Source organism: uncultured Sphaerochaeta sp. (genome assembly GCF_963676625.2).
Taxonomy (GTDB): domain Bacteria; phylum Spirochaetota; class Spirochaetia; order Sphaerochaetales; family Sphaerochaetaceae; genus Sphaerochaeta.
Map to the genome: position 1 here is coordinate 403,701 of NZ_CAXXYB010000004.1, position 115,343 is coordinate 519,043.

93 protein-coding genes (2 of these 93 cut by a window edge) are annotated in these 115,343 nt (G+C 46.7%); 23 read left to right on the forward strand and 70 right to left on the reverse strand.

The window, feature by feature from the left end; translation table 11 throughout:
• The 12 genes from ACHZBG_RS05070 to ACHZBG_RS05125 all read right to left on the reverse strand — a co-directional run.
• A protein-coding gene (locus tag ACHZBG_RS05070) for an FGGY-family carbohydrate kinase (protein WP_394699327.1) crosses the window boundary here: on the reverse strand, nt 1–305 show its 5' end (the start). The gene continues 1,180 nt to the left of window position 1, outside the view; the window shows 305 of its 1,485 coding nt (coding positions 1–305); its start codon is at nt 303–305; its stop codon lies beyond the left edge, outside the window.
• A gap of 29 nt (nt 306–334) precedes the next feature.
• The gene (locus ACHZBG_RS05075; RefSeq protein WP_320128365.1) at nt 335–1,657 is read right to left on the reverse strand and encodes an amidohydrolase family protein; all 1,323 of its coding nucleotides are present in this window, start codon (nt 1,655–1,657) and stop codon (nt 335–337) included.
• A gap of 21 nt (nt 1,658–1,678) precedes the next feature.
• Nucleotides 1,679–2,641: an ABC transporter permease gene (locus ACHZBG_RS05080; RefSeq protein ID WP_320128366.1), complete on the reverse strand. Its 963-nt coding sequence runs from the start codon at nt 2,639–2,641 to the stop codon at nt 1,679–1,681.
• Nucleotides 2,638–3,747, reverse strand: a complete 1,110-nt coding sequence (locus ACHZBG_RS05085; RefSeq protein WP_320128367.1) for an ABC transporter permease — start codon at nt 3,745–3,747, stop codon at nt 2,638–2,640. The genes ACHZBG_RS05080 and ACHZBG_RS05085 overlap by 4 nt, the downstream gene beginning before the upstream one ends.
• Nucleotides 3,737–5,263: an ABC transporter ATP-binding protein gene (locus ACHZBG_RS05090; RefSeq protein WP_320128368.1), complete on the reverse strand. Its 1,527-nt coding sequence runs from the start codon at nt 5,261–5,263 to the stop codon at nt 3,737–3,739. The genes ACHZBG_RS05085 and ACHZBG_RS05090 overlap by 11 nt, the downstream gene beginning before the upstream one ends.
• A 67-nt stretch (nt 5,264–5,330) precedes the next feature.
• A complete protein-coding gene (locus ACHZBG_RS05095; RefSeq protein WP_320128369.1) occupies nt 5,331–6,389 on the reverse strand; it encodes a BMP family ABC transporter substrate-binding protein in 1,059 nt (352 codons plus the stop codon).
• A gap of 20 nt (nt 6,390–6,409) precedes the next feature.
• The gene (locus tag ACHZBG_RS05100) at nt 6,410–7,222 is read right to left on the reverse strand and encodes a BtpA/SgcQ family protein (RefSeq protein ID WP_320128370.1); all 813 of its coding nucleotides are present in this window, start codon (nt 7,220–7,222) and stop codon (nt 6,410–6,412) included.
• A 20-nt stretch (nt 7,223–7,242) separates the two neighbouring features.
• The gene (locus tag ACHZBG_RS05105; protein ID WP_320128371.1) at nt 7,243–8,001 is read right to left on the reverse strand and encodes a DeoR/GlpR family DNA-binding transcription regulator; all 759 of its coding nucleotides are present in this window, start codon (nt 7,999–8,001) and stop codon (nt 7,243–7,245) included.
• A 502-nt stretch (nt 8,002–8,503) separates the two neighbouring features.
• Nucleotides 8,504–9,673 carry an iron-containing alcohol dehydrogenase gene (locus ACHZBG_RS05110; RefSeq protein ID WP_320128372.1) on the reverse strand — a complete coding sequence of 390 codons (1,170 nt, stop codon included), beginning with the start codon at nt 9,671–9,673 and terminating at the stop codon, nt 8,504–8,506.
• A 144-nt stretch (nt 9,674–9,817) separates the two neighbouring features.
• Nucleotides 9,818–11,113 (reverse strand): TRAP transporter large permease, encoded by a 1,296-nt coding sequence (locus ACHZBG_RS05115; protein ID WP_320128373.1) that lies wholly within the window; start codon nt 11,111–11,113, stop codon nt 9,818–9,820.
• Nucleotides 11,110–11,601: a TRAP transporter small permease gene (locus ACHZBG_RS05120; protein WP_320128374.1), complete on the reverse strand. Its 492-nt coding sequence runs from the start codon at nt 11,599–11,601 to the stop codon at nt 11,110–11,112. Before ACHZBG_RS05120 ends, ACHZBG_RS05115 begins: the two co-directional genes overlap by 4 nt.
• A gap of 81 nt (nt 11,602–11,682) precedes the next feature.
• Nucleotides 11,683–12,684, reverse strand: a complete 1,002-nt coding sequence (locus ACHZBG_RS05125) for a TRAP transporter substrate-binding protein (protein ID WP_320128375.1) — start codon at nt 12,682–12,684, stop codon at nt 11,683–11,685.
• A 250-nt stretch (nt 12,685–12,934) separates the two neighbouring features.
• Here ACHZBG_RS05125 and ACHZBG_RS05130 point away from each other — a divergent pair, with 250 nt between their 5' ends.
• Both ACHZBG_RS05130 and ACHZBG_RS05135 read left to right on the forward strand, forming a co-directional pair.
• A complete protein-coding gene (locus ACHZBG_RS05130; protein ID WP_320128376.1) occupies nt 12,935–14,455 on the forward strand; it encodes a sensor histidine kinase in 1,521 nt (506 codons plus the stop codon).
• Nucleotides 14,455–15,942, forward strand: a complete 1,488-nt coding sequence (locus ACHZBG_RS05135; protein WP_320128377.1) for a response regulator — start codon at nt 14,455–14,457, stop codon at nt 15,940–15,942. The genes ACHZBG_RS05130 and ACHZBG_RS05135 overlap by 1 nt, the downstream gene beginning before the upstream one ends.
• Nucleotides 15,943–16,291: 349 nt before the next feature.
• Here ACHZBG_RS05135 and ACHZBG_RS05140 read toward each other — a convergent pair whose 3' ends face one another.
• From ACHZBG_RS05140 to ACHZBG_RS05155, 4 genes are read right to left on the reverse strand one after another with little or no spacing between them, the layout of a single operon-like run.
• A complete protein-coding gene (locus tag ACHZBG_RS05140; protein WP_320128378.1) occupies nt 16,292–16,543 on the reverse strand; it encodes a hypothetical protein in 252 nt (83 codons plus the stop codon).
• 20 nt (nt 16,544–16,563) lie between these two features.
• Nucleotides 16,564–17,376 carry an AAA family ATPase gene (locus ACHZBG_RS05145; RefSeq protein ID WP_320128379.1) on the reverse strand — a complete coding sequence of 271 codons (813 nt, stop codon included), beginning with the start codon at nt 17,374–17,376 and terminating at the stop codon, nt 16,564–16,566.
• Nucleotides 17,373–18,605, reverse strand: a complete 1,233-nt coding sequence (locus ACHZBG_RS05150) for a DDE-type integrase/transposase/recombinase (protein ID WP_320128380.1) — start codon at nt 18,603–18,605, stop codon at nt 17,373–17,375. Before ACHZBG_RS05150 ends, ACHZBG_RS05145 begins: the two co-directional genes overlap by 4 nt.
• 34 nt (nt 18,606–18,639) lie before the next feature.
• Complete coding sequence (locus tag ACHZBG_RS05155) at nt 18,640–19,059, reverse strand: hypothetical protein (RefSeq protein ID WP_394699377.1); 420 nt, start codon at nt 19,057–19,059, stop codon at nt 18,640–18,642.
• Between ACHZBG_RS05155 and ACHZBG_RS05160 the strand changes: the two genes are divergently transcribed.
• Entirely contained in the window at nt 18,964–19,197 is a 234-nt protein-coding gene (locus ACHZBG_RS05160) for a hypothetical protein (RefSeq protein ID WP_320128382.1), read from the forward strand. The two genes, ACHZBG_RS05155 and ACHZBG_RS05160, sit on opposite strands and share 96 nt — an antisense overlap.
• Nucleotides 19,198–19,362: 165 nt before the next feature.
• Here ACHZBG_RS05160 and ACHZBG_RS05165 read toward each other — a convergent pair whose 3' ends face one another.
• On the reverse strand, nt 19,363–20,751 hold the full coding sequence (locus tag ACHZBG_RS05165; protein ID WP_320127752.1) for an IS3 family transposase: 1,389 nt from the start codon (nt 20,749–20,751) through the stop codon (nt 19,363–19,365).
• A 209-nt stretch (nt 20,752–20,960) separates the two neighbouring features.
• On the opposite strand from ACHZBG_RS05165, the gene ACHZBG_RS05170 reads away from it, so the two are divergent.
• From ACHZBG_RS05170 to ACHZBG_RS05180, 3 genes are read left to right on the forward strand one after another with little or no spacing between them, the layout of a single operon-like run.
• Nucleotides 20,961–21,803: a MurR/RpiR family transcriptional regulator gene (locus tag ACHZBG_RS05170; protein ID WP_320128383.1), complete on the forward strand. Its 843-nt coding sequence runs from the start codon at nt 20,961–20,963 to the stop codon at nt 21,801–21,803.
• A 13-nt stretch (nt 21,804–21,816) separates the two neighbouring features.
• The gene (gene gnd / locus ACHZBG_RS05175; RefSeq protein WP_320128384.1) at nt 21,817–23,262 is read left to right on the forward strand and encodes a decarboxylating NADP(+)-dependent phosphogluconate dehydrogenase; all 1,446 of its coding nucleotides are present in this window, start codon (nt 21,817–21,819) and stop codon (nt 23,260–23,262) included.
• 10 nt (nt 23,263–23,272) lie between these two features.
• On the forward strand, nt 23,273–24,373 hold the full coding sequence (locus ACHZBG_RS05180) for a sugar kinase (RefSeq protein ID WP_320128385.1): 1,101 nt from the start codon (nt 23,273–23,275) through the stop codon (nt 24,371–24,373).
• An 81-nt stretch (nt 24,374–24,454) separates the two neighbouring features.
• Here the strand turns inward: ACHZBG_RS05180 and ACHZBG_RS05185 are convergent, their stop codons facing one another.
• From ACHZBG_RS05185 to ACHZBG_RS05245, 13 genes are all read right to left on the reverse strand, one after another.
• Nucleotides 24,455–25,441: an ADP-ribosylglycohydrolase family protein gene (locus tag ACHZBG_RS05185; protein WP_320128386.1), complete on the reverse strand. Its 987-nt coding sequence runs from the start codon at nt 25,439–25,441 to the stop codon at nt 24,455–24,457.
• A gap of 12 nt (nt 25,442–25,453) precedes the next feature.
• Nucleotides 25,454–27,559 carry an ADP-ribosylglycohydrolase family protein gene (locus tag ACHZBG_RS05190; protein ID WP_320128387.1) on the reverse strand — a complete coding sequence of 702 codons (2,106 nt, stop codon included), beginning with the start codon at nt 27,557–27,559 and terminating at the stop codon, nt 25,454–25,456.
• A gap of 31 nt (nt 27,560–27,590) precedes the next feature.
• On the reverse strand, nt 27,591–29,072 hold the full coding sequence (locus ACHZBG_RS05195; RefSeq protein ID WP_320128388.1) for an extracellular solute-binding protein: 1,482 nt from the start codon (nt 29,070–29,072) through the stop codon (nt 27,591–27,593).
• A 26-nt stretch (nt 29,073–29,098) separates the two neighbouring features.
• On the reverse strand, nt 29,099–29,989 hold the full coding sequence (locus ACHZBG_RS05200) for a carbohydrate ABC transporter permease (protein WP_320128389.1): 891 nt from the start codon (nt 29,987–29,989) through the stop codon (nt 29,099–29,101).
• Nucleotides 29,986–30,927 (reverse strand): ABC transporter permease subunit, encoded by a 942-nt coding sequence (locus tag ACHZBG_RS05205; RefSeq protein WP_320128390.1) that lies wholly within the window; start codon nt 30,925–30,927, stop codon nt 29,986–29,988. Before ACHZBG_RS05205 ends, ACHZBG_RS05200 begins: the two co-directional genes overlap by 4 nt.
• 18 nt (nt 30,928–30,945) lie before the next feature.
• On the reverse strand, nt 30,946–31,257 hold the full coding sequence (locus ACHZBG_RS05210; protein WP_320128391.1) for a DUF4387 domain-containing protein: 312 nt from the start codon (nt 31,255–31,257) through the stop codon (nt 30,946–30,948).
• Nucleotides 31,257–32,630 carry an acyclic terpene utilization AtuA family protein gene (locus tag ACHZBG_RS05215; protein ID WP_320128392.1) on the reverse strand — a complete coding sequence of 458 codons (1,374 nt, stop codon included), beginning with the start codon at nt 32,628–32,630 and terminating at the stop codon, nt 31,257–31,259. The genes ACHZBG_RS05210 and ACHZBG_RS05215 overlap by 1 nt, the downstream gene beginning before the upstream one ends.
• Nucleotides 32,627–33,319 (reverse strand): FadR/GntR family transcriptional regulator, encoded by a 693-nt coding sequence (locus ACHZBG_RS05220; protein ID WP_320128393.1) that lies wholly within the window; start codon nt 33,317–33,319, stop codon nt 32,627–32,629. Before ACHZBG_RS05220 ends, ACHZBG_RS05215 begins: the two co-directional genes overlap by 4 nt.
• A gap of 117 nt (nt 33,320–33,436) precedes the next feature.
• Nucleotides 33,437–36,328 (reverse strand): beta-phosphoglucomutase, encoded by a 2,892-nt coding sequence (gene pgmB, locus ACHZBG_RS05225; protein WP_320128394.1) that lies wholly within the window; start codon nt 36,326–36,328, stop codon nt 33,437–33,439.
• 3 nt (nt 36,329–36,331) lie between these two features.
• Nucleotides 36,332–37,237, reverse strand: a complete 906-nt coding sequence (locus ACHZBG_RS05230; protein ID WP_320128395.1) for a carbohydrate ABC transporter permease — start codon at nt 37,235–37,237, stop codon at nt 36,332–36,334.
• Nucleotides 37,237–38,316 (reverse strand): sugar ABC transporter permease, encoded by a 1,080-nt coding sequence (locus ACHZBG_RS05235; protein WP_320128396.1) that lies wholly within the window; start codon nt 38,314–38,316, stop codon nt 37,237–37,239. The genes ACHZBG_RS05230 and ACHZBG_RS05235 overlap by 1 nt, the downstream gene beginning before the upstream one ends.
• Before the next feature lie 60 nt (nt 38,317–38,376).
• Nucleotides 38,377–39,666, reverse strand: coding sequence for an ABC transporter substrate-binding protein (locus ACHZBG_RS05240; RefSeq protein ID WP_320128397.1), 1,290 nt, complete (start codon nt 39,664–39,666; stop codon nt 38,377–38,379).
• 41 nt (nt 39,667–39,707) lie between these two features.
• Nucleotides 39,708–40,721: a LacI family DNA-binding transcriptional regulator gene (locus tag ACHZBG_RS05245; RefSeq protein ID WP_320128398.1), complete on the reverse strand. Its 1,014-nt coding sequence runs from the start codon at nt 40,719–40,721 to the stop codon at nt 39,708–39,710.
• Between the two features lie 292 nt (nt 40,722–41,013).
• Between ACHZBG_RS05245 and ACHZBG_RS05250 the strand changes: the two genes are divergently transcribed.
• Nucleotides 41,014–41,514, forward strand: a complete 501-nt coding sequence (locus ACHZBG_RS05250) for an asparaginase domain-containing protein (RefSeq protein WP_320128399.1) — start codon at nt 41,014–41,016, stop codon at nt 41,512–41,514.
• A gap of 76 nt (nt 41,515–41,590) precedes the next feature.
• On the opposite strand, the gene garR is transcribed toward ACHZBG_RS05250, so the two are convergent.
• The 9 genes from garR to ACHZBG_RS05295 are packed head-to-tail and all read right to left on the reverse strand — an operon-like array spanning nt 41,591 to nt 49,103.
• Nucleotides 41,591–42,475 (reverse strand): 2-hydroxy-3-oxopropionate reductase, encoded by an 885-nt coding sequence (gene garR, locus ACHZBG_RS05255; protein ID WP_320128400.1) that lies wholly within the window; start codon nt 42,473–42,475, stop codon nt 41,591–41,593.
• A 10-nt stretch (nt 42,476–42,485) separates the two neighbouring features.
• Nucleotides 42,486–43,424 carry a transketolase C-terminal domain-containing protein gene (locus ACHZBG_RS05260; RefSeq protein WP_320128401.1) on the reverse strand — a complete coding sequence of 313 codons (939 nt, stop codon included), beginning with the start codon at nt 43,422–43,424 and terminating at the stop codon, nt 42,486–42,488.
• Between the two features lies 1 nt (nt 43,425).
• Nucleotides 43,426–44,268 carry a transketolase gene (locus ACHZBG_RS05265; protein ID WP_320128402.1) on the reverse strand — a complete coding sequence of 281 codons (843 nt, stop codon included), beginning with the start codon at nt 44,266–44,268 and terminating at the stop codon, nt 43,426–43,428.
• A 29-nt stretch (nt 44,269–44,297) separates the two neighbouring features.
• The gene (locus ACHZBG_RS05270; RefSeq protein WP_320128403.1) at nt 44,298–45,050 is read right to left on the reverse strand and encodes an SDR family oxidoreductase; all 753 of its coding nucleotides are present in this window, start codon (nt 45,048–45,050) and stop codon (nt 44,298–44,300) included.
• 8 nt (nt 45,051–45,058) lie between these two features.
• Nucleotides 45,059–46,087, reverse strand: a complete 1,029-nt coding sequence (locus ACHZBG_RS05275; protein WP_320128404.1) for a zinc-binding dehydrogenase — start codon at nt 46,085–46,087, stop codon at nt 45,059–45,061.
• Nucleotides 46,088–46,104: 17 nt separating this feature from the next.
• Complete coding sequence (locus tag ACHZBG_RS05280) at nt 46,105–47,388, reverse strand: TRAP transporter large permease (protein ID WP_320128405.1); 1,284 nt, start codon at nt 47,386–47,388, stop codon at nt 46,105–46,107.
• A 12-nt stretch (nt 47,389–47,400) separates the two neighbouring features.
• Nucleotides 47,401–47,562, reverse strand: a complete 162-nt coding sequence (locus ACHZBG_RS05285; protein ID WP_320128406.1) for a hypothetical protein — start codon at nt 47,560–47,562, stop codon at nt 47,401–47,403.
• Nucleotides 47,559–47,900, reverse strand: coding sequence for a TRAP transporter small permease subunit (locus tag ACHZBG_RS05290; protein ID WP_320128407.1), 342 nt, complete (start codon nt 47,898–47,900; stop codon nt 47,559–47,561). The genes ACHZBG_RS05285 and ACHZBG_RS05290 overlap by 4 nt, the downstream gene beginning before the upstream one ends.
• 60 nt (nt 47,901–47,960) lie before the next feature.
• Nucleotides 47,961–49,103, reverse strand: coding sequence for a DctP family TRAP transporter solute-binding subunit (locus ACHZBG_RS05295; protein WP_320128408.1), 1,143 nt, complete (start codon nt 49,101–49,103; stop codon nt 47,961–47,963).
• A 208-nt stretch (nt 49,104–49,311) separates the two neighbouring features.
• Between ACHZBG_RS05295 and ACHZBG_RS05300 the strand changes: the two genes are divergently transcribed.
• The 3 genes from ACHZBG_RS05300 to ACHZBG_RS05310 all read left to right on the forward strand — a co-directional run bounded on the left by ACHZBG_RS05300 (nt 49,312) and on the right by ACHZBG_RS05310 (nt 51,980).
• Entirely contained in the window at nt 49,312–50,031 is a 720-nt protein-coding gene (locus tag ACHZBG_RS05300) for a FadR/GntR family transcriptional regulator (RefSeq protein WP_320128409.1), read from the forward strand.
• A gap of 225 nt (nt 50,032–50,256) precedes the next feature.
• Complete coding sequence (locus ACHZBG_RS05305) at nt 50,257–51,186, forward strand: TIGR02452 family protein (RefSeq protein WP_320128410.1); 930 nt, start codon at nt 50,257–50,259, stop codon at nt 51,184–51,186.
• Nucleotides 51,186–51,980 carry a GNAT family N-acetyltransferase gene (locus tag ACHZBG_RS05310; protein WP_320128411.1) on the forward strand — a complete coding sequence of 265 codons (795 nt, stop codon included), beginning with the start codon at nt 51,186–51,188 and terminating at the stop codon, nt 51,978–51,980. The genes ACHZBG_RS05305 and ACHZBG_RS05310 overlap by 1 nt, the downstream gene beginning before the upstream one ends.
• 311 nt (nt 51,981–52,291) lie before the next feature.
• Here ACHZBG_RS05310 and ACHZBG_RS05315 read toward each other — a convergent pair whose 3' ends face one another.
• From ACHZBG_RS05315 to ACHZBG_RS05340, 6 genes are all read right to left on the reverse strand, one after another.
• Entirely contained in the window at nt 52,292–52,918 is a 627-nt protein-coding gene (locus ACHZBG_RS05315; RefSeq protein WP_320128412.1) for a PHP domain-containing protein, read from the reverse strand.
• Between the two features lie 7 nt (nt 52,919–52,925).
• Nucleotides 52,926–53,984 carry an ABC transporter ATP-binding protein gene (locus ACHZBG_RS05320; RefSeq protein WP_320128413.1) on the reverse strand — a complete coding sequence of 353 codons (1,059 nt, stop codon included), beginning with the start codon at nt 53,982–53,984 and terminating at the stop codon, nt 52,926–52,928.
• Nucleotides 53,981–55,633 (reverse strand): iron ABC transporter permease, encoded by a 1,653-nt coding sequence (locus ACHZBG_RS05325; RefSeq protein WP_320128414.1) that lies wholly within the window; start codon nt 55,631–55,633, stop codon nt 53,981–53,983. Before ACHZBG_RS05325 ends, ACHZBG_RS05320 begins: the two co-directional genes overlap by 4 nt.
• On the reverse strand, nt 55,630–56,709 hold the full coding sequence (locus ACHZBG_RS05330; RefSeq protein ID WP_320128415.1) for an ABC transporter substrate-binding protein: 1,080 nt from the start codon (nt 56,707–56,709) through the stop codon (nt 55,630–55,632). The genes ACHZBG_RS05325 and ACHZBG_RS05330 overlap by 4 nt, the downstream gene beginning before the upstream one ends.
• Before the next feature lie 476 nt (nt 56,710–57,185).
• Entirely contained in the window at nt 57,186–57,572 is a 387-nt protein-coding gene (locus tag ACHZBG_RS05335) for a VOC family protein (RefSeq protein ID WP_320128416.1), read from the reverse strand.
• Nucleotides 57,573–57,584: 12 nt separating this feature from the next.
• Nucleotides 57,585–58,982, reverse strand: a complete 1,398-nt coding sequence (locus tag ACHZBG_RS05340) for an FGGY family carbohydrate kinase (protein WP_320128417.1) — start codon at nt 58,980–58,982, stop codon at nt 57,585–57,587.
• A 109-nt stretch (nt 58,983–59,091) separates the two neighbouring features.
• Between ACHZBG_RS05340 and ACHZBG_RS05345 the strand changes: the two genes are divergently transcribed.
• Nucleotides 59,092–59,955 (forward strand): AraC family transcriptional regulator, encoded by an 864-nt coding sequence (locus ACHZBG_RS05345; RefSeq protein WP_320128418.1) that lies wholly within the window; start codon nt 59,092–59,094, stop codon nt 59,953–59,955.
• An 86-nt stretch (nt 59,956–60,041) separates the two neighbouring features.
• Here ACHZBG_RS05345 and ACHZBG_RS05350 read toward each other — a convergent pair whose 3' ends face one another.
• From ACHZBG_RS05350 to ACHZBG_RS05385, 8 genes are all read right to left on the reverse strand, one after another.
• Nucleotides 60,042–61,196 carry an iron-containing alcohol dehydrogenase gene (locus tag ACHZBG_RS05350; protein WP_320128419.1) on the reverse strand — a complete coding sequence of 385 codons (1,155 nt, stop codon included), beginning with the start codon at nt 61,194–61,196 and terminating at the stop codon, nt 60,042–60,044.
• 774 nt (nt 61,197–61,970) lie between these two features.
• Entirely contained in the window at nt 61,971–63,569 is a 1,599-nt protein-coding gene (locus ACHZBG_RS05355) for a SulP family inorganic anion transporter (protein WP_320128420.1), read from the reverse strand.
• 211 nt (nt 63,570–63,780) lie between these two features.
• A complete protein-coding gene (locus ACHZBG_RS05360; protein ID WP_320128421.1) occupies nt 63,781–65,607 on the reverse strand; it encodes a bifunctional diguanylate cyclase/phosphodiesterase in 1,827 nt (608 codons plus the stop codon).
• 11 nt (nt 65,608–65,618) lie between these two features.
• Nucleotides 65,619–68,744 carry a chitobiase/beta-hexosaminidase C-terminal domain-containing protein gene (locus tag ACHZBG_RS05365; protein WP_320128422.1) on the reverse strand — a complete coding sequence of 1,042 codons (3,126 nt, stop codon included), beginning with the start codon at nt 68,742–68,744 and terminating at the stop codon, nt 65,619–65,621.
• Between the two features lie 319 nt (nt 68,745–69,063).
• Nucleotides 69,064–70,803 carry a chitobiase/beta-hexosaminidase C-terminal domain-containing protein gene (locus ACHZBG_RS05370; protein ID WP_320128423.1) on the reverse strand — a complete coding sequence of 580 codons (1,740 nt, stop codon included), beginning with the start codon at nt 70,801–70,803 and terminating at the stop codon, nt 69,064–69,066.
• 154 nt (nt 70,804–70,957) lie between these two features.
• The gene (locus ACHZBG_RS05375) at nt 70,958–73,273 is read right to left on the reverse strand and encodes a chitobiase/beta-hexosaminidase C-terminal domain-containing protein (protein WP_320128424.1); all 2,316 of its coding nucleotides are present in this window, start codon (nt 73,271–73,273) and stop codon (nt 70,958–70,960) included.
• A 204-nt stretch (nt 73,274–73,477) separates the two neighbouring features.
• Nucleotides 73,478–75,145, reverse strand: a complete 1,668-nt coding sequence (locus ACHZBG_RS05380; protein WP_320128425.1) for a chitobiase/beta-hexosaminidase C-terminal domain-containing protein — start codon at nt 75,143–75,145, stop codon at nt 73,478–73,480.
• A 207-nt stretch (nt 75,146–75,352) separates the two neighbouring features.
• The gene (locus tag ACHZBG_RS05385) at nt 75,353–77,041 is read right to left on the reverse strand and encodes a chitobiase/beta-hexosaminidase C-terminal domain-containing protein (protein ID WP_320129229.1); all 1,689 of its coding nucleotides are present in this window, start codon (nt 77,039–77,041) and stop codon (nt 75,353–75,355) included.
• 100 nt (nt 77,042–77,141) lie between these two features.
• Here ACHZBG_RS05385 and ACHZBG_RS05390 point away from each other — a divergent pair, with 100 nt between their 5' ends.
• Entirely contained in the window at nt 77,142–77,843 is a 702-nt protein-coding gene (locus ACHZBG_RS05390) for a hypothetical protein (RefSeq protein WP_320129242.1), read from the forward strand.
• Between the two features lie 38 nt (nt 77,844–77,881).
• On the opposite strand, the gene ACHZBG_RS05395 is transcribed toward ACHZBG_RS05390, so the two are convergent.
• From ACHZBG_RS05395 to ACHZBG_RS05430, 8 genes are all read right to left on the reverse strand, one after another.
• Nucleotides 77,882–79,582, reverse strand: coding sequence for a chitobiase/beta-hexosaminidase C-terminal domain-containing protein (locus ACHZBG_RS05395; protein WP_320128426.1), 1,701 nt, complete (start codon nt 79,580–79,582; stop codon nt 77,882–77,884).
• Nucleotides 79,583–79,638: 56 nt separating this feature from the next.
• On the reverse strand, nt 79,639–81,780 hold the full coding sequence (locus ACHZBG_RS05400; RefSeq protein WP_320128427.1) for a DUF1566 domain-containing protein: 2,142 nt from the start codon (nt 81,778–81,780) through the stop codon (nt 79,639–79,641).
• Between the two features lie 32 nt (nt 81,781–81,812).
• Nucleotides 81,813–85,937, reverse strand: coding sequence for a chitobiase/beta-hexosaminidase C-terminal domain-containing protein (locus ACHZBG_RS05405; RefSeq protein ID WP_320128428.1), 4,125 nt, complete (start codon nt 85,935–85,937; stop codon nt 81,813–81,815).
• A complete protein-coding gene (locus ACHZBG_RS05410) occupies nt 85,934–86,884 on the reverse strand; it encodes a chitobiase/beta-hexosaminidase C-terminal domain-containing protein (RefSeq protein WP_320128429.1) in 951 nt (316 codons plus the stop codon). Before ACHZBG_RS05410 ends, ACHZBG_RS05405 begins: the two co-directional genes overlap by 4 nt.
• A 51-nt stretch (nt 86,885–86,935) precedes the next feature.
• Complete coding sequence (locus ACHZBG_RS05415; RefSeq protein ID WP_320128430.1) at nt 86,936–88,180, reverse strand: FN3 associated domain-containing protein; 1,245 nt, start codon at nt 88,178–88,180, stop codon at nt 86,936–86,938.
• A gap of 222 nt (nt 88,181–88,402) precedes the next feature.
• A complete protein-coding gene (locus ACHZBG_RS05420; protein WP_320129230.1) occupies nt 88,403–90,073 on the reverse strand; it encodes an FN3 associated domain-containing protein in 1,671 nt (556 codons plus the stop codon).
• 641 nt (nt 90,074–90,714) lie between these two features.
• Nucleotides 90,715–93,300 carry an FN3 associated domain-containing protein gene (locus tag ACHZBG_RS05425; protein WP_320128431.1) on the reverse strand — a complete coding sequence of 862 codons (2,586 nt, stop codon included), beginning with the start codon at nt 93,298–93,300 and terminating at the stop codon, nt 90,715–90,717.
• A 20-nt stretch (nt 93,301–93,320) separates the two neighbouring features.
• A complete protein-coding gene (locus ACHZBG_RS05430; RefSeq protein WP_394699328.1) occupies nt 93,321–95,507 on the reverse strand; it encodes a chitobiase/beta-hexosaminidase C-terminal domain-containing protein in 2,187 nt (728 codons plus the stop codon).
• A gap of 370 nt (nt 95,508–95,877) precedes the next feature.
• Here ACHZBG_RS05430 and ACHZBG_RS05435 point away from each other — a divergent pair, with 370 nt between their 5' ends.
• Complete coding sequence (locus tag ACHZBG_RS05435; RefSeq protein ID WP_320128433.1) at nt 95,878–97,242, forward strand: hypothetical protein; 1,365 nt, start codon at nt 95,878–95,880, stop codon at nt 97,240–97,242.
• Nucleotides 97,243–97,343: 101 nt separating this feature from the next.
• On the opposite strand, the gene ACHZBG_RS05440 is transcribed toward ACHZBG_RS05435, so the two are convergent.
• The gene (locus ACHZBG_RS05440; RefSeq protein WP_320128434.1) at nt 97,344–97,718 is read right to left on the reverse strand and encodes a VOC family protein; all 375 of its coding nucleotides are present in this window, start codon (nt 97,716–97,718) and stop codon (nt 97,344–97,346) included.
• Nucleotides 97,715–98,404, reverse strand: a complete 690-nt coding sequence (locus tag ACHZBG_RS05445) for an MBL fold metallo-hydrolase (RefSeq protein WP_320128435.1) — start codon at nt 98,402–98,404, stop codon at nt 97,715–97,717. The genes ACHZBG_RS05440 and ACHZBG_RS05445 overlap by 4 nt, the downstream gene beginning before the upstream one ends.
• A 77-nt stretch (nt 98,405–98,481) precedes the next feature.
• On the opposite strand from ACHZBG_RS05445, the gene ACHZBG_RS05450 reads away from it, so the two are divergent.
• Nucleotides 98,482–99,303, forward strand: a complete 822-nt coding sequence (locus tag ACHZBG_RS05450; protein WP_320128436.1) for a carbohydrate-binding protein — start codon at nt 98,482–98,484, stop codon at nt 99,301–99,303.
• Nucleotides 99,304–99,460: 157 nt separating this feature from the next.
• On the opposite strand, the gene ACHZBG_RS05455 is transcribed toward ACHZBG_RS05450, so the two are convergent.
• Nucleotides 99,461–100,288, reverse strand: a complete 828-nt coding sequence (locus tag ACHZBG_RS05455) for a hypothetical protein (protein WP_320128437.1) — start codon at nt 100,286–100,288, stop codon at nt 99,461–99,463.
• Nucleotides 100,289–100,340: 52 nt separating this feature from the next.
• A complete protein-coding gene (locus tag ACHZBG_RS05460) occupies nt 100,341–101,618 on the reverse strand; it encodes a sn-glycerol-1-phosphate dehydrogenase (RefSeq protein WP_320128438.1) in 1,278 nt (425 codons plus the stop codon).
• Between the two features lie 186 nt (nt 101,619–101,804).
• Here ACHZBG_RS05460 and ACHZBG_RS05465 point away from each other — a divergent pair, with 186 nt between their 5' ends.
• The 3 genes from ACHZBG_RS05465 to ACHZBG_RS05475 all read left to right on the forward strand — a co-directional run bounded on the left by ACHZBG_RS05465 (nt 101,805) and on the right by ACHZBG_RS05475 (nt 105,056).
• Nucleotides 101,805–103,136, forward strand: coding sequence for an extracellular solute-binding protein (locus tag ACHZBG_RS05465; RefSeq protein ID WP_320128439.1), 1,332 nt, complete (start codon nt 101,805–101,807; stop codon nt 103,134–103,136).
• A 92-nt stretch (nt 103,137–103,228) separates the two neighbouring features.
• A complete protein-coding gene (locus ACHZBG_RS05470) occupies nt 103,229–104,161 on the forward strand; it encodes a sugar ABC transporter permease (RefSeq protein WP_320128440.1) in 933 nt (310 codons plus the stop codon).
• Entirely contained in the window at nt 104,151–105,056 is a 906-nt protein-coding gene (locus tag ACHZBG_RS05475; RefSeq protein WP_320128441.1) for a carbohydrate ABC transporter permease, read from the forward strand. The genes ACHZBG_RS05470 and ACHZBG_RS05475 overlap by 11 nt, the downstream gene beginning before the upstream one ends.
• Before the next feature lie 77 nt (nt 105,057–105,133).
• Here ACHZBG_RS05475 and ACHZBG_RS05480 read toward each other — a convergent pair whose 3' ends face one another.
• The 5 genes from ACHZBG_RS05480 to ACHZBG_RS05500 form a co-directional block, all read right to left on the reverse strand.
• Nucleotides 105,134–105,985: an HAD family hydrolase gene (locus ACHZBG_RS05480; protein WP_320128442.1), complete on the reverse strand. Its 852-nt coding sequence runs from the start codon at nt 105,983–105,985 to the stop codon at nt 105,134–105,136.
• Between the two features lie 105 nt (nt 105,986–106,090).
• Complete coding sequence (locus ACHZBG_RS05485; RefSeq protein WP_394699330.1) at nt 106,091–107,035, reverse strand: acetyl-CoA carboxylase carboxyltransferase subunit alpha; 945 nt, start codon at nt 107,033–107,035, stop codon at nt 106,091–106,093.
• Nucleotides 107,019–107,798, reverse strand: coding sequence for an acetyl-CoA carboxylase carboxyltransferase subunit beta (locus ACHZBG_RS05490; protein WP_320128443.1), 780 nt, complete (start codon nt 107,796–107,798; stop codon nt 107,019–107,021). Before ACHZBG_RS05490 ends, ACHZBG_RS05485 begins: the two co-directional genes overlap by 17 nt.
• Nucleotides 107,791–109,128: a biotin carboxylase N-terminal domain-containing protein gene (locus tag ACHZBG_RS05495; protein WP_320128444.1), complete on the reverse strand. Its 1,338-nt coding sequence runs from the start codon at nt 109,126–109,128 to the stop codon at nt 107,791–107,793. Before ACHZBG_RS05495 ends, ACHZBG_RS05490 begins: the two co-directional genes overlap by 8 nt.
• A complete protein-coding gene (locus ACHZBG_RS05500) occupies nt 109,125–109,568 on the reverse strand; it encodes a biotin/lipoyl-containing protein (RefSeq protein ID WP_320128445.1) in 444 nt (147 codons plus the stop codon). The genes ACHZBG_RS05495 and ACHZBG_RS05500 overlap by 4 nt, the downstream gene beginning before the upstream one ends.
• Nucleotides 109,569–109,763: 195 nt before the next feature.
• On the opposite strand from ACHZBG_RS05500, the gene ACHZBG_RS05505 reads away from it, so the two are divergent.
• The 6 genes in view from ACHZBG_RS05505 to fabV are tightly spaced (at most 17 nt apart) and all read left to right on the forward strand, a layout consistent with a single transcriptional unit that may run on beyond the window.
• Nucleotides 109,764–110,714 (forward strand): beta-ketoacyl-ACP synthase III, encoded by a 951-nt coding sequence (locus ACHZBG_RS05505; RefSeq protein ID WP_320128446.1) that lies wholly within the window; start codon nt 109,764–109,766, stop codon nt 110,712–110,714.
• Entirely contained in the window at nt 110,708–111,682 is a 975-nt protein-coding gene (locus tag ACHZBG_RS05510; RefSeq protein WP_320128447.1) for an ACP S-malonyltransferase, read from the forward strand. The genes ACHZBG_RS05505 and ACHZBG_RS05510 overlap by 7 nt, the downstream gene beginning before the upstream one ends.
• Entirely contained in the window at nt 111,672–112,421 is a 750-nt protein-coding gene (gene fabG, locus ACHZBG_RS05515; RefSeq protein ID WP_320128448.1) for a 3-oxoacyl-[acyl-carrier-protein] reductase, read from the forward strand. Before ACHZBG_RS05510 ends, fabG begins: the two co-directional genes overlap by 11 nt.
• 17 nt (nt 112,422–112,438) lie before the next feature.
• A complete protein-coding gene (fabF, locus tag ACHZBG_RS05520) occupies nt 112,439–113,704 on the forward strand; it encodes a beta-ketoacyl-ACP synthase II (RefSeq protein WP_320128449.1) in 1,266 nt (421 codons plus the stop codon).
• Nucleotides 113,701–114,159 (forward strand): 3-hydroxyacyl-ACP dehydratase FabZ, encoded by a 459-nt coding sequence (gene fabZ, locus ACHZBG_RS05525; RefSeq protein WP_320128450.1) that lies wholly within the window; start codon nt 113,701–113,703, stop codon nt 114,157–114,159. The genes fabF and fabZ overlap by 4 nt, the downstream gene beginning before the upstream one ends.
• On the forward strand, nt 114,156–115,343 hold the 5' portion of the coding sequence (gene fabV / locus ACHZBG_RS05530) for an enoyl-ACP reductase FabV (protein ID WP_320128451.1). It continues 24 nt past the right edge of the window; the window shows 1,188 of its 1,212 coding nt (coding positions 1–1,188); its start codon is at nt 114,156–114,158; the stop codon falls past the right edge of the window. The genes fabZ and fabV overlap by 4 nt, the downstream gene beginning before the upstream one ends.

Sequence of the window (115,343 nt, forward strand, 5' to 3'; positions counted from 1 at the left end):
TGAATTGAATTCATGAGTGGCTTCAAGTCGTTATCTAGTGCAATCAAGGCTGGGACCATTCCCGTTACCCCAATGGCCTTTATAGCTCCTGGTTCAACTTCTTGGGTTACCTCATGAAGTAAGGCATATACATTTTTTTCCCAAACTGCAGGATCTTCCTCAGCAAATCCGGGATGAGGACTTAAAAGATCATGGGTTTTGGTCCAGGTTCCCTTAATTTCTCCAGTTGAGGAAACCACTATCATTTTTATTGCAGTTGTGCCGACATCAATTCCCAACGACAACGCTTCATCCGTTTCAATCATCATTCCCCCTATCGATTCATCTGTAACATTTAGTCGGCCATTCTTTCAAGCAGGGTCGAGGTTGCAATTTCAAGGTTTTTTGAACACTCTTCCATATCAAGGGTCTGGAGAAGTTTTTCTTTCATCAGCCAAACTCCGTCAACCATGGTATGAGTCACACTCATCCCGGAAACTGAATAAACCAATTGGGTATAGAAATCTTGGCCACAGAAAGGTCCCCATCCAATATCGCTCGTATCCAGGGCAATGATATCAGCCATCTTGCCCATTTCCAAAGAACCAATCTCGGATCCTTTTCCAAGAGCCTTGGCCCCACCCAAAGTGGCCATGGTTACCAAATCCTTCGGCGTGATTGCCTGTACATCTTGTTCCCGGTGGATGATCAGTTTACCGGCAGTTCCCATTTCCCCGAACATATCATAGCTATTGCTATTGCAGACATTGTCCGTTCCCAACACGACATTCAGGCCTGCTGACCGCATAGCTTTGACCGGAGCTGCAGGAAAACCACTTCTCATCGCCGCTGAGGGGGCCATGACCGGGTAAAAAGGATACTTTGCAAGCAGTTCAATATCCTCTTGGTCGATGGTAATGGAATGGGCAGCAAGGATAGGTATTTCCAAAATCCCAAGCTCTTCCATCTTCTTGGCAGCAGAACAACCAAAATGAGGCAGGCAATAATCGTTCTCCTCATTACTGGTGGCAAAATGAATATGAAATCCAGCATTGTACTTCTTGGCCAGGGCAATCTCGCGTTGAATAAGCTCAAGACTATTGTCAACAAAAAAGGCATGCGGCCCCACCCAACCGGAAACACGGGTATTTCCTTGTGCCATTTCAAGAAAGGATTCACACCGAGAAAGTTCACGTTCACGAGAGACAGCATCGCCCAGTTCAACGATTCCATAGGCAAGAACTCCACGAAGGCCCGATTTCTTCACTTGTTCATAAATTTTGTCCGTGTAAAAATATTGATCGGCAAAGCACGTGGTTCCCGTGCGGATCATTTCCGCACAGGAAATGGGAGTGGTAAGACTTGCCATTTTTTCATCGGCAAAGGATTCATAACGCCTGAGCGTATTGATAAACCCATCCATGGTAAAGAGAGAAACCCCTTCGCACATTCCCCTAGTCAGAATCATTGGAGTATGGTTATGGCAATTTACCAAACCAGGCATAAGGAGCTTGTTTCCCAATTGTACAACTTCATCACTAGGCTCGGCTGGATAGGAACCTTCGCCAACAGCAAGTATTCGTTCATCTTGAACCACTACAAAGCCAGGACTATAGATGTGGTAATCAGAATCCATTGTCAAAACATATTTTGCTTCAAGAATCATCTTTTCAGGCATACCGCCCTCCTCTTTTAATCATTAGTGAAGTGAATTGCGGCTTTTCTGCAATTTTGCCTTATAAGAAACCAAGCCAAGAATAACCAGGGTCAAGAAATATGGCAGGATCTGAATCACATAGGGGGGAATCTTTGTTACGTTTTGCAACCGAAGGGCAACTGCATCCGCAATTCCAAAGAACAAGCCAGCAAAGAAAGATCCTCCAGGATTATTGAATCCAAATAGGGCAGCTGCATTTCCCAGCCAGCCTCTGCCACTACTCATATCCCGTGTAAACAAGGTCAAATGACCTACGGAAAGAAAGGCGCCGCCCAGACAAGCCATGGAACCACTGAGTATCAAGGCAGAATATTGAACCTTTTTTACGGATATTCCAACAGATCTTGCTGCTTCTGGATTTTCCCCTACTGCCTTGAGATACCTTCCATATTTTGTCTTGCTGAATAGTATCACCATGATAATGGCCAACACCCACGTTGCATACACAATAATATTGTACCCGGAAAAAAGTTTTCCGAGCATCGGAATCCTTGAAATCAAGGGAAGGGAATAAGAAGGCAGTTGTACAATACTCGGATCAGACCAAGTACCTGACTGATGGAAAAGAACCCTCATCAGGTATACAGTTGTTTCACTTGCAAGCATGTTGATCGCAATGGACAAAATAACCAAATCAACTCGAAACCGGGTATGCAACCAAGCAAAAAACCATCCCATCATAGCCCCAAAAATCATTGCTACAAAAACGCCCAGGTAGGTTGCCAGTACGGGGTGCATAACCCCCAATACCGTATGGTTCCGAAATAAATAGGTTGCCACAATAGCAATGAAAGAACCCCAAAGCATCTCTCCTTCTATTGCAAGGTTCAAGACACCGGCTCTATTGCACAGTGCAGCGGCAAGGGCAGCCAAGATTACAGGAGTTGCAAGTCTCAGGGAACTACTGAGAAGATTGATGGTGAAAAAATCAAAAAAAGTATTCATTTCACTGACTCCTCATTCCCTATGGAGTTTTTTTTCAATCGATGAAAAAAATTAAATACCTTATCATATATTCTCTCTACCATGGGTCTATAGATATTCTCGGTTGCGACAAAGAAAATGATAAGTGCAATGAGGACACCTCCCAATTCTCGCGGAATTTTCAGATTGATTTGCAATCCCAATTGAGCACCTTGCCTAATTCCGGCAAGAAGAATGGCAACCAAGAGAACACCAAAAGGATGTGAACCTCCAAGCATTGCAACACTCAATCCATCAAAACCCAACCCAGAAGAGAACCCAGTCATGATTCTATGATAGTTACCCAGTATTTCCATACACCCCGCCAAGCCAGCAATTCCTCCTCCAATAAACATGGTTCGAAGAACAACCCTGTCAGATTTTATGCCACCATATTTTGCAAACAGGGGAGCCTTGCCAACCATCCGCATCTCATATCCCCCAGGAGTCTTCCAAATATAAATATAGGAAAGAAAAACCAACGTGATTGCGATGACAAAGGAAACTCCCCACCTCGATCCTTTTACGAATTGCGGTAACCAGAGCGCCTGATCCAGGACTGCGGATTGCGCTTTTTGTCCGGCATCAGAGCGCAGGGGAAAAGCAACCAGGTATTCCAAAGCCAAGGTTGCGATATTATTCAACATTATGGATGAAATGATTTCATTGACACCTAACTTGACCTTTAGCAAGCCAGGTATCAAACCATACAATCCTCCGGCAGCAATTGATGCAATGAAGATGCAGGGTACCTCGATATAAGGCGGAAGATGCAACTGAACACCTAACCAAGCTGCCATGACTGCCCCGAAAACATATTGACCTTCCTGGGCAATACAAAAGACCCCGACCCGGAAACCATACATTGCAGCAAGCCCCGTGAGAATCAAGGGCGTTGATTGACCGAGGGTTATCAAAAAGGGACTTACGCGGCCAGAGGTTCCGAATGCACCGGAAAGCAAAACTCCAAAAGCTTTCAATGGTGAAATTCCTGTCAAGGCAATCAACAGAAACGAGGCAACAATTCCCAACAGAATTGCAGTGATTGAGACAAAGACATTACTTCTGAGGCCTTTATTATTTTTCATTTGCGAGTACGCCTCCCACCATGAGTAGGCCAATAGTATTTTCATTGATTTGTGGGCCTTGCAATTCACCTTGCAATCTTCCTGAAAACATTACCCCTACCCGGTCGCTCAACGACAGGATTTCTTCAAGTTCTACTGAAACCAAGAGTATGGCGACTCCAGAATCCCTCTGTTCGACAATCATCCTATGGACAAACTCAATGCTTCCCACATCAAGGCCTCTTGTAGGTTGATTGACTATCAACAATTTTGGATGCGTGGCCAACTCACGTCCCAAAACCACTTTCTGCATATTCCCACCACTTAATTTGACAACAGGGCCATCGACAGTTGCACCGGCGATGGAATAGGAATCAATAATTTTTTGCGCATGGTCTTCACAAACTTCAGGATTGAGCAAACACCCTTTTCGAAATTCTTTTCTATCCTGAAAACCAAGCAGGACATTGTCGGAAACCGAGGATTGAGGACTCAATCCCATAGCAATCCGGTCTTCCGGGACATGGGCAATTCCCTCTTTCCGTCTGCTTTGTACCGATAACCGGGAAATGTCCTTTCCCTGCAAACACACGTTGCCTGAGGTTGGTTGTACCATTCCACAGATGCAGGAGACCAAAGCATCCTGCCCATTTCCGGTTACTCCGGCCAACCCATAGATTTCACCGGCACAGATATGCAAAGAGACTGAATCAAGTTTTGTAATTCCGTTACCATTTCGATATCCAAGATTTTCAACAGAAAGGACGATAGCCCCTACATGGGCTTCTTTTCGGGGAACCTGAAAAATGACATCTCTTCCCACCATCATGTTTGCAAGTTCCGCAAGAGTGGTCTTCCTAGTTTCCCTTGTCCCGATCACACTGCCCTTTCTCATTACGGTAATTCTGTCTGAAACATCCAGGACTTCCTGCAATTTGTGACTGATAAAGAGTATTGTGGTTCCCTCTCTTGCCAAAATCCTAAGAGTTTTCAAGAATTCCTGAACTTCGGAAGGCGTCAAAACTGCGGTGGGCTCATCAAGAATGAGAATACTGACATTTCTGGCAAGCATCTTGAGAATTTCCAAACGTTGCAATAAACCAACCGGCAAGGTCTCGGTTATTGCATTTGGATCTATAGGCAAATGGTATTTCTTGGATAAATCCGAAACAAAGGCAACTTCCTTGCGATGATTGAGCAATCCATATGTATTGGTTTCCATTCCCAAGAGAACATTCTGGGCTACAGTAAAGGAATTTACCACCATAAAATGCTGATGGACCATTCCAATGCCTGTCTCTATTGCCTCAGCAGGATTCTTGAAATTAACAGGAATCCCTTTTACGTACATACTGCCACTATCAGCCTGTTCCAAACCAAACAAAATGTTCATAAGGGTAGATTTGCCTGCTCCATTTTCCCCGCAAATTGCATGGATCTCTCCTTGGGTAACAGAAAAACTCACCTTGTTATTTGCCTGTACGTTTGATTCGGAATAGAACCGATCAATATTTTCAAACCTAATGACTTCTTTCATGCGAACTCCCTCTTGAAACAACCCCATTCCAAACAGATCGGAATGGGGCTTTTGGTACGGGAAAAGCTTACTTCAGGGAATCCCATAAGGGTTCACTCAGGGCATCATATACTTTATATTCTCCACTGAGAATTTTTGAGCGATAGTCAGCAATGGTTTTCTGGATTTCCGGAAGTTTAGCTACCATATCGGCAGGTCCATTATCTGCAAAGGTAGTCACTCCCATATCCCAGGAAAGTCCAGTTGCCCCATCTTCCATATCAAGGGTACGGAAACCACCTTTAAACGTTCCTTTTACATATTCATCAATCAAATCAAAGGTGCTATTATCAACCCTCTTGATTACAGAGGTAATGATAGTCCCCGGATAGAAATCATCTTGAACGTTATCTACACCAATGGCAAATAAATGTCTTTCAGCTGCAGCGGCAAGCACTCCTTCACCAGAAAGCCCACAAACCTGATACAAAATATCACAACCTTCATCATATAGGGCAATGGCGCTCTCTTTTCCAAGTGTTGGATTGGAGAAATCAAAACCAAGGTAGTTTACATATACTTTACAGTCAGGGTTGACTGCAAGAACACCTTGCTTAAAGCCATAGTAGAATTGATTGATACCAGGAGCATCCCCTCCACAGACAACACCGATTTTATTCGTCTTGGTCAGCATTCCACTTGCGACACCAGCCAGAAAACTCGATTTATTGACATTGATCAACAAGGAAGCAAGATTTGCCGGAAGTTTATCTGCATATAACTCACTGGGAGATCCAAACATCTGGTCCGGATATTCTGTTGCCAGGTCAAGCATCATCTGAGTATCCAGGCCAACTCCAAGAATCAAGTCATATCCTTTATTGATTACACTGCGCATGGCCGTCTCATGTTCATGGACACCTTGGGTTTCGATCAGGTCGACTTTTACCGGCAATTCCTTGTTTGCCCGGTCAACCCCCATAGCGGCGCTGTCACAGAATGAACGATCCCCAAGGGGACTGGGAAGAACAACTGCAACCGTTGTCTTTTCATTTTTCACTTCAGAGGGTTCTTTTGCGCCATTTGCGAAAAGTGATACAGAAAACAACAGAACCATGAGGACAATAAAACAGAACTTTTTTCTCATTTTCTCATCTCCTAAAGACCTTATTTTCTAAATGCCCTGACGGCATCCATGAATCTCAATACTTTTTCCTTATCGACCATTTCATAAAAATCATTGGCAACCTTGAATGCCGAACCAACAACGGCACCATCAACAACCGCCAGTTTTGATGCAATGGAATCCGCAGTACATCCGGTATTTGCAAAAACGGGGGTTTCAGGAACGGCGTTGGCGACCAGACTAAGTAAATCGGAAGAGGTTTCAGCTCCGGCAGTTCTTCCCGAAACACATAAAATATCCGGTTGATCATTGAAAACCGTTGTTTTTGCAATATCCACCAAATCCCTGTTTCCCAGATATACACTTGCTTCAGGATAAATATTGAACATCAGTTTTACTGAGTCTCCCCCAATATCATGCCTTCGGCGGGAAACATTCCCGTAGTTGGTATCCCAAAGACCAAAATCGCTTGCATAGACCCCACTGAATATTTCCCGTACAAAGGTTGCACCGGTAACAACGGCTAGTTCAACGCTTGCCTTTGCATCCCATAGCACATTCACTCCATACGGTATTGAAATCTCCGATCTGATCTCCCCAATTATCCTTGCCATTGCGGCAATGGTAATGGCATCCACTTTGGTCAAATAGGGAAGACTGAATTCATTGGAAAACATGACAGCATCGACACCCCCATCCTGCAGTGCATGCAAATTCTTCAAGGCTCTTTCAATGACCCACCCCATTCCCTTTTCTGTATCATACTTGGGATCTCCGGGAAGAGCGTCCAGATGACACATTGCAATAATGGGTTTTGCTGTCCCATATGCTTCTTTCAACCATTCTTTACTCATGTTTCCTCCACAATTGCCAATCATTTGGGTTGAATTACTGTTATTCCTTGTTGATGAAAGGATTCGCGAAGCGGTTCCGGTACTTTCCCATCAGTAACAACAATATCCAATACTTCCAAATCACATATTTTCGCAAACGTTATCTTGTTGAACTTCGAATAATCGGCCAAGGCAATTACTTGGTGCGAGTTTTCTACGAGAATCTTTTTCACTGCCGCATCCTCGGCATTGTATTCAGTCACTCCAACTTTACTGTCGATACCCCCAATCCCCATGAAGAACTGATCAACATGGATATTCTTCAAGAATTCAAGGGTATAATTCCCAATCAAGGATCCCTCACCAGGCCGCAATACACCACCAGGCACAATTACCTTGAGATTGCTATGATTAAGGCAAAAATTCATTACACGAAGATTTGCGGTAATGATTGTCAGTTCTTGATAGTCCGTCAGGCTTCGAACCAAAGCCAAGGCAGTAGTTCCGCTATCAAGGGCAATGGTGGTTCCCTCCTTGACAAGGGAAGCGGCAAGATGGGCTATTGTCTGCTTTGCTTCCAGGGAACTGGAAGCACGCAAATCAAATTGAGGTTCCTGTATGCATTTATTAATTGCCATGGCACCACCATGAACTCTTCGAATAAGAAGTTTTTCCTCAAGTGGTTGAAGGTCACGTCTGATTGTCATCTCTGAAACTTGAAGGCGACTGGACAGGTCTGTAACAGAAACAAACCCATCCTGTTCCAATAATTCTAGAATTAATTGTTGTCGAGTATTCATAATGCCTCACTCCAATTTGTTCGACTTCGCACACCATGCCTATAACTTATTGCGTAGGAACGATCATCTGTCAATGAAAGCATTTTGCCGAAAATTGAAGGGAGATTTATAGAAAGAGGCGAACCCAACATGGAAACAAACAGAATGAATTTCAGTAATAATTACTGGAAAAAATCAATATATGACCAATTTTGTAAAAATTGTTTTACTTTATCAAAGATTTGGATCAAATATTTTACCATTGTCAATAATTCATGTTTTGAACAAGAATTCGCGAATTCAAGTCTTCTGGACTATTATGTGAAATTAATTTGGTCGTTATCTAACATTTATACGCGTATATTCGAACATATTTTGTTTTTTAGATTATATTTGTGCAAATTCACACAAATCACAAAAAAGTGGTTCCATTGCAAAATTTCTTTCTTTTACCAATAGCAAAAAAATTCCCCCATCTCCATTTTGAGGAGACAAGGGAATCTGTGCGGAATTTGCCGTATTTCTAGGCAAAGGAACGGGTATAGATATTCAGGCAATCCTCATCTGACAAGACTGTAGGATCTACAGAGAAAAGGCCTCCCATATTCTCCCTGGCATTGGTAACCATTGTAGGAAGTTCCTCTTTGGTTATCTGATAATCCGACATCCTGAGAGCATCGACCTGACATGCTTTTTGCAGGTTGACCAAGGCTTCGACAAAGTCCATCGGTTTGTTGGCCTGAGACATACCCATTGCCTTGGCCATGTCAATCATCCTCTGATCGCAGGCATGGACCGAAGCAAGGTGCGAATAATATTCGCGACTAATCATGATCAACCCTGCCCCATGTGGTAGTTTGGGATGATAGGCACTCATGGCATGCTCCAGACTATGTTCCGAAATACATCCTGAAGTTGACTCAACCATTCCGGCCAAGGTATTGCCAAGGGCTACATCCTCCCTGGCCTTTATATTTTTTCCGTCTTTCACTGCGAGTGCCAGACTTCTGGAAATAAGCTTGATAGCCTCAAGGGAATACATATCGCTGAGGGTGTTGGCTGTAACATTGATATACCCCTCCGTGCTATGGAACAGGGCATCAAAGCCTTGATAGGCAGTAAGATGGGAAGGAACAGTAACCATCAATTCAGGGTCGACAATGCTGAGAACAGGAAACGTACCCAAGTAACCAGAGCCAATCTTTTCGTTGGTATCTTCCTTGGTAATCACCAGCCAAGGGTCAGCCTCGGTACCGGTTCCGGCAGTTGTAGTTATGGCCACAATTGGCAGGGGCCAGACGGGAATGGCTTTTTTGCCTCCGGTTCCGGCACCGATATAATCCCAGAAATCACCATCGTTGGTAGCCATTATGGCAATGGCCTTTGCTGAATCTATGGTACTTCCGCCTCCAAGACCTATGACAAAGTCGCAGCCTTGTGCTTTGGCAAAAGCAGCGCCTTCACTGATATGTCGCTTGACAGGATTGGCAAGTATTTTATCAAATACGACAGAATCGATTCCTGCCATTTTCAATTCATTCTCCACTCTCTGTAAATAACCATTTGCTCGGATGGATTTTCCCGAGGAAATAACGACAAGAGCCTTTTTCCCTGGCAGATTTTGTTCATGTAAATGTGATAGTTGTCCATTTCCGAAGAGAATCTTCGTAGGTATATGATAGGTAAACGTCATCGTAGCCTCCATTTTTGCATACTACTATACAAATATAGAGAACAATTACCGATAAGGCAAACAACAAAGAAGGCTGCAAAGCCTCGGTTGAACACCGAGTCCTTACAGCCTTGCTCCGATACCCTAAAGGATATCGAGAAGAGGTCAAGCCATCAAAGACGGCAGGAACATTGAAAGAGGAGCCCAGAAGGTAACCAACATAAGGTCGGCAACCATCATGATGTAGAACGGCAAAACAGCCTTTGTAGCCTTCTCGATCGATATTTTTCCGATGGAACAACCGACGAACAAGGCAGAACCCACAGGAGGGGTCGTCAGGCCTATGGCCAGGTTCAGGATCAACATGATACCGAACTGAACAGGGTCCATTCCCAGATGACCGACCAGGACAGGATACAAAATTGGGGTCGTTATGATAATAAGCGGGGCCATATCCATGATACAACCAAGGACCAGCAACATCAAATTGATCATCAACAGCAACACTATCCTGTTGTCCGTAATGGAAAGAAGCCCGTTGGTGACAGCCTGGGGGATACGCAAGAATGCCATCAGGTACCCAAAAGCACTTGCCGCGGCGATCAAGCTCATCACCATTGCCAGAGTCTTCAGGGAGTTTCTCAAAATTGAGCCCATCTGTTTGAGCGGAATTTCCCGATATACGAAAAAGGTTATCAAGAATGAATAGACTGCGGCAATTGCAGCCGACTCTGTTGCCGTAAAGACGCCTGATATGACTCCACCCATAATGATGATGATGGTAAAAAGGCCAAAAATTGCATCACGTGCAATCTTGAGAGTCTTTCTCCAACCATAGGGTTTTTCCTTGGGATACCCGCGTTTATACGCAATGATACCTGTAGGAATCATCAACAGCAGGCCAAGTCCGACTCCAGGAAGCAATCCGCCAAGGAATAATTTTCCGACTGACACACCACCACCTGCGGCCATGGCAAAGATAATCATATTGTGACTGGGGGGAATGAGGATTCCCTCACAAGCAGAGGTAACCGTAACGGCAACCGCAAAGTCAGGATCATACCCATCATCGATCATCATAGGAATGAGCATCGCCCCGATTGAGGAAACATCTGCTACTGCAGATCCTGAAATTCCTCCAAAGAACATCGAGGCAAGGATGTTGACCTGGGCCAAACCACCACGAAAACGGCCGATAAGGGCATTGGCGAATCCCACCAATCTTCTCGAGATTCCTCCCTGGCTCATGATCTCGCCGGATAGGATGAAGAAAGGGATGGCCAACAACGAAAAGGAATTCACGCCGCTTACCAGTCTCTGGACAATGGACATCATTGGTATATGCAAGAATATAGCAGTGAAAACAGAGGACAAGAACAGGGAAAAGGTTATCGGAAATTTCATGACAAGCATGAAAATAAACGAACCAACCAGAATAAACGAGGCTAGGCTTGTATTCATTTGGTTGCCCCTCCCTTGAACTGCTTGAAGTCTGCATACAGGTAGACTATCGCATAGGCGACGATAAACACACCGGAAACAGGCAGGACAAGATAGTTCACTGCATTGGATATGTGCGTCGCAGGCAAAAATGATCTGGCACCATTTACCGTCAGTTTCCAACCATAGTAAAACATGATGCAACCTATGAGGATCTCCAGAAGATCCTTAGCTACATCGAGAACCAGAAAAAACTTCTTGGGAAGCTTTCTCGGCAAAATATTCACATTGATATGGAGGTTTTCCTTTACACCAAGAGCCATGGCGATAAACGTAAACCAAATGACAATGACCAGGGAAATCTCTTCGGACCAATGGATGCCGGACTTGAAACCGTAACGCAACACCACGTTGAGGAATACGATGACAACCATCGCGAGCAACAACACCATGGCCAGTTTGAGAACCCATTCAAAAACGGAGTCAAGTATTTTTTTGAACTGCTCCATGGGATACCTCCAGTAGGATAAATATCAAAAAGCGTGGGGTTTCGAAGGAAACCCCACCTACAATGCAAATCAATGCAAAAGTTATTTTACAGCCTTGATCTTGGCAACCCAAGCTTGTTGATCGGCATTCAGCTGACTCTGATAGAGAGGAGCCATTGCGGAAGCAAACTCAGCCTGATCGGTGATGGTATTGATCTGGCAACCTGCGGCACGAACCTTGGCTTCAGATTTCTTCTCGTAATCAGCCCATGCAGCCACTTCAACAGCCTGTGACTCTTTTGCAGCCTTCTTGATGATGGCCTGATCGTCGGCAGAAAGCTTGTCCATGGAGATCTTGGAAGCAATGATCATCTCAGGAACCCTGGTATGCTGATCAATTGAATAGAACTTGGCAACTTCATAATGTGAGGAAGAATCATAGGAAGGCCAGTTGTTCTCTGCACCGTCGATAACGCCAGTCTGGAGAGCACTGTATACATCACCATAGGACATCGGGGTAGGAACAGCACCGAGAGCCTGTACCAAGCCCATCATCAAGGCAGATTCCTGAACACGAATCTTCATGCCCTTGAGGTCGGCAACAGTATAGATAGGTTTCTTGGTGTTATAGAAGGAACGGGCACCTGAATCGTAATATACGAGACCGACAAAGCCCTTGTCACTCATTGAATCAAGGAAGTACTGGCCAATTTCGCCATTGAGTACTTTCCACATGTGATCGGCATCCCTATAGAGATACGGCATCTGGAGAGCATTGAGCAAAGGCTGGAAGGAAGCCAAGGGAGAAATGGAAACACGGGTGAAGTCAATTCCACCGAACTGAACCTGTTCGATAGCACTCTTCTCGTCAGCAAGCTGAGCCTGAGGATATACTTCTACTTTGATTCGGTCATTGGAATATTCACCGACCAAACGGGCAAAAGCCTCGTCACCGAGAACGGTAGGATAACCAAGAGGCTGATTGTCAGCCAAGCGGAGAACAACCTGCTTCGGAGCAGCAGCAGTACCTTCAGTCTGACCGTTTGCAAAAACGGGAGCCATGAGAAGGGAAAGCAACAAAACAGCTAATAATACTTTCTTCATGAGTTCCTCCTTAAGGAACGAAATATTGGATTTAGTAGTAGTATGAGGGATGATTTTTTTAAATCAAAGCCAGAAAAAATGGAAAAAATAACCATTTTTTTTCTATTTGTACTACTGGTCTGGGCCAAAAAGGGAAAACTATTTTGATTGATCATCAATGTATTATACGTCTGACAAATTAACAGTAAGCTAAATTGTTCATCGGTGTCACTTGCATTTCATATCCACTTACCCATATTCTTCCAAAGCCATGCTATACTTAAGCGAAATGGAAAATCAGGGATCTCCAAGACAAAAACGACAACCAAGGAAACTCAGAAGTTGGCTGCTTTCCTATAATCTTGCCATGCTCTGCGTTATCCTTATATTGGTCATTATCCTTTTTAGTTCCATTTTTTCCCTGCTTGGCGATATGCAAACCAGGACAAACCAATATCAGGCAATCAACCTCTTGACCAATCAATTAATCGAAAGCAGAACCCTCTATCACCAATTTGGGGAAACCTCCAGTAGGGAAAAACGAGAGAAAATCCTTGGGGATTTTGCCATACTCAACAGAGAAATCGATATTTCCTTGTATCGACTGAAAGTCTCCTACGAAGAAAATCCAAAACTTTATTTCCTTTACCGGGGAATGGACAATGGGCTCGACTTCATCTCGCACTCCCTTGAACAGATGGAAAACCTGGATCCACAGGTTCAATCCAAGGAGTATTTCAGTATTTATTATACAGGTGACAAGGTATATCCCTATCTTCAGGATTACTCTTTCAATAAATATCTTTCGTTCGAGGTGGAAGCCGATGCAACCTGGATGGCAAAGGCCCAAAATCAGGTTTCCCAATACAGGACTTTCTCCGTATTCCTCTTTATTCTCATTGCCCTGGGGTATAGCATCCTGGTCTACAAGATGACCATGCGACTGGTACGTCCTGTAAATACCATGGTCGAGACCGCAGACCAGATCTACCATGGTAATTTTGATGGCCCTCCAATTCCTCTTGAGGGTCCCGAGGAATTGGTTTATCTAGAACAGAACCTGAACCAAATGAAGCAGAGCCTGCGTGAGCGACTGGATATGATCGAACAAAACGCCCAGTTGGAGAAACTGATACACTCCCAAGAACTGGAGCAGATGAAAACAACCAGGGAATTGGAAAAAGCCAGGTATAAAGCCTTGCAATCACAAATCAACCCGCATTTTCTTTTCAATACCCTTAATATCATCAGCAGGACCGCTCTCTTTGAAGAAGCCAATTCCACTGTTGATCTCATCGATAGTCTAGCCTCCATCTTCCGCTACACCCTGGAATATCATGATGACGTGCTCCTCAAGGACGAACTGGAATTTGTCCGTCAGTATCTGACCATCCAGCAATTTCGTTTTGGGGAACGACTTGAATTTTCCATTTCCTGCCCTCCTGAATATGATGAGGTAAAAATACCTCCCCTGATCATTCAACCTTTTGTCGAGAATGCAATGGTTCATGGTCTTGAACCAAAAGAGGAAGGAGGAAGAGTCGACGTTACGGTAATCAAGGAAGGAAAACGACTGGTTCTTTCGATTATTGATTCAGGAATCGGTATTGATCTCGAGAAACTTACCCAGCCAAAACCCAATGGAAATCAGCATATAGGAATCAAGAATATCGGAGACCGACTCAAACTTTATTACAAGGGAAAAGCAAATCTTTCCATTTCAAGAATAAGTGAAAATGGAGGAACTTCCATCAAGATTACCCTACCCTTGAAAACAAGAAGGAATGGCTGATGTATACACTTCTGATTGCCGATGACGAACGACTTGAATGCGACGCCATTGAATTGTTGGTAAACCGTGCGAAACTTCCCTTGCAATGCATCAAAGCCAAGAACGGAAGGGAAGCAGTCAGTCTGGCTACCCAATACCAACCTGATATAGCTTTTTTGGATATCAAGATGCCAGGAATGGACGGCATCGAGGCCGCTAAACACATACGAGAAATAGCTCCTGATTGTCAGATCATTTTTCTGACAGCCTGGAGTTCCTTTGAATTTGCCCAACAGGCAATCCGTCTGGGTGCCAGCGAATATTTGGTAAAACCAGTACAGCGAAAAGAGGTTTATGACCTCCTCGATTCCCTGCTTGCACAACTTGATGAGAGAAAACTTGCAAGGGAACAACATTCAGGAGATATACTGGAAGTACTCAATCTATTTTCCCGGGAGTTCTTTGCAGCTTTGAAATTTGGAGAATTGCCGATTGAGTCATTGAAATCATATTTTGCAATGCAGGGGATCTCCTCGGAGCAGGGAGTTGCCTTGGTAATCGGTGGAATGGAAGAAAAAGCAATCAAATTGTTTTTTCAGGACAATCAACGACTACCAAAGCTTCAACTTTGCTATTTTCCTGCCATCGATCGCATCACGGTGCTGGTCTTCACCAATCAACCGTCCAAGATTGTTGAACAACTGGCAGGTTTCCAAAGTCTGGCTTATTCGAATATAGGATCTGGTATGTTCTTCTCCGATCTTGCGGGGATTCCCCAGGCTATCAGCACGGCGTCCATTTCCTATTCCCATGCCTATCGGCTCCATGTACGGTTCCAACGCTTCAGTGATATACTCAAGATTCCCAAGGATAGCGTGACATTGCAAAAGAAAACAGATGAAATGCTGCAAGACACCTTGCAAGGAGAATTGGGCAAGGCTCGTGAGATAGCCCATGAGATCATTGATATGGTAAATACCACCAACGACAATCCGACCTTGGCCTTGAATGAGTTATATGAGCTCTTGGTGGTCTTTTGCTATGAACTGAACAAATCAGTTCCTTTCCTGCAATTGGGAAAACCCGAAAAGAGACCTGTCATGGAACAGGAAATCTATCTGATGGATTTACTTGACTCAACTTGTCAGGCTGTCCTGGAAGACAAACAAGATCGATATAGTCGGGCATTCAGACTTGTAGATCAATATTTGCATTCCCATTACCCGATGCAAATATCGGTTGAAATGGCATCGAAGATGATCAATCTCAATCCAAAGTATTTCAGCCAGTTATTCAAAGTATATCTGGGCTCCCCTTTCGTTGAGTATCTAACAAGGATACGAATGGAAAAAGCAAAGCAATTGCTTGACGAAGGAGATAGAAACGTCAAGGAAATTGCCGAGATGACAGGGTTCCTGGACGGAAATTATTTTACCAGGGTCTTTAGGCAATACTATGGAATGGCGCCTTCGATATACATGGAAGAGCAAGAAAACACCAAATTCTAGTACCAGTTTCATTACGAAACAAGAAGCACCAAGATACCAATAAAGTCTTTAAAAAGACCTGAGGTACAAGGAATTTCAATGCAAGGATATTCTGTAGTCCTGGTCCATTTCGTTTCGTCCATTCCTCATCAATTAAATCAAGTTGAAACCTTAAGAAAAGCAGCTCCTTACAAAAGTCCTACACACAATGATTCATATTTTACCTAACTGAATGGTGTTATGTGGCATATTATTTTATAGCGGTATTTGCACGGTCAGCTGAGAAGAAAGTTGCACGCTTGGTTAGAGCTCCTTATGCAACGAAAGGCCTCCGAAGAGGCCAGTCCTTGAATACAATCGTAAACCTATTCTAGAAAGGTGCAGGATCTGCGAAAACGTCAATCATGCAGTTCTCGTAACAGTACTCCAGGTCCTCCCTGAACACAGCCTGCCTTCTCATTATGCCGTTGGCTTTTTCACAGATGCTGCGGTGCATTGCTTCGTCATCCACTCGACTTCTGTATAGATTGATGACATGCAGGTAATAGCTTTCGGTGAATTCGTGGTGGAGCACAACCAGTGGTACCGGTCTCTCTTCCTTGATTTGTGTATTTGGATCCATGGTCGTTTTTCCTTATGCTCTCATTCCCACCAGTTCCTGGTCACTTTCCTGATCACCTCTGCCGGGATGGTCAACAGGCCCTGTTCCATGCCGTGCTGCAATGCCAACAGACATACGGAATTGATGTTCCTGGGGATACCCGCCGACACCTGGCTGACGGCTATCAGCGCAGGCTTGTCGAATATCTCGGAACCGCGGCCGCCGATGGTCTTCAGGTGGTGCTCGATGTATCCGAAGCACTCATCCTGGGTGAGGCTCCGAAGGTTGTATCCGTCGAGGATCCTGCTCATCAGGGGGCGTGCCTGCGGGTTGCGCAGCTTCTCGAACAGGCCTTCCTGCCCGCACATGACGATCGGTATCACATTTGCCTTGGCGAGGTTCTGCTGGCTTATGAGGTGGAGCTGGGCATAGAAATCACCGGTGAAGTGATGGCACTCATCGATGACCAGGACGGGCCGCTTCCCGTCGTTGTAGATGAGGTCCAGCGCCTCATGAATCTGCCTGAGCATGGTGGAGGGCTGGTTGGTCCTGGTGAAAAGCCCCAGCGATGCCATGAGCTGCCTGAGCACCTCGACGAAGCTCCACTGCCCTCCTACCAGGTCGATGACCTGGTAGCTCTTGGCAGGCAGCTGGGAGAGTACGTAACGCAACGTCGTCGACTTTCCCGCCCCCACATCACCGATGAGGGTGAAGTACATGCTGTTCTGGATGGCGAACTGTATCTTGTTGCTTATCTCCACCATCGAGGAGAGCAGGTACATCTGCTGGGGCTTCAGTTCCGGAGAGAAGGGTATCTGCTTGAACCCGTAGAAGGTGCGGATGTCCGTGTTCACAGCTGCACCCCCTGCATCCTGTGGGCCCGTGAGTTGGCCTGGTAGTCCACCGGCTTGAGCATTCCGATGCTCACCCCCTCATGAAAAGCTTCCACATCGCTGGTGGTGTTGTACCTAAGCTCGATCTTCCTGCCCGAATATCCCAGCGGGACCTCGAGCAGCACCGAGTCGAGGCTTACGGTCCTGGCCTTGCCCACCGTCCGAATTTCGCGCTTCCTGAACAGCCTGGGCAGGTCCGGCGGGGCCGGCCTGACAGCCTGGACCTCGGAGAGGTAGCATTGCAGGGGAGACATCCCGATGCCGGAGTGATACCTGCCGTTGTACTCCTCAAGATAGGCCATCCACCGCTTGTTCAACTCGTACAGTTCCAGCGGCTCGTCGCCCAGGGTGGGCAGGAACTGCATCCTCACCGTCGAGAACAGTCGTTCCACCTTCGCCTTTCCTGTGGGGGTGTATGGCCTTGAGTGTGTAAAATTCACCTCAAGGGAAGCACAACCAAGTTTTATGCGCTCGTCCCGCATGGCGGCCCCATTATCGGTATGACATTGGCGGGGCAGTCCCCGGGCATTGAAGCCGCCCCAGAGGCAGTCAAGCAAGCTGTCGCTGGTCTCATCCCGGTAGAAACGGGCGTAGGTCACCAGACGGGACTTGTCGTCGATGAGGGCGAAAAGCTTGGCCGTCACGATCTTGCATTCCTTTCCCTGACCGACATGCACCTTCGGCCCGACCATCGCATCCAGATACCAGACCTGGTTCACGTATTCCATCTCCAGCCGGCGCATGTCCCTGTCGTTGGGATTCCTGCCTTTTGTGTCCTGGTTGCGGAACACCCGGTAGATGAGCGTCATGTCCACAACCTCCGAGGGCAGGAAGATGCCTTGCTTCTCGGCCATCCTCACCAAGGTCGTGATTTTGATGTCCGGATGCTGGCGGCGGAACAGTATAAGCGCCTGCTCTGTTTCGCTGCTGAGCTTTCTGCGTGACCCCTTGTCAGAGCGGTCGCGGGGATAGAGATCCTCGATGTTGCGGTTCCTGCGGTAAGCGTTGAGCCAGTTGTAGAGGGTGGGCATGCTCACCGTCCGCTTGTCAGAATAGGGAATGTCGTACAGCTTGGAGCAGATTTGCTTCATCCTGCGCGTGATGTCCCCATACTGCGAACGGTCATCGAGCAGAGGGAAAATGAGTCCGAAGCGGAACAGGCCTATCTGTTCCTTCTTTTGCGAGTCCATAGGTAAGGTACCTCCTGAAATAGATACCGAAAGCCTAGGGGATGCACCTCGGCACATATAGATACAAACGTTGGTGGGAAGGGTTGAGCAGCCGCAAACCCATCAAGGAGATACTCCGGTCTTGCACGATCCTTACTGAAGGAGGGGCCGTCAGACAACCCTTGAGGGCAGCCTTGAAGTGGGGAAACAGCTGATCATGATCCGGGAAGTCGCTTTCGCAGCGGCTCCTGTCCGAATATCCCTTCCACCATCTGCGCTGCAGGTAGCCGGATATGCCGATAATGGTGCTGAAGTGTCCTTTCTCGATCCTGCAGGCAAGAATGCGACAAATGGTTTCCAGGCTGAATAACTTGAAGGCATGGACCCACAGGGGCAGCAGGGTATAGGTCTTCCTGCAGCAAGGACAAAGCTTGCGGTGGATCCACAGCTGGAGACTGGCAAGACTGTCGGTGATGAAATAGCGCTTTCTCCATCCGTGGCCGTGCAACCTGGTGCGACAGAAAGTGCAGAAGAAAACACCCAAAGAGTGGGAGCTGGGAGGTCCTTGGCCCTCGACCACTTGCAATTCCGCCAATTCAATGGCAATCTCTAAGAGCATTATTGCAAACTGGAGAGGGACAACTTTGGTCGGGAAGCCCTCTCCTTTTCCTTTATAGGAGAATGTGCAACTAATGTACCATGCTCAAGCTACACTTACCAAAGCATTTTGCAACTTTCGGCCGTCTTCCTGATAAAATAATTTGCCGCCTAACAAGAGCTAGGCTACTGATTGACGGTATTGCACCGGAGACCGGTAGCCTAGTTTTTTTTGTATTCGCTTGTCATTGTACCAAGCGATGTATTCCCTTACCAGCTGTTCCATCTCTTCCTTGGTTAGCAGTCTCTTTCTGTTCTGGTAGATGGTCTCACACTTCATGAGGCCGAAGAAATTCTCGATGCAGGCGTTGTCCCAACAGTTTCCCCTGCGGGACATGCTCTGCACCACACCGAGACCCCTAAGGTAGTCGACATAGGCCCTGTTCGTGTAGGTCCATCCCCGGTCCGAGTGGATGAGGACGCCATGGAGATCGAATCCCTTGTCGACCAGTTGCTGGATGGCCTTGATGACCATGGCGAGGCTCTGGTGCTCCTCCATGACATAACTCACGATCCCGTTGTCGTACAAATCCTTGACCGCGGCCAGGAACAACCAGCCCCCCACGACACGAAGGTACGTGATGTCGGTCACCAGCTTGCACATGGGCCCCTCTGCCGAGAAGTCCCTGGCCAGTATGTTTTGTGGCAGTTCCCTTGCAGTTTCTTTCCGTATCCGATAGTAGCCCTTGGGAAACCGTCGGATGCGGACCTTCGCGTTCAGGGCATGTTCCTTCATGACCCGCTCGACGCGCTTGTGGTTCAGTTGCACGTACCCGAACCTCGCCTTCAGTTCCTGCGTCATCCTTGGAATCCCGTAGGACCAGTTTGTCTCTTCTTGTATCTGCCTGATGTGCGATGCTATGGAGACATCATTGTTGACCGAATCATCCTTGTGTTGTTCCCAGTAATAGTAGGTGCTCGGGCAGATGCCTGCCAGCTTGAGCGAACGGGTCACAGGGACTCCGAGCTTCCGTGCCTCAGCAACTGCTGATAGAACTTTTTTTTTGACGGATCCGTCTCCTCTGCCTCGCAGATTTGGAAGTACGTCCTGTAGAAGATAATCCCGTCGTGCATCCCCTTGAGCTCTGACTGCTGTTGCCTTACGAGCTTCTCGAGCTCTTCCATCTTCTTCCGTTCCAATTCCGTCATTGTGTCCACCTTTCCTCTTTCTGCCTTTCTTTCTCGTGCAGACCCCGTACTCAGTATAGTTCCGAATCCATACATTCAGAACACTAATCGACAAGGCGTATTTGCGGCAAAGACCAGATTTGGTTTCTTCCTTGGACAGCGACTTGAGGACAATCCCTTCCTTTACTTGCTCGTTCATGGCCTCGTATCTACGGTCGTAGGTACAGTACACCCAGCTCTCGTTTCCACCTTCGTATTGCTTGCACCACCGCCTGGTGCTTGACGGATTGAGACCCAGTCTCTTTGCGGTGGCCTTGCCTTTGCATCCTTGCTTGAATAACTTCAAGGCCTTGAGTTTCGTCTTTTTGCTGATCTTTGACATAACAATCCCCCATGTTTGGATTTCTCCAATTCACGGGGGAAAGTTCAAATAACACGGTTCCCATGGGATTCTTTTTTGTCTTCAGCATTTCTTTTTTTAAGTGGACACTTAATATTACTGCTCGCGTTTTACCTAACTGAATTTTTTTTCTATTTGCCTGAATATTTATTTCATATTATACTTAAGAAAAGAACAGACAGGGAGAAACCATGACAGAGGTCAGTGCAATCTATACCATCAAGAACAAATACACGAGCCTCAGTGCCAAGGAACGCAAGATAGCGGACTTCATCCTGGAACATCCTCTGGATTCCGTGAATCCCAGTATCGAGGAATTGGCTGACAAAATTGGAATCAGTGAATCGACCATGGTTCGTTTCGCCAAAAAACTGGGATATAGTGGATATCAACGCTTTCGCATAGCCCTGGCAAGGGAAACCATCCCTTCCAATGCCCAAATTTTTGAAACAGAAGTCAATGACAGCGAAGATGCCATCGATACAGTATTCTCCAATGCCCAGAAAACCATTGAGGCAACCTATCGCCATCTTGATCGGGTAGCAGTACAACATGCAGCAAAAATGATTGCTCATAGCAAGAGGCTCTATCTTGCCGGACTCGGAGGTTCGAACAGCATTGCCCTGGATGGATATCATAAGTTGATCAGAACGGGCCTGACTTGCAATTATGCCTCAGATTTCCATATGCAATTGATGTTGGCCTCCCAGGCAGGACCCGAAGATGTGGCTTTGCTCATCTCCCATACTGGGGTTGATACCGATACCCTATCTCTTGCTGAGGAATTCAGGAACAATGGGTGCCCGATATTGGTACTGACCAGCGATAATCGATCGCCTCTTGCGCGAATGGGTGATGCCATATTGAATGTGACTGTCAGCACAAATTCCTTGGTTGCCGAATCCTTCTCTGCAAGGACTGTCTCCATGGTGATCATTGATGTGCTCTATGTCAAAATACTGGAACAAATGAAAGATCAGGGAATCGAAAACTTGAATAAAATGCGTACCGCAATTGCAAGAAGACGAATGTAACATGGGAGAAATTATGAAATCATCAATAGGATTGATTGGCTTGGCCGTAATGGGGGAAAATCTGGTTCTCAACCTAGAAAGCAAAGGATTCAGTGTAGCTGTCTTTAATAGGACAACTTCCAAAGTCGATTCCTTCATTCAGGGTCGGGCAAAAGGAAAGAAGATAGTTGGTACCTATAGTTTGCAGGAATTGGTTGAAAACCTTCAAACTCCCAGAAAGGTCATGATGATGGTAAAGGCAGGACAAGCGGTCGATGAAACCATAGAAGCCCTGATACCTCTTCTCGAGAAGGGAGATATTATCATTGATGGCGGGAATTCCAATTATGAAGATACCGCACGACGAGTGAATTATGTCGAAAGCAAGCAACTGCTCTATATTGGTACAGGAGTTTCCGGTGGAGAGGAAGGAGCCTTGAAAGGACCTTCTTTAATGCCAGGAGGATCTGAGAAGGCTTGGCCTGAGATAAAGCCTATATTCCAGGCAATAGCAGCCCAGGTCGACTCCACTCCGTGTTGTAACTGGATAGGGAAAGGTGGTGCTGGTCACTTTGTAAAGATGGTCCATAACGGCATTGAATATGGCGATATGCAGCTTATTTGTGAGATATATGACATCATGCGTAAGCTTTTAAAGCTTAAACCTGCAGCCATGGGAGAGATTTTTTCACAGTGGAACAAGGGAGTGCTCGATTCGTATCTCATAGAAATCACCAAAGATATCATGACGTATACCGATGCCGATGGGACTCCCCTGGTTGACCATATTCTTGATTCCGCAGGACAAAAGGGAACAGGGAAATGGACCGGAATCGCGGCTCTCAATGCAGGGATTCCTCTCACGCTCATCGTTGAATCGGTCTTTGCCCGTAGTGTCAGCAGCCAAAGAAACGAGCGACTTGAGGCAAGCAAATTATTTCCGCCTACAGAACATATTCCCGTTGCCAACCAAAAGGATTTTGTAGGAATGCTCGAGAAAGCTCTCTATGCTGCCAAGATAGTCTCGTATGCCCAAGGGTTTGCCCTTATCAAGAGTGCAGGGAAAACCAATGACTGGGATCTTGATCTTGGCAATATCGCCCTCCTTTGGCGTGGTGGCTGCATCATTCGCTCAGCGTTTCTCAATAAAATCAGCAAGGCCTTTTTGGCAAATCCTGATTTACCCAATTTGATCCTTGACCCCTACTTCACTGAAATTCTTCTGGATAATCAGGAAAGCCTGCGTAAAGTTGTTGCCATGGCAGCCTTGAACGGAATTCCCACACCTTCCCTCTCTGCAGCCCTTTCTTGGTTTGACAGTTATCGTAGTGCCAACCTCCCAGCAAATTTACTGCAAGCCCAACGTGATTATTTTGGGGCCCATACATATGAGCGGGTTGAAGGACCAGAAGGAAAATTCTTCCATACGAACTGGACCGGCCATGGAGGGACAACAGCCTCCACTACCTACAGCATTTAGGAGAGTTTATATGTCAACCTTACAAATTCAAAAGAAAAATCCCACCGGTTATGATTTCATTTCCCTTGGAGCCCTGGTCATTCGCCTCGATCCCGGTATTGTCCCTTTCGCCTATGCAGAGGACCTGAAGGTTCATGTATCAGGAGGGGAATATAATGTTGCGGCCAACCTTTCCCAAGGATTCAATCAGCGATGCGGAATTGTATCTGCAATGGTCGACTACCCCCTTGGAGCCAAGATTGAGAATGAAGTAAGGAAAATGGGAGTCACAGGTTTTTACAAACGATATGAGCATGACGGAGTCAGAGGACCAAACATGGCCCAAGTCTACAGTGACCGGGGCCAAGGCTTGCGTCCTCCCATTGTTTTCTATAACAGGGCCAATGAAGCCGCCGCAAGGCTCGACTCCGGTAGTTTCGATTGGGACCAAATCTTCTCATCCGGGATACGCTGGTTCCATAGCGGGGGCATATTCAGTGCTCTTTCCCCCAAGACTCCCAATTTGTTGATCAAAGCAATGCAAAGTGCAAAAGAAAAAGGGGCAATCATCTCCTTTGATCTTAATTATCGTGAGAAATTATGGAAATCCATTGCACAGGAAGGAGAAATTCCCCAGAAAATTGCCCAGAGGATTCTTTCTTCCATCGTTGAGAACGTGGATGTATTGATCGGCAATGAGGAAGACTTGCAGATGGGACTCGGACTTCAGGGCCCACAGGTCGCCTCTCAAGGGAAACTCGACCCCACTTCCTTCTATGCGATGATGGAGACGGTCGCCAAACGCTTCCCCAACATCAAGGCTGTGGCAAATAGCATGCGAGAAGTAAAATCCACCAACCGCCACGACTGGAGCGCAGTGCTCTGGTATGATGGAAAAGGCTATCAGGCCCCTACCTGCACATTGGATATATATGACAGGGTCGGGGGTGGTGACGGATTTGCCGCCGGTTTGATATATGGCCTTTTGCAAGAAAAATCCCCGGAGGAAGCACTCAGGTTGGGTTGGGCCCATGGAGCCTTGCTGACCTCGTTTCCCGGCGATACCACCATGGCAACCCTCTCCCAAGTAGAAGCGCTTGCCAACGGGGCAAGTGCAAGAATACAAAGATAGCAATCCAACAGGTCCTTTCTGGACAAAGATGACGGCCTCTTCTCACAAAAAGGCCGCTATCTTTATACATGAATTCAATTGTTACCTAATCAAATCCCCAAGCTGCTCACCTATCGCACAGATATCAAGCCCCTTGGTAAATTGCAGGCAAGTTCCACTAGGATGCCTGACTTTCTCAACCCACCTTGACGGAATCTGGGAAAGACCGAACTTGGCACCAAGAATGGCACCGGCAACAGCTCCTATGGTATCGGCATCCCTGGCAAAGTTTCCGGCCAGAACCAAACCGCTTCTGAAATCTTCATGAGAGAGCGCAAGACACCCAAAGGAAGCAGGAATGGCTTCTGCCGTCGTTGCCCAAACACTCGCTCGCAATTGGTCATGCAAAGGCATCCAGCAATCCATGATATTCCCGTGGGCTTGCTCTATGATGGCAAAAGCCTGTTTCATATTGTAATAAAGCCAGCTATCCGTAGGTATGGGAGCCATTGCGGCGTCAAAGATCTCCTCAAATGTTCCATCGACCATGGCAACCGAAACAGCTGCGGCAACAGCCTGAGCTCCCCAGATGCCATCTTCCGAGTGACTTATCGAGGCATCGATCTCCGCCATGCTTGCGGCTCTCTTTGGATCTCCGGCACAGACGATTCCTACAGGAGGAATTCTCATGGCAGTTCCGTCACTCATATGGAAGGTATTGAATTTTCCTGACTGCGGGGGACGCAATCCTTTTCTCAGATTGTTTGCGGCGGCAATTTCACTTGCTCCACCCCGCTTGTATTCATCTTGGATAACAACATCCTCAAACCACGCCTTGACTACTGAATCAACAGTTAATATTCCTTTAGAAGCTATCAAAGTCTTTGCTGTCAACAAGGCAAATTCAGTATCATCAGTGCTCCAGGAAGCTCCCGCGTTAAAATCAGTGATGAAGCCATAGCTTTCCCTATTGGCCTGCATCCTTGCAGCATCCCCAAAGGAGTCACCAATGGCAAGCCCTATCAAGGCACCGACAGCCTTATCCCTGACCAGTTTCCGATCTGCTACCAATTCTTTTCTTGTAAGCATGGTTATCTCCCCTTATTCTTCTTGTACCCATACATTGCCAAACCCACACCGACCAGTGGCATACATGGCATATCCGCACATGCCATAGGCAAACGAATCATCACTGCATGAGATTATAATTGAACCATCAATTTCCAAGGACAAGGCATTGCCCAGTGCCGAGAAAATCAATGCATACTCTTTTTCCCTTACCAACTCATATTTCTTGGAAACCAGGGGAACGAAACTCTCTTTATCGTGTTTGAAAATACCTACTTCTCCATTATGAAATCCTGCATAATACCCTCTTCTCGCACCTTGCACCCGAAGGGATACCAAGTGGGAGGAACCGGTATGAGGACATACCGTCCCTTTAAAAACACAATCCCTTGCAAAATAATTTCCAGTCATCGCCTCTCCATGATCGAGTACCATGGCTTCCATACGTCCTTCGACCAGGTCCCAGGAACCATGGTTATGGCTGAAGGGGGTAATGGAGGCAAATTCCTTGGCTTGCTGTTTTAGATCGATATAATAATCAGGTTTGCCGCCAACGCTGAACCGATCGATATACAGACACCCAAAATCAGAATTCTTGGCAGGGGAATTTGACTCGAACAGAAGACCAACCTCATCAATCATAGCTCCTTTCAAGGATGGATTTTCACCATCGATGACAAAGGAAATATCTCTCCAGGCTTCATCCTTGACAATCTCCGCTCCAAAGGTAATTATTTTTTTTGTAACACTATTTCTTACATAGGGAGAGAGTGCGATACTTTCACCACTGATTTTTTCGAGCCTGACCCGTATAGATACAGTCTGTCCAGGATAAACGGTGGGAGAAAACACAGGCATATACCGCTCATCATCAAAATCTTCCCGACGATAAAATGGCTTATAGAAGATCCTGCAACCTTGGGGACGGACCATCTGGTCATACATAACCTCGAGGGCACCATCACCTTTGACACCGGCAGTCGCATTATTTCGCATTCGGCAAGAAAAGGTATTCGACAATCGAAAACCATGGGTAGATCCCGGAAGGGAAAAGTCAAAATCAAGGGAACCTTCCCTGATTTGCAGCTCCCTGGGTATCATTTGATGTTCACATTGCAGGGCAAGGGAACAAAGTTGCTTTGCATAGGTAGGGACATCCAGAATATTCAGATATCCAGAAATCCCTGACAGGACTATCATATCATTGACTGGTTGGCGATAATGAGAGGGAATCGAAGCCAGATCTCCGGCAACACCGAGGATCGACCCTACATTTCCTGCATTGCAATCAGTATCCCACCCTGCCATCGTTGCAATCTCAATCGCACGGGCAAAAGTCCTTCCATACAGCAGGGCCATGACACAGACTCCTGCGTTCGGAATGATATGGCAAACCCCTGGATATCGGTCATACCCCCAATTTCCTTGCAAATAAGCCAGGCATGACCGCCAATTCTCAGGATGTTCCCCATGGAATATCTGCACTGCTTTCACAACCTGGGCATAGGTACTGTCGCTGGGTATGGTAGAAAGTCCTACTGTTACCAAATCTTCGACTGAATCAGTCAAAAATGCCTGGGAAATACAGGCAGCAATAAAGGACGCTCCATGAAGGCCTTCGCCATCATGGGATACACTGGCAGCAATCCTTGCCTCTGAAGCTGCTTTCTCGGAATTGCCGGGATGAACGAATCCCCAGGTATCTATAAAAATCTGTCCACCTATCTGCTCTGCCAGAATTTTTCCGTTGGTCTTGCAAGAACCAGAGGCAGGGGCAGGAATTCCGTTCTTCAAGTTCAAGTACGCCGTATGCTCCGTACTCACCCCATAACCGCCCCACCAAAACATACCCATCCCTTCCCGTGCATAGTTCAGCCAAGCTTCACTGACATCCCCAGGGGTAAGGTCACGACCAAGGGCACCGTCAGATAATGCTCGGAGAAAGAAGACAGGACCATTGACGTCATCATCTGCTGCAAAATTCTTGAACTCCTTGACGTAGGACTTGATATCGCCATAGAACCGTTCTATTCGGTCGCTGGTCCAAAGTAATGGTTCGACCGGGGCTCCAAGACGAATACCGATGTTCATGCCCAAAAAGCCTGCATAGATTTTTTCGAGAATGACCGCTGCTTCCATATTTCCTCCGTTTCATGAAAATAAAATCCGACTACTTCAGTACCGTTGCAAGATATGCACTGATCTCGGATCCCCCGGCCTTGTTCCATTTCGTGACAAACTCATCAAAATCAGATACAGGTCGTACGCCACGGATGATATCGGTGGAATACTCTCTGTAGAGCTTATTCATCGCATCCTTGAGAGGAAGCAAATCCTCTGGGAGCAGGACATTGGTATCCGGTGCAAAATATTTTGCAGCTGCATCCAAGGAGTCCAGGGCAGGAGCTGAAAGTACCGTACCCTCAACCTTGGAGAGATCAAGCCCATTCATGGTAGGCCAGAATTTTGCCCACCAGGAAGGGAATTTGTCAGTCAAGACATATTTCCCGTTCACCATATTGTAATGAATACCTTCAAGTCCGAGTTTATCCAACACGCGTCCCTCTGGTCCAGCCATGAATTCCAAGACGGCCCAGGCAGCGTCCTTGACCTGTGAATCGGCATTGATGGCAAATCCCCTGGATTCCTTGGTTACATCAATACTCTGGTAAGCCTGGCTGACTCCCTTTGCCGGAGGCAATACGGTAAGCTCCACACCTTTGGTCTCTTTCATTTTATTGTTATACACATTGACTACATCCCCTGCCGTACCACTAACGAATCCAGCGGTTCCTTCATAGAAAGCCTGTTCCATGGTATCCCAGGTCTTGGTAATATATTCGTTATCCAACAACCCATCAGCATACAATTTTGCATAGAAGGCAAGCTTATTTTTTGCATCTGTCGTGGCATCGGAATAGACCCAAACCCCGTTTTCCTTGACAATGGTGGCAGTAATGCCAAAAGCATGGTTGAACACTGAGTCAAGCTTGAGAATTCCACCATCCGTGGTAATCGGCCACTTGCACATGCCTGTATCCTTCATCTCCTTGAACATGGCATAGTAATTGTCAATGCTTGGATCTTGCAACAAGGCTTTACTGCTTTTCAGACTGGCAAACCAATCAGATCGCATGACAGGAATCTGTACGCGAGCCGGAGCCAGCCACATCAGATACGGATAATTCTTCAGGGCAGCCTTGGTTTGGTCAGGCATAATTGCCTTCACATTGGTGGATTTTTCCACATATGGAGTCAAATCCTCAAGCAAACCATCCTGGACAAGCGGTTGGTCATTCCCCTGAAAATAGATCAAGTCAGGAGAAATCTGGCCAGTCCTGAATGCAATGGGAACCACCGTGGAATACGATCCGGTCGGGGAACTCAAGATTTCCAGATCAACATAGTTTCCTTGTCTTGCCATTCCCTCTTCAATCTTTGCCTTCAATTTTCCCAATTGGTCAGCATCGGTAATCGGATCCACATCCTTGCATAGATACGTAACCTTCACGGGAGAAGATGCAGTCCCGATACCATTAGACGACTTTGTCCCTCCCGTATTCTGATCTGGCGTTTCCTTCGATCCCGTAGCAAACACTGCACCGGCACAAAGGCACAATACCAAGGCCAATACAATCTTTTTCTGTTTCATAAAAACCTCCTTGTTCTCATTCACTTCTATTCTTTTATTCCACCTGCCATTACATCCTTGGCGTAGAATTTCAACACAAATGGATACAAAATGAGAATCGGAACAATGGCAACAATTATAGTCGCCCCTTTGAGGGCTCCGTAATCAACACGTGCCATCGTATTGTAGTCATACACATTCTGTTGTCCGATAATCGATACAGTATCGCCGAGAACTACGAACTGCCGCAGGATAACCTGCAAGACAGTATCAGTTGATTTCTTGGTCAGATAAATACTTGCCCTGAAGTATTCATTCCATCGCACCACAGCATAGAACATGGTAATCGTCGCAATACCAGCCTTTGACAATGGATAGAAGATTTTGGTAAGCATCTGGATATGATTTGCCCCATCCAGGACTGCCGCCTCGACAAGGGACTGCGGCACTTTTTCAAAATATCGCATCATGATGACAAGGTAATAGACATTTACCGCAGTTACCAAAATAACTGACCATTTGCTTCCCATCAGCCCAAGCTGCTGGATCACGACATATTCTGGAACCATTCCGGGGTCGAAAAGCATCATGATGATCAAAAAAACCATAAGGGGACGTTTAAGGGTGAGATTCGGCCTCGTAAGGGCATAAGCTGCCGTTGTGGTAAGAGCGATATTGATCAAGGTGCCCACCAAGGTAATGATGATGGAATTGATCAAGGCAGGAACGAGAACCGGATGACTCAACACTATCTTGTAGTTGATCAAATCAATATCTTGGGGAAGCACGGTCAGACCACCCATCAGGGGTGACACCTCGGGAGAGGAAAGTGACTTCGCCAGGATATTGAGCAAGGGCACCAACATGGTCAGCGTAATGAAAAACAAAAAGGCGACAAGAACAATCTGACCCGGAGAAATGGATCTTCGATGTTTCATGACCAAACCCCCGTCCCTGTCACGTGTTTGGAAAATACGTGGGTACCCCAGACCAGACAGACCCCAACCAAGCCCTTGATCAAGCTGACAGCCGTTGCCAACGAATATTGTCCACCTTCGATACCTATGCGATAAATATATGTATCAAGGATGTCGATGGTACTCTCCACCGCCTGATTGGAAAAGTTGAATACCTGATCAAAGCCTGCATTGAGAAAGAATCCCAGATTTAATATAAACATGGTAATCATGGGAACAATCAAGGCAGGAAAAATAATATGTTTGATGATTATCCAACGGGAAGCCCCGTCTATCTCTGCTGCTTCATACAATGCTGGAGATATTGATATGATAGCCGTAAAATAGATTATTGAGTCCCAACCCATGCTTCTCCACGCTTCACAGAGCATCAATATCCAGCGAATCATTGTACGATTGGTCATGAAATCGAATGTATCCAGGCCAAAGAATCTCAATATCTGGTTCACGCCACCACCAAGGGAAAGAGCACTGATCCATACTCCTGCAATAACAACCCAGGAAAGAAAATGGGGAAGATAGGAAATTACCTGGACATATTTCCGAAATCGAAAGGAACGTACTTCGTTGAGCATCAGGGCAAAGATAACAAAGGCAGGAAAGAGCAATACATACTTCATGAAGCTGATGATCAAGGTGTTCGAAAGAATTTGCCTGAATCCAGGACTCTTGAAAATCATCCTGAAATATTTCAGCCCTACAAAGGGCCAATTCCCCCTTGCCTTGAATTGAAAGAAAGCCATACGCATATTCACTATCGGTAGAAGTCGGAAAAGTATAAAAAAGACGAGCGTCGGAAGCAAAAGCAAATAAAGCGTTTTCTCAGCCTTGATTCTCTGCCAATATGTCCGTTTGGAAATGTGAGAAGCTTGTCTCAGTACTGTGCTCTGTTTTTTCATGAATACTCTCTTTTTATGCTAGGGTATCAGCAATTCCATCAAGGGCGCATGTTGCTGTGCTCCATATACATCTGAATCACCGCAGGTTCCTGAAGAAATTGACCGATGATACGTAATCTTTATTCCCAAGGCAGTAGGGAAAAAATAAATTCCGCAGAGCATACCTTTTTTTAGGTGGTATAACTCGGTTATTGCCTTTTCATTCAACATCCCACTCTTGACTACCCTTTCGTACACTTGGGAATCGGAAAAAAGGATGTCCAAGGTAATCAGGAAAGGACCACTATTCTTGCTCCTGAGTATCTGTGCCAGATCTACCAATCTATCCATCAGAATATTTCTCCTTTCTTCCACCATTGCCAGGGAAACAAGGCAGAAGGATCATCAATCGACATAAGGTGATAGACCGAGAATTCATAGACTGCCCCGAAATTTATATCGCTGGGGGCAAACGGAAAGGCAAGGTTTCCTGCAGTCGCTTTCCGTCCTTCATATCCATAATGCATGAAGGTAGAACGAACGGAAGCGCAGATTGATGAGGAAATATCCTGGTTCTCGGCCAACACCTCAAAGACTACGCATAATTCGTGTCCTGCCTGGTTATCGGGTTCCAAATCTCCCATCACCCCATTCTTTCCATAATTCATGAAATTAACCGTATATGAGGTAGAATCAATATCGTTATATTGATCCTGCACACTTTCCCGTACTAGTTTTTCGACTTCCTCAATCTTGGAAATCAAGATAGGATCCCGTACTCCTGCCACGACAAAAGTCCTGTAAGCAACCTTGCGGGCACCTTCCAGCTTTATACGATAGGGATCCGTCGGAAAAAGACGACTGCCTTGTACTCTTACCCGGTTTTCCCCGACTTGGGTGAAGGTACAATGAGACAGATCCATTTCAATTCCAGGTCCATGCAAGAGATACGGATGATCCTTCTCATAGAAGGTATGGGCGGCTACACTGAGTGGGGAACATTTGCGTTTTGGGTCACAAGGGTAGACTTCAAAATCGTCGTCGTGCAAAACGCCCATCATGCAATCCTTGGTAGTCCCGGGATTGCAGCACAGTGCCCCGCACTCAAGGACTTTGCCCAGGTGATAACTTAAGCCTATGTCAAACCCTGCATGAATTCCCGCTGCGGCAAAGGGAGCTGGATCATATGCTCTTCCACAAACAATGAGGTCTGCATCAGCCTCCAGTACCTTGAGTATTGGCTCGACTCCCATTTGTGCTACGACTCCCGTCGTTTCAAAAAGGATTTGTGCATTGAGGGGAAGTTCGATTGCATCCAGGGGAGCGACTTCTCCCTGCTCCAATTTTTCAAGAATCAATTCATTGGGAATATCAGCCCAGATAATTGCAGTTCTTGGATGTAAAGTCGGGTTTTCTGCAAGAATTTCGGCAATGATATCGAGCGTCCATTGCACATGACTTTTCCCTCCGCTTCCCCCCGCGGAACCGATAAGCACGGGGATTTTCAAATATTGCCCGCCCTCTATGATTCTTTTCAAATCCTTCTTTGCCGCTCGACGACTTACAATCGCAGTCTTGGCCCCCAGTTTATGGGGACCGGCATCCGTAGAACCTGCATCAACGACAATTGCATCAGGACGGTCAGCCAATCCATTGGCAAAGGAGGCATCAGGAAAGCCATAGCCAAGGATTCCGCACGGAGAAAGAATCTTGAAGCTTTTCATTGTTTATCCACCTTCTGGTCATACGTATGCCTGTAGCGAACCATTTCCATATGATGATTCATGGCATCATTGGCTGCTTTCTTGTCTCTGTTGGCAATCGCCTGCACTATTTGCTCATGTTCCTCTGCAATTTGTCGGATACTGCCTTCCTGTTTCCTGTTCTTTGCAGCAAGTTCTTCGATTAAATCGTAATATGTATCGATAAAGTTCATGTAGAAGATATTACGTGAAGCTTGTGCAAGCTTGTAATGAAAATAGTGATCCAGGCTAAATTGCCCGGGAATCGTACTGCTGTCAGCATGCAAGGACAAGCGGATTTCCTGGATTTCCTCATCGGAAGCCCTGTCTATGATAATCTCAACCATTTTCGATTCCAAAGAATCCCTGAAATCAAGCAAATCCAAGAAAGTTGCATCCTTGAGTGCATCGGTTACGGGTTTGGAAAGTTTCTCCAATATATCTTCCTGAATATAGGTGCCATCCTTCGTTTTTCTACGAATATAGCCAAGAACCTGCAATTGAATCATTGCTTCCCGGATGACTCCCCTGCTGACAGAAAATTTTTCTGAGAAAATAATCTCACTCGGCAATTTCTCTCCTGGTTTCAACTCCCCGTCATGGATTAACTGCAATATCTGAGCGACCACCTTATCTGAAAGGCGTTCGTTTCTAAGCGGTGTAAATTTCAAGGAATACTCCTTTTGTCTATTTGTCGAACAAATAGAGCATAGCATTGAAATCCCACCGACACAATCTTTTTTATTAAAAATTGGCGAGTGGGTTTTCGATGATCCTGACTGAAGGATTTATGTATTCAATATGCCTTGGAGAAGCTCAACAGTTAGCTTGGTGGTATCCACAAGAACATAGTCCGCTTCTGGCAACTCTTCTGCGGTCCCAATACCTACGGCTTTCATTCCTGCCTTTTTGATGGCCTGAATGCCAGCTTTCGCATCTTCAATACCTATGCAGTTGCTATACCAGACACCTATTTGCTCAGCAGCAACGAGAAATAAATCTGGTTCCGGTTTCGATTTCTGGACCTTCCTTACATCAGCAAAGGCATCAAACAAATCAAGGATTTGAAGTTTTGCACACACGGCCTTGGCATTCTTGCTGGCCGAAACCAATGCAGTGTATATCCCTGCATGCTGTAAATTCTGAAGCAACTCCCTCATTTTGGGAAATACATCCTTAGGCGAAAGGATATCCAAAGAAGCAACGTAAGCCTCGTTCTTCTGTTCCAGGGCTTGTTGCTTCTTTTCTTCATCCCAAACTACCTTATTATGCTCAAGGATGATTGCCAGGGAAGTATCACGGCTTACACCCAAGAGTTTCTTGTTCACTTCCGTATCGAAAGCTAGGCCATACCTATCGGAGACTGACTTCCAAGCAAGATAATGCAACTTAGCCGTATCCACGATGACCCCATCAAGATCAAACAAGACTCCTTCGAGAGCAGGGACAAGGGAAAAACATCTATTCTCGCCTTCTTCCAGGACAAAGGATTCATTTCTATGAATCAAGGACAGAGCCTTGCCAGCAACCAGACTATACGTCACTTCTTCTTTTGTAAAATGTATTTTCACGACAGAGGAGCGAAGGGAAAGACAAAAGCTTACGCTCTTCCAGGAATCTGGAAGTTGTGGATTGAAACTGAACGTTCCTTTCCAATCCCTGAAACCAGCAAACCCATAGACCAAGGCCATCCAACTTCCTGCCATGGAAGCAGTATGGATGCCATCGGCCGAATTGCCATGGATATCATCGATATCCATCCTGACAGTCTTCTTGAAATACCACCAAGCCTTAACGGATTGAAAGGATTCACTTGCCATAATGCTCTGGATGCAATGGGACAAGGAAGAATCGCCGGTTGTATAGGGTTCATAGAAAGCAAAGTTCCTGATTTTTTCCGCTTTGGTAAATAATCCTGACAACAGGAATTGCGCCAAGACCAAATCCGGCTGCTTGAGTACCCTATGCCGGTAGATTACCAATGGATGATAGTGAAGCAACAGGGGGTATTTTTCTCTGGGGGTATCGAAAAATGGCCAGTCCGCCTTAAAAAGGAAAGAATCATCCTGGGGATAGATTCCCAGTTCCTTGTCAAAAGGAATATACATGGCCTCGGCAATGCCCTGCCACTGATGCAATTCCCCGGTCCTTAACTCGAGGGGAAGTTGTTTCCCTTGATCCTGATATTTTTTGACGACCTCACAGCAAAACAACAAATTTTCCCGGGCCATCAAATTGGTATAGGCGTTGTTGTCGACACAAGCGGTATACTCATCGGGACCAGTCACTTCATTGATGCAGAATCGATTGCCCTTCGAAGCAACGTAGCTTCCCAAGCTTGCCCACATTCTGGCCGACTCAATAGCCATTTCCACGATCCAAGGGGGAATTTCCTTGCCAGAGGCATTGAAGCATTTCTGGGCTGCAAATAGAATATCGGCATCAATATGATATTGGGCCGTCCCGGCCGGAAAATAGGCACTGCATTCATTTCCACTGATCGTTCTCCAAGGGAACAAGGCTCCCTTGAGGTTCATGGTTTCAGCACGCTTTCGGGACTGGGGGAGAATGGAATACCTATATTTGAGCAATTGTTCGGCAAGCTCTGGTTTCAGGTAGGTAAAAATTGGGAGCACATACGATTCCGTATCCCAAAAATAATGTCCCTCGTAGCCCTCCCCGGTCAGCCCCTTGGCTGCCATACTGGTCTTTCCCTCTTTCCCACAGGACTGCAATAAATGAAACAAGTTCAGTTGCAAGGCTTGTTCAGAAAGGTCATCCCCCTCAATTCGTATCCTGGCAAGATTCCAAAAACTATCAAGGTATTCTTTTTGCTCCCTGGCAATCAAAGGAAACCCCTTGGAGGCAAACTTATGGGCCAGGAATCGCTCATCATCGCCTTCGGTACAGTAGGCAATGTATTTTGTCAGGGTAACTGTTTCACCCTCTTCGAGGTCAAAACAATATTCGATGGCAAGGTCAGAGGGAAACTTTGTAATCCTTGCGGGAATGGTCGAAGAAACATGAAAAGCCGCTCCACGCAAAGAAAGGTTGCTGTTACGGGTCTTGGCTATAAAGGAAAGTTGATTTTCCTCAATCCCGGTCTCGAGAATCAAAAGAGGCCTGGAGGAAAATTTTGAACCGACCCGAGGATCCTCGTTGGCCGATCTGTTGTCCGAGGTGACCTCTATGGAACTTCTCAGGCAAATATGTAAGGGGTTTCCTTTTGCCGTAACGGAATATTCGATGACAGCACAGTTTTTATCAATAAAAGAGACAAGACGGCGTGAACAAAGGACAACTCGATTGCCATCCTCACTTGTCCAATCAACAAATCGACTGAGAACTCCGGTATGAAAATCCAAATTTCGGGAAAAAGAATTCAGTGTCCCCCGTTTCAGGGAAAAAGGTCGCTTTCCCACTGTAAGTTCAATTCGTTTGGGGTCAGGAAGATTGAGAATCGTCTCATGATTCTTGGCATAGCCAAAGGCAGTTTCCCCATAGACAATCGGTTCACTGTCAAAAAACCCATTGATATAAGTCCCCTTATGGTAGGAACCTTCCTTTTCCTCAAAATCGCCCCGAAACCCCAAATACCCATTGGCCGTGGTAAAAAGGGTTTCGTTTCGAGCCATCAAATTCTCATCATACCAATCAGAACCAAACTGCATCGTATCCATACATCATCCTTTGACGGAACCTGCCAACAAACCTTTTACAAAATATTTCTGCAGGGAAAGAAATACCACCATAGGAAGAATCATCGAAACAAAAGCTCCAGCCGTGAGTAAATACCAGTCGGTTCCTCTTGTTCCTGCCATATTCATCAATCGAACAGTAACCACTTCCATCATCTGACCACTTCCACTCAAGAAAACCAAGGCTACCAACAAATCGTTCCAAACCCATATAAACTGGAAAATGGCAAAAGAGGCAAGAGCGGGTGTACTCAAAGGAAGGATTAAACGAGAAAAAACAGTGAAATGGTTTGCACCGTCTATGAAGGCGGATTCAAGAATGCTTCGTGGTATCGTACTGATATAGTTGAATAGCAGATACGTTGCCAGAGGAAGCCCAAAACCTGTATGGGCCAGCCATACCCCCAGATAGGTTCCATTCAATCCTATTTTCTGGTAATCGCGCAAAATTGGAATCAGCGAGATTTGTAGGGGTACTACCAAGAGGGCAATGACAATTGCAAAAAGGATTTTTCTGCCAGGAAAACTCATCCAGGCAAAAGCATAGGCAGCGGCGGCTGCAATGAAAATCGGAATAATTACCGCAGGAAGTGTCACGGTAACACTGGAAAGAAACGCACTTGCCATGGTAGCACCGCGTTTTACCACTGAGCCCCCATCCGCACCCGATACAGTATAGCGTTGTCCCCCGAGAACTTGATTATAGTTATCCAGGGTAAAATCCTTCGGATGCATAAAGGCCGTCCACCACCCGGAAGAGGCTGTTGCATCCTGGGTCCTAAAAGAAGTAATCAGGATACCAGCGGTAGGGATTGTCCAGAAAATACAAAAGACGATGAGTAAAAAGGTAATCAGTCTATGACTGTTCCTTGTTGTTGTCTTGGATTTCATCAAAACACCTCCCGCTTATTGAATTCCTTCAAGTTGTAATAAATGACGGGACTGACTGCAAGCAAGATGATTATGGCGATGGCCGAACCACGTCCATAATTCAGGAACTTGAACATCTGCTTGTATTGTTGGCTTGCCAACACTTCCGTTCCGTACAACCCGTTGGTCATGGAAAATACGATATCAAAGGTCTTCAGGGCAGCAAGCAGAATGGTTGTCGCAACCGTCAGTATACTTCCTGCGATTGAAGGAATGATGATTCGCATCAAGACCGCAAACTCCGAAGCTCCGTCGATACGGGCAGCTTCCTCAATTTCATTCGGAACTCCTTTGAGGGCCGCAGACAAGACTACCAAGGCAAAACCGGTTTGCAACCATACGAAAATTGCAATCAAAAAGAAATTATTCATGGGAGCTGTTCCGATCCAATTCTGTGGATCTTTTCCAAAGGCGACCATCAAGGCGTTGAACAATCCTGTCTGGTTGGCTCCTGCCGGTTTATAGGCATACATGAATTTCCAGATGACCCCAGCCCCTACCATGGAAATTGCCATAGGCAGGAACACAAAGGTCTTGCCAATTTTTTCAATGGAAGAACGTTCGGCAAGCAAAGCAGCAAGCAATCCAAAAAAAACTGAAAATAAAGTCCCGAACAATAACCACAATATCGTATTGCGAAAAGAGATGAGCATGGTTCGGTCAGTAAATACATATTTGTAATTTTCGAGTCCGACAAAAGCCGTTGAATTACGGTTCAGAAAACTTAGGTACAGGCTTCGTAGGGTCGGGATGAATAAATACCAACCCAGAATCAGTATTGCAGGACCAACGAATACAAAAGGGATGATCTTGTTGTAATACTTCAAGGGGAACACCTGTACGATCAGGTTGAGAGAATAAAAAAAGGAAACAACACTTACAGTTCCCCATACGATTGCAAACAAAGTAGTTGCAACTTGGGAAAAGTGGTTATCCTTTAACAGAAGAAACCCGCTGATCATGATAAAAAGGGAAATTGGGGTTATGATGAGAGCCTTGATTGCACGTTGGCTTCTCTCTTGGTCTTTCAGTAATTGCATGATACTCCCCTTGGATAGAGGATTCCGCCGTTAGGCGGAATCCCAATCATAATACTGAACTTACCTAGGCCAGCTCTTCTCGATATTGGAGAGAACGGTCTTGGTATCACTACCACCGACAAAGTCGACCATACCGGTCCAGAAGCTACCGGCACCAACTTCTGCAGGCATCAAATCAGATCCATCGAACCTGAAGACTGTGGCATCGACTAACATTTTTGCAATGTCGCGTTCAATAACATTGCCATAATCAGCAAAATTCTGATTCTTGTGGGGGAACAAGGCTCCACCGACTTTCGCCCAAGGAGCACAAGCTTCCCAAGTGGTCAAGAATTCAAGAAACTCCTTTACTCCCGGCTTGTCACTGAAAGCAACAAACTGATCGCCACCACCTAAAATGGGCTTGCCCCACTTCGGATCAATGGAGGGAAGGGCAAAAACCCCTACTTCTTCCTCAAGATTTGCCTGAATTTCCTCGGGCATAAAACCAGTGATGAAATTACCTTGACGGTTCATATAAGCCTTCGGAGGATTATCGAACAGGGGCTTGATTGCATCACCATAACTTGTGGTCAAAATATTGGTTGCACCACCGTAGACATATTTTTTGTTCAAGAAGATATCACCAAGATATCCCATTGCATTGACTACTGCCGGATCATTGAAAGGAATTTCATGACTGACCCATTTGTCATAGACTTCAGGCCCTGCGGTACGAAGCATGACATCTTCCAACCAGTCGGTACCTACCCAACCTGTAGCCGTACCTGACTCAAAACCAATTGACCAAGGAATACCGCCATCACTGACAATCTTGTCTTCAAGGGTTTTCAACTCTGCCCAGGTATTGGGAACTTTATAGCCCTTATCTGCAAAAGCTTTCTTGGGATACCATACAAAGCTCTTTGCATTTACTCGATGGAAGAGACCATACACCTTACCATTATAAGAACCAAGTTCTTTCCATACAGGTGCATAGTTTTCATCGATCATGGCAACCACTTCAGGATCGAGGGGTTTGATATAGCCATTTTCGGCAAATTTTTTCATCAAACCGGGTTGTGGCAAGGCAGCAATATCGGGAGGAGTTCCCGCTTCTGCCTGAACCAGAATTTGTGTCTCGAATTCAGGACTACCCTCATACACGACATTATAACCTGTCTTGGCATTGAAAATCTTGACGATTTCATCAAAGCGGGCAGCTTCTTCTCCTCTGAAAGCACCAAAGATCCTAATGGTCTTGTCTTCTTTCGTTGGCGCATTCTTGTCTGTTGATCCCTGTGCCCAAATACCTTGCATGGCAAGCAAGGCAATCAGGATAAACAGAGCTACCTTAGAAATTCTCTTCATGCTATCCTCCTATTATTCAAGCATCACCAAGTGATGCAAATTCACTTTTTAACCTCAGTCGAACTACGCTGATGCAAGGTCAATTCAATGACATTTTTCTTAGTAGGACGATCAGGTTCCTTGAGTCTCCATAAAATAGTCTCGGCGGCCAGTATCCCTGACTCTTCCAGACTTTGATTGACTGTCGTCAAGTTGACAAATTCAGCCATTTCTATATCATCAAAACCAATAACCCCCAGGTCATCAGGTACTGTTATACCCAATTGAACGGCACATTTAAGAATTCTGATCGCCATGGTATCACTTGAGGCAAAAAGGCAATCAGGGCGATCAGGACGGTCAAGAATCTTCAGGATTCCCGCCATTGAAGTCTGGGCAATATTGTCCCCCATCCAGACATATTGAGGTTCCAAAGAGATACCCTTGCTTGCAAAGAATGACGAGTAACCGGCAAACCGTTCTTCGGTCGAAGGGGCTGCATACGTTCTTCTGGAAGCTTCCCCAACGAACCCCGGGGTCCTGTATCCATTTTCATAGAGGAACCTGCCAGCAAGGGACCCTCCATTGCTGTTGTCGATCACCACGCTGTCAAAACCTTGTACATCGGTCTCCACAAAACAGACAGGCAAGGTAGATGCACGTAGTTTTTCTATCATGGAATCCTTGAGGGAAAGGCAAAGCAAAATGAGGCCATCCACTCGATTATTTACTATGAGCATATCAAGGTAGCCTTGCAAATCCTCATCACTTTGAACCGCATAGATAACCAGTTCATAGTGTTGTTCTGTCAAAACCGAGGCAATTCCCTTCAACCGTTCCATGAAGGAGGACTCAGTAAAAAACGGAGCCACCACCCCAATTTTCCTCAATTTCTTTCTCGCCAAGGCCACTGCATCGGCTTTGGGAACAAAATGCAAGGTTTCAATTGCAGAGAGAATGGTTTCCTTCTTTTCCTTGTTCACCTTGGAAGGCTGGTTCAATACTCGAGAGACCGTAGCAGTGCTCACTTTGGCAAGTTTTGCAACATCATAGATAGTAGGTTGTTTAGTCGGCATTGGTTCTCCATATTCATGAAACTGTTTTCATGGAACTAGTTTCATGATACACCCTCTCCAGCAGTTGTCAAGGAAAAAGGACCCAAACAAGATTTCTCCAAGGACTGACTAAAGAAGATCCTTTATAAAACTTATACAAAAAGACCGATTTCCTCTTGTTTCAACCTTTTTCCAAAAAGCTTGCAGAAGAATAAAAACATTGGAAAAAGGAAAGATTTTTCAGGACGCCCCAACCTCTGGACATAGCACGAAGCCCTTTTTCTTGGTATCCTTGTGATCAGGGAGAATCAAAATGGCACAGGAATTACGAATCATTACCACCGGCGGTACTTTTGACAAGCAATATGACGCAATAAAGGGAGAATTGACCTTCAGGGAATCCCAGCTCCCCAGAATCCTGCAGCAAGCCAGATGCACGTTGACCGTGCAACTTGAGGGCCCCTTGGCAATCGACAGTCTCTATATGACCGAGGAACAACGACAGGAAGTCGCTTCCTCTTGCCTGGCAAGCAATGAAGAAAGAATAGTGGTGGTACATGGAACTGATACGATGTGCAAAACAGCCGCAGTAGTAGCAGAATCCCTGGGAAAGGAAGACAGGCATGTTATTATCTTTACCGGCGCCATGATTCCCTATTCGCTTGAGAATTCCGATGCTGTCTTTAACCTCGGTTGTGCCATTACTGCCGTTCAAATTCTTACCCCGGGTGTCTATATTTGCATGAGCGGCAAGATTTTTACCTGGAACAATTGCATCAAGAACAAGGAAAAAGGAATTTTCCAGAATCTATAGGAAAAACCGTACCGACTACAGGAGAGCCTGTCAGTCAGTACGGTTATCTTTTCATCCCATTCTTTTGGACAATAAACTAGGATCGAACCTTAACCTTCGATTCTTGCTCATACCATTGAATCAATCCACCATGGTCGTCACTACCCTTTCCTTCAGCTGACAGACTCTTCATCATTCCAATGACAGCATTACTGATAGGTGCAGGGGAAGCGAGACTTTCAGCAGTATCAAGGGCATTTTGAAGATCCTTGATATGCAAATCAATTCTAAACCCAGGCTTGAAATTCCCAGCCAGGATCAAAGGTGCCTTGGCATCGAGTACGGTACTTCCGGCCAACCCACCCCTGATTGCCTTGAATACCTTTTCGGGATCAACCTTTGCCTTGGTTGCCAAGACCAAGGCTTCGCTCATGCCCGCAATATTTGCAGCAACCATAATCTGGTTTGCAAGCTTGGTGATGTTCCCGCTTCCGATCTCACCGACAAGCGTAACACTACCGCCCATGACCTTGAGCATATCCTCCACCTTGGCAAAGGAAGCTTCAGGTCCTCCAACCATAATTGCCAGAGTCCCATCGATTGCCTTTGGCTCGCCCCCACTTACGGGTGCATCGAACATAACGATGCCCTTTTTAGAGAGTTCGGTAGCTACTTCCTGGCTTACAATAGGAGAAATGGAACTCATATCTATAAGAATCGTACCTTTTTTCATACCTTCGATAACTCCGCCTTCCCCAAGAACCACTTGCTTGACATGGGGGGAATTGGGAAGCATTGTAATCACCACGTCACTCATTTCAGCCACTTTCTTGGCAGAAGGAGCAGCAATGGCACCACAGGCAACGACCTCGGCAACAGCATCTTTATTCAAGTCATTGACCACAAGGGAATAGCCAGCCTTCAACAAATTCTTTGCCATCGGCTTTCCCATAATTCCAAGACCAATAAATCCAATCATCATGTATTTCTCCTTACTTGTTTTCCAAAACAGAACGAACTTTCTTTGCAATATCTTCCGGTTCCAATTCATAATGTTTCAATAGAATTGAATAATTTTCGGCAGAGGTCCCAAAGGAATCGTTAATTCCCAATACTTCAATGGGAAGTTTCTTTTTCGAGAGGGCAGAACAGACAACGCTTCCCAGGCCACCATAGATACTATGCTCTTCAGCAGTAACCACACCTTTCATGCCTGCACAATACGCTTCCAAGGCTTCTGTATCCAAAGGCTTGATAGTACTTACATTGACAACCCGAAGGGAAATTCCTTCTTTTTGAAGGATTTCGGCAGCTTTAAGAGATTGGCTGACCATTACTCCAGTCGCAAAAACCGTAACATCCGTTCCATCCTGCAATTGAGTCATCTTTCCGATATGGTATTCCTGGTTCGGATCGGTAATCACAGGAAGATCATTTCGGTTGATCCTTATATACATCGGACCTTTTGCTGCAACCATTGCCTTTACCATTTGTTCTGTTTCCACGGCATCTGCCGGAGAGAGGACTGTCATATGGGGAAGTACCTGCATAAGGGCAATATCATCGATACTTTGGTGAGTTTTTCCGTCACCATAGTCAGAAAGACCTGCACTTGATCCACATATCTTTACATTCAACGCGGCAATAGCCACTGAAGACCTGATCTGGTCATAGGCGCGTCCGGTTGCAAAAACAGCAAAGGAATTGATGAAGGGAATCTTGCCTGTCAAAGAAAGCCCCGCGGCCACGGAAGCCATGTTCTGTTCGGCAATACCCATTTGGAAATAACGTTCCGGATAATTGGCCCCATACAGGCTGGACATGGTCGAATTGCCCAAGTCAGCTTCAAGAAGGACAATATCCTTATTATCCTTGCCCAATTCCACCAAGGTTTCCCCATAGGTTTTTCTCAAGCTATCTGAAGTTCTCATGTTATATCTCCCTCTTCATGCGATCAATGCATTCCCATGCTATCTTGTACTCTTCCTCGGTCATCGAAGCATTGTGGTATTTTGCCTTTCCCTCGGCAAAGGGAAAACATTTGCCCTTGATAGTGTGAGCCAAGATTACCGTAGGACCATCCTTATAGGCCTTTGCCGCATCAATGGCCCCAAGTATCTGAACCATGTCATGCCCATCAATTTCCAGGACATTCCAACCAAAAGCCTTCCATTTTTCACAAAGATTTTCAATCGGAAAAATCTTCTTGGTGGTGTCAGTGGCCTGAACTCCGTTATAATCGACGATTGCTGTCAAATTATTTGCATTGAAACCATGACTTGCCATAATAGCTTCCCATATCTGCCCTTCTGCCAGTTCACCATCGCCGCAAATCGTATATACCCGGGCATCATTTCCATCAAGTTTCAATCCCATGGCCATTCCAAGGGAAATCGACAATCCCTGGCCAAGTGAACCGGTAACCGCTTCGATACCAGGAGTTCTATCCATATCAGGATGCCCTTGAAGCATTCCATTGAAGGTTTTTACCTTGGCAAGCTCACTACGATCAAAAAACCCCAGCTCGACAAGACATGCATATTGGACAAGCACGGCATGCCCCTTGCTCATGATCAGGCGATCTCTCGCAGGATCCTTCGGATTGCCCGGATTGACCTGCATTTCAGAAAAATACAAGGCAGCCATGACATCAGCAATGGAACTGCTACCCCCCAAATGTCCCACTTTTCCGGGTGGAATCATCTCAAGGATATTGGCCCTGACCTTGATTGCTTTCATTTTCAATTCATTAATCTGTTCTTGGGAATAATCCATTTATGTATCTCCTTATCCCTTATTCGAAATCAACAACATGTAACGCCACCGTCAACTGGCAAGGAAATGCCATTTATAAACGATGATTCCTCGCAAGAAAGAAACAAGACGGCATTCGCGACATCGGCAGAAGTTGCCAAACGTCCAAGAGGAACTTCATCAAGTCTCTGCTGCTTCTTTACTGGATCTGCAAACATTTTCTGGACAAGCGGGGTATCTACGGTACTGGGATGTATTGAATTGCAACGAATTCCATCCTTTGCATATCGGCTGGCAATGGACTTGGTAAGAATCGTGACAGCACCCTTTGTCGCGGAATATGCCTCGGGAGTATACCGATGCCCAATAAGACCACAAACCGAGGAAGTATTGAGGATCAACCCCTTGTGCTGGTTTCGCATGACGGGAATCACATACTTGGTACCGAGAAAAACACTCCCTACGTTGACAAGCATCATGGTATTCCATTCTTCCAAGGACATTTCCTCGATTGCTTTGCGGATGTTTATACCCGCATTGTTCACCAAAATATCAATATGGCCTTCCAGCTCCAGAATTTTTGCTACTATTCGTTCCCAATCCTCAAATCGAGTAATATCCATTTTCAAGAAAGTCGCCTTTCCCTTTGCAGCGATGATACTCTCTTCAACCGACTTTCCTTTTGCTTCATCCATATCCAGCAAATAGACGATCGCCCCATTTTTGGCAAGCAGCATTGCCATCTCAGAACCCAACCCACCGGCACCACCGGTAAGCAATATTGTTTTACCTGTTACATTCATTTTTTTGCCTAGCTCTCCAAAAACACCTTGAGCATTTTCCCTTCGCGATTGTTCTCCAGATCCTTGAAAGCCTGAACGCCGTCCTCAAGTCTGTAATAATTGGTCATCAAAGGTTCAAGATTGATCTTTTTTTGTTCGATCAAGCGCAAGCTCTTTTGAAATCCATCGAGGTCGTATACATAGTTGCCTTTTATCTTCAGCTCCATGGTCACGATCTTCTGCATGTTTACCTCGACAGTTTTCTGGGCATTCCCTATCCAAATGGCGGTTCCCCCGATTTTCAGGCATTCCAGGGAGTTTGTTGCAGTAGCTGCAATACCTACAGCCTCGATGGAAAAATCACAGCCCTTTTTTCCGGTTATCCTTCCGATTGCATCGCCAAAATTCTCATTTCTGGGATTGATGACGAAATCGGCGCCAAGTTGCTTGGCAACATCTAGTCGATAATCAGTGGCATCGCTGATTATCACGTTCCTCGCTCCACGATACTTAAGAAGTGCAAGGGCCAAGAGACCTATTGTCCCGGCGCCAATTATTATGGTGTAGCCGGCCTCCTTGAGTTCTTCATCAGATATCTTATGGGTTGCCCGGTAGGCCACTGCCAAAGGCTCGGTAAACGCAGCTTCATTGAAAGAGATCCCTTCAAAGGGAATCAAATATTTTTCCTGGATGACGACATACTCACACATGGAGCCATTTACATCGAGGACTCCCATGCAGATTCCTTCAGGACATACATTGACCAATCCCTTCTTGCAGTATTCACAGACCCCGCAATAGGGTTTTGGGAATACCACGACCTTCTGGCCTACCACATATTTGCCAGTTTCGGGAGCTTCTTCGATGATTCCTGAAAACTCATGCCCCATGATCATGGGAGGAGTTCTTCTCCCCGTCTTCCCCCTGTAACCTTCATAATCAGAGCCACAAATACCATTGGATTTCACGCGGATCAAGTATTCGCCTGAACCAGGAACAGGCTTGGCAATTTGCCGTAGTTCCATGGTATTTTCACCCACATAATACAAAGCTTTCATGTTTCATACTTCCTTCATTAATAAATATATCCAAGCAGACGAGGCAAAAAGAGCGTTAGGTCAGGAATAAAAGTAAGTAACATCAGGGCAATAAGTTCGACACCGATGAACGGCATAATGGCCTTTGAGATCTTCTCGATACTCAATCCTGATATCGGAGCAGCCGCATACAGGCAAGTACCTACAGGAGGAGTGCTCAATCCGATGTTCAGGTTGACCAGCATCACCAAGGCAAAATGCAAGGGTTGAATCCCGAGCTGGACTGCAATGGGAAGCAAAATAGGGGCCAGTATCAGCACTGAGGCTCCTGGATCCATTATCATACCCATGAACAAGAGAAATACATTCACCATCAACAGGAAGAGATATTTATTTGTCGTAATGCCAAGCATAAAATTTGCGACAAGGGTCGGAATTCTCTCAATGGTCAAGACTTGCCCAAAGAGATTGGCCATGGCAATGACCAACAGAGTTATGGAAGAAGTTACTGCCGCACTCTTGAAACTCTCAAACACTTCTTTCCAAGACATTGTCTTGAGAATGAACACGCCTGCAAAAATAGCGTACAAGCAAGAAATGACTGCCGCTTCAGTGGGAGTAAAGATTCCACTGAAAATACCGACGACAAGCACAACTGGACACATAAGCCCGACAAAGGATTCCTTAAGGGTAAAGACAACCGTCTTGAAGGGAATTCGCTCAGTCCGTCGTGGATGGTTATATTTTCTGGCATATATATACGTAAGTACCATGAGGGACAAAGCTATTGCCAATCCCGGAATATACCCTGCCGCAAAAAGGGCTCCCACCGATTCACCCGTGGCCATGGAATAAATGACCATGACGACACTGGGAGGGATGATGGGACCAATTACGGAGGAGGCACAAGTTACTGCAGTTGCATATTCTGCTGAATAGCCTTCTTTTTCCATGGCCGGAATCAACAAAGATCCAAGAGCTGCAGTATCAGCCACTCCGCTACCGGTAATACCTGCAAAGAAAACACTTGCAACGATGTTCACTTGTGCCAGGGCCCCGGGAATACGACCTACCAATATGTTGGAAAAACTGATGAGTGCATCGGTAATCTTGGAGCGATTCATCAATTCACCTGCCAGAATAAAAAACGGAATTGCCAATAGAACATAATTATCAATGCCGCTGAACATTTTCTGGCCGATCATGCTCAAGGGAATATTTCCCAGTACAACAAAGTAATATAAGGAAGAAACTCCCAGGACTAAGGCAATCGGGATACCAATTGCCATGGCTAGCACAAATACAATCGCAATAACACCCATGTTTGATTTCCTTTAAATCCCAATTGTTATATCGGATATTCGCTCGGCACCGAAGATGGTACTGAAGCCCCATACCAGATGAAAGAACATCATGAAGAAACTCATCGGCAGTAACAGTTTCACATATTTGAGTGAAATCGGAATAATATCCCCCTTGATTCTCGTAGCCTTCAAGGCGGCTTCCCCGCTGTTAAAAAGAAATAAATGACGATGACCATGCAAACGAGATAGGCAAATCCAACCACTATCTTTGCACTTTTGACAGGCAAGGCATTTACCAGGATATTCACCCCGATATGTTGCCTATTTCGCAAGGCCGCACTTGCCCCTACGTAGCAAAGGCTGATAAGCCCCCACCTGGCAAGTTCTTCAGTCCAGGAAAGCCGAAGACCAGTAAACCTACAGACAACACCGGCACTGATCACCAGAAAAACTGCTATGAGGATCAAACAAGCCAATATCGTCGCAAATTTTCCAAATGCCCGACTAATTTTACCAAGAATCGCAATCACGGCTTCCCCCTTTGGAATAGGAACGACCGCCACCAAGAGGCAACGGTCGCTCTATACGATCTAGTAACCGAATCGGGTTTCTGACTTCTTGACTTCAGCCAAGAACTTATCGACTACATCATTTCCAACTTCACCCCTAAGCCAATCATAGGTAGGAGCTGCTGCTTTCTTGAAAGCATCCAGTTCCTCTGTTGTGGGAACATATACTTCCATCGTGGATTTGACAGATTCAAAGTCAAGGACACGGGAAGCAAGGTCTTCGGCAGCTCTGTCAGCATTCTGTGCATGATAGGCAGCAATTTCTACGATGTGTTGGTAATCTGCCGGTAGTGAATTCCAGAAATCACTATTCATCATTACAAAGTTCTCGCTCCAGGTATGACCATCCAAAGTGATGTATTTCTGGACCTCATTCCATTTATTGGCAGCAATATTCCAGATGGGGTTTTCCTGTCCATCAACAACACCGGTTTGGCACGCAGTATAGATTTCCCCGGAAGCAAGCGGAGTTGCGGCAGCTCCCATGGCCTCAACCATCTTTACATAAATAGGACTCTGCATGACCCTGAACTTCAATCCCTTCATGTCGGCGGGAGTATGAATCGGGCGCTTGTTATTGGTAAAATGGCGAGTACCATTTTGCCCTACGGACAGCATTTTCAGACCACTCTTTTCTTCAAAGGTCTTGGCCATGTCTTGCCACATTTGGCTATTGTCAAAGAAATCCCAGGCAACTTCATCACTCTTGAACACATACGGAAGGAAGATTACCTGAAGTTCAGGCATAATGGAGGAAGCAGTACCTGTACAGGTTACCATTTCCAGCCCACCGGACATCGCCATCTCCATGGTTGCCTTGGTGTCGCCAAGAGCATTTCCCGGGAATAGATCCACGGCAATCTTTCCATTGGAATTAGCTTCAACTATGCTTTTGAATACCAGCGCATAGGCATGCTCGGGAAGAGGAAGCTTCGCGATGGATGGCCAGGTACCGGCATCGTAATACGCAAACCGAATGGTATAATCAGGCTTGACAGTACGAACCTCCTCCTTGACCGTTACCGCTGTTGCCACAGTTTTTGCAGGTGTAGCTGCAACAGTTGCTGCTTGGGTTGCCGGTTTTGCATCCTCTCTCTTGGCACAGCCAAAAAAGAGTGTTGTGGCAATAGCCAATACAGCTAAAACTACCATTGTTTTTTTCATACTTTCAAAATCTCCTTTTGTTTTTCACAACAAACTCATATTACAAGTGATATTCAAATCTGTAAAGAAATATTTTCACAATCTACTTAAATTCTTCATATAATCAATTAATATAAATAATTATATTCATTTTTATTAAAATATTACTCATTGTATATATTGCAATTTATAGGTTTAACTTGTATTATAAGTTGTGGAGATAAGAAGAGTGAAAGAAGAATCCAGAAAGAAAACAACCTCATTAAGAACTCAAATATATAGCAAGCTAAGGACTCAGATTGAAGACGGATCTTGGGAAATCGGCACAAAAATCCCTTCAGAAAAACTGCTATGCGAAGAATATGGAGTCAGCAGAATCACCATTCGTTCTGCAATACAACAGTTGGAAGCCCTTGGATTTGTACATACCCATCAGGGAGAAGGAACCACGGTAGTCCGGCATCATGCCAAAGGTTCCGTCCACTCACTCAATCCACTGAAACCTTCCGATGTACAGGAAGACATCATCAAAGTCCTGGAATATCGTATGATCGTCGAGCGAGGAACAATAGGACTTGCCGTACAGAGAATTACGGATGAGGACATAGCGCAACTCGAAGATATTTTCAACACCATGATAACAAAGCATGACGAGATTACGGCCTTCAGTAAGGCCGATTACCAGTTTCATGGAAAAATTGCTGAATTCTCAGGAAATCCCATCCTCATCCAGGCAAATCAGGCAATAGAGGAAGTATTGTCATCTACTATGCAGAGCATTGTTTCAATTCTCGGTTGTGCTCTTGGTATCAGGTATCACAGGCTTCTTATCGCTGCACTTCGAAAGCGTGACAAAGCAAGTTGCGAACAACTCATGGAAGAGCATATCCAGGCGACCATTGATGGAGTCAGGGCTTTTTTGGATGCCAACGAACTCAAGCCCTCCTGAAATTCAAGGGCAGACCATTCCTGTAATTTCCTTTTTAGTCTATACTGTGGCCAGCTTTTCATAATGAGCTTTTGCACCATTTCCAAGAAAAAAACATTCAATAAAAACTCATAGACCCAGTAATCAGAAAACCAGATTCAAGGAAATACCTTCCAGTCCTCCAGGGGGCAAGAAAATCTTGAATCAGGAACATAAGGGAAGTATCATACAAATCAGGAGCACGTAATGTGGGATGCCAAGACCTTTAAAAGACGTTTTTCCCTCGCTGTTGAAGAAGGAAACAGGGAATTGCTGGATGAACTGAGGATATCGGTATTCAAGGATACCGTTGCTTGCGTCCAGGGCGAACATTATTTCAGCGAGCACGGGAAGACTGTTCGCCTTCCCCTGGACCGGAACCTTATGAAGAATAGCATCCTGTATAGCAAAGACAGGGAAGAAATTTCTTCCGGCAATTTTATGACCAATATCTCTGTCGAGGATAGGGATTGCTTGCTTGTAGCCAGTACCTTGGGCAACAATCCTTTGGTATTGAACATGGCAGACAACACCCATCCAGGGGGAGGCGTGGAACAGGGCTCAGGGGCACAGGAGGAAAGTTTGTTCCGCTCGTCAAATTATTTTCTATCAATGTATCAATTTGATGAATCCTTTGCCCAGAAATACAATATCCAGAAATCAAAGAGCCACTACCCGCTCGACAACTCCTTCGGTTCAGTCTATTCGCCGAAAGTCACGATCTTCAGAGGTCCTGAAGAGGATGGCTATCCTCTATTGGATACTCCCTTTACGGTAAGCTTCCTCGCAGTCTCGGCTATACGACAACCAACCATTCTCGCCGATGCCAAGAAGAACTGGAAACTTGACACTCCCAGCATTGAACTGACAAAAACCAAAATCCGTACAATCTTCAAGGGAGCAATGGCAAATCACCAGGAAACACTGGTACTCTCAGCCTTTGGCTGCGGGGCATTTTGCAATCCCCCTGAGCATATGGCAGCTTTGTTTCATGAGGTTTTACGCGAAAAAACCTTCCTCCACGCTTTCAAAAGTATTGTCTTTGCCATAAAAGATGACCATAATAGCCACAAATGGTATAATCCTGAAGGAAATTACCAACCATTTGCAAAAGAATTCAAGCGAGGAAAGATTTAATGACTCCACGGAAATTGACCAATGCAGACATCCCGATGATACGTGCATACATCAAAAAGGAACGTGAAATGAACCTCTTTATCGAGGGAGATATTGAACAATACGGCCTTGAAGGACATATAGTCGAGATGTTTGCATTCTCTGATCCCTGGGATTGTATCCTGCTTAGATATTTTCAGAATTATGTTGTCTACAGCGATCATACAGACTATAAGGCAGAAGACCTTGCCTCATATCTCAAAGGTCAAACTGTCATGGTTATCAGCGGTAAGGAGCCCCTTCTGGAAAGACTTGCCCCGTATTACCCCAAAGCCAATATCCTGGGTACCTACTTATGCAGATGCGAGAATGATGCACTCCTATCGGAAATTCCCTTGGAAAATGAAATCAAAAGACTATCGGCAACCGATGCAATACCGGTTGCCAAGCTTTACCAAAAAATACAGGAATTTGCGAAACCCTTCATCGAGCACGAGGAAGACAAGATCCTGGAGCTTCAGGAAAGTCTTGGGTCAAAAGCTTTGGGATTTGGCCTGTATGACCAAGAAAAACTAATCTCTGTTGCCTACACGACGGCGAAGACACAATCAGGAGCCATGGTCGTAGGGGTAGCCACATTACCGGAATATCGAAAAAAAGGGTTGGCCACCCAGATGGTTCAAAAGCTCTGCAAGGAAAGCTTTTCCTCTGGACTCTCATTCCTTTGTCTGTTCTATGACAACCCCATTGCCGGACAGATTTACCGGAAAATCGGGTTCAAGGAGATCGGAAGATGGGGAATGATCAAGTTCTGAAGACCATTCTCCTTAATTTGGACAGATGCCAGTAGCTTGTAAAGTGTAATCTATAACTACATCCCAAGATTTCCCTATCAGAAACATAGCAAGATGCATTTGCATCTCTATGAAAGCTTCTTGGAATATAACTTGATGCCCCAGAAGTCATTGGGGCATTCTAAATCATAAAGCTACAGATTAAATAAGTGCTTATAGCCTAATTGTGGTATCTAGCCACAAGCCGTATTAAGAAATTCAATTACTGAAGGCGAAACAAGCAAATTGCAGGAATCCTCACATGGTATGCAACAGGAAATTCCCATTATTTTTTATATCGGCTCCTGATAAAGCCCAGTCTCTTCATTATAACGAACAGGTTGGTATTCTCCACTTCTCAGCGCATTGATAAGTTCTCTCTCAGAGCAAATGGATGCGAAAAACTCCGTAGCGAAACAGCCAATCTTTTCTATCCTGTGGGAATCACTTGCTCCCGTTACCGGAATTTTACAACGTCTGGCCAATTCCAAGGCATGGAGATTGTCTTTTTGAGCGGTGTTTCCGTTCCAGGCTTCCACAGCAGTCAATCCCGGGAGGGAACATATAAGATCCTTTATTCCTCTATTGTTATCACGGAAGGGGTGGGCAGCAATGGTGGCTCCTCCCGATTTGAAAAGGTGGGCGACCAATTCTTCTGCAAATAGCATTTTTTCAGGAATCTGATCCAATCCGAAACAAATGATGTCTCCTTGGTTTGTTAAGATTTCGACTCCCGAAAAGATTTTGATCTTAAACTTCCTCTCCAGCTCAGCCACATTGGAATAGTTATGAAAGACATCGTGTTCGGTGATACATATTGCATCCAGGCCGAGAGCTGCGGCCCGTTTTACCCCGTCCTCAAGAGCGATGCGACTGCAGGAAGAATACCTTTGTGTGTGAAAATGAAGATCAATTATCATAAGGAAATTATACAACAGAACGGAGAAAATGTAAGCTTTCTCGCTTCAGTTCAAGATAAACGAGGTCTCCTATAGACAATGGAGTAACATCACGTTTGTTCAGCAGGGAAACATCAAATTCGCCAAAGGGGGTATTTACTCGATATCGGCGTACACTGGATTGTATTTCTATGTCTGAGACAATCCCTGAGAGCGTTCCTTCTGCGTTCTCATCACGGGAGATTCCCAGGTCTTCAGGCCGTATAAGTACGGGAAACGTCCCTTCCTCATGGATTTCATCGAGAGGAAAATTCATTTTGAAAAGGCTGAGATTATTTTTACTGAACTCCCCAGGGAAAATGTTATTATATCCAAGAAAGCGAGCCACATATTCGCTGTCTGGTTTATAATGAAGCTCGGAAGGTAGTGCGATTTGTTCAATTTGGCCCTCTCGCATCACGACAATTCTATCAGCTATAGCCAGTGCTTCGTTTTGATCATGAGTCACGTAGATGCTGGTAATATTGGATTGTCGCAGGATGTTACGGATCTCCTTTCTCATCTGCTTTCGAAGATTCTCATCGAGATTACTCAAAGGTTCATCAAAAAGAAGAACCGCTGGTTCGATAATCATGGCACGACCTATGGCAACACGTTGCTGCTGTCCACCACTCAGTTCCGTTACGGGTCGATTTTCCAAACCTTCCAGTTTGAGGAGATGAAGAGTAGCTGCAAACTGTTCCTCCCAATTTTCTCTCTTCCGGCCTTTTACCTTCAAGCCATATTCCAGATTTTCTCTCACATTCATATGGGGAAATAGGGCATAGTTCTGAAAAATCATGACTGTTTTTCGACTTTGGGGAGGTAGATCTTCCACATTTCTTCCATCAAGGAGCAATTGGCCACTGTCGAGAGGAACCAATCCCGCAATAGATTTAAGAAGGGATGTTTTTCCACATCCTGAAGAACCGAGAATAACCAGGATCTCCCCTTCGTAAACATCAAGAGAGATACCCTTGAGAATCGGAGTATTCCCATAACTCTGATGCAGATCTTTCATAGAAAGTTTGATTTTTTTTATGCTCATACTCTCCTCTTGGTTATTATCACACTAATCAGGTAGAAAAATCCCAGCATAACAGCAGTTGCCAACGAAAGAAGCAGTGCCATAGCGGCTGCAACACCTCTTTCGCTACCTGTTATAGTCTGGAAAATGGTTTGGACAGCTACTTTATTGGATGGGAGAAGTAGAAAAATAATTGCTCCCAGAGTTGTCATGGTTGTAGAGAAAATCTTGAAAAAAGAAGTCCTGAAAGCAGGGGAAAGCAACGGCATGACAATCCCTGAAAAAATCCTATTCTCGCTTTGCCCTAGATTTCTTGCCGCCTCCTCAATATTGGGGTTTATATGCTCCATCAAGGCATAGCCAGTTCTGAGCCCGATATTCATATAACGAAAAATACAGATTATATAAATAATAATTCCAGTACCCAGGAGAATCAGTGGAGGCTGGTCTTTGAGGATGAATCGCCCGATTCCCAAAATAGGATATTTAAACGTTACAAGATAACCGATACCCAGAAGAATTCCGGGAACTGCCGCTGGAAGAGTGGCCAGCACATCCGAGACCATCGTGAATGCCCATTTCTTTCTCTTGACTATATAACTAAGAAATATACCCATACCAGAAGAAATAAGCGCTGTGAAAAATGCCAATTGGATACTATTTGCAAACGGAGATAAATCTGTATCAAATACCTTGATAAAGTGTCGTAATGTCAGTGAATAATCATACCCCCAATGCTCAGTGAAGGCCCCAATTAGGATAAATCCATATTTAAGAAGTATAAAAAGGCAGTAAAGAAAAGTAAGGGATGTCACTGAAAACTTTACAATCGGATTGTAATGGCGGTACTCGATAGTACCTCCTGATAGAGCCATGGCGTAATAAGCTTTTTTCCTGTTAATCTTCCGTTGATAGGCGAAAAGAGCAAGACAGGGAACAAGCAGAAGAATTCCCGAGACTGCAGCAGATTTCATGTCATAGAGGCCTGTTATCTGGATATAGAGATCCGAAGCCAAAGTCTGGAAAGCCCCACCGATGATCAGGGGGGTACCGAAATCTGCCATTGAAGCCAAAAAGACTAGGATGGCGGCAGAAGAAATCTCGGGATACATAGATCTGAGAGTAATATCCCAGAATATTTTCAGTTCCGAAACTCCAAGATTTCTTGCAGCTTCTTCTATTAAAGGATCGGCTTTCTCAACGGAACTGGAAATTATCAGATAAGCCATAGCTCCCATTCCCAGAAACTGCATCAGGGCTATCCCCTGCCAACCGTAAGGGCTGACATCAAGATGTAAGAGACCATGGGTAATTAGCCCTCGTCTCCCAAAAAGCATGATGAAAGAAATGCTTCCAACAAAGGGAGGATGAATAATGGATAGTAACAGAATCAAACGAAAAATTTCATGTAATCGTGAGTGGAAACGGTGAATTGTCAATGAAGCCGAAAGCCCAATGAGAACAGCGACGGGAGTAACAATCCCAGCTATGAGAAAACTGTTTCTTAAATAGGGCAGAGAACGTACTATTTGCTTTCCCATTTCCCATTTTTCCGGCAGGGGAAAAATCCCGTAGAGAAAAATCGACAAAACAGGGAAAGCAGTAAAACAAATCAGCAAAAAGGCGATAAGATAATAAATGCCCTTCAGTGGTTCACCTTTTACCATCATTTTACATATTCAGCCCATTGAGCAAGTATAGCATCTCTGTTCAGTGCATTAGTCTGGAAATCAGTGGGGAAAAGGGCAATATCCTTTATATCTTCTATTCCCTCAGGTATTTTCACATCCTTTCTTGCAACGGCAGCATTACGTGATGCAGCTGTTACCTCCATTCCACGCTTAGAAATAATCCAGTCAATAAACACTTTGGCCTCGTTTTCATGTTTGCTACCTTTGATAATAGCAACAGGTTGCGGCCACCATCCTGTTCCATCTGCAGGATAGACCAGTTTGATGTGAGGGTTGTTAATCTCCAATTCCCTGTCACCATTGCTTGCATTAATTCCAACAATAGCTTCGCCATTTATAACCATATTGGCAGGATCACTGCCTCTAGCAGTAAAGAACGGTACCTGGTTAATCAATTTTTTAAGATAAGACCAGCCCTCCTCTTCCCCTCTTGTCTGGAGTATAGCACTCACGACATTGTATGCAGTACCAGAAGAAGCAGGATTGGGCATGGAAACCTGTCCCTTTAGCCCTTCTTGAAGAAGATCATCCCAAACTCTTGGCATCTGAAGCCCTTTTTCTGCAATAAGATCTTTATTGATGACCCAGTTAACCAGAGTCAAAGATGTTCCATACCAGAAATGATTAGGGTCTTTCATATCCGCATCAAGTGATTCTCCGTTTGGCGAATCATAAGGCAGGAGAAGTCCCTTCTCAGCTGCAATAATAAAAGTATCGGCCCCGCCAGTAAACCAGAGGTCAGCTATGACAACCCCAGAATCAGCTTCATTGGTAAGTCTCTGAAGGATTTCTCCGTTTTTCATTGTAAGATGTTCAATCTTGATTCCTGTGTCTTCAGTGAAAGCATCCAGAATGGGGCGAACAGTATCGGTAACTCCATATAGGTTTAGAGTCGTTCCTGCCATATCTTTACTATAATATGGGGAGCTCCAATCCTGTCCCTGAAAAACCGATGCAACAGCAGCTTCTTCAGAACTTTCCTTTTTCCCGGAACCGCACGATACCAGAGTGACAATTATTAAGCTTAACGTCAGAATCGCTAATATTTTTTTCATGATACCACCTATTGTTTTTTAATTATTTATTTTAAACTAATTTATTTCATAAGCACAATGCTGTCAATGGCAGAGAATACTTGAGAGACAAAAGGGCTTTTCCAGTCATTTCTCAATACCAAAAAAAACAGTATAAAGCCGAGTGAAATACCGTGAATTCATCTGAAAATCCGGGAAAACAATGATATATCATGCTGCTTGCTTACAGGACATTGAACAATAAAGACGGGTTCCCTCTCTAATGGCATTGACTAAAACAACGAACAAAGGAGAACCAAGGCTATGCCTGTTGCCAGACCTGGGATAGAACGGCCTTTTCAACCGTTGCTCTTCAAGGCCTCAGTGTGTGGTTTTGTTCTTACGATAACCTTTTGTATCCAGTAGACGGGAAGATCAAGACAAAGCCGCATCCCTGATGGCAGTGAGTTCTTCGATAGATATAAACGATATCACAAAGAGAATACAACCTACCAGGCTCAAAGCATCTGGCTGAATTCCACCTTTTCCTGATTCGGCCCCAGGATAGTAAAAAACTTTACCCCGTTTGCCCAAAATGGCAAAGTCTGCATACCATCCTCGAGCTCAGTAAAGCCTTTCTCCCGTATAAGGGAATAGGCCTTGTCGATATCATTGACATCCAAGGCTATATGGTCTATTGCACCAGGAATACGAGTGGCCTTTCCGTTCTGGTAGGTCTCAATGACAATACTTCCCAATTTCAAGAATGCAACTTTCTCTGAACCATTTGTTGTCTCATAAGCAATTTCAAATCCAAGTTTCTCGTAAAATGAAAGGGTAGATTCCAAATCATTGGTAGGGATGCCAATATGTTGGATTCCACTGACAATGCTTTTCAAACTCATTACGCTTCTCCTCTATATATCTTGTGAAAATATTCTTGACTGTATATCTATCTTGGATAGATTTCCAACCCCATAGACAGCGCATCCTATCGCGGCTCCGACGGCGGCCTCCTCCCCAAACGGAGGTAGAATACAGGGACAGTTGAACTGTTTCTCTATAATACCCCTCATCAATGCATTTTTCCTTACGGCATTTCCGCTTGCAACAATATAAGCCAGTCGATCATCTGCCAATCTTGATTGCTGCAGTTCACCAACCATTCCTTCCAGAAATCCATAGGCCAACGATCCAATACGAAAATTTTTCGTATTAATACCTTTTATACTTCCGAATACGGTATTTTCTTCTCCACGTAATCCCATGAAACGAGTATCGACACACAAACCACTTTTACCTTCCTCTGCAAGGGCAAGTGCATCCAAGGTAGCATAAATCACATCATCATCAGTTTCATGACCAAAAATGGCAAGCAAGTCCTTGCAAAAGTCCTTCAGATACGCATAAGCCCAGCCGCCGCACAGACTACTGTAGACTTGCAAAAATTTTCCACCAGGCAAGGGTCGGGTCTCAATTGAATCTTTGCACATAATTACCGTTGAGGACCTTGAAAGCTGTCCACCTGTCCCGATATTTATCAGGCAAGTATTTGAGAATCCTACCGCCCCTAGGTAACTTGCCTGGTTATCCCCTATAGGAAAACAAATCACAGTCTCTTTGGGTAATCCCAGAAACAGGGCTACAGGAGCACGTATCGTACCCGCAACCGTACAAGCTTGCCCAATTCTGGGAAATAAACTCAAAGGCAATCCTAGTTCCTCGATTTGTTCATGATTCCAGTCGCTGGCTTCGAGATTATAGAGGCCAAGGCTTGCTGCACTGGTATCATCGATTCCATAGTTCCCGCATAGTTTCCCCACAATGAATGAAGCTATGGTACAAACTCTCAAATCCGTAAAATCAAACCCAGTTTTTTTTAACCCAACCAGGGAAGTCCCTCCATAGCCTTGTTGGAGATGGCAGCCGTTCGTGACGAAATGGGTATCGGCATCTTTTTCCACCCCATAACGGGCATCACGCCAAGTTATGAGATTGGAATGAGGCTTCCCTTTTGCATCGATAAGCAAGATACCATGCATCTGCCCTGTCAGGGCAAGGGAAGCAACAGATGTGAAATCCACCCCTGATTGTTTCAGTTGTACAAACAAATGCTGGGTTATTTCCCATATTTTTTCCGGGTCTTGTTCACCGTTCAAGGGATCAATGGATTTTATACCTGTAGTATTCGGTGCAGAAACAAGAGAGACCACACCCAGATTAGAAAGGTCAAAAGCCAGCAACCCAATTTTTGATGTGCCGATATCCAAGGAAAGAGAGTACATCTGCCCACCTCCATTCAAACGGTATGTCACGTATAGGCATTTGTCAAATTTACTTGCACTATTGCCAGTAAAAATTACGTTGACTACCCATTTATTTCAATTCCTTGACAAAACCCTCATAATAAAGCACGATTTTTGCATGACAAGTACTGTCTTGACAGGTAATACCTTCTTCTTTGAACCAGATCTCCAACTTAGGGTGGTAAAGAGAGATCCTGAAATACCCTACAGCCTTCATAGCCATGAATTCTACGAATTGGTATTCGTTATCGCCGGCAATGGCATTAACTTTACCCAGAGTGAGGAACAACCCATCAGGGAAGGTTCTGTCTTCTTCATATCCCCGGGAATAGAACATGGATACAAGAAAACTGAAAACCTCGTGCTCTATAATATCCTTATAGGAAAAAATCTCTTTGCCAAGAACTTTTTGGACCTCTCCGAACTTCCCGGGTTTCAATCCCTGTTTTGCAAGACCGATGGCATTCCCTTCTTGCATATCAATCCGTCCCAGCTTGCAGAGCTACTCCCTACCCTTCAGCAAATGGAACGGGAAACCGATATCCAGGAAGTAGGGACAGGAGCGAAAACCATGGCCTACTCCTGTCTGCTTATCCTCTTGGTCTCCCTTTCGCGAATCTACGATGAAGTACCCAGGGATAACAACCAGGTTGTACGCAGGCTTTCCGGAGTCATTGACTTCATGGACAGAAATAAAGACCAGGCTCTTTCAACAAAGGACCTGATAAAAGTAGCCAACATGAGTTCAAGCACCCTCAACCGATATTTTCAGCATTGCACTGCCCTATCTCCCATAGAATTTCATATTCACAAGCGGATCGCCTATGCCTGTACCTTGATTCAGGAAGGCAATCTGAGCATGTCCGAAATCTCTGAGGCAACGGGCTTTTCCGACCCAAACTATTTTTCCAGGCAATTTCGCAAGGTAATGTCCATGAGCCCCAAACAATACCAACGCATCTGGACTTCTCATCTAGGATGAAAACCAGGTTTGTCAACCAAGAAAAAACAAGGGTGTTTGCAACGTACTTGCAAACACCCTTGCTATAAAACTTTTCCGAACTAGGATTACTTTACATCCTTGCCATAATAGGCAGCTTCAAACAGCATTTTCACATCAGCTACACAAGGTTTACCAGGGTTGGTAAGTGTGCAGGGATCTTCAAAGGCATGTTCACTCATCCGGTCAAGCACTTCAAGGAACTTCTTCTCGGAGAAATCCACTTCAGTGCAATCCTTGAAACAAGTAGGAATATTCATTTCCTTGTTCAGTCTCTTGATCTCTTGTGAGAGGTCCTTGATGCCAAGGATTTTCTCTCCATAACCATATTTTCCCGTACTCTTCTTATTGTATGCAATTACATACGGAAGAAGGATGGCGTTCGCCAAGCCGTGGGTAACACCGAACTCACCACCGATCTTATGAGCCATGGAGTGGATCAATCCAAGGGAGGCATTGGTGAAGGCCATACCTGCAAGGGCAGAGGCTTCATGCATATTCTCCCTGGCAACGAGGTTCTTGGGATCCTTGTAGGCGGTCGGAAGGTTATCAAGAACCAGGCGGATGGCCTGAATTGCATACGGATCGGTAAAGGAAGTAGCGGCGGTGGAAGCCAAGGCCTCACTGGCATGGCACATGACATCCATACCGGTATTGGCGGTAATGTGGGCAGGCATGGTCATGGGCAGACTTGGATCGAGGATGGCAATATCAGGTACCATGTCAGCTGCGACAATGGGGTATTTGATATGGTTTTCCGGATCAGTGATTACCGAGAAAGCGGTAATTTCCGAGGCAGTCCCACTGGTTGAGGGAATGGCAATGAAACGGGCCTTATTGCGCAAAGGAGGCATGGAACCTGGCTCGATGATTGATTCGAAGGTAATTTCAGGGTGTTCATAGAAACACCACATGACCTTTGCCGCATCTATTGCAGAACCGCCGCCAATGGCAACAATCCAATCAGGACCGAATTCCAACATGGCCTGGGCACCACGTTTTACGGTTGCTACGGAAGGATTGGGTTCGACCCCATCAATCAAAATGCAGGAAATTCCGGCTTTCTTCAACAATGCCTCTGCAGCATCAAGAAAACCAAACTTTTTCATTGAGTGACCGCCGGTTACGATGGCAGCCTTGGTTCCGCGCAGTTCCGAAAGCTTCGATAAAGAGCCTTCACCATAATATATTGTCCTTGGAATTGAAAAACTCATGATAGCCATTCTTGACATCTCCTTCATACAGATATGCCTAAATTATATCGATAAATAAATAGCGTGTTAATACCTCTTTACAATAAAATCAAATATTTCTTATTTTTTTGTACATTAACAATAATTAGAGTTTTTTATTTTATGATATTTATAAGAAATATTTCATTTAAATAGCATTAATCAATTATTATTATTCTTATATAGTTAATAATATGATTCTTAGGATATTATACCTTCAGACAAAAAGCTTGGACAATCCCTTTTCACACAAAGCCGTAAAAGGGGAAAGACCAAGCTGATACAACAATCCTTGAATTAGGCAGGATAGAAAAACCAGCAACCCATTTCACTGAGTCGATTGATATATGCAGAACAACATCCTACAAGTAGGAAGCGGTATTCCAGGAAGGTGTGGACAATATGACATTTTACCAGAGTTGGAATACCCTAAAACAGTTGGATGTATAATTTCTAAAGGCGCTTTGAGATTGGTCAATAACTACTTGACACCTCAGAAAGGGATTCATCTGCTCGAACCGCCATGAATCCAAGGATAAATCAGGAAAGGAGAACCTATGGAATCGGCCTAGGCTTACAGAACCCCTAAGTCAAATAGTTTACAAAATTTTGTAAACTATTCATTAGAATAATACAAATTCTTGAAAACCATAGAGGTGCACAAGCAGGTAGCCTTTTCTATTTCCCACAGTTCTTTCCTGCACTATGGAACCTGAGGGTATTCAAGGCATAGTGCAGTGGCAACTGTAGATTCCCATGATTTTGTCAGGCCAAGGATTCCAAGGCAATCACCGCGCTCGAAAAGAACGATTCTTCACCCAGGTAGGAAGCAAATTCCAAACGACGGAACATGCTCATGACTCCACTTTGAACTCCGCAAAACAGGACTTGAACCTGACGTTTCCTGCAGTACTCCACGATGGAAATGAATTCCTCCACCGAACTATGATCTATACTGGGAACACCACGCAAAGAAAAGATGATTCGATTTGCTCCCTGCACGACCAAAGCCTCGATCTGCGAGGTTATTTGCTCCTGGGAACCAAAGAACAGGGAACCATCTACATATACCACTTGGGTCTTTTGATTTCCACAGGTAACCTCATTCACTTCAAGGGAAAGACGGTGGCTCTTGATGACGAACATGATCATGGAAAAGGCAATACCAACCAGAATGGCAGTAGTCAGGTCAAAGACAACAGTCGCACACAAGGTTACCAGGTACTGCGCAATGGAAGTCTTGATTTTCCTTCCAAAAATCTTGCGTATCGCAACCCATTCGTTCATTCTCCAGGAAGTAACCATCAAGACCCCACCCAAGGCAGCGAGGGGGATCCTGCCCATATAAGGACCAAGGAGAAACATTGAGGCAAGCAAACCAAGGGAATGAATAATACTTGTCAACCGGGTCTGTCCCCCACTCTTTATGCCTACACTGGTGCGAGCTATTGCAGCTGTGGCAGGAACTCCCCCGAAGAAGGGAATTATCACATTCCCCAAACCTTGGGCAAACAGCTCACGAGTGGGCTTGAGTTTCTCTCCCTTCATTTTTCCGGCAGAAGCCCCGCAAAGCAGGCTTTCCACCATTCCAAGCGTTGCAATGCCCACCGCCGGCGAAAAGTACCGAAGGGCCTTTTCCAGCGAAAGGTCTCCAAAATGCAACCGATTCTCGGAAAACAAGGTTCTTGGTATTTCCCCTACTTCCGCAACAGGCAAGTCGATTGTAAGTTGAAAAACCAGGGCTGCAATAATACCAAGCAGAGAGGCCGGGAACCGTGCATTCCATTTCTTCGGCCAGATAATCATTATTCCAATGACCAATATCGCATAGAAAAATGTACCGAGCTGAGGATGAAAACCCAAAGAACCATAGGAAACCAGACGAGACAAGGCATTATCGCCCTTGGAGACAGTACCGAACACGTTGTCCAGTTGTCCTAGGGCAATGATGACAGCTATGCCACTGGTAAATCCGGTTATAACGGGAGAAGGAATATAGGAAACCAAGGCCCCTACGCGCAAGATTGCCGCAACGATGAGAATGACACCACTGAGCATCCCTGCAAACAGGACTCCCTCGGCCCCATGCCTGGCAGCCAGTCCGGCAAGAATCGCTGCCATTGCCCCGGTTGGTCCGGAGATCTGAAAGGAAGCTCCCGAAAGGGAACCTATGACCAAACCAGCGATAATCGCGGTTATCAACCCTGATGCGGCATCCATACCGGAACTGACCCCGAAAGCCAAAGCCAAAGGCAAAGCCACTGCAGTGACTGTCAAACCTGCCAGGACATCCTTTGAGAACTTCGAGACATCATAACCGGAAAACTCTTTTGCAAGGTCAGTGAAAAACGAGGCCTTTCCCATGTAAAAAATCCATCCTTACTGTCGCTGAGCATACCTACTTTATGCTGTCTTTAACAAGTAGAAAACAATCCTTTTCGGATTGATTCTTCACATAGTCGTCGTGCATGGAAATCTTTGATGGACTCCCCTCATGAACGAAACCAATTATTGAAAAATAACCAAAAGGAACAGTAGCAACGATATCTTTGAAAGTTTACCTGAACAGATATCGTTATCTATTGTTTTTCAGGATTCCTGACTTCACCAAGTTCATGAAATTCTGCATCGCCATCGGTTTGGAGAACAAAAAGCCTTGCACAAAGTCTACATGCAATCTCTTCATGGCTACCAGTTGATCTTCAGATTCCACACCTTCAGCGACGATTCGTTTATTGATTTTCTGCAACATCGAAACAACCGACTCCAACACCTGCGCATGGTCAACATAATGTATGATGATGCTTCTATCCAGCTTCACTGTCTCAAACGGCAACTTCATGAGATACTCAATGTTTGAATATCCAGTTCCATAGTCATCAAGATAGAAACTGCACCCAAGATCAGTCAAGGTAAGCATAACCCGTTCAACCCTGTCGAACGATTCGACGACCATGGATTCAGTCAACTCAAAACCAATGCGTGAAGGTTGTATCCCACTCTCGGTGATAATGGCAGCGATCCGTTGGGCCATGTCGTCATACAAGAAATGTATCGAGGAAAGGTTCACCATGATACGTTCCAGTCCCCCTGTCTCTTCCCCAAGCAGTTTCCATAGCTCACAAACTTCCTGAATGATACGGTACGTCAATTCTACGATCATGCCGTTCTGTTCAGCAATCGGGATGAATTCAACAGGGGATATGGATCCAAGTTCAGGATCATTGATACGCAATAAGGCTTCTGCCGAGTACATGGTTCCCGTGGCAATACGAAAAACCGGCTGGAAGAACAAGAGAGGCTGTTCCAGTTGCATGTAACGTTTAAGGGCCTCCGCTACATCCTGCTTTCGTTTTGCCTTCACCAGGGCCTTCGTATCATAGATAGTCAAGGCATCCCCATGGGAAGCCTTTGCCTCGGTAAGGGTAAAGGCAATGGCGTTGACGGCCTCTTCAATCGTCTTTACATGCTCGGGGAAAAATACCAATGCAGAATGGACTTCCAGGGAAATCATGCTACCTACGGCTGCCCAAGGCTCCTCAAATCGTTTCAACAGCACATTCGTAGCCTGCAAGGCATCCTCAATATTTGAATGATACTGGATGATGGCAAATTGGTCCCCACCAAAACGGAAGGCATAACGTTCACCCACCTCGACCAGCAAATATGAGGCTACTGCCTGTAATAGTTCATCTCCTCCTACCTGTCCGAACTTCTGGTTAAGAAACCTGAAATCCTTCAAGTCAAGGAGAATGATGCTCCCTTCCAGATTCCTGTCAATGCTTTTCTCGAATTCATTGAGAAATGCCTCCCTATTTCGCAGACCTGTAAGCTGGTCATAACTGAAATGACGACTTTGAATCAAGAAATAGATAATCAGGGCTGAGGTGGAAACAGAAATGCCAAAGAAAAATGTATTGGTAAAGAACAAGGCATCAAGCATGATGACTATCAACGGGACAGAGGAATAGAAAATAGCCTCAACGGTCGTAATCTTCAATCGGTTACCAAATATCAGGGAAATGGTAACTACTGAATAAATCATAGTAACAACAGCAAGCATACGCATGCCTGCCCCATCGATCCTGGTATTGCAAATACCGATAATAAATGGCCAATCGAACGCGATACCTAAAATGATACATCCTGTTACGATTGATAACAGAAAATCAAAGAACAATCTTACAGGTCTTCGCTTTTCCTTTTTCAAGGAAAGTTTGCGTATGATCATCCGTGCCCAAAGAAACAAGGCAACTTGCAAAATCAAGGAAGGAAGTACCTGTAATAATCGAATGGCGGAAGGTGGTAACGACAACAACGCCACAGGAAAAACCAAACCGAAAATTCCCATAGCAACCAACAGAGCCAAGAATATATTCATTGCATAACGATTATGTTTCATTTTCTTCCCTCCTAAAAGGCACGTATTGCACGTACTGCATGCAGTGCACTTTTATAGTAGGGCCCAACCAGATCTGTAGTTCCGCTGTTTTCCCAGGCCATGGTGGCCGAGATTTCCGAGGAACTCCAGTAATCTGATCCCGTCAGCATTCCTGCCGAACGCAACAAGGCAAGCTCATCACGCGAAGGAAGATACCAATCATCATAGATATGAGCATCTACGACAACAACTTTATGGTCGCAAATCCAGGCTGCCGTAGGAGACTCTGGATCTGCAATGACCTGGTGAACAGTATTGTACATGCCATCGCCTAAAGAAGTACCGTTGGTTTTCACCGTTGCTCCATATTGTCCCCATTCGGCAGTTATGGTTTCATCGGCAGGTGCTGCTTCCAGATAACGCCAATTATGTGAATAGAACCCTTTATCGTAGAAAACAAGGCCACCTGCAGGTCCTTTCTGCCCTACTGTGTAGACAACATCGAGCTTCTTTATATTTTCCTTTTGCAAAATAGCCGGTGGTTCAGCCTTCTCAATTGCTTTAGGTATCTGTTCAGTCTCCTGCACCAATTTCCCTTCCATGACAGCAGGAAGAATCAGTTCAGGTTCAGCAATTTCTATGGAAAAGGTATGCTCAACCGTTTTGGAGTTGACTTTGCCTTCTTCCCATCGATAGGCCTCAATGGTACAAGAGGTATCAATAGGTAACGGGGTGCCATCGTAATCGGTATAAGGTCCCCCATCAATGCGATATCGAACATTGCCGGCTCCCAGCAAGACAGCTATCGGCTGTTCGAATACTCCGGCTGCCTTGTCAAAGGAGGGCGGAGAAACCACAGGAAACAGGACCGTCGTAAAGGGAGAATCAATCATGCCAGAAACACTGGCATAGGCCTGCAGGGTAGCTGGACTGCCAGATAGCAGGGGTACCTGAGTACCTTCAATGAAAGAGTCTATCCGTTTCCATTCCGTATTACCCAAACGGTACCTGATCGTAGCCCTTGGCGTAATACAGGAAAGTATGGCCATTTGCTCATCACCTTTGGAAATAGTAACTGAAGGGGCATCGACATGACTCACGACAGCGGCGGCCATGGAGGCAGAGGAGGATACAAGTCCTTGCTTGGTAGCAACCACTTGTATTGTCGATGTTTGTGAAAGAATGAAGGGATCTTTATAATTGAATTCCCGATCTCCTACCTTGCAAGTCAAGATAGCATCCTCGGTTGCACAAGAAACGGAAACCTGTTTGGTTCCATTTGCAAGGGGAGTCAGCAAAATGACTGGAGTCGATACCTTGATACGGTAACTTCTGGAAACAGGAAGGGAATCAATCTGGCCATCTCCCTGTCCGATGACCGTAACCGTCAGGTTTCGATCGATGGATATTGGCCCGTCGTAGGGTATATAGGGTCCATCATCAATGCGGTAGACTAGGCTTTTCGGACCTTTCAAGTGCAAGACGAATGGTTCTTCAAAAAAAGATCCGTCCTCCTCAAAGACAGGTTGCAAGGCAACTGGGAAGAACGCGGCAACTACAGAAGAGGGTTCTGCGCCGTTTTCTTCGGCATAGGCTTCCACCCGAACAGAATGCCCCGGCTCAGGAGAAAAGAAAGGTCCTTTCTCATATGGTGAAAAAGATTCATTATCGATGGCTGTATGATATTTGACAAGGGAAGAATCAGAGGAGGAAGAAATAACAACCACTCCTTCTTCCAAAGCAATATAGGGAGCAATAGCCTGTGGAACATTTACCACCAAGGAGGCAATAGGAGAATCCTGCATTCCTTCACAACTGGCCAGGGCCCTGATAGTAGCAGAGGAGGACAGGGAAATCGGCTCCGTATAGAGAGAACTGGAAATAGAGGGTTGACTCCCGTCAAGGGTATAGTAAATTGCACCCGCTGAGGTATCCGTATGCAAAATTATTTGCCCAAAAGAAAAAGAGATGGAAGGCTGTGCCGCCTGGAGATGATAACACGAAGAAACCACAGGAGAATTGAGTTTACCTTCTCCAAAAGCATAGGCTTTTAGCAGCATGCCATCATGGTCGATGGAAATCGATCCCTCGGCTGGGTTGAATTCATTGTTATCGATAGATACCAAAACATTCTCCCCTTTTACTTCTACAGAAGGGAAGAACGAATACGTTCCCTCAGGTAGGGAAAGGGAGGGAACCGACACCGCTTCATAACGAACCTGGGTAGTCGAAGATTTTTCACTACCTCTTTCTGCATAGGTTTCCAACGTAAGGGAATTTGTTTCCGGTACGATTACAAGGCGCCCTTCGCTAAAAGTTTCAGGTAGAGGTTCATCATTCAATGCATAACGATAATAAACGGCAACTCCTGAGTCCGGGGTAGCAAGGACAAGATTTTGGGGTAAGCCATTTGTAAGAGTAACAGAAACAGGATTCGGCGGCAAGGAAACAGAAGGAAGGACTGAGGGAACAGGAACCGACTCATGAGACAGAAATCCATAATTGCTCAAGTCCTCCGTGAAAGAATGTTTCCGGGAAGTTGGGGTAACCGTGAATGTATCGAAAGAAGGAACCTTTAGGGTGCCCCCCTGGGAATTGGATAGCATGAGGTCGAAGGAATAGGTTCCGAGTGGCAGGCCATAGCCATGGAAGGAAGCAGTATAATAATCTTGGCCAAGAACAGGTAAAGCTTCTACTTGTGCAAGAGAAGGACAAGTCAACACTGCCTTGGTAAAGGTTCCGAGATCCAGAGGCCAGGTTACCACGATGTCAAAGGAACCGGTCCAGACAGGAGCAAGGGTAACGGAAACAGATAATATATCAGCTTGCTTCACCCGAATAGATTCCAGCGTGGAACGTGCCGTGACAATACCATGGGTATCCAAAGCTTCCAGGGAAATATTCCATAGCCCTTCAGGAATATCAGAAATGGGAATAACAGCAGAGAAAGGCCTGACGGAAGGCTCCAGGATTTTACCTGATCCGCTCTTGCCTGACACACGAAGGTAGGCAGGTCGCTCATTTTGTGGAATAGACATTGTCAATTCCACTGTTCCCGTTTTTGGCCATCGTTCAGGAGCAAGCATAGCAGCAGTGGCCATGAGAATTACTACCTCAAGGATGACCAGAAGTATGAGTTGTGTATCACGTTTATGCATGAAGAGAGTACCCCCCTCTTCTATCATAAGAGATCAGCAAGACATGCCAATCGACAGCACCCATACTTGATTCATTCATTTTCACAAGCCCCTTCATACAGTTTTTCCCTCCTGTATATTCAACACCAATAATATAGTTATCCAGACATGCAAGTTATCGTTGGATTATACCAACAAATACCTTAATTTTCTTCCACTAAATTCAAACTTTCCTATTGCCAAGCCTTTTTCCTGACAATCAATAAATATTCTTATGGGAAACAGAAACCAAAGCCCCTGTAATCTCTTATTACACATAGCCAAACAAGCAAACAGATCATCAGAAAGAGCGTATTGCCCGAACAGAGAATGAGTGGTCCTTGGAGTAGAGGTTATAGTTGCCAGTGTAGACAATCCGGTTCCAAGCGTTGTTTGCATCGTTCTCCGAAGAGCTCCAATAAGGCGAAGAGACGAAACCTGCAAGATGGCTTGCGTCCAGGTTGATATACATCTGGTACAGTTCATCATTCGAGGGCAGAAACCAATCAGAATATGTCACGTTATTATATGTTATCGTCTTATCGGCACAAACTTTCGCAGCAGCACAGCTACTTCCCAACTTGGTCACGATCGCCTCGGTATTCCCCTTACCCATCCCTATTCCCCAGCTGGTTGCACCTGTGTCCATATAGCTTCCCCAGACATATGTCCCGGGCTCATCTGTAAGCGCCGCTTCCAGATATGTCCAGGCACCATACGTATGATTCGTATTCACATAGAATATTTTTCCTCCTGCAGGTCCTGTCTCTCCTACGGCATAGACTGATTTCTTGGTATAGGTCCCTTCCGCTGTCGCTGAATTGACCATCCCGCTCTTCACCGCCATTGCCTTGAATGTGGTCGTATCGCTGACGTTTATGCTTCCGCCCGAAGTAATGGAGGAACTGCTGGTCGTAGGAATCGTTGTCCCATCTGTCGTGTAGTAGATTGTCGATCCATCAGTACTGGTCATCATCACTGTCTGGGTACTGCTGAAGGTCGCACTGCTCGGGCTGAAAGTAGGAATAGTCGCCTGTTCCACTGTTACGCTTGTACTTGCAACAGCAGAGTCAACCAAGCCTTCCTTGCTGGCAATAGCCTTGATCGTCTTCGTCCCTGCACTGGTCAGGTCGAAGGCATTTGTATAGGTTTTCTTGGTACTGCTTGAGGAAGGGTCAGTCCCATCAGCCGTGTAGTAGATTGTAGATTCACCCATACTACTGGAAATGGTTACCTGCTTTCCGCCAGTCATGTCAGTTACCGTTACTACTGGTTTCGCTGTCTGCGGAAAGTCTGCTGTCTCCAGCTCGATCGTCCCTTTCGACTCCAGTCCCTTGAAGATGTTCGTCATCTCCAGATACGGAAAGGTTATCGTCGTCCCTGACTTGTTGGTGAAGGTTACTTCAATTGAGTAATCCCCCACTGATTTCGTTCCTGTCATCAGTGCAGAGTTGTTTGTTACCGTTCCCTCTACTGTTTCAGTTCCTACCGTGGCCTCTACCTTCTCGAATGTAGGGAGTCCAGCAGGCCAGTTCACCGTCAGGCTGTAATCTCCTTCCCCAGAAGAAAGGTATCTGAGGGCAAAGGAAAGCTGGGTCTGCTTGCCTGATTCGATGCTGACATTGCCTTGCGTCGCGACCTCAGTTATCACTGTTCCCTCGCTATTTAACCCTTCTACGGAGAATGTCCAGGTCCCTACGGTTATTCCCTCTACCTTGGCCCCATTTCCCAAGGTAAGAATCTGGGGTTGCAATACAGTCCCGTCGCCCTTGGTACCGGAAAACCTGATGGAATTGACCGTGGCACTGCTGCCAGGTCCTATGGATTTGGAATTGTCTAGAAAAAGGGATACCGAGCCCGTGGCATCAGGTTGGCTGCAGGATGCAAGAAGCAACCCAACAGACAGTATCAGCAAGAGGGATATGCAAGACATTGAATTCTTTCTCATTTTGATTCTTGTTTCCTTTTTCACTTCTTTCTCCATTTTCTGGCTCTTTCCCTTTCCAAACACCTGAACCTCAAGGTCCCGGTCGTATCTCATATCTTCAAGCAAGTAACTAAAACATCTTCATTCCATGCATTTCCGTTCTTTCTTCATTCACATTCACGAACGATCAACAAAATTCTGGAGAGTAGCAGGGAAACAGGTTCCTGCACCATTCTTAAAAGGAATCAAACACATACATGGATAATCATCAGAAAGAACGTATTGCACGGACATGGAAATTAGCAGAATCAGTGGTTTTGCCGGTATAGGCGAAGGTCTCTTCAGAAGTGAAAGGCATACCCCAAGCCTCTCCTTGACTTCGTTCATAAGAGCTTAGATAAAAATCCTCAGCTTTGAAATTTCCAAGTTTATTTTTAAACAGATTGAGGTACATCTTCTCCAGTTCATTCAGTGAGGGCAGAAACCAATCGTCATACGTTGTACCGTCGAAGGTCACGGTCTTGTCATAACACACCTTCGCCGCATAATTAGTCTCACCTAATTTATCAATAACTGTTACTATTGCCTCGGTATTTGTCTCCCCTGTTCCGATTGCCTCTGAGGTTCCCGTTACTTCAGTACCAAAACCTCCCCACTTATAGGTACCCTCATCCGTTTTTGCTGCCTCCAGATATGTCCAACTGCCATAGGTGTGATCCGTATTCACATAGAAGATGATTCCTCCCGCGGGGCCTTCATCACCTATTTTGTAACCAGCTTCCTGGGTATAGGTTCCTTCAGCTGTCGTCGAATTGACCATACCAATTTTCACTGCCATCGCCTGTATCGTAGTCGTCGAGCTTACCGTTATGCTTCCTCCCGAAATAAGGGAGGAACTGCTGGTCGTAGGAATTGTCGTCCCGTCGGTCGTGTAGTAGATTGTCGATCCAGCTGCACTGGCCATCGTAACTTCCTGGGTATCGGTGAAAGTTGCACTGCTCGGACTGAAAGTCGGAATCGTCGCCGGCTCGTAGTTTGCCGATACAATTGCTGAGGCTTCCAATCCATCGTTGGTCGCATAGGCTTCCACCTTCAGTGATAATCCTACAGTAACAGTGAAGCTCGTACCTTCTGTGTATGCCCCGCTCGGGTCATCCCCTCCCGTCGCATACCGATAGTAAATCGTCGCCCCCTCGGTTGCGCTTGTCAGTGTTACCGATTGCGTATCTCCTCCAGAAAGGTCAATCACAGGCACTCCGGTCTGGCTCACGTCGAACCGTTTAGAGACAAACGCAGTCTTTGCCTCATCCCCGTCCATATACGCTATTCTCACTATCACCTGGTGTCGTCCCTCGGTAAGAAGGTCCGAGGTGAATGTCTTGCTATCAGTGTCATTGTCCATATCCACGGCAACCGTATCCTCGGTATCCACGTACCAGCTCAGTGTTTCTCCGGGTGTCCCCTGCGTATCGTAGCTTACGCTGAACTGCAACGGGTTCATTGCATCCTGTGTGAGGGTCACGTTCGAGACCAGAGCTGGCTGGGTGATAATCGTTCCGCTTCCCCCTATGCCGTTTACTGTATAGCTGTCCGTTGCCACTTGTGAGTCAAGATAGCCATCCTTGGTTGCAATCGCCTTCACCGTTGTCGTCACTGCACTGTCCGTGGCTTTCAATTCAAACGGTTCGGTATACTTCGTTGTCGAAATATCAGGGACCATCGTCTCGTCACTGTCAATGAACCCCGGTTCGTTCCCGTCGGTTGTGTAATACAGGGAGGAACCACTCTTCGGTACTGATAACGTCACCAGTCGGTAAGCATATACTGTATCGCCGGAACTTGTTGTTTCAGATCCCGCATCAAGTGTCGGGGTACCCAGCTTCGGGAAATCCACCGCTTCCAGGGCAATAGTACCAATACTTTCCAGCTCGCTGAATACGTTCACCATATCCATCATCGGAAAACTGATTGTTGTCCCTGAAGGATTGATCATCGTTATCTTAACGTCGTAGTCACCTACCGCCAGGGAGGTATAGGACAGAACAGAACTCCCACTCGTGGATAGGGCAACTGTCGTATCCACCGTAGTGGAACCGGACGTCAAGGTCCCCTTCACCGCAAGGTTCGCACCGTTCGGCCAGGTCACCGTAACTTTTGCAGTCCCGTATCCCTGTGTCAGATACTGCAGAGCGAACGAGGCTGTCGTCGTCTTGCCGGACTTGATTTCCACATCACTGTCAGAGGAAGAACGGGTCAGAATCTTTCCTCCATCGGAAGGGTCTCCGTTGTAGCCAGTCACGGTAAACGTCCAGGTCCCTACTGACAACCCGTTTATCGCTATAGGTTGCCCGAGCTCGAAGAATTGGGGCTCAAACATAATGGAGGAATCGTTGTTTCTGGTTCCCCTGATGGACACCCACGTCACTCTCGTATTGGCAGGGAGTATCGATTTGGAATCAACGATGGACAGAGCCAAAGAGCCACCCTCCATCTCCGGTTGCTGCTGACACGAAACCAGACAAAGCCCCAGCAAGGCCAACAACACACAACCGGCTGCCTTCAACGATTTTCGATATCCCCTCACTTCACCATCTCCCACTAGAAAGCCAGCACCTACTGACTCCTGTTGTTCACATATTTTTTAATACATAACGAAAACATCATTTTTATACGTTTCCGTTTGTTCCTACACTTCTTTTCACGAACGATCAACAAAATCCGGAAGGAGGCGGAAACTCAAGTCCCTGCACCTCCTCATGGTAAAATAGATACATAGTTGAATAGTTCATCAGAAAGACCTCACTGCCCGAATATAGAGAAATGCAACTTTTTTATTGGCACTGCCGGCTACGCCACTTTGGCTGAAATCCTGATACCAAGAAGAAGTTGCATCCATCTCTGATGAGCACACATAAACACTAGCATTGAAACCACCAATAAGGCTCCTCTTGTTGTACATTAGATTTAGTTCATACTTTGAAGGCAGGAACCAATCATCATACGTTACACCAAGGATAGTCACTGTCTTGTCATCACATATCTTCGCTGCATAATTTGACTCACCTAAGGCATCCAGTGCTGCTACAATAGTTTTTGTATTGACCTCTCCCTTTCCCATATCAGTTGATGTTTTTCCTAATAATGTTCCATAACCTCCCCAAGCATATGGCCCTGATTCATCAGCCGAGGCTGCCTCCATATACCGCCATTCACCACTGGAGGAGCCTCTATCATAGAAAATGATTCCTCCTGCAGGTCCCGTATCTCCTATGGCATAAATCACTTCCTTGGTATAAATCCCTTCCGCTATTGCTGAATTGACCATTCCTTCCTTCACTGCCATCGCCTTTACTACGGTCGTATCACTGAACACCATACTTTCCCCCGAGGCAACCACGAAACTGCTGAGAGTAGGAGCAGTCGTTCCGTCGGTCGTGAAGCATATCAGCGATCCAGGAGTACTGGTAATCGTAATTTTCTGGCTATCGCTGAAGGTCGCACTGCTCGGGCTGAATACCGGCGTCGTTGCCTGCAATACAGTCACACCAGTACTTGCAATCGTAGAGTCAATCAAGCCTTGCTTACTGGCAATCGCCTTGATTGTCTTCGTCCCTGCACTGGTCAGTCCGATTGCACTGGTATAGATTTCCTTGGTACTGCTTGAGGAAGGATCAGTCCCGTCGGTCGTATAGTAGATCGTAGCTCCGCTCGTACCGCCAGAAATGGTTACCTGCTTACCCCCGGTCATGTCAGTTACCGTCACTACCGGTTCCTCTGCCTGAGGAAAGTCTGCATCCTCCAGTTCAATCGTCCCCTTCGACTCCAGTCCCTTGAAGATGTTCGCCATCTCCAGATAGGGGAATGTCAACGTCGTCCCCGACTTGTTGGTGAAGGTTACTTCAATTGAGTAATCCCCCACTGGTTTCGTTCCTGTCATCAGTGCAGAGTTGTTTGTTACCGTTCCCTCTTCGGTTTCAGTTCCTACCGTGGCCTCGACCTTCTCAAAAGCAGGAAGTCCCTGCGGCCAGGTAACCGTAAGGCTATAGTCTCCATTCCCTGTGGCAAGGTACCTCAATGCAAAGGAAACCTGAGTCTGCTTGCCCGACTCTATGCTGACATTGTTTTGTGTGGCGACCTCGGTTATCGTTGTGCCCTCGCTGTTCAATCCTTCCACAAAGAATGTCCAGGTCCCTACCGTGATGCCCTCAACCTTGGCTCCGTCACCCAAGGAAAGGAGCTGGGATTGCAATACAGTCCCGTCGCCCTTGGTACCGGAAAACCTGATGGAACTGACCGTAGCACTGCTGCCCGGTCCTATGGACTTGGAATTGTCAAGGGAAAGGGATACCGAGCCTGTGGCATCGGGCTGGCTGCAGGATGCAAGAAGCAGCCCAAAGACCAGCAGCAACACTATGTATATGCAAGAAATTGAATCCTTTTTCATTCTCGTTTTCACTTCTTTTTCCTTTTTCAAACACCCGAACCACATAGACCCGGTCGCATTCTCATATTCGTCAAGCAAGTAACCAAAACATCTTCATTTCGTACAATTCCGTTCTTTCTTTCATTCACATTCACAAACGATCAAGAAAATCTGGAGGGTAGCAGGGAAACAAGTCCCTGCACCTCATAGAGTAAAATAGGTACATAATTGATTAGTTCATCAGAATGAGCGCACCGCCCGAACAGAGCCAAGGGTGTAGTTCCCGCCGTAGTAGCTTTGGCCACCATTGCTGAAATTCTGGACCCAAGCGTAGCATGAATCGTACTCCGAAGAGCTCAAATACCAAGCAGAGACGAAACCTTCGATTGCACTTTTATTGGTGTACATCAAGTTCAGTTCATCCTTCGACGGCAGGAACCAATCGTCGAACTCTGCTCCATTGTTTGTCACTGTCTTGTCATAACATAACTTCGCCGCATAATCAGTCTTTCCTGCATAGGGTTCCGCTATCCCATATTTTAATACAATCTCTGTGGTATTCCCCTTCCCTGTCCCGATTGCCCTCCCCTGGGCTGTACTTCCTATCAATATATTATAGCCTCCCCATACATGCAGCCCGGGCTCATCCGCAGACGCAGCCTCCAGATATGTCCAGCCATCAGTTGCTGCATTCGGATTCACATAGAATATGATTCCTCCCGCAGGTCCCGTATCCCCTATGGCATAGACTAATTTCTTATAGGTCCCTTCCGCTGTCGCCGAATTGACCATCCCTTCCTTCACTGCTATCGCCTTGACTGTGGTCGTCTCACTGAGCGTTATACTTTCCCCTGAGGCAATCGAGGAACTGCCGGTCGTAGGAATCGTTGTTCCGTCGGTCGTGTAGTAGATCGTCGATCCTGTTGTACTGGTAATCGTAACTTCCTGGCTATCGGTGAAGGTCGCACTGCTCGGACTGAAGATCGGTGTCGTCGCTGGCTCGTAGTCTGCCGATACAACAGCTGAGGCTTCCAACCCGTAGTTGATAGCATAGGCTTCCACCTTCAACGAGACTCCTGACGTAACCGTGAAGGATGTTCCTTCGGTATATGCACCGCTCGGGTCGTCCCCTCCCGTCGCATACCGGTAATGCATCGTAGCCCCGTCGGTCGTGCTTGATAGCGTGACCGTCTGGGGTACTCCCTCTGTCAGGCTCAGCACCGGACCTGCCGTCTGGCTCACGTCGAACCGCTTCGATGCAAACGCAGTCTTCGACTCAGTACCGTCGGTATAGGCAATCTTCACCATGACCTGGTGCCGTCCCTCGGTAAGCAGGTCCGAGGTGAACGTCTTGCTGTCAGCATCAGTGTCCAAGTCCACCGCAGCCGTAGCCTCGGTGTCCATGTACCAGCTCACCGTCTCTTTCGGTGTCCCCTGCGTATCGTAGCTCACGCTGAACTGCAACGGGTTCGCAGCATCCTGGGTGAGGACCACGTTCGAGACCATTGAGGGCGGCGTGATGACCGTCCCTGTCTCCCCCGTCCCGTTCACCGTATAGCTGGCAGTCGCCACCTGCGAGTCAACATAGCCATCCTTGGATGCCATCGCCTTGACCGTGCTGGTAACCGCGCTGTCCGTAGCCTTCAGCTCGAACGGTGCGGTGTACTCCGTCGTGGAACTGTCGGGGACCATCGTCCCGTCACTGTCGGAGAACCCAGGTTCGTTCCCGTCGGTCGTGTAGTACAGCCTCGAGCCGCTCTTCGGCACGGTCAGCGTCACCAGCCGGTAGGCATACACCGCATCGCCGGTGCTCGTAGTCTCGGACCCCGCACTGATGGAAGGCACTCCCAGACTTGGCAGGTCCGCAGCTTCAAAAGCCACCGTACCCGTGCTCGCCAGGTCGCTGAATATGTTCACCATCTCCATCATCGGGAAGTCGATAGTGGATCCAGACGGATTGATCATCGTCACCTCGAGGTCGTAGTCACCAACATCCAGGGAGTCATAGGAAAGAACGGAACTCCCGCTCGTGGACAGGGATACTGTCTTCACTGCCGTTGCACCACCGGAGGTCAACGTCCCCTTCACCGCAAGGTTCGCACTGTTCGGCCAGGTCACCGTGACATCGGCACTTCCGCTTCCCTGTGTCAGGTACTGCAAGGTGAACGAGGCCGTCGTCGTCTTGCCCGAGATGATGTTCACGCTTGCATCGGAAGATTCCATGGTAAGCGCCTTCCCTCCATTGGAGGGATTCCCGTTGTACCCAACCACCTTGAACGTCCACGTCCCGACCGACAACCCCGTTATCCCTATCGGCTTGCCGAGCTCGAAGAACTGCGTATCTATCTTGTGGGCGTCGGGATCGGCGTTCAACGCCCCCCCGATGGACACCCAGGTCACTCTCGTGCTGGCGGGGAGTATCGACTTGGAGTCGGCTATGGATAGGGAGAGGGATCCATCCTCCATCCCCGGCTGCTCGCAGGAGACCAGGGTCAGGGCCAGCAGGACCAACAGCAGGAGACCTGCCGCCTTCATTGTCTTTCCATATCGCTTCATCTCTTCATCTCCCCCAAAAGGACCGCATTGTACGGGTCCTGTCGTATTTCATAGCTTCAAACCCATAGCGAAAACAGGAGCATCCCATGCATTTCCGCTCTATATTCATTCACAATCAAGGACGATCAACAAAATCCGGAGGATAGCAGGGAAAAAGGTCCCTGCACCTCCCTAGGGTAAAATAAGTACATAGGTACATAGTTGAATGGCTCATCAGAAAGAGCGCACCGCACGAACATAATCTGCATTGCTCTTGCCATAGTACTGGCTACCACCATTGAAATTCTGGTACCAGGTGTTGTATGCATCGACCCCAGAAGAGCTCCAATAAAACGAAGAAACGAGACTCCCGAGCCCCTTTGCATACAGATTGGTATACATCCAGTACAGTTCATCCTTGGACGGTAGAAACCAATCAGCATAGGTTTCGCCATTGTTGGTCACCGTCTTGTCATCACATACCTTCGCAGCATAAGGTTTTCCTGCATAGGGTCTTACATCTCCATAGGCTCCCACAATCGCCGCGGTATTAAACTTTCCCATTCCTATTGCCGTTGCTGTTGCATTAGTTACTGTCCCATTTCCTCCCCAGACATACGTCCCGCTTTCATCCTCGGAAGCCGCCTCAAGATACGTCCAGCCATCCTTTGCTGCATTCGGATTTACATAGAAAATGAGCCCGCCTGCAGGTCCTGTCTCTCCTACGGCATAAACTGGCTTCTTGGTATAGACGCCTTCCGCTGTCGACGAATTTGCCATCCCTTCCTTCACTGCCATCGCCTTGACTGTGATCGTCTCACTGACGTTTATGCTTCCACCCGAAATAAGGGAGGAACTGCTGGTCGTAGGAATTGTCGTCCCGTCTGTCGTGTAGTAGATTGTCGATCCTGTTGTACCGGTAATCGTAACTTCCTGGGTATCGGTGAAGGTCGCACTGCTCGGACTGAAAGTTGGAATAGCCACCTGCTCCACGGTTACGCTTGTGCTTGCGACAGTAGAGTCAATCAAGCCTTGCTTACTGGCAATCGCCTTGATTGTCTTCGTCCCTGCACTGGTCAGGTCGATTGCACTGGTATAGATTTCCTTGGTACTGCTTGCTGCAGGATCAGTCCCATCGATTGTGTAGTAGATTACAGAATCTTCAGTAGTGGTAGATAAACTCACCTGCTTTCCCCCGGTCATGTCAGTTACCGTCACTACCGGTTCCACTGCCTGCGGGAAGTCTGCACCCTCCAGTTCAATTGTTCCCTTCGATTCCAGCCCCTTGAAGATGTTCGCCATCTCCAGATACGGAAAGGTTATTGCCGTCCCTGACTTGTTGGTGAAGGTAACTTCAATGGAATAGTCCCCTACCTGTTTCGTCCCAGTCATCACTGCTGAGTTGTTTGTTACCGTTCCCGCTACTGTCTCCGTGCCTACCGTGGCCTCGACTCTCTCGAACGTAGGGAGTCCAGCAGGCCAGTTCACCGTAAGGTTGAAGTTTCCATCCCCTGTGGAAAGGTACCTCAATGCAAAGGAAACCTGGGTCTGCTTGCCCGACTCTATGCTTACATTGCCTTGCGTGGCGACCTCGGTTATCGTTGTGCCCTCGCTGTTCAATCCTTCCACAAAGAATGTCCAGGTCCCTACCGTGATGCCCTCAACCTTGGCTCCGTCACCCAAGGAGAGAATCTGGGGTTGCAATACAGTCCCGTCACCCTTGGTACCGGAGAACCTGATGGAATTGACCACAGCACTGCTGCCCGGTCCTATGGACTTGGAATTGTCTAGAAAAAGGGATATCGAGCCCGTGGCATCGGGCTGGCTGCAGGATGCAAGAAGCAACCCAACAGACAGTATCAACAAGATGGATATACAGGAGATTGAATTTCTGTTGATTCTCTTTCCCTGTTCCATTTCTTTTTGTATTTTCATTTCCTTTCCACCTTTCACTTCTTTTTCCATTCTCTCTTTCACTCTCTCGCCCTTTCTTAGAACACCCGAACCGCACGGACATGGTTGTACCCACTCTTGGTGTAATAGAGCGAAAGACCTGTGCCAAAATTCAATTGCCAAGCCTTGTTTCCCGTAGCATCCTCATCGGAACTCCAGTACCAACTGGAAGCAAAACCTGTTGATACACTTTTCTGTTCATAGATGGCTTGCAGATTTTCCTTTGATGGCAACATCCAGTCCACATATCCATCGTAGGTTGCATTGGAACATAGCTGGATTGCCTCACTCCAGGTACAGGCTATCCCTTCATCCACAGGAGCTGCTTCCATATACGACCAGCCATCGGTCGCTACATCGGAACTCACCATCACGATGATTCCACCCGAAGGACCAGTGCTTCCCAAATCGTAAACAGTAAAACGGATTGAACCTGCATAGGTCTTGTCATCTTTGGTAACCTTCACCGTTACCTGATGACGACCTCCCTCAAGAGTACCTGTATAGGTAAAATTATCGTCATTGTCGGTATCACTTTGCTCAACGCCATCCATATACCAAAGAATGGTTTTTACCTGTTCACCGGTCTCTGCGTAGCTGGCCGTAAAGACATACCCCAGCTGTTGTTTGGAAACCTCAAGATTCTCGATGGTTCCGGGCTCCGTAATGACAACTCCACCACCACCTTCTCCCTCGGTGAAGCGAAGAGAAGCGGCATAGGTCTTTCCACCCTTGACGATCTTTACCGTTACCTGGTGTCGATCCTCGGTAAGCGTACCTGTATACGTAAAACTGTCGTCATTGTCGGTATCACTCTGCAACACGCCATCCATATACCACAAGATGGTTTTTTCATCGTCACCTGTTTCAGTATAGGTAGCCGCAAATACATGTTCGGCCTCCATGACAACCTCTAAATTCTCTATTGTTCCCGGTACGTCAATGACGATACCGCTATCATCAACAGAGAACCGGAGGGAACCGGCATAGGTCATATCACCTTTGGTAATTTTCACCATTACCTGATGACGACCTTCCTCAAGGGAACCTTCTTCATAGGTAAAGCTATCATCATTGTCGGTATCACTCTGTTCCACACCATCCATATACCAAAGGATTGTTTTATCTTCATCTCCCGTTTCTACATAGGCGGCGATAAAGGTATTCGCCGACTCCTTGGAAATCGTCAAATCCTTGATGGTTCCCGGTACAGTAATGACAATACCTCCGTCAGGATCGCTTCCATCCATATTCTGGGCAACGACCGCTGAATCACGATACTCCTCGCAAGAACCTACAGCCTTGATAGTTGCCGAAAAGGAGGAAACATCAAACGCTGCCGTATAGAGTTGTTTGGTAGAGGACGTAACAGGGTCGGTACCGTCAGTCGTATAGTAAATTGACGCACCGTCAGTACCACAGGAAAGAGTAACCGTCTCTTGGTTGGCAATCGAGATTTCTGGATCCAAGACGGGTACCAAATCAAAGTCGGAAAGCTCCAGGGAGCCTGTCGAGACAAGACTGTCATAAATCTTGGTTGTATCCATCATGGGAAGCGAAATGGTGGTCCCGGACCCATTGGTGAACACAAGATTCAGATCATAGCTTCCTACTGACGCTCCCTCTTTCTCGAATACCGCCTCGACGGCATCCTTGGCAGGAACAACAGACTGTTGGGAACTACCCCCAAGATCCAAGGTCACATCGGAAAACCAACCCTCATCACTCGGCCAGGTTATTGTCACCGTATAGGAACCGGCTCCTTCACTCAGGTATTGCATATTGAATACAGCAGTCGTTGCCTTACCTGATTTGATGACGACATTATCATCAACAGCCTTTCCGGTTATCTGCAATTCATCGCTATTCAATCCCGTTACACCAATATGCCAAGTACCTACCGAAAGACCTTTGATCTGCAAAGAACCATTGATGGAAAAGGTCTGTTCCTCAATGCTATCGCCTTTATCGCTGTACCCACTGACAGTAATGAAGGCAATGACAATTGCGTCGCTCTCGGGACCGATCAGACGACTGGCAGAGCCAAGAGGAACCCCATTTACCGACAAATCCAGATGTAAATTCCCAAAAGGTTCAGACTGGCTGCAGGAAATAGACGTGATAAGGTACAACAATGCTAAAAGCATTCCCATACCGTATCGAACCGTCTTTCCCGTCATGCCTATATCTCCTTTTAGGATAAACTTATATCCTAGAATTCTATTATAATTGACCCGTTGATCGTGAACGTTGCCGTAGCTACCGGTGAACTTACCCCGCTCTTGACGGCGATGGCCTTTATGGTCGTCGTCTCATCAACCGCTATAGCACCAGTGAACTGGGTACTCCCTGTGGTAGGGTTGGCAGGGACAGCATCACCTGTTGCCGACGTATAGTAGATTGTTGCACCACTTATGGCAGAAATTGTGACAGTCTGGGCATCGTCGAACGATCCTTCAACAGGTGAGAAAGTCGGTGCAGCAATCGATGTCACAACCGTATACGTCGCACTGGAAACACCACTGTCCACCATTCCACTCTTCACCGCCATAGCGTTCACTGTGGTTGTTGCACTGAGCGTTATGCTTTGCCCCGAGGCAATCGAGGAACTACTGGTCGTTGGAGTACTGCCATCCTTTGTGTAATAGATGGTCGAACCCGAGGTACTGGTCATCGTCACTGCCTGGGAACCACTGAATGACGTAGTGCCCGGATTGAACACGATAGTCGCTGCCTGGGTCACTGTCACACTCTTGCTCGCTACAGCAGAGTCGACCATGCCGCTCTTGATGGCAATTGCCTTGAAGTTGGAGGTTCCTACACTGGTCAGGTTGATAGCACCTGTATACGTCGCACTGGACGAAGTCGGGTTACTTCCATCGGTCGTGTAGTGGATTGTAGCTCCGCTCGTAGCACAGCTCATCGTCACCAGTTGTCCACCGGTTGCATCGGTAGCGGTTATCGTGGGAGTGGAGACAGTGGCCATTGCCGTGTAGCTTGCACTTGCCACACTACTGTTTACCAGACCAGAAGCAATCGCCATGGCCTTGACAGTAACTGTTCCAGAAACACTGAAGGCTCCGGTATAGGAGGTACTGCTTGAGGTCGGAGTACTGCCATCGGTGGTGTAGTGGATTGTCGCCCCGCTCGTCGCACAAGTTACCGTAACCTGATGGGACCCATCAAAAGTCCCGGTGCTTGGACTGATAGAGGGAGTAGCTGTCTGCGAGACAACCACACTCTTGCTTGCAACAGCAGAGTCGACCATACCACTCTTGATGGCAATGGCCTTGACGATAGTCGTTCCTGCACTGGTCAGGTTGATTCCACTTGAATACGTTGCACTGGATGAAGTCGGTGCACTTCCGTCTGTCGTGTAGTGAATCGTAGCTCCGCTGGTTGCGCAGCCCATCGTCACCTGTTGACCGCCAGTTGCATCAGTAGCAGTTATCGTGGGAGTAGAAACGGCAGCCATCGCAGTATAGCTTGCACTTGCCACGCTACTATCCAACATTCCGGAAGCAATCGCCATGGCCTTGACAGTAACTGTTCCAGAAACACTGAAGGCACCGGTGGTATAGGAGGTACTGCTTGAGGTTGGCGTACTGCCATCGGTGGTGTAATGGATTGTCGCCCCGCTCGTCGTACAGGTCAAGGTAACCTGATGGGAGCCATCAAAGGATCCTGAGCTTGGACTAATAGAAGGAGTCGCTGTCTGGCCTACCGTCACGCTCTTGCTCGCAACAGAAGAGTCGACCATACCACTCTTGATGGCAATGGCCTTGACGGTAATCGTTCCCGCACTGGTCAGGTTGATTCCACTCGAATACGTCGCACTGGATGAAGTCGGTGCACTTCCGTCTGTCGTATAGTGAATCGTAGCTCCACTGGTTGCACAGCTCATCGTCACCTGTTGTCCACCGGTAATGTTGGAAGCGGCTATTACGGGAGTGGAGATAGTGGCCATCGCAGTATAGGTCGCACTTGAGGCACTGCTGTCTACCATTCCGCTCTTAACCGCCATTGCCTTAAGCGTGGTCGTGGTATTGAGCGTTATGCTTTGTCCTGAGGTAATCGAGGGACTACTGGTCGTTGGGGTACTCCCATCCTTCGTGTAATAGATAGTCGATCCAGAGGTACTGGTCATCGTCACTGCCTGGGAACTGTTGAACAGCATACCGTTTGGCGTGAATGTCGGAATAGCAACCTGATCCACCGTCACGCTCTTGCTTGCAACAGTAGAATCAAGCATGCCGGCCTTGATCGCGATTGCCTTGAAATTGGTCGTACCTGTACTGTTCAGGTTAATGGCACTCGAATACATAGAACTGGAGGAAGTCGGAGTACTACCGTCGGTCGTGTAGTGAATTGTAGCTCCGCTTGTACTGCTGGTAATCGTCACCCGCTGGCCTCCGGCTACATCAGAAGCAATAATTGAAGGTGTTACTACGGTAGTAAGGGAAATGGAGGAAGTGGCAACTGCAGAATCATCCATTCCCGTCTTGATCGCAAAAGCCTTTACTGTCGTATCCCCTGTTACCGTAAACGGACTCGTATAAGGAGTACTGTAAATTGTCGGGACACTGCCATCGAGGGTGTAATAGATAGTTGCCCCGGTTGTTCCGCAACCAAGGATTACCTCTTGACCTCCCGTTATGGCACTGGCACTGATCGTTGGGGTAATGACGGTCCCCTGTTTGGTGTAGGTTGCCTGGATGGTCGAGGAATTCTCACAACCACTTCTGGCACCCACGGCGGTGAGGGTCATTGAATCGGTTACTGTTATTGGATTGGTATACAGTATGCTGCTGGTAGTAGGAGTGGTTCCATCGGTCGTATACCAAATGGAAGCACCTGTGGTCGAGCAACCAAGAGCTACCGTCAAGCTGCCGGAGAAAATTGAAGACGGTTCACTTATAGTGGGAGTCGCCACCTTGATGGTGTAGACTCCGCTTGCAACAGAACTGTTGCTCATACCAGTTTTCATGGCCATGGCCTTTATTGTCGTAGAGGCATCAAGGAAAATGGGAGATCCATACAACGAACTGGAGGTAGTTGGAGTACTGCCATCGGTCGTATAGTAAATGACAGCTCCATCGGTACTGCAAGAGGCCACCACAGAAGTCGAGCTGACAAAAGCACCACCTGCAGGGCTGAGAATAGGTGTAGAGACAGCCAAACGCAAAGAATAGGTCTCTTCCGCCACTGCCGAATCCTGGTAGCCGGATTTGGTTGCAATGGCTTTTATCGTGGTACCGGTAGTAATGACAAGTGGATCGTAATACGTGTCACTGCTTGCAGAGGGAGTGGAATTGTCAAGAGTATAGTGAATGACAGCACCTGAAGTAGCACAGGAAAGGGTTACGGTCTTGGAACCGGAAAATGACCCTCCACCTGGATTGATGACCGGAGTCTCTACTGTCGGTAAGGATACATAGGTATAGGTAACTGTCGCAACTGACGAATTTATGAGATTGGTTTTGACCGCAAGGGCCTTTACCGTGGTAGTTCCCATAACAGTGAAAGCTCCTGTATAAACAGAACTTGCCACAGTAGGTTCGCTTCCATCAATCGTGTAGTGAATGACAGCATTAGCTGTACTGCAAGAAAGGGTTACCTGCTGAGAACCAGTTATGGTTCCTCCTGCAGGAGTTATGATAGGTGTTGCAACTTGACTGGTCTTCGTATAGACAGCGGTGGCAACGGAGGAGTTTGTCATTTCATCTTTTATCGCAATGGCTTTGACCGTAGTCGAATCATTCAGAGTGATTGCCCCTTCGTAAAGGAGACTGGTTTCATTTGGAATACTGCCATCGGTCGAATAATAGATGACAGCTCCAGCAGTGGGAGAACTTATGGTAAAAGTTTCTGTAGGAAAGAATTCCTCGGAGGAAGGAGAGAATACCGGCGCGACGACCTGATTGGCCAATTCTGGAGATATTAGGGAAAAAGCAATTTTCTTCAGTGTCCCGGAAGAGACCTCAAGGCTCTTGTTTCCCGTAAGTAACTGGATATCTCCATCACCATAGGCATCAAGAGTCATTGTCCACTTTCCGATGGGTAACCGAGAGATTACCCAAGGAAGTGAGACATTTTCAATATCCAGGGAATAGCCATCGGGGCCGGAACCTGACAACCGATAAAGAACGATGTCTTCTGCCGTACTTGCCGTACCAGAAGCTCTACTTCCGGCGGTAGCTAAGTTTGCAGATACAGAAAGACTCCCTACAAAGGGGTCAGGCATACCGGCTTGGGCACAAGAAGTCAAAACAAACGCACAGGCCACTATAAGGTATATGCATATACTGTGTTTTTTCTTCAACACGAATTCTTTCATTTTCCCGCTCCACTAGTTTCAGGTATGACAAGGGTCTGCGATTTATTGAAGTTTTGTGATCCATTAGTGGCCTTGACAACCAACCGATAGCTTTCAGAGGGCTCAAGATTATCAAAGGTAATATAGCCAACCTCGGTGGTTATTATTCTTGTTTCATCACCGGAGTGAAAGAGATACCAGGTATACCCAATAGCAGCAGTTCTGGTTACCCCTGTCAGTACTGCAGCAAAGGTCTTGTAATCGTTTGTGACTATTGAAGGTGTGGTATCAAGAGGAGGAATTTCTACAGAAACACCTGAATTTTCCTTGATGATTCCCGTCGAAATAGCCGAATCGACATACCCGTCACAGACGGCAACAGCTTTGACGGTTGTTGTTTCATCAATTGTGATCGGGCCGGTATAAAGAGTGCTGGCTGTCGTAGGAACTTCCCCATCAGTCGTAAAGTAGACCTTGGCAGTGGAAGGATAGGCACCGATTGAAATATCTATTGTGTCACCCTGGGAAAAGGATGCAGAAGAAGGCATACTGGTGATATAAGAGTATCCTTTCAAGGATATATCAATTGGATTTTTATCATTGTTTGCCAAAAGGACTTCCCCACAACGGTAGGTTGTCTCCTCTCCTTGAGTATCGGTCAAGGTAATACGAAGGTCACCGGAATTTTTAAGTTGCGAAACTTTTCCGGAAAGCAGGGCGGAGGAAGCACCGTCAACCGAATCATTGACCACTGTCGCCAGACTCGTACCATCCTGACTCAGCGTACCCGTAATCGTGGCAACCTCGATTGTCTTTGTCAAAGTACCATCAAACACCGCGGTGGGCCAAGAAATATTAGCTGCTAAAACTGAGTTGGGCAACTTGAAATTCAGAATGTCTGAACAGGAGATGTTCAGAGAGAGACATACCGTACCCAAAATAGTAAAAAGCCAAAACCTGTTTCTCATAATGTGTTTACTCATAAATAATTGTACCTTCATACTATGTCCTTCCTATTTTTACGGTATGGTGAAATATTCGGTCGTTGAAAATGTATCGAGACTTGAGTCGCCCTTCTGTATCTTTACCATGATCCGGTAACGTTTCCCGGATACAAGGTTGTTTAACGTAATATGGTCTTGGGTTTCATTTGCCTGCACTATGCCGTTGAGATACCAGCTGTAGTGTTTCTCATCAAAACCTTCCTCTCCAATTGCAATAGCCCCATAGGTTACGTAATCGTTTGTTATGATATCTATGGAGGCAATTTTGGGTGGGGTTATAAAGGTGAAGCCCTTTCCCGTATAGACACCGGTGGAAATATCGGAATCGCCGTAACCATCCTTGGCAGCAACTGCCTTGATAGTCGTTGTTTCCGCAATGGTAATCGGTCCAGTATAGAGCGTGCTTCCGATAGTCGGGTCACTGCCATCAATCGTGTAATAGATGGGAACATCGGAAGGAAATGCTCCAATAGGAATGTCTATTGCTTCAGCTGTAGAGAAGGCACCTATAGAGACCATTGAAGTAATTTGGGCAACCTCGATGTCATCCAAGACCTCCGTTCCCGTTGAATTCTTCTGTTTATAAATTTTTGCAGTATCGAAAGTAGGAAAGGAGATGGTAGTACCAGACTGGTTGGTAAGCGTAACATCCAAATCATAGGTTCCTATGTTTACTGCTGAAGTAGATGGAATATCCACGGTATAAAGGGAATTGGCAGGGGTGAATGGACCATCAGAAGAGAATGCATACTTCTCGACAGAAGATTGATTCAATGAATACGATGCTTTTACAATATGGTTTGCCACTTCCGGCCAGGTTAGGGTAACCGTGCAAATCCCGACACCGTCAGTCAGATAGGCCAAGTTGAATGTGGCAGTCGAGACCTTTCCCGATTGGATTGTCACCGATTGCTCGGCACTCGAGGTCACTATTGACGAAGCATCTTCGGTATTCAAACCGCAAACATCAATATTCCAGGTTCCGGGCCTCAGTCCCTTGATGGTAATGGCAGAACCCATTTGCCGTACCTGTGAAGATAATATTGCACCTCCCCCCACGGTTTGCTCTCCCCATATCTTCAGATACGTAACGGAAATATCATCCCCGGAAGGTTCGATCATCCGAGGAACGGGAAGATCGGGAACTTGGAGCTCAAGGGTTCCCGGGACAAAGGAAGCCTCATCTACACAGGAAACAAAAAGCATGAAGAAACACACCATACCGATAACAGGTATGGCAAACTTCCTCATCGTATGCATTTTCATTTCCTCTTTCATTTCTTTCCCTTTAAACCACCCGAACCGTGCAAGTCTGGTTTCATTCACATATCTTCAAACAAGTAACAAAAGCTTTATAACCCAATACAATTCCGTTTCTTCAATCATTCACATTCAAGGACGATCAACAAAATTCTGGGAGGTAGCAGGGAAATAGCCCCTGCACCTCCTCATGGTAAAATAGGCATATAGTTGAATGGCTCATCAGAAGGAGCGTATTGCCCGAACACCACAATTGGAAGTTTTAGCTAGGTAACTTGTACCACCTCTTTCAAAATCCACTGCTGTGGCGTATGCAACGGACTCCGAAGAACTCCAATAATAATAAGAACCAAAACCTCCAAGACGCTTTACGGCCAGATTGGTGTACATCAGGTTCAGTTCCTCAAACGAAGGCAGGAACCAATCTTCATATATTACTCCGCTGTTCGTTACTGTCTTGACAGCACATAGTTTCGCCGCATAATTGGTTTCTCCCAAATTATCCACGACTGTCACTATGGCCGCGGTATTCGCCTTTCCTGTTCCTATTGCTGTTGCTATTGCATTGGTTGCTGTTCCAACTCCTCCCCAATAGACTGGAGACTCATCCGCAGGCGCCGCCTCCAGATACGTCCAGCCCTGAGTCGCCGCATTCGGATTGATATAGAATATCTTTCCTCCCGCAGGTCCCGTCTCTCCTACGATATAGACTGATTTCTTTGTATAGGTCCCTTCCGCTGTCGCTGAATTTACCATTCCGCTCTTCACTGCCATCGCCTTCACTATGGTCGTGTCACTGAACACCATGCTTTCCCCCGAGGCAACCACGAAACTGCCGGTCGTAGGAATTGTCGTTCCGTCGGTTGTGAAGCAGATCAGCGATCCATCAGTACTGGTAATCGTAACTTCCTGACTATCGGTGAAGGTCGCACTGCTTGGATTGAAGATTGGAGTTGCCGTCGGCTGGTAGTTTGCAGTGACCACAGGAGAAGCCTCGAGCCCGTAATAGGTCGCATAGGCCTCAACCTTCAGCGAGATCCCTGACGTAACCGTGAAGAATGTTCCTTCGGTGTATGCCCCGCTCGGGTCGTCCCCTCCCGTCGCATACCGGTAATGCATCGTCGCCCCGTCGGTCGTGCTTGATAGCGTGACCGTCTGGGGTACTCCCTCTGTCAGGCTCAGCACCGGACCTGCCGTCTGGCTCACGTCGAACCGCTTCGATGCAAACGCAGTCTTCGACTCAGTACCGTCGGTATAGGCAATCTTCACCATGACCTGGTGCCGTCCCTCGGTAAGCAGGTCAGAGGTGAACGTCTTGCTGTCAGCATCAGTGTCCAGGTCCACCGCAGCCGTAGCCTCGGTGTCCATGTACCAGCTCACCGTCTCTTTCGGTGTCCCCTGCGTATCGTAGCTCACGCTGAACTGCAACGGGTTCGCAGCATCCTGGGTGAGGACCACGTTCGAGACCATTGAGGGCGGTGTGATGATCGTCCCTGTCTCCCCCGTCCCGTTCACCGTATAGCTGGCAGTCGCCACCTGCGAGTCAACATAGCCATCCTTGGACGCCATCGCCTTGACCGTGCTGGTAACCGCGCTGTCCGTAGCCTTCAGCTCGAACGGTACGGTGTACTCCGTCGTGGAAGTGTCGGGGACCATCGTCCCGTCACTGTCAATGAAACCCGGTTCGTTACCGTCGGTCGTGTAGTACAGCCTCGAGCCGCTCTTCGGGACGGTCAGTGTCACCAGCCGGTAGGCATACACCGCATCGCCGGTGCTCGTAGTCTCGGATCCCGCACTGATGGAAGGCACTCCCAGACTTGGCAGGTCCGCCGCTTCCAGCGCCACCGTACCCGTGCTCGCCAGGTCGCTGAATATGTTCACCATCTCCATCATCGGGAAGTCGATAGTGGATCCAGACGGATTGATCATCGTCACCTCGAGGTCGTAGTCGCCAACGGCCAGGGAAGTATAGGACAGCAGGGAGCTCCCGCTCGTGGACAGGGATACTGTCTTCACTGCCGTTGCACCACCGGAGGTCAACGTCCCCTTCACCGCAAGGTTCGCACTGTTCGGCCAGGTCACCGTGACATCGGCACTTCCGCTTCCCTGTGTCAGGTACTGCAAGGTGAACGAGGCCGTCGTCGTCTTGCCCGAGATGATGTTCACGCTTGCATCGGAAGATTCCATGGTAAGCGCCTTCCCTCCATTGGAGGGATTCCCGTTGTACCCAACCACCTTGAACGTCCACGTCCCGACCGACAACCCCGTTATCCCTATCGGCTTGCCGAGCTCGAAGAACTGCGTATCTATCTTGTGGGCGTCAGGATCGGCGTTCAACGCCCCCCCGATGGATACCCAGGTCACCCTCGTGCTGGCGGGGAGTATCGACTTGGAGTCGGCTATGGATAGGGAGAGGGATCCATCCTCCATCCCCGGCTGCTCGCAGGAGACCAGGGCCAGGCCCAGCAGGACCAACAGCAGGAGACCTGCCGCCTTCATTGTCTTTCCATATCCTTTCACTTCTTTAATCTCCATTAGAAGGACCGTACTGCACGGACCCTGTTCAAGATGGACTTACTGCCATTGCCGTTGCCATCATTCTGAATGCCATCAGTAAAATTCTGCATCCAGGCAATATAGGCATTGTCTTCTGTGGAACTCCAATACCCAACGGTAGCAAACGAACCTTTTCCGGTATCGTTCCAACACGTATAGAGGGCATCCAGTTCATCCCTTGACGGCAAGAACCAATCAGAATAGGTCGTTCCGTTGTACGTCACTGTCTTGTTCTCACAAATCTTTGCGGCATAATCAGTTTCCGACGCATCCAAGATTGCGGTTATCGCGGAGGTATTTTCTTCTCCAGTACCAATCGCCGTTCTCTGGACCGAAGCACCCAAGGCTGTTTCATCACCACCCCAGATATGGTCCCCTTCATCTGATGCAGCTGCTTCCAGATACGTCCAGCCACTATAGGTATTATTAGTATCGACAAAGAAGATCAGACCACCGGAAGGTCCTGTATCGCCTACGGCATACAGCATTGTCTTTTCCGCTGTTGCAGAATCGGCAAGCCCTACTTTTGCAGCAATCGCCTTTACTGTCTTTCCAAGGGAAACAACAAACGGTCCGCTGTACAGCTGATTTGAATTGGTCACATCAGGAAGGTTTCCATCAGTCGTGTAGTAGATAGTTGACCCTGCTGTCGCACAACTTAGGGTAACTTGCTTGGCGTTATCTGCCTGAACCGTAGTAATCTCTGGGGTTAGAACTTGTTCGAGGTCAAACCGAACGAGACCCGAGGCAACCTGGGTTCTTGTACCATCATTATAGGTAATCTTTGCCGTTATCTGATGACGACCTGCCTCCAAGGTACCCCCGTAAGTGCAAGTGGTCTGGACAGCATCCCCATCCTGGTCAGTCAAGGGTTGAGTGTCGTCGTCCAGATACCAGGTAACCGTTTCACCGGATACATTTACAGCTTCATAGCCAACGGAGAATTGCGGTTGTCTTGACCGCAAGGTATCAATCTGAACAATGACATCCGAAACGGTGGAAGGCGTGGTAATGGAAAGGGAACCACCATCCACCAACGCACTGACAATGACCGAATCACGATACTCCACGGCCATAGCAATTGTCGTGATGGTAGTCTTGGCTGCCACTGAAAAAGGTTCCGTGTATAACTTACTTGCAACAGTCGGCACGCTACTGTCGGTCGTGTAATAAATAGAAGTAGTCGGTGTTGCAGAAGCAATAGACACTTGCATGGAGGAATCGCTCCCACTCGCCACGACCACCGGTGTCGCTACCTGACCATTATTGTTGAAACGCAAGGTGCCAAGAGCCGTCTTTGCCCCAGTCCCATCATGATAGAGAATTTTGACAGATACCTGGCGCCTGCCTGCCGGCAAGAACCCAGTGTAGGTATACGAATCATCATTATCCGTATCATCTGCTGAGGTACCGTCAAGATACCATAGAACCGAATCAAGGATCGGTGATCCTTCAAGATCGTAACTGACAGCAAAAGAAGGATCTTCAAGATAAACTTCATTCATTGAAGTGACCAAGACATTGCTGATAAGCGAAGGCTGGGAAATGACTACCCCTCCGTCATCACTACCGCCTACTGTCAGTTCTCCTGAACAGATAGATTCCGAATCCTGATAGCCATTCCTGGCTGCAAGAGTCGTGACAATAGTTACAGGAGAAGTAATGGCAAAAGGCTGGGTATACGTCAGGGTATTGGCACCGGGAACTCCATCGGCAAACTGGGGAACACTATCGTCCAGCGTGTAATAGATGGTTGTATTCGGCGTTGCAGAAACAATGGATACTGTACGGGAAGTAATAGAAGGCCCATCAGCTGTCACGCTGATAACCGGGGATACAACCCTTGGCACATCAGCATCTACAAGCGAAATCGTGCCTTCAGCTTTCAGATCGGCAAATACACTCAGCATATCAATCATCGGGAAAGCCATGGTCGTACCCGAGGCATTGGTCAGAGTCACATCCAAATCGTAGTTGCCAACATCTAGATTGGAAAGTTCGAGTACTGCTGAATTAAGTGTAGAGTCTACGGAAACAGCAGAGGACCCAACCGTGGATGCTCCTGCCTTAGCCGTAAGCAAGACATTTCTTACCGAAGTATTTGGCCAGGTTATCATTACGGAAGCAAGCCCTTTGCCGGAATCCAGATAATGAAGTGCAAAAACCGCACGGGTCGTACTACCTGAGCGGATGGTAACATCGTCATCAATGGCCGAACCCGTGAGCACAGCTGTTTTGCTATCCGTAGGATTACCATTGTATCCCGTTACATTGATCGTCCACGTTCCCGCAGATAATCCCTTGATACTGATTGTCTTGCCCAACTCAAAATACTGTATGTCAAACTTTACATCTGAACTGCCATTCAACGATCCGCTGATGGCAACCCAGGTAACTGCCGTATTGGTAGGAACAATCGACTTGGAGGAGGAATCGGGAAACGAGATCTCCAGATCACCTTGCATAGAGGGCTCACTGCAGGAGACCAAAGACAAGGCCAAAACAATTATCAGCAACAAGCAGTACATTTTCATCGGAAACGATAGCACACGTAGACGTTTCATCACCTTGGCTCCCTATCCTTTTACTTAAATGCCCGAATGGCATGTACTGCATTGCTACTTGTGGTTTTCACCATGCTGACAGCTGTACCGTCACTGAAGTCGAATGCCCAGGCATTACTGGTGCTTGCTTCGGAGGAACTCCAGTATGTCAGATTCGCAGTAAAGCTCGTCTTCGCAAAAGAGTCGTTATAAATAGCCTGCAATTCTGCCAAGGATGGCAGGAACCAATCGGAATAGGTCCCTTCTGTTGAACCGTTACACACTATTGCAGCTCCTGCATCGGACTTGGCAACCATCTTGGCCGTGTTCGTTTCACCGGTGCTAAATAGCTTTGAGGTTCCGCCGACAACTACGACAGATTGATCTTTAGTTGCCCATACTGCAGTACTTTCAGCAGGAGCAGCTTCCAGGTAGGTCCATCCATATTCCGAAGCATAATTTGAACTATTTACATAGACGATAAGGCCACCAGCAGGTCCTGTATCACCCACAGCATAGGTAATTATGTAATCGGCACTGCCAATGGCGGAATTTGCCTTGCCACTTGCCACGGCAAAAGTCTTGATTGTCGAGGTTTCACTAACCGTTATAGTATCTCCTGAGGAGAGGAAGGCACTGGCTGTCGTAGGATCGGTTCCATCGGTCGTGTAGTAAATACTTGTTGCATCCGTGCAGGTAATTTTCACATTTTGTGAGCCAGTATAGGTACCTTCCTCAACAATGAACGCCGGGGTCGCAAGCGACGCTACCGTTATTTCATCAAGAGCCCTAACATCTGATGCAGTTGCTCCATCAAGAACACCAATTGCCTTGATAGTTGCATTCCCTTCAGTAAGGATAAACGGTGCAGTATAAAGCGTACTTTCTGAAGTCGGCATAGTTGTACCATCGGTCGTATAGTAAATTGAAGCACCGGTAGTAGCGCAATCAATGGTAACCTGTATACCACCAATGACATCGGCGATAGTAATGGTCGGTCTTGCAACTTTCGCATCAGTTGATGTTACTTCGAAGGTGAGGTTTTGTGATGCCACTTCAGTATTGTCAGTTCCATCGGTATAGGTAATCTTTACCAATACTCGGTGAGAGCCAGTACCAAGCGTTCCACCATGCGTAAAAGTATTGTCGTTGTTATCGGTATCGGCATCGACGGCTGCTAAACTGTTGCCATCAAAGTACCAAGCTACTGAACTGATCGTAAGATCACCTTGGATATCATAGGCCAAGGTAAAGGAAGGTGTTACCGTATTGTCATCGGTTTGGGTAATCACGATATCAGAGACGAGTGTAGGATCGGTAATTTCGACACCGGAACCACCTGCACCACTGACCAGTACTTCCTTGGAAGCAAATATGGAGTCCTGATAACCTTCCTTGATTGCCACAACCCTGACATAGGGATCAACGGAAGCAACATTATCAGGAACCACAATATCAAAGGGGCCAGTATAGGGAATCTTGGAATCATAATTGAATGATTCGGTAGCATCATCTGCAGTGGTCAGGTAATAATAGAGAGTTGCATTGGAAGTTGCGCAACTTACGGAAACTGTCCGATAGTTTGCTTTCGCTGGCTGCTCACTGGCGGTAATGGAGGGAGTGGCAACATGGGGTACATCCGCGGCTTCCAGGGCAATCGTTCCTGTCGAGGTAAGTTCAGAGAAGATGTTTGCCATGTCAATCATCGGAATGCTGATCTTCGTTCCCGAAGCATTGGTCAAGGACAAATCAAAATCATAGTTTCCGACAGTAATATTGGAAAAGGCAAGACTGGCTTGCAAATTTGAATTACCATCAGAAGTAAAGGTGGAATCACTGGAGGTTGGCTTCGATACAGTTTCCAACGTTCCCGTAACAGTGGCAATGGAACTATTTAAAGAAGGCCACGTCACAGTAACATTGGCAAGACCTGTTCCTTCTTGCAGATAATGCAAGGCAAACTTGGCAGTGGTTATTTTACCAGAAGCAATGGTTACGTCTTGGCTGGCGACAGTGGTAAGCAGGATTCCCTTGTTTGTTTCGGCTCCCGGATTGCCATTGTATCCTGTTACGGTAATGGTCCAAGCTCCTGCTGAAAGGCCACTGATGGAAATCTTGCTACCCAGTGGAAAATTTTGGGGAGTCAAGACGGCATCATTGGGACCTGTCCCTCCAATCTGTATCCAGGTAATCGTAGTATTTCCTGGAAGAATGGATTTACTTTGCATATCAGGCAAAGTAATCTCCAGCTCACCTGGTGTTGTATTTGCCTCTTGACATGAGACAAGCATCGTTGTCATTACCATTAAGAAAATGGCACATAAAAGTAATACAAAGCGTCCGGACTTTCTCATTGTATTATCTGCTCCTTAGTGACTATCAGCATGAAATTTCAAGAACACCACACCAATTGTTATTTGCCAATTATGACATATCTTTCAAAAATAGAAATATACAACTTCTTAGATATGTCCAAAAATGGCAACTTATAGTGATTTTTTACTTGTAATTGAAAACTGAATCACTATAATGAGTTGCAAAATAGAAACATGAGGAATACCCATGAATAAATGTAGACAAATCTTTCTGCTCGTACTTATGACTAGTGTAGTAAGTATGCTATATGCTGATTTAGTTCCAGTTGCGACACTTGTACCTTCTTTCACGTATAGCACCATTTCAGATACTGGTCTGACAGATGAGCAAGAGACTGTGGAGAGTTATAAACTCTATGCAGAATTGCCCCCATTGATTGATATGGGATTCAAATTTTCTGCAAATAATTTCGACTTGGTAGGTATTGTGGATTTCCACCAAAAATCATCAATTCTTTCCGACTCCGATGGATATCTTTGGTTCAAACCGCAAAGCGGCCTTTCCATGGACAACAATTCCCCTAGGGTTGGTTATGCTGAAACACGATACAAGGGGTTCTTGGGATCCTTCGGCCGACGTAAACTCGAATGGGGGCCTGGCATGTACGACCTCGCAATCTCGGACAACTCGCCCTACTATGACCATCTCTGGTTGCAATATCGTGTTGATGAAACCTATGGTTCCTGGTGGTATCAATTTCTGGCAACCAATTTCGGCAGCATGTATTCCAGCGAAAACGCTCCCATCGACAAAACCTTGTTCGCCCATAAAATAGGATTCGAAAATCGCCAGATCCGTGCTACCATCAGTGAAATTGCCATGACCTGGAGCGATTCCATTGCCCTTTCCAACTGGATTCCATTTGGAGTCTGGCAGTCAACGGCACATGAGACAGCCAATGTGATGATCGAGGCTACTTGCGAGGGATTGGTAGGACCTGCCCGTATATACGGATCCTTCGTAGTTTCGGATTCAGCCATTGTCGGATCCCTGGAAGAGAACCCCTCTGCCCTCGGAGCCATGCTTGGATTCAGCTGGCATTTCTTTGATGGCACTGATCTTGTTGCAAAGCAAGATGATTTTGGATTACGGGAAAACACGTTCAAGAATACCCAGGGAGGTCTTACAGTAGGCGCAGAATGCTACTATACCTCCAACTATCTCTATAACAGCACCAGCAAGGAAGGAACCTTTACAGCCCCCTTGAAACAATTTGCCTATGCAGGGGCATTGAATGGCGATAGCAATGCCTATTTCCTTGGGTTTCCCTATGGCCCTGGAGCTTTCCTTACCCAGGTCATGATGAAGTATGAACAAAAAGCACTTACCGCAACCGCCATTGTCGGGATACTGTTGAAAGACGAGGCCACCATCGATATGCCCTACACAACAGAAAATGGCATGAGTGAATTTGCGCTGACCAATTCAGATGTCCATGTGCAGTTCACGGCGAAAGGTTCCTGGGCACTAAAACCAAATATCAGCATATCGGCCTTGCTCAAGGAAGATTTCAACGCAACGGAAGGAACCTCATCGTTTGTGGCATCGTTCGGAGCTATGTTGAAACTGTCCCAGATTGCTCTCTAACTTCACCGGAAAATATTTCAAGGCCTACACTGGGGCAATTATAGCAACAGTGAAGACCTGGATTTCCGTCAAAACCGACAACAACGGAGAGTATTATTGCCCTAATCCCGTTGTGGGACAATCTCGATCCAATATCCATCAGGATCGGAAATAAAATAGATTCCCATTTTTTCATTCTCATAGCAAATACAGCCCATCTCTTGATGCTTTTGATGGGCCGCTTGCATATCAGAAGTGGTAAAAGCCAAATGGAATTCATTGTCTCCGAGATTGTAGGCATCCTTCTTCCAATCCCTGAGCCAGGTCAACTCCAGTTTATGGACGGTTGTCCCATCTCCCAGGAAAACCAAGACAAAAGATCCATCAGGAGCTATTTTTCTCTTTACCTCATCCAAACCCAAGGCTTCCTTGTAAAAAGCCAGGGAAGATTCAAGGTCAACAACATTGAAATTGTTGTGTGCAAACTGAAAAGTCATGGAAGCCTCCAATTTTGTTGTGTATGCTCTATCTGCATTACCGTGCATGAGGAGGAGCCAAGGGTAGCTTGCAGTCTCTTGCAAACCGAGAAATCCTTCCAGAAATGCATGGGAAACAGATAGGTTATCTCTCTATTTTCGAGCAGTTCCCTAGCTCCCAGGTCATAGGCTTCTTCCAAACGGGGATCGACAGGAACAAAGGCAACCTCGAGGGTATCAGGTAGCTTTGCAATCTCCTTGCGATAATTCTTTTCCATCTGGGCATTCCATCCCTTATCCTCTCCCTTCCAGAACCAATTGTTCAAGTCACCTGCGTGGTAGATTGTCCTTTCTTCTTCCCGTACCAAGAAAGCCACTCCTTCATCGGTGGAACGCAAGGTCTCGACCTGCAAGGTACCAAACTCCATTTTTTCTCCCTTTTTCATAAAGTGGGTCTTGCCAAGAAGATCTTCGGGAACTTTTTTTGGTGAAATATCGGAAGAGAGAATGAAACAGACCTGCGGGTAATCACCGAATTTGGTAAAAATGACTGGCGAGAAATGATCAGCATGGCGATGGGAAGAGAACACATAGAGGGGTTTATCTTTTCCTATGGGAGGAAGTTCTCCTTCAAAATAGTCGAAAAGCAACCAGGAAAGTTCAGTTTCAACAAGAAACGAACTATGATGGATATAGGTTATTTGCATACGATAAGCTTGTGGCAAAGTTCCTTTATTGTCAAGAAGTCCCGTTTCTCACTGTAACAAGAACTTGCGGCTATGGTATGATGGACCATCAAAGGGAGGCGTTGGATATGTTGCAAATCCAGATACTCGACATACAAAAAAAGGTTTTGGGCACCAGTCATGAAAGTGGAACCGGAGTTGCCTTGGTTCATGCTCTCTCCTACCAAAAAGGCGATACAGTTCAATTGACGGTCCCTAGAAAGGGGTTATACCTACTCCAGCTTGATGAAAGTCTGGGAACTCAAGTCGTATACCTTGGCAAGACGGCAACCTATCCAGTCCCTGTCGAAGCTTTGGAGAAAACCTGTTTCAGCCCCGCTGCATTCAATGGCAGCCCGCACTTATTGACTCTTTGTGAAGCACCGGCCTCCACTGGTACTACCTATCGAAACCTAGCAGAAAATCCCTATGACAACCATCAGACCACCGGAGTATTCCCCCATGCCACGGCAAACGTGGAAACCCGCAATGAAATGGTCTTTGCAGCCAGAAACGCAATTGACGGAATTCTGGAAAACAGAAGTCACGGAGAATATCCCTACCAGAGCTGGGGAATAAACAGCAACCCAAAGGCTGAGTTGACCATTCACTTTGGCAGACCCGTTGTAATCGATATGGTGCGCCTCACCCTTCGCGCCGATTGGCCTCATGACAGCTACTGGACAGAGGCTACCCTCACGTTTTCCGATGAAACGACTTTTGCATGCTCTCTGGAAAAGACCTTTCTTCCCCAGTCCTTCAAAATGGAAAAGAAAACGATTACCTCCATCAAGTTGGGAAATCTACTGAAGGCAGATGATGCCTCACAGTTTCCTGCACTGACGCAATTGGAAGTATTTGGAGTGGAGAAAATAGTATAGGAAAGCCTTTGGGTTTGTTCCCTTAATGAATCCCTACTACTTTAAGGATGGGAAACATAAAAATAGCCAGAGATTCGTCCTCTGGCTATTTCTATCTATATACCTGGTCATGTCATGAACAGAATTCTTTCTTCATCTGTCTTCCATCCAAGCAATTTCAGCTTTTTTCCTTTTTGAATCCAACCTGCTCGATGAGACATTGATTATCCCAGGCAAATCTGACCTCATACAGTTTCGGCTTCGTTTCGGTCCAAAGCTGTGGGGTCGCCTGGATGATTGCATGAACCCTTCCGTTGCTTATGCAAAGATTTTCCTCTATTTCAAGTTCAGGGATACTCAACATCATCGTTTTGGCACAGCAGGAAGTCAACTCAATATCGACAGCGATGGCAAAACAATCATACCGAGGGGGAAGTTTGAGAGACCAGGACTTCAGTTCAGCTTGTTCAGTTCGCACAAGCGCAATACCCAACGGCTTCTCTTTCTCCTTCGCCAGTCCCCTGGAATTATCGAATGCAATGGTGATTATATTCTTGGCGGCAAGAATATCAGTTATATCAATGCAAAAAGGTTTTTCCGTTTGCTCATTGCCAGTCAGGTACGTATCATTGAGAAACACCAAAAAAGGATGTGTTGTTCCCCAAAAACGAAGAAACACCTGTTCGTGCGATTTTTTTGGTAGGTATTCAAAATCCTTGGTATAGAAAGAAACACCTACAGTCTCCTGCGGTTCTAGCAAACTTACGGTCTCCCACTGGAGATACGTCGATAGGAACTGTTGTCTATCAGAGGAAAGTTCTTTCTCCCCGAATTTCCATTTATTTTGCAGGTCAAGCGCATAATGCCAATCGCCATCAAGGTATTCGGCACCTCTTCCTTCTCGGGGCATGATTAAATCGGATGTAACCAGATGTCGCGCAAACACGTCGGGACAATCCAGCACAGTAAGAGTATCTGCGGTAGTATTGTTGGTACATTTTTCCATGGTAATATCCTTATAGTCCAGAGAGCAGTGTACCACTGCATTTCACTCTAGGCTATATTGCCAGCCCCTCAAGGGCTAATAAAGCTTCGTCAAGAAGGCCTACTTCATAGAGCAAATCGAGAATTGTGTACCGATTGCGAATTATCTGGGCTCCCTTGATGGCACGTACAAGGTCCTCCTTGTTGGCATTGATCTCTGAGACCATCGTAGGGCAACTTACCGTCTGCATGGCAAGCGAGAGTTTTTCGTAACCCGGAAGTTGCTCAGAACAGCGCGTTTTTATCTCTTTGAAAGATTTCAGAATAGCTTTCCTACGTTCCAGCAATTCATCTCCTGTGAGAAACTTCGCCTTTGCCAAAGGCAAGACTTGATTGAAAAGATTGTCCGAGGGGAAAAAATTCCGAATATAGTCCTTCCGTTCCTCCCAGGTCTCCATCTTGTTGTCCAGAATGGAAGAAAAATCCATGCTCTGAAGCTTGTCATAGAGAAAAGAAATGGCAATTGTGCCTACGGCAACCTTGAAGCCATGGCTCACAGGAAGACCGTCCTTGCAGAGATGCTCCATCTCCCAAATATGGCTTATTAGATGTTCACTGCCACTGGCAGGACGGGAATCATGCATAATTTGCATGGCAAAGCCACTGGCAGAAAGAGCTTCGAACAAAGTACCGATGGCAGCTCTGTCCCGGGAGCCAATTTTTTCTGCACGAGCATAGACCTGATGCAAAGGATTCTGGACCATATCCCAGATATCTTTTCTGATAGGTTGGATGCCCAAGGTATCTGCCAGGATCCAATCGGCTCCTGCAGTAAATTTGGCCATGCAGTCCCCGAATCCAGAAGCTATCATGGGCATAGGTGCAGAGCAAAGGATATCGGTATCGGCTACCACGGCATAGGGGGCATTGCATGGCAAGGTCTGTTTGAATCCCTGAATGGACACGGCGGCCCCATAGGAAGTATAGCCATCAACAGAAGGAGCCGTTGCCACGACCATATAGGGACGTTCAAGTTCGAAACTCGCACGTTTGGCAATATCGTTGAGACTTCCGGAACCAAGGACAACAATGATGCTGTTATCCATACTCAGGGAGTTCCTGACAATTTCAATTGAATGTTCATCGGCATAAACCTGGGGCTCGGCAGGAAAACAACACTGGCGAACTACGATATTTTGTTGCTCGAGACTCCGCGTCACCGCAAAACCAGCGACAGAAAGGGTATTTTCATCAGCTACAAGCAATGCCGAATTGTGGTTGAAAGCCTCTACGAAAAGAGCTCCCACCCGATCAGTGCACCCTTTCTCGACAAGGGAAATCTTGGTATCCATGGCAAAGCCTCCTTTTCAAGCATACCACATTATGAAAAAATGGGAAAACCACTCCTGTTGACTATTGGTATAAAATTCCTACTGTCCAAAAACGGAGTTTTCACATTTTTCTCATTTTACCATTACAAAAAACAAACATCAGCCGTCTATCTTGCAATCAACAATTCTGCCTCGAGAAGGATGATTATGAAAAAACTAACGGTATTTTTGCTTTGTCTTGTAATGACCATGTCCTTTGCCTTTGCAAATGGCACTGCCGAAAACAGTGTAGCTCCCGTAACGAAGGGACCCTTGGAAATCACCTTCTGGCATGCGCTCGGGGATGCCAGACGTTCTGGCTGGATTCAGGAACGGGTAGATGAATTCAATGCCTCCCAGACGAAATATAAAGTCGTACAGGAAGCCAAGGGAAGCTACCGCGATACCCTTCAAGCAGCGATTCTTGCAGACAAACAGGGAAAAGCCCCGAATCTGGTACATGTCTTTGAAGTAGGAAGTCAACTCGCCTATGACTCGGGAATCTTTATGCCAGTAAGTGATATCGGAACCTTCGACACCAGCGATTACATTGCCCCGGTACTTAATTACTACACAATCGATGGCAAGGTAAACTCAATTCCCTTCAACAGTTCATCTCCGGTTTTATACATCAATACCGACAAGCTTGTTGCAGCAGGCTATCCGGCGGACTATGTCCCCGATACCCTGGAAGACATGATCAAGGTTGTAGAAACCGCCCGCGCAAAAAATGTTGACGGTGCAAACATCTCCTTTGCCCTCCATGGTTGGTATTTTGAGCAATGGATGGCTGAACAGGGTGCTCCCTTGGTAAACAATGACAACGGTCGTTCTGCCAGGGCCACTGAAGTCAACCTGACCAGCCCCGCTGCCATGGCAATCGGTAATTTCCTTTCACGCCTTGGCAAGGAAAACCTCTATTCCTATACAGGAAAAGCCGAAGACTGGGACGGAAGCGATGCCATCTTCACTTCAGGCAAAGCCATCTTCCATATTACCTCTACCGCCGACCTCGGGAATATCGGACACGCAGTGGAAGGCAAATTCACTATGGGTGTCGGGAAGCTGCCTATTCTATCTGGAACCAAGAGAAACGGAACAGTCATCGGCGGTGGTAGTGTCTGGGTAACCAAGAACCATACCCCCGAGGAACTCGAGGGAGCAAGGGATTTCATCCTCTTTATGACCAACACCAAGAATATGGTCAGCTGGCACAAACTTACCGGGTATTATCCAGTACGGAATTCCTCGGTTGACCAACTCAAGGCTGAAGGCTGGTTTACAAGCGATGCCAAGCAATTGGTCGCCTTCAACCAACTGCTTAATACCATTCCCAATGCCGCTACGGCAGGAGCCCTGGCAGGAACTTTGCTGGACAACAGGACAATCATGGAGCAGGCAATGCAAAAAATCCTGCAGGGTGGAGATGTCAAAAATGCTCTCACTGAAGCAAAAGTACTTGCCGATGCCAAACTCAAGGAATACAACGCCAATTTCTAGGTCAAAGCTCTTCTCCAAAACACCTCTCAACTCATTTTCTTTGCGAGGTTCCGGTAGCAATACCGGGCCTCGCCTCTCGTTAGGAGCACGTAATGCATGATCATAATGAAGCCTATTCCTCACGAATAATCCCATATCTCTATCTCTTGCCAACACTGGCAATTCTTATTATCTTCCTTTTTTACCCAGCCTGGAAATCGATTCTTCTCAGCCTGTATCGCAGCAACCTATTCTTGGGAACCAGAAAATTCATTGGCCTGGAAAACCTCAAGAATCTCTTTGTCGGTCCCCTTGCCCCCGGGTTTAGGCAAGTATTGGTGCAAACCATCATTTTCAGTGGATTGGTCGTAGGGTTCGGACTCTCGCTCTCCTTGTTCATCGCCATTCAGGCAAACAAGGATATCAAGGGAGCCAAAGTGTACAGAATGCTGCTCATCTGGCCCTTTGCCCTTTCCCCGGCAATTGCCGCAACCATCTATCTGTTTATGTTCAACCCGGAGATAGGCATCGTAAACACCTTGCTCAATGCTTTGTTTGGCATCAAGCCCCGTTGGCTCGACGCCCCTCTCCCTGCCTTCTTTCTCACGGTCTGTGCCGCTGTCTGGAAAAACCTCGGATACAATATCGTTTTTTATCTTGCCGCCCTGCAAAGCATTCCCAAGACTCCCCTGGAAGCTGCGGATATAGACGGAACCAATGGCTGGCAGAAATTCAGGTACATCGTATTTCCCTTGCTCAGCCCGACTACCTTCTTTCTCCTCTTTACCAACATTACTTACAGTTTCTTTGACTCGTTTGGCATCATAGACATGCTTACCAAGGGAGGTCCTGTCGGTTCAGGACCCTTCTTCGACCATGAAGGAGTAACCACTACGCTTATGTACAAGATGTATCTCGATGGTTTTGGAGGAAGCAGCAACATGGGATTTGCCGCTGCCGAAGCGTTGGTACTCATGTGCCTGGTAGCCCTGACGGTAAGTCTCCAATTCAAGTTTTTTGAAAAGCGGGTACATTATGAAGGATAAAAAAAGAAAGAAAGATCCGATATGGGTACATGCTGTCTTGATTCTTGCCTGCACCGTCATCTGTTTTCCTGTAGTCTTTGCCATGGTAAAGGCAACCCAGGACCTAAACACGGTCCCTACTGCCTCAATGCTACCGGGCAACGCCTTTTGGGGAAACCTCAAGGTTGTCTGGACTGATTATCATCTGGGCCGCTATATGCGAAATTCCTTTTTTATCTCGCTTTGGGTCGCTGGAGGAAAGATTGTCCTCTCCCTATTTGCGGCCCTGGCCTTGGTTTTTTATAAATTCAAGGGAAAAAAGCTAGTGTTCCCCTTCATCCTCATCACACTCATCATGCCTACGGAAGTGCTGATCCTGGGGTTGTTCAACCTGGTAAGCAACCAAAGAGCCCCTGATCTTATGCATCTCATGCAATGGATGTTTTCTCCCCTGGAGTTCTTCTTTGCTCCCACTAAATATGGATTTGGTTGGGGAGATAATCTTTGGGGCGTCATTACCCCCTTTCTGGCCTCGGCCACCGGAGTCTTTCTGTTCCGCCAACATTTCATGTCGATACCCCATGCCCTTGCGGATTCAGCCCGCATTGATGGAGCTACTTCCTTGCAATTTCTGTTTCGCATACTCATTCCCATGAGCCTGAACACCATCGGGGCACTGGCGCTGATACAATTTGTCTATGTCTGGGACCAATATATCTGGCCCAGGGTAATTCTCAGGAAAACCGCGAACCAGGTCGTACAGGTAGGTTTGAATATGATTGTCTCGACAGGGGAATCGGTACAATGGGGTCAAGTGATGACCGCCGTCATCATTGCCATGATTCCTCCCTTGCTGGTCTTTGCCTGCCTGTATCGTTCCTTTATGAAAGGATATGCACTTTCCTCGGATAAATAACAAACAAAGAAAGGAAAAATAGAAAGACAAAAGGAAAGTAGTAGTAATCAAGAAAAAGAAAGAGCAAAAGACCCTTTCTACTCCTTCCCTGCTTTCTCTGCCATATCCTTGTGCAGGGCTTCCAGCTCATCCTCACTCTTCATCTTCTGCAAGATCAAGGAAACCAAGGCAAACAACTTGCCCTCTTTGTTGTAATCGGCCTCTTCAAAGAAATTGATACGGTTTTCCCTCATCAATTTCTTGCATATGAAAAAGTCTCCTTTCTTATGGACGGCAATGCTCTTGCCTCCGTTGTTCTTGACCAATTTCATGCAAGGGACATCGGTAAGACCATCTCCGATATAGATCATATTCCGAAACGGAATGATCCTATTGTCCTCAGGGGTATAATCGTTGAGCTTCCTGTCTTCAGATACTTCCAGTACTCCCTTGTTTATCCTGAAGAGAAATTGGGTCTTGGCCGTATAATTGACTGCCAATTTTGGCCAGGAAGCCACCCCGTTTATATCATAGAGGTATTCGCTGGCATAGATTTCCTTGAAATTCTTTCCGATGGCCGAACCTTCAATAATCTCTTTCATGCCAGAAGAAATGATATAATGTTCAAGGGTAATGCCAAGATCCTTGCCTATGTGATTGATTGAATCGAACCAGGTGAGTACCCCGGGATAGTACTCGAGCCCTCCGCCCAAGGCAACGAAATCCTCGCGTCTGACTGGCTTGTTCTTTTTTCCTGACTCCTCCAGCATAAGTTTCATATAGGCCAGGATACTGTCCATTTTTTCTGTCTTGGCAAGCACATTTGCTTTTTCCCAGAATTCCTGGCTTTTCATCCCAAGATTCGGGATAAAGGTATATTCCTGCATATCGGCAGTGGTGAGAGTTTTATCAAAATCGTACATGATCGCAACCACGGTTTTCTTTTTCATAGAAAAAGTATAGCACGATTGGGCCTTGGGATAAAAAGAGGAATCCCCCTATTTCTATCCGTTTTCAGGATAAAAATAGAGGGATTTGGGATTCAACTCCTACATTCATTTCAAGTCATCGGTCTGTTGAAATACTCTCAACAAGGGTTCCCACCAAGTTTTCTCCCCTTTGTATTCCCCTATTCCCCGGATTTTCTTGATTCTGTAGCGAACCAGGTTTTCCTCCGGTTTATTGCACAAGGTATCCAAGTCACGCACAATTATTTGCTTGATCAGCTTGGCCGTGAAACCAGGATCCAATGAAGCCCCACCGGGAACTTCAGCTATGATGTCATGGATTATATTGAAGGATTTCAAATCCCTGGCAGTCATTTTCATGGCCTCTGCAGCCTCCTGGGCCCGGGAAGGATCCCGAAGCAGAATGGAAGCGAAACCTTCAGGGGTAATGACCGAATAGACGGCATTCTCCAACATATACAGCTTGTCGCCCACCCCGATTCCCAAGGCACCACCGCTTCCCCCTTCGCCTATGATAAAGGAGAGAATGGGTGTTTTCAGGATGGAGAACTCCTTGAGATTACGGGCAATGGCTTCCCCGATACCTCGCTCTTCAGCCCCAAGTCCTGGATAGGCTCCGGGAGTATCGATGAAACAGACCACCGGCCTGCCGAACTTTTCAGCCTGCTTGGCCAAACGAAGTGCCTTGCGATAGCCCTCGGGGTTGCTCATGCCATAGTTGCACAGAACATTTTCCTTGAAATTTGCACCCTTTCTATTGCCGATGAAGGTAATGGCCCGCCCGTTTATTGTCCCGATTCCCCCAATCATGGCCTGGTCATCCCCATAGAGACGATCACCATGCAATTCAACAAAATCATCACAGATCAAATCGATGTACTGCTTGGCTCCCGGACGGCCCTGCCTACGGGAAAGCAACACGCAGTCCCAGGAGGATTTTCCTTCGCACTGAGGTTCCATACCAGCAATGGATTCTATTCGTTCAACGGTAGTCACCAATCCTTTTTCTTTCAGTTCATCCACGGGGTTCACTCCTTACATGGGTCTTGATAAGGTAGGAGAGCATCCCCTTCAACCCTTCTCTTTTCACGATGAGGTCGACAAAACCTCGTTCCAATTGGAATTCGGAGCGTTGGAAGGAGGGAGGAAGCTTTTCCTTGATCGTTCCCTCAATTACCCGAGGACCGGCAAAACCTATGATGGCCCCCGGTTCGGCCAGGATTACATCCCCCAGCATCGCAAAGGAAGCGGTCACTCCTCCGGTAGTAGGATTGGTAAGCACGATAAAAAGAGGAGTCCTCGTCTCATCGAGCAAGGCTGCCGCACTGGCAGTCTTGGCCATCTGCATCAAGGAAAAAATTCCTTCCTGCATCCTGGCTCCCCCAGAGGCGGTAAACAGTATTACAGGAGATCCTGAAAGACAACCCTCTATCATAGCCTCGGCAATCTTCTCCCCTACGACAGAGCCCATGCTTCCTCCCATAAAGGAAAAGGACATGACACCCAAGATAGCCTTCTGTTTGTCTATGGTACAGGAACCAATGGTCACCGCATCGTTCATGGAGGATTTCTTCCGGTTTTCCACGAGCTTGTCCTCATATCCGGCAAGCGAGATGGGGTTAGAGGATTGCATTCCCCCGGACATCTCGACAAAGGAACCTTTGTCGGCGACCAAGGCAATACGCTCAGGAGGGGACAAAGGGAAATAATACCCACAGGAAGGACACTCACCCAAGGAGGTCTTTTCAATTTCTTTCTGGCACTGAGGACAGATTATCTTCAGATTTTCATCCATTGCTTTTCTTCTCCTCTTCAGGACAGACCCTCTCATACAAATCGGTTCCAAAACGTCCGGAACGAAACATGGTTGATTCCAAGATGAGCTTCTGTTGATCAAGGTTCGTCTCGATTCCTTCCACACATACCTCTTGGAGGGCCCTCTTCATGACCGCAAGGCTTTCGTCCCTATTTTGGGTATATACGATGATCTTGGCGATAAGCGGGTCATAATAGGAACTGAGAGTAGATCCTTCCCTCAGATAGGTATCAACCCTGACCGAAGGGCCGGAGGGGAACACAAGTTTCTTGATTACCCCGGCAGTCACGCCGTTCAATCTGCATTCCAGGCTATGTCCACGAAGCAATACATCTTTTTGGGTATATCCCAGGGGCTTGCCTTCGGCAATTGCTATCTGCGCCTTTATCAGGTCTATACCACTTACCAGCTCGGAAACCGGATGCTCTACCTGCAACCGGGCATTCACTTCCATGAAATAGTAGTGCTCATTGTCATACAGGTACTCCACGGTCCCGGCCCCACGATACCCAAGTTTTATAAACAGATTGACAGAATCCTGGCACATCTGTTGCCGGACCTTCTCATCAAGCACAGGAGTCGGACTTTCCTCGAACAGTTTCTGGTGGTTCTTCTGGACAGTGCAATCGCGCTCTCCCAAATGGACAACCGTTCCCTGACCGTCTGAGAGCAACTGGATTTCCAGATGCCTGGGATTTTGCAGGTATTTCTCCATATGTACGGTACCATCGCCGAAAAAAGCCAAGGCTTCCTTTTTTGCAATTTGGAGGGCCTGTTCGAGTTGGCTCTCTTTCGTGACAATTCGCATGCCCCTGCCTCCACCACCGCAGGCAGCCTTCAATATTATGGGATATCCGATTGTCTTGGCCGTAGCAAGAGCTTCCTTAAGGGAAAGAACGGCTTCGGTGCTCCCGGGGGTTATGGGAAGGTTACAGGAAAGAGCCGTATTGCGAGCTATGATCTTATTGCCTAGCAGAGCGATGGTCTCTGGCCTGGGGCCAATGAAAATAAGTCCTGCTTCCTCGGTTTCCTTGGCAAAATCTGCATTTTCCGATAGGAAGCCTACACCTGGATGAATGGCATCACAGCGTTTCAAACAAGCTGCGGCAATGATGTTTCTCCAGTTAAGATAGCTTTGGGAAGAAGCGGCAGGCCCGATACAGACTGCTTCATCGGCCATTTTAACCGCAAGACTCTCTTTGTCAGCAGTGGAATAGGTCACAACGCTATGAATTCCCAAGTCCCTGCAGGATCGTATTATCCGTACCGCAATTTCGCCACGGTTTGCAATGAGAAGCGATTTGATCATCGCTTTCTCACAGAAAACAAGGGCTGCCCGAATTCAACCATCGATTCTGGCTGGGCCAGGACCGAAATAATCTCACAGGGAAATTCAGCTGGCATCTGATTCATGAGCTTCATTGCCTCGATGGTACACAACACATCCCCTGGGGCAACGATATCGCCTTCGCGTACATAGGGAGGAGCATCGGGTGCCGGTGTAAGATAGAAGGTGCCAACGATCGGGCTGGTAATGGTAATAAGTTCCTCTTGCTTGACTTCCGGCTGTTTTTCCTTTGTCGGTATATTTTTTTTCTGTTCCAGAGGAGCCGCACACACAGCCTCACCGTTGCTCGCGCGTTTGAGCTTGATGGTGAAACGACTGCAAGATAATTCCAATTCATTGAGTGAGCTTTGTTCAAATAGTGCTATGACCGATGCAAGGTCCATTTGTTCGATTGTTTCCATTGTATTCCTTCCTCAAGGTGTGGGGATGGTAGCTTGGCCTCAAAAAAGAGGCTACTATAATTATTTTTATAATAACAATAACTAGTTTTAGTGTCAATGTTGACAAAATATCATATTTTGTAATAATTGTAGTATAGCTTTTACTTCCCCTTCTCCCTATTATAATGGAAGAATCAATAAATGAGGAGACACTTAGTGGAAACATTGGAGTGCATACATATAACAGCGGTAGGCGCCTATGCCCCGCAGTTGATCCTTACAAACGAGGAATTGGCCACCAAGGTCGACACCAGTGATGAATGGATTCGATCCCATACGGGAATTGGCAAGAGGCATATAGCAAGAAAAGAAGAGACCAGTTCCGATATGGCAGTCCAGGCCGTACGGGATCTGACAGCAAAATTTGATGTCGACCTTTTGCAGATAGATGGCATCATCGTGGCCACGGCCACTCCTGATTTCTTGGGTTTTCCTTCCACCGCTTGTCTGGTCCAGCAAAAGCTTGGCCTGCAAACTTTCCCTGCCTTTGATGTCAGTGCAGGTTGCACCGGCTTCATCTTTGCCTTGGAGACTGCCAGGGGAATGATCGCAACAGGAACCATGAGCAAGGTCCTGGTCATAGGAACAGAAAAACTTTCTTCGATTGTTGACTGGGAAGACAGGAATACCTGTGTCTTGTTTGGTGACGGAGCCGGTTGCGTCTTGCTTGAACGAACCCAAGAAAAAGGAGGAATCCTTGACTGTACGCTCGGATCCCAAGGAAGCGGATCAGCTGCCCTGGCCGTTACCGGAGAGAAAAATGCAATTTGCATGGATGGCAGAGCTGTCTATGCCTTTGCCGTGCAATCCATCGGGGAGACCATCAAGAAGCTGCTTGCAGACAATAACCTGACCATCGAGGAAATTACCTGGATCGTGCCCCATCAGGCAAACGAGAGAATCATCTCGGCCTGTGCCAAGCGATTCTCCCTTCCCCAGGAAAAATTTTTCCTCAATATCGAAGCCTATGCCAATACTTCGGCAGCCTCAATCCCCATTGCCCTTTCTGAGATGGTGGAAAAAGACCTTATACAGCCAGGGAATATGATCATCCTCATTGGCTTTGGTGCCGGCCTTACCTATGGAGGAACACTACTGACATGGTAAACCTTATTGCATTGTATCCGGGACAAGGTTCCCAGTTTCCGAAAATGACTCTTGATCTGTATGCTGCCTCACAAAAAGTGCGGGATCTCTTTGGTCTGGCCTCAGAGGTTTGCAAGAAAGATTTCTTTGCCATCCTCGAGCAGGGAACTGCCGAGGAGTTGCAGGATACCAGACTTACCCAACTGGTGGTCACCTTGGCCAACAGAGCTGCCTACATCCGTTTGCAAGAACTGGGCATGCAGATGATTTGCCATGCAGGTTTCAGTCTGGGAGAACTTTCTTCCTATGCCGGAGGAGGAATTCTTGACGACGAGACACTCTTCAAGATTGTGCAGAGAAGAGGCATTTTGATGGCCGATTCTGCAAGGGAAGCTGAGCTAAAGCATGGTAAACTTGGCATGGCGGCTGTCATCGGTCTCAGTTTTCAAGAGGTCGAGTCACTTCTGGAAGCAGAAAAACTTGAAGGACTCTACTGTGCCAACGACAATGGGCCAGCACAAGTGGTACTGGCAGGAAAGGAAAACCTGATTACCCAAGCCAAACAACTATTGCTGGATAAGGGAGCGAAAAAGGTAATACCTTTGAGAGTCTCAGGACCTTTCCATACACCTTTCATGGAGGAAGCAACTGTGGAGTTCTCCACCTTTTTATCGAATTGCAAGTTCAGCGATCCTCAACAGGCTGTCATCTCTTCGGTACATGGAGACTTCGTACATTCCAAGGAAGAAGCTCTTGCACTTTTGGCCAGGCAGCTTGCCTCGCCTCTCAGATGGACAGCAACCATGCAACGAATAGAGACTTTTGCCAGGACCCAGGATTCCGTGGTCTTGGGAGAACTCGGGGCAAAGGGTGTACTCTCGGGACTTTGGAAATCAAGTGGCTCTTTTCTCCCTTGCAGTACATTGGGAACAGAAGAGGCAATCAAACTGGCAACTCAGGAATATAAGGAAAATGATAATGGATACTAAAAATGGAAATCGCCATGCGTTGGTCACCGGAGGCTCCAGGGGCATCGGAATGGCTATCGTGGAGGCCTTGCTAAAAGATGACTGTGATGTCTGGTACCTTTCCCGCAGCCAGGGGGAGACGTTGGAGAAACTGACTCCCCTTGCTAAATCACTTCAGAGGCAGCTATCTTGGATAGCCTGCGATATGGGAAACAGGGAATCAGTGGAAGAAGCCTTGGATGCAGTAATACAGCAAGCAGGGACAGTGGAAATTCTGGTAAACAATGCCGGCATTACCAAGGACGGGTTGCTCATGCGCATGAAGGATGAAGCCTGGGACGATGTCCTTTCGGTAAATCTTACCGCATCATTCTTGACTTGCCGGAAAATCGGACGTCTCATGGCCTCAAAGAGACAAGGAACAATCATAAACACCTCTTCGGTGGTCGGCATCATGGGCAACGGGGGACAAACCAACTATGCGGCTTCAAAAGCCGGATTGATCGGTTTTTCCAAGAGCCTTGCCAAGGAATTGTCAGGTAGGGGCATCAGGGTGAATGTAGTTGCCCCGGGCTTCATCGAAACAGCCATGACCGAGGCCCTGCCCGATAGCTTGAAGGATACCATCAAGACCCAGATTCCCCTCGGGAGAATAGGGTCTGCACAGGAAGTAGCCGAGGTTGTCGTGTTCCTCGCCTCTGATAAGGCATCCTACATCACGGGCCAGGTTTTGTCCGTCGATGGTGGGATGGCAATGTAATGAAGGGAGAAAAGAGTATGGAAAACACAAGAAGGGTCGTCGTAACCGGAATGGGTACGGTCAATCCATTGGGAAAACGAATCGAGGAATTCTGGTTGAATATACGCAATGGTGTATCGGGAGTCGGACCGCTTACCAAATTCGACAACAGTGAATATCCGGCAAAGATTGCCGGGGAAGTCAGGGATTTCGATCCTTCCGATCTGCTTGACCGCAAGGAAACCAGAAGCATGGCCGACTTCACTAAATTTGCCGTCTATGCCGCCGTACAGGCAATGGAACAAGCAAACCTGACAAAGGGAAGCTATGATCCAGATCGGGTCGGAGTATATCTGGGCAATGGCATCGGTGGTTTTGAAGTCGTGGAAGAAAACCTATATAAATTATTTGAACGTGGTCCCCATGCAGTTGCCCCGCTCACCATTCCCAAATTGATATCCAATGAGGCCGCCGGCAATATTGCGATCCATTTTGGCTTTCAGGGACCTTGCCACACCATAGCCACCGCATGCGCCTCGGGAACCGATGCTATAGGAGATGCCTTCAACTCTGTCAGGTTCGGCCTCACCGATGTTGCCCTGGGAGGCGGCACGGAAGCCGCAATATCCAAATTATCAGTTGCGGGATTCTGCAGGCTCCAGGCACTCTCCACCCAGTACAACGACACTCCACAAAAAGCTTGTCGCCCATTCGACAAGAACCGGGATGGTTTCATTATTGGAGAAGGCGCAGGAATTCTGGTCCTTGAATCCTTGGAACATGCTCAAAAACGCGGAGCGACCATCCTGGGCGAAATAGTCGGGTATGGTTCGACTTGTGATGCCTACCATCTCACATCCCCGGAACCCAATGGAGACGGCGCGGCAAAGGCAATGCGCAATGCCCTGGGCATGGGAGGCGTGGACCTGAACGAAGTTGACTATATCAATGCCCATGGGACCTCCACGGCTGCCAACGATTCCATGGAAACCAAGGCTATCAAGCAAGTATTCGGTAATCATGCCTATCAGTTGAAAGTATCCTCGACAAAATCGATGACTTCCCATCTAATTGCGGCGGCCGGAGCCGTCGAGGCAATTATCTGTTTGCTTGCCATACGGGATCAATATTATCCTTGTACTATAAATCAGGAAACTCCCGATCCTGAATGTGATCTCGACTATGTACCCAACCAAGGAAGATCAGGAACCATTCGCTATGCCCTGAGCAACTCCTTTGGTTTTGGTGGCCACAACGGAGTCCTGGTGTTTACCGGTTACCAGGAAAAAGGAGATGCCAGATGAGCAATGATTTTGAAACTCCCCAGGAATTGCTTCCCCACAGGAGTCCGTTCTTGTTTCTTGATGAAATAGTAGAGTGCGACAAGGACCATACAGTCGCCTCACGCTTATTTGATGAGAAGGATTTTTTCTTCAAGGGACATTTTCCCGACTATCCGGTCGTACCCGGGGTAATCTTGGTAGAGACCATGGCCCAGTGCGGTGGCGCAGGTTTGGTTCAGGCAGGAATATTACCCCATGGGGCCTTCTTTGTCCTGGGAACAATTGAAAAAGCAAAATTCAGGAATCAGGTTCGTCCCGGGGACACGGTTCTCATTGAGGTACAGAACATGAGGGTATCGCAAATCATGCTCAGGCAAAGCGGGATCATTACCGTCAATGGCCTGAAGGCAGCGGAAGCGACCTGGATGTGTATCGTAGGCAAGGGAAAAGAAACAGAGCAAGGAAGTTTGTCGTGAAAATTACCAAGAAAGTATTGAGGAACGTTTCGCTGACAGCCCATCCCCAAGGGTGTGCCCAGTATGTTTCCAACCAGATAGAATGGGTACAAGCCCATGCCCAGGTGTCAGACGATTCCCGGTATCCGGCAAGCAAGAATCTTGTCTTGCCCAAGCGAGTCCTGATTCTTGGCGGCTCCACTGGGTATGGATTGTCTTCCAGAATTGTGAGTGCCTTCGCCGCCCAGGCCGATACCATAAACGTCTCCTTTGAGCGCGAGCCCTCCGAAACCAGGACAGCGACCCCCGGTTGGTATAACACAATGGCATTCGAGAGAGAGGCAAGAAAAGCTGGACACAAGGCAGAATCAATCTTTGGAGATGCCTTTAGCGACGAAACCAAGCAAGCAACGGCTGAGCTGATAAAAAGCCTGTTAGGACAGGTCGACCTGGTCATCTATAGCCTGGCCTCTCCCCTTCGTACCGATCCCAAGACAGGATTGACCTATCGTTCAGTGCTCAAGCCCATCGGAAAACCCTTTTCCGCCCTTTCGGTGGATTTGGATTGTGATGTCGTAAAGACAGCAACCATCGAACCTGCACAAGGAACCCAGGTAGAAGACACGATCAAGGTGATGGGTGGTGAGGACTGGTCTCTCTGGATCGATTTCCTTTTGCAGGAAAAGCTCCTAGCAGAGGGAGCCATGGTTATTTCCTACTCGTATATAGGACCGAAGGTCACCTACCCTGTCTACAGGGAAGGCACCATAGGAAAGGCAAAGGAAGATCTGGAAAAGACTGCCGCACAATTGACCAAAAAACTTGCATCGATCAAGGGACGGGCTTTTGTTTCGGTAAATAAGGCTCTCGTTACCAGGGCAAGCGCAGTAATTCCTGTCGTTCCCTTGTACATGGCCATACTGTATCAAGTCATGAAGGAAAGAGATCTCCACGAGCATTGTACCCAACAGATTTACCGGCTTTTTACCGAAAAACTCTTCAGTGGCAAGGCTATTCCTACCGATGATGAAGGCAGGATACGTGTTGATGACTGGGAGATGCAGGATGATATCCAATCAGAGGTAGAACGAAGATGGGATTTGCAGAAGGAAGGGGAACCACTCCAAGGTGCAGACCTTGAGGGAGTATACTCCGAATATGAGCAGATCCATGGATTTGGTTTTGACAATATTGACTACGACGAG

Bases quoted from the DNA above. Each gene is read 5' to 3' on its own strand.
- ACHZBG_RS05100 (WP_320128370.1), bottom strand. From the start codon at position 7,222: ATGAGTAAAGAATGGTTGAAAGAAGCATATGGGACAGCAAAACCCATT.
- ACHZBG_RS05280 (WP_320128405.1), bottom strand. From the start codon at position 47,388: ATGGGTGTTATTGCGATTGTATTTGTGCTAGCCATGGCAATTGGTATC.
- ACHZBG_RS05240 (WP_320128397.1), bottom strand. From the start codon at position 39,666: ATGAAGAGAATTTCTAAGGTAGCTCTGTTTATCCTGATTGCCTTGCTT.
- ACHZBG_RS05080 (WP_320128366.1), bottom strand. From the start codon at position 2,641: ATGAATACTTTTTTTGATTTTTTCACCATCAATCTTCTCAGTAGTTCC.
- ACHZBG_RS05230 (WP_320128395.1), bottom strand. From the start codon at position 37,237: ATGAAATCCAAGACAACAACAAGGAACAGTCATAGACTGATTACCTTT.
- fabF (WP_320128449.1), top strand. From the start codon at position 112,439: ATGGAAAACACAAGAAGGGTCGTCGTAACCGGAATGGGTACGGTCAAT.
- ACHZBG_RS05195 (WP_320128388.1), bottom strand. From the start codon at position 29,072: ATGAAACAGAAAAAGATTGTATTGGCCTTGGTATTGTGCCTTTGTGCC.
- ACHZBG_RS05260 (WP_320128401.1), bottom strand. From the start codon at position 43,424: ATGAGAACTTCAGATAGCTTGAGAAAAACCTATGGGGAAACCTTGGTG.
- ACHZBG_RS05190 (WP_320128387.1), bottom strand. From the start codon at position 27,559: ATGGAAGCAGCGGTCATTCTCGAAAAAATCTATGCAGGCTTTTTGGGC.
- ACHZBG_RS05455 (WP_320128437.1), bottom strand. From the start codon at position 100,288: ATGGAAAAATGTACCAACAATACTACCGCAGATACTCTTACTGTGCTG.
- ACHZBG_RS05440 (WP_320128434.1), bottom strand. From the start codon at position 97,718: ATGACTTTTCAGTTTGCACACAACAATTTCAATGTTGTTGACCTTGAA.
- ACHZBG_RS05345 (WP_320128418.1), top strand. From the start codon at position 59,092: ATGACAAGTACTGTCTTGACAGGTAATACCTTCTTCTTTGAACCAGAT.
- ACHZBG_RS05400 (WP_320128427.1), bottom strand. From the start codon at position 81,780: ATGACGGGAAAGACGGTTCGATACGGTATGGGAATGCTTTTAGCATTG.
- ACHZBG_RS05090 (WP_320128368.1), bottom strand. From the start codon at position 5,263: ATGAAAGAAGTCATTAGGTTTGAAAATATTGATCGGTTCTATTCCGAA.
- ACHZBG_RS05125 (WP_320128375.1), bottom strand. From the start codon at position 12,684: ATGAAGAAAGTATTATTAGCTGTTTTGTTGCTTTCCCTTCTCATGGCT.
- ACHZBG_RS05215 (WP_320128392.1), bottom strand. From the start codon at position 32,630: ATGAAAAGCTTCAAGATTCTTTCTCCGTGCGGAATCCTTGGCTATGGC.
- ACHZBG_RS05130 (WP_320128376.1), top strand. From the start codon at position 12,935: ATGCTATACTTAAGCGAAATGGAAAATCAGGGATCTCCAAGACAAAAA.
- fabZ (WP_320128450.1), top strand. From the start codon at position 113,701: ATGAGCAATGATTTTGAAACTCCCCAGGAATTGCTTCCCCACAGGAGT.
- ACHZBG_RS05180 (WP_320128385.1), top strand. From the start codon at position 23,273: ATGTCAACCTTACAAATTCAAAAGAAAAATCCCACCGGTTATGATTTC.
- ACHZBG_RS05445 (WP_320128435.1), bottom strand. From the start codon at position 98,404: ATGCAAATAACCTATATCCATCATAGTTCGTTTCTTGTTGAAACTGAA.
- ACHZBG_RS05165 (WP_320127752.1), bottom strand. From the start codon at position 20,751: ATGTCAAAGATCAGCAAAAAGACGAAACTCAAGGCCTTGAAGTTATTC.
- ACHZBG_RS05275 (WP_320128404.1), bottom strand. From the start codon at position 46,087: ATGAAAGCTTTGTATTATGTGGGTGAAAATACCATGGAACTACGGCAA.
- ACHZBG_RS05235 (WP_320128396.1), bottom strand. From the start codon at position 38,316: ATGCAATTACTGAAAGACCAAGAGAGAAGCCAACGTGCAATCAAGGCT.
- ACHZBG_RS05110 (WP_320128372.1), bottom strand. From the start codon at position 9,673: ATGACGTTTACCTATCATATACCTACGAAGATTCTCTTCGGAAATGGA.
- ACHZBG_RS05430 (WP_394699328.1), bottom strand. From the start codon at position 95,507: ATGCAAAGTAAATCCATTCTTCCAGGAAATACTACGATTACCTGGATA.
- ACHZBG_RS05385 (WP_320129229.1), bottom strand. From the start codon at position 77,041: ATGATGGAGATGGTGAACATATTCAGCGACCTGGCGAGCACGGGTACG.
- ACHZBG_RS05365 (WP_320128422.1), bottom strand. From the start codon at position 68,744: ATGCATAAACGTGATACACAACTCATACTTCTGGTCATCCTTGAGGTA.
- ACHZBG_RS05140 (WP_320128378.1), bottom strand. From the start codon at position 16,543: ATGGATCCAAATACACAAATCAAGGAAGAGAGACCGGTACCACTGGTT.
- ACHZBG_RS05435 (WP_320128433.1), top strand. From the start codon at position 95,878: ATGACTAGTGTAGTAAGTATGCTATATGCTGATTTAGTTCCAGTTGCG.
- ACHZBG_RS05360 (WP_320128421.1), bottom strand. From the start codon at position 65,607: ATGAAACATAATCGTTATGCAATGAATATATTCTTGGCTCTGTTGGTT.
- ACHZBG_RS05495 (WP_320128444.1), bottom strand. From the start codon at position 109,128: ATGATCAAATCGCTTCTCATTGCAAACCGTGGCGAAATTGCGGTACGG.
- ACHZBG_RS05460 (WP_320128438.1), bottom strand. From the start codon at position 101,618: ATGGATACCAAGATTTCCCTTGTCGAGAAAGGGTGCACTGATCGGGTG.
- ACHZBG_RS05265 (WP_320128402.1), bottom strand. From the start codon at position 44,268: ATGGATTATTCCCAAGAACAGATTAATGAATTGAAAATGAAAGCAATC.
- ACHZBG_RS05330 (WP_320128415.1), bottom strand. From the start codon at position 56,709: ATGAAAAAAATATTAGCGATTCTGACGTTAAGCTTAATAATTGTCACT.
- ACHZBG_RS05075 (WP_320128365.1), bottom strand. From the start codon at position 1,657: ATGCCTGAAAAGATGATTCTTGAAGCAAAATATGTTTTGACAATGGAT.
- ACHZBG_RS05245 (WP_320128398.1), bottom strand. From the start codon at position 40,721: ATGCCGACTAAACAACCTACTATCTATGATGTTGCAAAACTTGCCAAA.
- ACHZBG_RS05405 (WP_320128428.1), bottom strand. From the start codon at position 85,937: ATGAAAGAATTCGTGTTGAAGAAAAAACACAGTATATGCATATACCTT.
- pgmB (WP_320128394.1), bottom strand. From the start codon at position 36,328: ATGGATACGATGCAGTTTGGTTCTGATTGGTATGATGAGAATTTGATG.
- ACHZBG_RS05320 (WP_320128413.1), bottom strand. From the start codon at position 53,984: ATGAGCATAAAAAAAATCAAACTTTCTATGAAAGATCTGCATCAGAGT.
- ACHZBG_RS05480 (WP_320128442.1), bottom strand. From the start codon at position 105,985: ATGAAAAAGAAAACCGTGGTTGCGATCATGTACGATTTTGATAAAACT.
- ACHZBG_RS05510 (WP_320128447.1), top strand. From the start codon at position 110,708: ATGGTAAACCTTATTGCATTGTATCCGGGACAAGGTTCCCAGTTTCCG.
- ACHZBG_RS05420 (WP_320129230.1), bottom strand. From the start codon at position 90,073: ATGATGGAGATGGTGAACATATTCAGCGACCTGGCGAGCACGGGTACG.
- ACHZBG_RS05315 (WP_320128412.1), bottom strand. From the start codon at position 52,918: ATGATAATTGATCTTCATTTTCACACACAAAGGTATTCTTCCTGCAGT.
- ACHZBG_RS05325 (WP_320128414.1), bottom strand. From the start codon at position 55,633: ATGATGGTAAAAGGTGAACCACTGAAGGGCATTTATTATCTTATCGCC.
- ACHZBG_RS05370 (WP_320128423.1), bottom strand. From the start codon at position 70,803: ATGAGATACGACCGGGACCTTGAGGTTCAGGTGTTTGGAAAGGGAAAG.
- ACHZBG_RS05095 (WP_320128369.1), bottom strand. From the start codon at position 6,389: ATGAGAAAAAAGTTCTGTTTTATTGTCCTCATGGTTCTGTTGTTTTCT.
- ACHZBG_RS05120 (WP_320128374.1), bottom strand. From the start codon at position 11,601: ATGGAGCAGTTCAAAAAAATACTTGACTCCGTTTTTGAATGGGTTCTC.
- ACHZBG_RS05160 (WP_320128382.1), top strand. From the start codon at position 18,964: ATGGACCCACAGGGGCAGCAGGGTATAGGTCTTCCTGCAGCAAGGACA.
- ACHZBG_RS05295 (WP_320128408.1), bottom strand. From the start codon at position 49,103: ATGAAAAAAACAATGGTAGTTTTAGCTGTATTGGCTATTGCCACAACA.
- ACHZBG_RS05210 (WP_320128391.1), bottom strand. From the start codon at position 31,257: ATGGATAGATTGGTAGATCTGGCACAGATACTCAGGAGCAAGAATAGT.
- ACHZBG_RS05205 (WP_320128390.1), bottom strand. From the start codon at position 30,927: ATGAAAAAACAGAGCACAGTACTGAGACAAGCTTCTCACATTTCCAAA.
- ACHZBG_RS05150 (WP_320128380.1), bottom strand. From the start codon at position 18,605: ATGGACTCGCAAAAGAAGGAACAGATAGGCCTGTTCCGCTTCGGACTC.
- ACHZBG_RS05170 (WP_320128383.1), top strand. From the start codon at position 20,961: ATGACAGAGGTCAGTGCAATCTATACCATCAAGAACAAATACACGAGC.
- ACHZBG_RS05395 (WP_320128426.1), bottom strand. From the start codon at position 79,582: ATGAAAATACAAAAAGAAATGGAACAGGGAAAGAGAATCAACAGAAAT.
- ACHZBG_RS05270 (WP_320128403.1), bottom strand. From the start codon at position 45,050: ATGAATGTAACAGGTAAAACAATATTGCTTACCGGTGGTGCCGGTGGG.
- ACHZBG_RS05425 (WP_320128431.1), bottom strand. From the start codon at position 93,300: ATGAAACGTCTACGTGTGCTATCGTTTCCGATGAAAATGTACTGCTTG.
- ACHZBG_RS05135 (WP_320128377.1), top strand. From the start codon at position 14,455: ATGTATACACTTCTGATTGCCGATGACGAACGACTTGAATGCGACGCC.
- ACHZBG_RS05415 (WP_320128430.1), bottom strand. From the start codon at position 88,180: ATGCATACGATGAGGAAGTTTGCCATACCTGTTATCGGTATGGTGTGT.
- ACHZBG_RS05115 (WP_320128373.1), bottom strand. From the start codon at position 11,113: ATGAATACAAGCCTAGCCTCGTTTATTCTGGTTGGTTCGTTTATTTTC.
- ACHZBG_RS05470 (WP_320128440.1), top strand. From the start codon at position 103,229: ATGCATGATCATAATGAAGCCTATTCCTCACGAATAATCCCATATCTC.
- ACHZBG_RS05350 (WP_320128419.1), bottom strand. From the start codon at position 61,196: ATGGCTATCATGAGTTTTTCAATTCCAAGGACAATATATTATGGTGAA.
- ACHZBG_RS05500 (WP_320128445.1), bottom strand. From the start codon at position 109,568: ATGGAAACAATCGAACAAATGGACCTTGCATCGGTCATAGCACTATTT.
- ACHZBG_RS05085 (WP_320128367.1), bottom strand. From the start codon at position 3,747: ATGAAAAATAATAAAGGCCTCAGAAGTAATGTCTTTGTCTCAATCACT.
- gnd (WP_320128384.1), top strand. From the start codon at position 21,817: ATGAAATCATCAATAGGATTGATTGGCTTGGCCGTAATGGGGGAAAAT.
- fabG (WP_320128448.1), top strand. From the start codon at position 111,672: ATGGATACTAAAAATGGAAATCGCCATGCGTTGGTCACCGGAGGCTCC.
- garR (WP_320128400.1), bottom strand. From the start codon at position 42,475: ATGATGATTGGATTTATTGGTCTTGGAATTATGGGAAAGCCGATGGCA.
- ACHZBG_RS05250 (WP_320128399.1), top strand. From the start codon at position 41,014: ATGGCACAGGAATTACGAATCATTACCACCGGCGGTACTTTTGACAAG.
- ACHZBG_RS05200 (WP_320128389.1), bottom strand. From the start codon at position 29,989: ATGAAACATCGAAGATCCATTTCTCCGGGTCAGATTGTTCTTGTCGCC.
- ACHZBG_RS05490 (WP_320128443.1), bottom strand. From the start codon at position 107,798: ATGGATGAAAATCTGAAGATAATCTGTCCTCAGTGCCAGAAAGAAATT.
- ACHZBG_RS05105 (WP_320128371.1), bottom strand. From the start codon at position 8,001: ATGAATACTCGACAACAATTAATTCTAGAATTATTGGAACAGGATGGG.
- ACHZBG_RS05305 (WP_320128410.1), top strand. From the start codon at position 50,257: ATGTGGGATGCCAAGACCTTTAAAAGACGTTTTTCCCTCGCTGTTGAA.
- ACHZBG_RS05475 (WP_320128441.1), top strand. From the start codon at position 104,151: ATGAAGGATAAAAAAAGAAAGAAAGATCCGATATGGGTACATGCTGTC.
- ACHZBG_RS05355 (WP_320128420.1), bottom strand. From the start codon at position 63,569: ATGGGAAAGGCCTCGTTTTTCACTGACCTTGCAAAAGAGTTTTCCGGT.
- ACHZBG_RS05310 (WP_320128411.1), top strand. From the start codon at position 51,186: ATGACTCCACGGAAATTGACCAATGCAGACATCCCGATGATACGTGCA.
- ACHZBG_RS05410 (WP_320128429.1), bottom strand. From the start codon at position 86,884: ATGAGAAACAGGTTTTGGCTTTTTACTATTTTGGGTACGGTATGTCTC.
- ACHZBG_RS05185 (WP_320128386.1), bottom strand. From the start codon at position 25,441: ATGCTTACAAGAAAAGAATTGGTAGCAGATCGGAAACTGGTCAGGGAT.
- ACHZBG_RS05450 (WP_320128436.1), top strand. From the start codon at position 98,482: ATGATGGACCATCAAAGGGAGGCGTTGGATATGTTGCAAATCCAGATA.
- ACHZBG_RS05335 (WP_320128416.1), bottom strand. From the start codon at position 57,572: ATGAGTTTGAAAAGCATTGTCAGTGGAATCCAACATATTGGCATCCCT.
- ACHZBG_RS05465 (WP_320128439.1), top strand. From the start codon at position 101,805: ATGAAAAAACTAACGGTATTTTTGCTTTGTCTTGTAATGACCATGTCC.